Origin of the sequence: Streptomyces sp. NBC_00442, assembly GCF_036014195.1 — a bacterium.
Taxonomy (GTDB): Bacteria; Actinomycetota; Actinomycetes; order Streptomycetales; family Streptomycetaceae; genus Streptomyces.
On sequence record NZ_CP107918.1, the window covers coordinates 7360838 to 7471993 of the forward strand.

At 71.4% G+C, this 111156-nt stretch carries 110 protein-coding genes and 3 pseudogenes (1 of these 113 running past the window's edge); 44 read left to right on the top strand and 69 right to left on the bottom strand.

Going from position 1 to position 111156, the window contains the following annotated elements; all coding sequences use genetic code 11:
* Positions 1 to 146 precede the first annotated feature (146 nt).
* Positions 147 to 1403 carry an MFS transporter gene (locus OG432_RS33090; RefSeq protein ID WP_328314639.1) on the top strand — a complete coding sequence of 419 codons (1257 nt, stop codon included), beginning with the start codon at positions 147 to 149 and terminating at the stop codon, positions 1401 to 1403.
* Between the two features lie 95 nt (positions 1404 to 1498).
* Here OG432_RS33090 and OG432_RS33095 read toward each other — a convergent pair whose 3' ends face one another.
* A complete protein-coding gene (locus OG432_RS33095; protein ID WP_328314640.1) occupies positions 1499 to 2332 on the bottom strand; it encodes an alpha/beta fold hydrolase in 834 nt (277 codons plus the stop codon).
* 178 nt (positions 2333 to 2510) lie between these two features.
* Complete coding sequence (locus tag OG432_RS33100) at positions 2511 to 3434, bottom strand: glutaminase (protein ID WP_328314641.1); 924 nt, start codon at positions 3432 to 3434, stop codon at positions 2511 to 2513.
* 192 nt (positions 3435 to 3626) lie between these two features.
* Here OG432_RS33100 and OG432_RS33105 point away from each other — a divergent pair, with 192 nt between their 5' ends.
* Entirely contained in the window at positions 3627 to 5057 is a 1431-nt protein-coding gene (locus OG432_RS33105) for a cytochrome P450 (protein WP_443058514.1), read from the top strand.
* A 167-nt stretch (positions 5058 to 5224) separates the two neighbouring features.
* On the top strand, positions 5225 to 6133 hold the full coding sequence (locus OG432_RS33110; protein WP_443058515.1) for an RNA polymerase sigma factor SigF: 909 nt from the start codon (positions 5225 to 5227) through the stop codon (positions 6131 to 6133).
* Positions 6134 to 6221: 88 nt separating this feature from the next.
* Here OG432_RS33110 and OG432_RS33115 read toward each other — a convergent pair whose 3' ends face one another.
* A complete protein-coding gene (locus tag OG432_RS33115; protein WP_328314643.1) occupies positions 6222 to 6947 on the bottom strand; it encodes a TetR/AcrR family transcriptional regulator in 726 nt (241 codons plus the stop codon).
* A gap of 95 nt (positions 6948 to 7042) precedes the next feature.
* On the opposite strand from OG432_RS33115, the gene OG432_RS33120 reads away from it, so the two are divergent.
* Positions 7043 to 8167, top strand: a complete 1125-nt coding sequence (locus OG432_RS33120) for an FAD-dependent oxidoreductase (protein ID WP_328314644.1) — start codon at positions 7043 to 7045, stop codon at positions 8165 to 8167.
* Positions 8168 to 8294: 127 nt separating this feature from the next.
* Here OG432_RS33120 and OG432_RS33125 read toward each other — a convergent pair whose 3' ends face one another.
* The 3 genes from OG432_RS33125 to OG432_RS33135 form a co-directional block, all read right to left on the bottom strand.
* Entirely contained in the window at positions 8295 to 9827 is a 1533-nt protein-coding gene (locus OG432_RS33125; RefSeq protein WP_443058516.1) for an MFS transporter, read from the bottom strand.
* Between the two features lie 223 nt (positions 9828 to 10050).
* Positions 10051 to 10224, bottom strand: coding sequence for a CsbD family protein (locus OG432_RS33130; RefSeq protein ID WP_328314646.1), 174 nt, complete (start codon positions 10222 to 10224; stop codon positions 10051 to 10053).
* A gap of 80 nt (positions 10225 to 10304) precedes the next feature.
* Complete coding sequence (locus OG432_RS33135; RefSeq protein ID WP_328314647.1) at positions 10305 to 11117, bottom strand: helix-turn-helix domain-containing protein; 813 nt, start codon at positions 11115 to 11117, stop codon at positions 10305 to 10307.
* Between the two features lie 137 nt (positions 11118 to 11254).
* Between OG432_RS33135 and OG432_RS33140 the strand changes: the two genes are divergently transcribed.
* On the top strand, positions 11255 to 11686 hold the full coding sequence (locus tag OG432_RS33140) for a hypothetical protein (protein WP_328314648.1): 432 nt from the start codon (positions 11255 to 11257) through the stop codon (positions 11684 to 11686).
* Between the two features lie 54 nt (positions 11687 to 11740).
* Here OG432_RS33140 and OG432_RS33145 read toward each other — a convergent pair whose 3' ends face one another.
* Positions 11741 to 12307: a FadR/GntR family transcriptional regulator gene (locus OG432_RS33145; protein ID WP_328314649.1), complete on the bottom strand. Its 567-nt coding sequence runs from the start codon at positions 12305 to 12307 to the stop codon at positions 11741 to 11743.
* Positions 12308 to 12390: 83 nt separating this feature from the next.
* Complete coding sequence (locus tag OG432_RS33150) at positions 12391 to 13713, bottom strand: aldehyde dehydrogenase family protein (RefSeq protein WP_328314650.1); 1323 nt, start codon at positions 13711 to 13713, stop codon at positions 12391 to 12393.
* Between the two features lie 342 nt (positions 13714 to 14055).
* Between OG432_RS33150 and OG432_RS33155 the strand changes: the two genes are divergently transcribed.
* Complete coding sequence (locus OG432_RS33155; RefSeq protein WP_328314651.1) at positions 14056 to 14304, top strand: DUF5133 domain-containing protein; 249 nt, start codon at positions 14056 to 14058, stop codon at positions 14302 to 14304.
* Positions 14305 to 14314: 10 nt separating this feature from the next.
* On the opposite strand, the gene OG432_RS33160 is transcribed toward OG432_RS33155, so the two are convergent.
* Positions 14315 to 15334: an Lrp/AsnC family transcriptional regulator gene (locus tag OG432_RS33160; RefSeq protein ID WP_328314652.1), complete on the bottom strand. Its 1020-nt coding sequence runs from the start codon at positions 15332 to 15334 to the stop codon at positions 14315 to 14317.
* A 97-nt stretch (positions 15335 to 15431) separates the two neighbouring features.
* Between OG432_RS33160 and OG432_RS33165 the strand changes: the two genes are divergently transcribed.
* Positions 15432 to 17072: an MFS transporter gene (locus OG432_RS33165; RefSeq protein WP_328314653.1), complete on the top strand. Its 1641-nt coding sequence runs from the start codon at positions 15432 to 15434 to the stop codon at positions 17070 to 17072.
* Between the two features lie 63 nt (positions 17073 to 17135).
* Here OG432_RS33165 and OG432_RS33170 read toward each other — a convergent pair whose 3' ends face one another.
* On the bottom strand, positions 17136 to 17450 hold the full coding sequence (locus tag OG432_RS33170) for a hypothetical protein (protein ID WP_328314654.1): 315 nt from the start codon (positions 17448 to 17450) through the stop codon (positions 17136 to 17138).
* Positions 17451 to 17601: 151 nt separating this feature from the next.
* Between OG432_RS33170 and OG432_RS33175 the strand changes: the two genes are divergently transcribed.
* The 3 genes from OG432_RS33175 (at position 17602) to OG432_RS33185 (ending at position 20967) form a co-directional block, all read left to right on the top strand.
* The gene (locus OG432_RS33175; RefSeq protein WP_328314655.1) at positions 17602 to 17796 is read left to right on the top strand and encodes a CsbD family protein; all 195 of its coding nucleotides are present in this window, start codon (positions 17602 to 17604) and stop codon (positions 17794 to 17796) included.
* Between the two features lie 213 nt (positions 17797 to 18009).
* The gene (locus OG432_RS33180; protein WP_328314656.1) at positions 18010 to 18363 is read left to right on the top strand and encodes a VOC family protein; all 354 of its coding nucleotides are present in this window, start codon (positions 18010 to 18012) and stop codon (positions 18361 to 18363) included.
* A gap of 201 nt (positions 18364 to 18564) precedes the next feature.
* A complete protein-coding gene (locus tag OG432_RS33185) occupies positions 18565 to 20967 on the top strand; it encodes an ATP-binding cassette domain-containing protein (protein ID WP_443058517.1) in 2403 nt (800 codons plus the stop codon).
* Between the two features lie 86 nt (positions 20968 to 21053).
* Here OG432_RS33185 and OG432_RS33190 read toward each other — a convergent pair whose 3' ends face one another.
* From OG432_RS33190 to OG432_RS33205, 4 genes are all read right to left on the bottom strand, one after another.
* Positions 21054 to 21248: a hypothetical protein gene (locus OG432_RS33190; protein ID WP_328314657.1), complete on the bottom strand. Its 195-nt coding sequence runs from the start codon at positions 21246 to 21248 to the stop codon at positions 21054 to 21056.
* Positions 21249 to 21324: 76 nt separating this feature from the next.
* Positions 21325 to 22284, bottom strand: a complete 960-nt coding sequence (locus OG432_RS33195; protein WP_328314658.1) for an SMP-30/gluconolactonase/LRE family protein — start codon at positions 22282 to 22284, stop codon at positions 21325 to 21327.
* Between the two features lie 170 nt (positions 22285 to 22454).
* The gene (locus OG432_RS33200; protein ID WP_328314659.1) at positions 22455 to 22724 is read right to left on the bottom strand and encodes a GlsB/YeaQ/YmgE family stress response membrane protein; all 270 of its coding nucleotides are present in this window, start codon (positions 22722 to 22724) and stop codon (positions 22455 to 22457) included.
* 228 nt (positions 22725 to 22952) lie between these two features.
* Positions 22953 to 23780, bottom strand: coding sequence for a polysaccharide lyase family 7 protein (locus OG432_RS33205; RefSeq protein WP_328314660.1), 828 nt, complete (start codon positions 23778 to 23780; stop codon positions 22953 to 22955).
* Between the two features lie 282 nt (positions 23781 to 24062).
* Here OG432_RS33205 and OG432_RS33210 point away from each other — a divergent pair, with 282 nt between their 5' ends.
* Positions 24063 to 24704 carry a VanZ family protein gene (locus OG432_RS33210; RefSeq protein ID WP_328314661.1) on the top strand — a complete coding sequence of 214 codons (642 nt, stop codon included), beginning with the start codon at positions 24063 to 24065 and terminating at the stop codon, positions 24702 to 24704.
* A gap of 85 nt (positions 24705 to 24789) precedes the next feature.
* Here the strand turns inward: OG432_RS33210 and OG432_RS33215 are convergent, their stop codons facing one another.
* The 4 genes from OG432_RS33215 to OG432_RS33230 form a co-directional block, all read right to left on the bottom strand.
* Entirely contained in the window at positions 24790 to 25107 is a 318-nt protein-coding gene (locus OG432_RS33215) for a hypothetical protein (protein WP_328314662.1), read from the bottom strand.
* Positions 25108 to 25171: 64 nt separating this feature from the next.
* Positions 25172 to 27259, bottom strand: coding sequence for a SpoIIE family protein phosphatase (locus tag OG432_RS33220; RefSeq protein WP_328314663.1), 2088 nt, complete (start codon positions 27257 to 27259; stop codon positions 25172 to 25174).
* Positions 27260 to 27435: 176 nt separating this feature from the next.
* On the bottom strand, positions 27436 to 27819 hold the full coding sequence (locus OG432_RS33225) for a helix-turn-helix transcriptional regulator (RefSeq protein WP_328314664.1): 384 nt from the start codon (positions 27817 to 27819) through the stop codon (positions 27436 to 27438).
* A gap of 398 nt (positions 27820 to 28217) precedes the next feature.
* Positions 28218 to 30080, bottom strand: coding sequence for a M1 family aminopeptidase (locus tag OG432_RS33230; RefSeq protein ID WP_328314665.1), 1863 nt, complete (start codon positions 30078 to 30080; stop codon positions 28218 to 28220).
* A gap of 289 nt (positions 30081 to 30369) precedes the next feature.
* On the opposite strand from OG432_RS33230, the gene OG432_RS33235 reads away from it, so the two are divergent.
* The 3 genes from OG432_RS33235 (at position 30370) to OG432_RS33245 (ending at position 32816) form a co-directional block, all read left to right on the top strand.
* Positions 30370 to 31326 (top strand): ABC transporter ATP-binding protein, encoded by a 957-nt coding sequence (locus OG432_RS33235; RefSeq protein ID WP_328314666.1) that lies wholly within the window; start codon positions 30370 to 30372, stop codon positions 31324 to 31326.
* Entirely contained in the window at positions 31323 to 32306 is a 984-nt protein-coding gene (locus OG432_RS33240; RefSeq protein ID WP_328314667.1) for an ABC transporter permease, read from the top strand. Before OG432_RS33235 ends, OG432_RS33240 begins: the two co-directional genes overlap by 4 nt.
* A gap of 102 nt (positions 32307 to 32408) precedes the next feature.
* Entirely contained in the window at positions 32409 to 32816 is a 408-nt protein-coding gene (locus OG432_RS33245; protein ID WP_328314668.1) for a GntR family transcriptional regulator, read from the top strand.
* A 105-nt stretch (positions 32817 to 32921) separates the two neighbouring features.
* Here OG432_RS33245 and OG432_RS33250 read toward each other — a convergent pair whose 3' ends face one another.
* A complete protein-coding gene (locus tag OG432_RS33250) occupies positions 32922 to 33542 on the bottom strand; it encodes an ANTAR domain-containing protein (RefSeq protein ID WP_328314669.1) in 621 nt (206 codons plus the stop codon).
* Between the two features lie 220 nt (positions 33543 to 33762).
* Here OG432_RS33250 and OG432_RS33255 point away from each other — a divergent pair, with 220 nt between their 5' ends.
* Both OG432_RS33255 and OG432_RS33260 read left to right on the top strand, forming a co-directional pair.
* Entirely contained in the window at positions 33763 to 34125 is a 363-nt protein-coding gene (locus tag OG432_RS33255) for an ArsR family transcriptional regulator (RefSeq protein ID WP_328314670.1), read from the top strand.
* A gap of 146 nt (positions 34126 to 34271) precedes the next feature.
* Positions 34272 to 35861, top strand: coding sequence for a neocarzinostatin apoprotein domain-containing protein (locus OG432_RS33260; RefSeq protein ID WP_328314671.1), 1590 nt, complete (start codon positions 34272 to 34274; stop codon positions 35859 to 35861).
* 117 nt (positions 35862 to 35978) lie between these two features.
* Here the strand turns inward: OG432_RS33260 and OG432_RS33265 are convergent, their stop codons facing one another.
* Both OG432_RS33265 and OG432_RS33270 read right to left on the bottom strand, forming a co-directional pair.
* Positions 35979 to 36185, bottom strand: coding sequence for a hypothetical protein (locus OG432_RS33265; protein ID WP_328314672.1), 207 nt, complete (start codon positions 36183 to 36185; stop codon positions 35979 to 35981).
* A gap of 47 nt (positions 36186 to 36232) precedes the next feature.
* Positions 36233 to 36943 (bottom strand): DUF6215 domain-containing protein, encoded by a 711-nt coding sequence (locus OG432_RS33270; protein WP_328314673.1) that lies wholly within the window; start codon positions 36941 to 36943, stop codon positions 36233 to 36235.
* 185 nt (positions 36944 to 37128) lie between these two features.
* On the opposite strand from OG432_RS33270, the gene OG432_RS33275 reads away from it, so the two are divergent.
* Positions 37129 to 37449, top strand: coding sequence for a hypothetical protein (locus tag OG432_RS33275; protein WP_328315347.1), 321 nt, complete (start codon positions 37129 to 37131; stop codon positions 37447 to 37449).
* Positions 37450 to 37547: 98 nt separating this feature from the next.
* Here the strand turns inward: OG432_RS33275 and OG432_RS33280 are convergent, their stop codons facing one another.
* The 7 genes from OG432_RS33280 to OG432_RS33310 form a co-directional block, all read right to left on the bottom strand.
* Positions 37548 to 39572 (bottom strand): flavin monoamine oxidase family protein, encoded by a 2025-nt coding sequence (locus OG432_RS33280; RefSeq protein WP_328314674.1) that lies wholly within the window; start codon positions 39570 to 39572, stop codon positions 37548 to 37550.
* A 202-nt stretch (positions 39573 to 39774) separates the two neighbouring features.
* Complete coding sequence (locus OG432_RS33285) at positions 39775 to 40101, bottom strand: plasmid stabilization protein (RefSeq protein WP_328314675.1); 327 nt, start codon at positions 40099 to 40101, stop codon at positions 39775 to 39777.
* 290 nt (positions 40102 to 40391) lie between these two features.
* Positions 40392 to 41384 (bottom strand): SMP-30/gluconolactonase/LRE family protein, encoded by a 993-nt coding sequence (locus tag OG432_RS33290; protein WP_328314676.1) that lies wholly within the window; start codon positions 41382 to 41384, stop codon positions 40392 to 40394.
* A 47-nt stretch (positions 41385 to 41431) separates the two neighbouring features.
* On the bottom strand, positions 41432 to 41635 hold the full coding sequence (locus OG432_RS33295) for a CDGSH iron-sulfur domain-containing protein (RefSeq protein WP_328314677.1): 204 nt from the start codon (positions 41633 to 41635) through the stop codon (positions 41432 to 41434).
* Positions 41616 to 42269, bottom strand: coding sequence for a HemK2/MTQ2 family protein methyltransferase (locus OG432_RS33300; RefSeq protein WP_328314678.1), 654 nt, complete (start codon positions 42267 to 42269; stop codon positions 41616 to 41618). Before OG432_RS33300 ends, OG432_RS33295 begins: the two co-directional genes overlap by 20 nt.
* 70 nt (positions 42270 to 42339) lie before the next feature.
* Entirely contained in the window at positions 42340 to 43341 is a 1002-nt protein-coding gene (locus tag OG432_RS33305; protein ID WP_328314679.1) for an iron-containing redox enzyme family protein, read from the bottom strand.
* Between the two features lie 114 nt (positions 43342 to 43455).
* A complete protein-coding gene (locus OG432_RS33310) occupies positions 43456 to 43890 on the bottom strand; it encodes an ATP-binding protein (protein WP_328314680.1) in 435 nt (144 codons plus the stop codon).
* A 173-nt stretch (positions 43891 to 44063) separates the two neighbouring features.
* Here OG432_RS33310 and OG432_RS33315 point away from each other — a divergent pair, with 173 nt between their 5' ends.
* Positions 44064 to 44936: a SigB/SigF/SigG family RNA polymerase sigma factor gene (locus OG432_RS33315; protein ID WP_328314681.1), complete on the top strand. Its 873-nt coding sequence runs from the start codon at positions 44064 to 44066 to the stop codon at positions 44934 to 44936.
* A gap of 2 nt (positions 44937 to 44938) precedes the next feature.
* Here OG432_RS33315 and OG432_RS33320 read toward each other — a convergent pair whose 3' ends face one another.
* Complete coding sequence (locus tag OG432_RS33320) at positions 44939 to 45391, bottom strand: ATP-binding protein (RefSeq protein ID WP_328314682.1); 453 nt, start codon at positions 45389 to 45391, stop codon at positions 44939 to 44941.
* 369 nt (positions 45392 to 45760) lie between these two features.
* Here OG432_RS33320 and OG432_RS33325 point away from each other — a divergent pair, with 369 nt between their 5' ends.
* On the top strand, positions 45761 to 46420 hold the full coding sequence (locus OG432_RS33325; protein WP_328314683.1) for a ScbR family autoregulator-binding transcription factor: 660 nt from the start codon (positions 45761 to 45763) through the stop codon (positions 46418 to 46420).
* Between the two features lie 7 nt (positions 46421 to 46427).
* On the opposite strand, the gene OG432_RS33330 is transcribed toward OG432_RS33325, so the two are convergent.
* The 3 genes from OG432_RS33330 to OG432_RS33340 all read right to left on the bottom strand — a co-directional run bounded on the left by OG432_RS33330 (position 46428) and on the right by OG432_RS33340 (position 49145).
* Entirely contained in the window at positions 46428 to 47195 is a 768-nt protein-coding gene (locus OG432_RS33330) for a ScbR family autoregulator-binding transcription factor (protein WP_328314684.1), read from the bottom strand.
* Positions 47196 to 47364: 169 nt separating this feature from the next.
* On the bottom strand, positions 47365 to 48177 hold the full coding sequence (locus tag OG432_RS33335; protein ID WP_328314685.1) for a TetR/AcrR family transcriptional regulator: 813 nt from the start codon (positions 48175 to 48177) through the stop codon (positions 47365 to 47367).
* 266 nt (positions 48178 to 48443) lie between these two features.
* Positions 48444 to 49145, bottom strand: a complete 702-nt coding sequence (locus OG432_RS33340; RefSeq protein ID WP_328314686.1) for a ScbR family autoregulator-binding transcription factor — start codon at positions 49143 to 49145, stop codon at positions 48444 to 48446.
* Positions 49146 to 49313: 168 nt separating this feature from the next.
* Here OG432_RS33340 and OG432_RS33345 point away from each other — a divergent pair, with 168 nt between their 5' ends.
* The gene (locus tag OG432_RS33345) at positions 49314 to 50222 is read left to right on the top strand and encodes an NAD(P)H-binding protein (protein WP_328314687.1); all 909 of its coding nucleotides are present in this window, start codon (positions 49314 to 49316) and stop codon (positions 50220 to 50222) included.
* A gap of 40 nt (positions 50223 to 50262) precedes the next feature.
* On the opposite strand, the gene OG432_RS33350 is transcribed toward OG432_RS33345, so the two are convergent.
* Positions 50263 to 51267: a ScbA/BarX family gamma-butyrolactone biosynthesis protein gene (locus OG432_RS33350; protein ID WP_328314688.1), complete on the bottom strand. Its 1005-nt coding sequence runs from the start codon at positions 51265 to 51267 to the stop codon at positions 50263 to 50265.
* 215 nt (positions 51268 to 51482) lie between these two features.
* Between OG432_RS33350 and OG432_RS33355 the strand changes: the two genes are divergently transcribed.
* The gene (locus tag OG432_RS33355; RefSeq protein WP_328314689.1) at positions 51483 to 51821 is read left to right on the top strand and encodes a DUF4190 domain-containing protein; all 339 of its coding nucleotides are present in this window, start codon (positions 51483 to 51485) and stop codon (positions 51819 to 51821) included.
* A gap of 79 nt (positions 51822 to 51900) precedes the next feature.
* Here the strand turns inward: OG432_RS33355 and OG432_RS33360 are convergent, their stop codons facing one another.
* The 5 genes from OG432_RS33360 to OG432_RS33380 form a co-directional block, all read right to left on the bottom strand.
* Entirely contained in the window at positions 51901 to 52779 is an 879-nt protein-coding gene (locus tag OG432_RS33360; RefSeq protein WP_328314690.1) for a geranyl diphosphate 2-C-methyltransferase, read from the bottom strand.
* A 16-nt stretch (positions 52780 to 52795) separates the two neighbouring features.
* Entirely contained in the window at positions 52796 to 54133 is a 1338-nt protein-coding gene (locus tag OG432_RS33365) for a family 2 encapsulin nanocompartment cargo protein terpene cyclase (protein WP_443058521.1), read from the bottom strand.
* Positions 54134 to 54674: 541 nt separating this feature from the next.
* The gene (locus tag OG432_RS33370; RefSeq protein WP_328314691.1) at positions 54675 to 56087 is read right to left on the bottom strand and encodes a family 2B encapsulin nanocompartment shell protein; all 1413 of its coding nucleotides are present in this window, start codon (positions 56085 to 56087) and stop codon (positions 54675 to 54677) included.
* Positions 56088 to 56356: 269 nt separating this feature from the next.
* The gene (locus OG432_RS33375) at positions 56357 to 56818 is read right to left on the bottom strand and encodes a hypothetical protein (RefSeq protein ID WP_328314692.1); all 462 of its coding nucleotides are present in this window, start codon (positions 56816 to 56818) and stop codon (positions 56357 to 56359) included.
* 102 nt (positions 56819 to 56920) lie between these two features.
* Entirely contained in the window at positions 56921 to 57325 is a 405-nt protein-coding gene (locus tag OG432_RS33380) for an SCO4402 family protein (protein WP_328314693.1), read from the bottom strand.
* A gap of 371 nt (positions 57326 to 57696) precedes the next feature.
* Between OG432_RS33380 and OG432_RS33385 the strand changes: the two are divergent.
* Together OG432_RS33385 and OG432_RS33390 are read left to right on the top strand one after the other, a co-directional pair.
* Positions 57697 to 58224 (top strand): annotated as a pseudogene (locus tag OG432_RS33385) (DUF4158 domain-containing protein); the annotation flags it as partial.
* Positions 58221 to 58343, top strand: a complete 123-nt coding sequence (locus OG432_RS33390) for a hypothetical protein (protein WP_328314695.1) — start codon at positions 58221 to 58223, stop codon at positions 58341 to 58343. The pseudogene OG432_RS33385 and the gene OG432_RS33390, both read left to right, overlap by 4 nt.
* Positions 58344 to 58488: 145 nt before the next feature.
* On the opposite strand, the gene OG432_RS33395 is transcribed toward OG432_RS33390, so the two are convergent.
* Together OG432_RS33395 and OG432_RS33400 are read right to left on the bottom strand one after the other, a co-directional pair.
* Positions 58489 to 59103 carry a TetR/AcrR family transcriptional regulator gene (locus tag OG432_RS33395; RefSeq protein ID WP_328315349.1) on the bottom strand — a complete coding sequence of 205 codons (615 nt, stop codon included), beginning with the start codon at positions 59101 to 59103 and terminating at the stop codon, positions 58489 to 58491.
* Positions 59103 to 59951 carry an oxidoreductase gene (locus tag OG432_RS33400; protein ID WP_328314696.1) on the bottom strand — a complete coding sequence of 283 codons (849 nt, stop codon included), beginning with the start codon at positions 59949 to 59951 and terminating at the stop codon, positions 59103 to 59105. Before OG432_RS33400 ends, OG432_RS33395 begins: the two co-directional genes overlap by 1 nt.
* 130 nt (positions 59952 to 60081) lie before the next feature.
* Between OG432_RS33400 and OG432_RS33405 the strand changes: the two genes are divergently transcribed.
* Both OG432_RS33405 and OG432_RS33410 read left to right on the top strand, forming a co-directional pair.
* A complete protein-coding gene (locus tag OG432_RS33405; protein ID WP_328314697.1) occupies positions 60082 to 60993 on the top strand; it encodes a recombinase family protein in 912 nt (303 codons plus the stop codon).
* Positions 60994 to 61144: 151 nt separating this feature from the next.
* Positions 61145 to 61942, top strand: a complete 798-nt coding sequence (locus tag OG432_RS33410; RefSeq protein ID WP_328314698.1) for an inositol monophosphatase family protein — start codon at positions 61145 to 61147, stop codon at positions 61940 to 61942.
* A 69-nt stretch (positions 61943 to 62011) separates the two neighbouring features.
* On the opposite strand, the gene OG432_RS33415 is transcribed toward OG432_RS33410, so the two are convergent.
* The 7 genes from OG432_RS33415 to OG432_RS33445 all read right to left on the bottom strand — a co-directional run bounded on the left by OG432_RS33415 (position 62012) and on the right by OG432_RS33445 (position 70964).
* On the bottom strand, positions 62012 to 62425 hold the full coding sequence (locus OG432_RS33415; protein ID WP_328314699.1) for a hypothetical protein: 414 nt from the start codon (positions 62423 to 62425) through the stop codon (positions 62012 to 62014).
* Positions 62426 to 62501: 76 nt separating this feature from the next.
* Positions 62502 to 66503 carry a golvesin C-terminal-like domain-containing protein gene (locus tag OG432_RS33420; RefSeq protein ID WP_328314700.1) on the bottom strand — a complete coding sequence of 1334 codons (4002 nt, stop codon included), beginning with the start codon at positions 66501 to 66503 and terminating at the stop codon, positions 62502 to 62504.
* A gap of 124 nt (positions 66504 to 66627) precedes the next feature.
* Positions 66628 to 67533 (bottom strand): hypothetical protein, encoded by a 906-nt coding sequence (locus OG432_RS33425; RefSeq protein WP_328314701.1) that lies wholly within the window; start codon positions 67531 to 67533, stop codon positions 66628 to 66630.
* Positions 67534 to 67582: 49 nt separating this feature from the next.
* Complete coding sequence (locus OG432_RS33430; RefSeq protein ID WP_328314702.1) at positions 67583 to 68062, bottom strand: hypothetical protein; 480 nt, start codon at positions 68060 to 68062, stop codon at positions 67583 to 67585.
* Positions 68063 to 68433: 371 nt separating this feature from the next.
* Positions 68434 to 69597 carry an oxygenase MpaB family protein gene (locus tag OG432_RS33435; protein WP_328314703.1) on the bottom strand — a complete coding sequence of 388 codons (1164 nt, stop codon included), beginning with the start codon at positions 69595 to 69597 and terminating at the stop codon, positions 68434 to 68436.
* A 43-nt stretch (positions 69598 to 69640) separates the two neighbouring features.
* Positions 69641 to 70696, bottom strand: a complete 1056-nt coding sequence (locus OG432_RS33440; protein ID WP_328314704.1) for a polyprenyl synthetase family protein — start codon at positions 70694 to 70696, stop codon at positions 69641 to 69643.
* Entirely contained in the window at positions 70686 to 70964 is a 279-nt protein-coding gene (locus OG432_RS33445; RefSeq protein ID WP_328314705.1) for a polyprenyl synthetase, read from the bottom strand. Before OG432_RS33445 ends, OG432_RS33440 begins: the two co-directional genes overlap by 11 nt.
* 248 nt (positions 70965 to 71212) lie before the next feature.
* Here OG432_RS33445 and OG432_RS33450 point away from each other — a divergent pair, with 248 nt between their 5' ends.
* Complete coding sequence (locus tag OG432_RS33450; protein ID WP_328315350.1) at positions 71213 to 72115, top strand: NADP-dependent oxidoreductase; 903 nt, start codon at positions 71213 to 71215, stop codon at positions 72113 to 72115.
* 81 nt (positions 72116 to 72196) lie between these two features.
* Here the strand turns inward: OG432_RS33450 and OG432_RS33455 are convergent, their stop codons facing one another.
* From OG432_RS33455 to OG432_RS33465, 3 genes are all read right to left on the bottom strand, one after another.
* Positions 72197 to 72814, bottom strand: a complete 618-nt coding sequence (locus OG432_RS33455) for a TOPRIM nucleotidyl transferase/hydrolase domain-containing protein (protein ID WP_328314706.1) — start codon at positions 72812 to 72814, stop codon at positions 72197 to 72199.
* A 313-nt stretch (positions 72815 to 73127) separates the two neighbouring features.
* Positions 73128 to 73598: a DIP1984 family protein gene (locus OG432_RS33460; RefSeq protein ID WP_328314707.1), complete on the bottom strand. Its 471-nt coding sequence runs from the start codon at positions 73596 to 73598 to the stop codon at positions 73128 to 73130.
* A gap of 211 nt (positions 73599 to 73809) precedes the next feature.
* Positions 73810 to 74715, bottom strand: coding sequence for a LysR family transcriptional regulator (locus tag OG432_RS33465; RefSeq protein WP_328314708.1), 906 nt, complete (start codon positions 74713 to 74715; stop codon positions 73810 to 73812).
* Positions 74716 to 74857: 142 nt separating this feature from the next.
* Between OG432_RS33465 and OG432_RS33470 the strand changes: the two genes are divergently transcribed.
* Both OG432_RS33470 and OG432_RS33475 read left to right on the top strand, forming a co-directional pair.
* Positions 74858 to 75913 (top strand): YncE family protein, encoded by a 1056-nt coding sequence (locus OG432_RS33470; protein WP_328314709.1) that lies wholly within the window; start codon positions 74858 to 74860, stop codon positions 75911 to 75913.
* 41 nt (positions 75914 to 75954) lie between these two features.
* A complete protein-coding gene (locus tag OG432_RS33475) occupies positions 75955 to 76839 on the top strand; it encodes an NAD(P)H-binding protein (RefSeq protein WP_328314710.1) in 885 nt (294 codons plus the stop codon).
* Between the two features lie 125 nt (positions 76840 to 76964).
* Here OG432_RS33475 and OG432_RS33480 read toward each other — a convergent pair whose 3' ends face one another.
* Positions 76965 to 78032, bottom strand: a complete 1068-nt coding sequence (locus tag OG432_RS33480; RefSeq protein ID WP_443058525.1) for a methyltransferase — start codon at positions 78030 to 78032, stop codon at positions 76965 to 76967.
* Positions 78033 to 78092: 60 nt separating this feature from the next.
* The gene (locus OG432_RS33485) at positions 78093 to 78920 is read right to left on the bottom strand and encodes a helix-turn-helix domain-containing protein (RefSeq protein WP_328314711.1); all 828 of its coding nucleotides are present in this window, start codon (positions 78918 to 78920) and stop codon (positions 78093 to 78095) included.
* A gap of 379 nt (positions 78921 to 79299) precedes the next feature.
* On the opposite strand from OG432_RS33485, the gene proP reads away from it, so the two are divergent.
* A complete protein-coding gene (gene proP, locus OG432_RS33490) occupies positions 79300 to 80859 on the top strand; it encodes a glycine betaine/L-proline transporter ProP (RefSeq protein ID WP_328315352.1) in 1560 nt (519 codons plus the stop codon).
* Positions 80860 to 80967: 108 nt separating this feature from the next.
* Positions 80968 to 82164, top strand: a complete 1197-nt coding sequence (locus tag OG432_RS33495; protein ID WP_328314712.1) for an MFS transporter — start codon at positions 80968 to 80970, stop codon at positions 82162 to 82164.
* On the opposite strand, the gene OG432_RS33500 is transcribed toward OG432_RS33495, so the two are convergent.
* From OG432_RS33500 to OG432_RS33515, 4 genes are all read right to left on the bottom strand, one after another.
* A complete protein-coding gene (locus tag OG432_RS33500; RefSeq protein ID WP_328314713.1) occupies positions 82129 to 82539 on the bottom strand; it encodes a cyclic-phosphate processing receiver domain-containing protein in 411 nt (136 codons plus the stop codon). The two genes, OG432_RS33495 and OG432_RS33500, sit on opposite strands and share 36 nt — an antisense overlap.
* Before the next feature lie 86 nt (positions 82540 to 82625).
* The gene (locus OG432_RS33505) at positions 82626 to 83000 is read right to left on the bottom strand and encodes a TetR-like C-terminal domain-containing protein (protein ID WP_328314714.1); all 375 of its coding nucleotides are present in this window, start codon (positions 82998 to 83000) and stop codon (positions 82626 to 82628) included.
* Positions 82976 to 83797 carry a hypothetical protein gene (locus OG432_RS33510; protein ID WP_328314715.1) on the bottom strand — a complete coding sequence of 274 codons (822 nt, stop codon included), beginning with the start codon at positions 83795 to 83797 and terminating at the stop codon, positions 82976 to 82978. Before OG432_RS33510 ends, OG432_RS33505 begins: the two co-directional genes overlap by 25 nt.
* 4 nt (positions 83798 to 83801) lie before the next feature.
* Positions 83802 to 83993, bottom strand: a complete 192-nt coding sequence (locus OG432_RS33515; protein ID WP_328314716.1) for a hypothetical protein — start codon at positions 83991 to 83993, stop codon at positions 83802 to 83804.
* Between the two features lie 247 nt (positions 83994 to 84240).
* On the opposite strand from OG432_RS33515, the gene OG432_RS33520 reads away from it, so the two are divergent.
* On the top strand, positions 84241 to 85269 hold the full coding sequence (locus OG432_RS33520) for a LuxR C-terminal-related transcriptional regulator (protein WP_328314717.1): 1029 nt from the start codon (positions 84241 to 84243) through the stop codon (positions 85267 to 85269).
* Between the two features lie 153 nt (positions 85270 to 85422).
* On the opposite strand, the pseudogene OG432_RS33525 reads toward OG432_RS33520, so the two are convergent.
* The 4 genes and pseudogenes from OG432_RS33525 to OG432_RS33540 all read right to left on the bottom strand — a co-directional run.
* Positions 85423 to 86316 (bottom strand): annotated as a pseudogene (locus tag OG432_RS33525) (DMT family transporter); the annotation flags it as partial.
* 88 nt (positions 86317 to 86404) lie between these two features.
* Entirely contained in the window at positions 86405 to 87133 is a 729-nt protein-coding gene (locus OG432_RS33530; protein WP_328314718.1) for a 2OG-Fe dioxygenase family protein, read from the bottom strand.
* Positions 87134 to 87577: 444 nt separating this feature from the next.
* Positions 87578 to 88789: an argininosuccinate synthase-related protein gene (locus OG432_RS33535; protein ID WP_328314719.1), complete on the bottom strand. Its 1212-nt coding sequence runs from the start codon at positions 88787 to 88789 to the stop codon at positions 87578 to 87580.
* Between the two features lie 138 nt (positions 88790 to 88927).
* A complete protein-coding gene (locus OG432_RS33540) occupies positions 88928 to 90235 on the bottom strand; it encodes a phosphatase PAP2 family protein (protein ID WP_328314720.1) in 1308 nt (435 codons plus the stop codon).
* Between the two features lie 445 nt (positions 90236 to 90680).
* Here OG432_RS33540 and OG432_RS33545 point away from each other — a divergent pair, with 445 nt between their 5' ends.
* Positions 90681 to 91124 (top strand): MarR family winged helix-turn-helix transcriptional regulator, encoded by a 444-nt coding sequence (locus OG432_RS33545; RefSeq protein ID WP_328314721.1) that lies wholly within the window; start codon positions 90681 to 90683, stop codon positions 91122 to 91124.
* 212 nt (positions 91125 to 91336) lie between these two features.
* Here the strand turns inward: OG432_RS33545 and OG432_RS33550 are convergent, their stop codons facing one another.
* On the bottom strand, positions 91337 to 92242 hold the full coding sequence (locus OG432_RS33550; RefSeq protein ID WP_328314722.1) for a LysR family transcriptional regulator ArgP: 906 nt from the start codon (positions 92240 to 92242) through the stop codon (positions 91337 to 91339).
* An 82-nt stretch (positions 92243 to 92324) separates the two neighbouring features.
* On the opposite strand from OG432_RS33550, the gene OG432_RS33555 reads away from it, so the two are divergent.
* A complete protein-coding gene (locus OG432_RS33555) occupies positions 92325 to 92957 on the top strand; it encodes a LysE/ArgO family amino acid transporter (protein WP_328314723.1) in 633 nt (210 codons plus the stop codon).
* 125 nt (positions 92958 to 93082) lie between these two features.
* Here OG432_RS33555 and OG432_RS33560 read toward each other — a convergent pair whose 3' ends face one another.
* Complete coding sequence (locus OG432_RS33560) at positions 93083 to 93739, bottom strand: TetR/AcrR family transcriptional regulator (RefSeq protein WP_328314724.1); 657 nt, start codon at positions 93737 to 93739, stop codon at positions 93083 to 93085.
* Between the two features lie 546 nt (positions 93740 to 94285).
* Here OG432_RS33560 and OG432_RS33565 point away from each other — a divergent pair.
* Entirely contained in the window at positions 94286 to 94852 is a 567-nt protein-coding gene (locus OG432_RS33565; protein ID WP_328314725.1) for a hypothetical protein, read from the top strand.
* Between the two features lie 94 nt (positions 94853 to 94946).
* Positions 94947 to 95597 carry a class I SAM-dependent DNA methyltransferase gene (locus OG432_RS33570; protein ID WP_328314726.1) on the top strand — a complete coding sequence of 217 codons (651 nt, stop codon included), beginning with the start codon at positions 94947 to 94949 and terminating at the stop codon, positions 95595 to 95597.
* A gap of 6 nt (positions 95598 to 95603) precedes the next feature.
* Here the strand turns inward: OG432_RS33570 and OG432_RS33575 are convergent, their stop codons facing one another.
* Both OG432_RS33575 and OG432_RS33580 read right to left on the bottom strand, forming a co-directional pair.
* Positions 95604 to 95948, bottom strand: a complete 345-nt coding sequence (locus tag OG432_RS33575; RefSeq protein ID WP_328314727.1) for a glyoxalase superfamily protein — start codon at positions 95946 to 95948, stop codon at positions 95604 to 95606.
* Between the two features lie 16 nt (positions 95949 to 95964).
* On the bottom strand, positions 95965 to 96930 hold the full coding sequence (locus OG432_RS33580) for a phosphotransferase (RefSeq protein ID WP_328314728.1): 966 nt from the start codon (positions 96928 to 96930) through the stop codon (positions 95965 to 95967).
* A 466-nt stretch (positions 96931 to 97396) separates the two neighbouring features.
* Between OG432_RS33580 and OG432_RS33585 the strand changes: the two genes are divergently transcribed.
* The 3 genes from OG432_RS33585 (at position 97397) to OG432_RS33595 (ending at position 100404) form a co-directional block, all read left to right on the top strand.
* Positions 97397 to 98062 (top strand): chloramphenicol phosphotransferase CPT family protein, encoded by a 666-nt coding sequence (locus tag OG432_RS33585; RefSeq protein ID WP_328314729.1) that lies wholly within the window; start codon positions 97397 to 97399, stop codon positions 98060 to 98062.
* A 245-nt stretch (positions 98063 to 98307) separates the two neighbouring features.
* A complete protein-coding gene (locus tag OG432_RS33590; RefSeq protein WP_328314730.1) occupies positions 98308 to 99633 on the top strand; it encodes a hypothetical protein in 1326 nt (441 codons plus the stop codon).
* Between the two features lie 15 nt (positions 99634 to 99648).
* Positions 99649 to 100404, top strand: a complete 756-nt coding sequence (locus tag OG432_RS33595; protein ID WP_328314731.1) for a bestrophin-like domain — start codon at positions 99649 to 99651, stop codon at positions 100402 to 100404.
* Here the strand turns inward: OG432_RS33595 and OG432_RS33600 are convergent.
* Entirely contained in the window at positions 100382 to 101590 is a 1209-nt protein-coding gene (locus tag OG432_RS33600; protein ID WP_328314732.1) for a low temperature requirement protein A, read from the bottom strand. The two genes, OG432_RS33595 and OG432_RS33600, sit on opposite strands and share 23 nt — an antisense overlap.
* A gap of 123 nt (positions 101591 to 101713) precedes the next feature.
* Complete coding sequence (locus tag OG432_RS33605; RefSeq protein ID WP_328314733.1) at positions 101714 to 101989, bottom strand: isoamylase early set domain-containing protein; 276 nt, start codon at positions 101987 to 101989, stop codon at positions 101714 to 101716.
* Between the two features lie 283 nt (positions 101990 to 102272).
* Between OG432_RS33605 and OG432_RS33610 the strand changes: the two genes are divergently transcribed.
* Positions 102273 to 103088: a SigB/SigF/SigG family RNA polymerase sigma factor gene (locus OG432_RS33610; protein WP_328314734.1), complete on the top strand. Its 816-nt coding sequence runs from the start codon at positions 102273 to 102275 to the stop codon at positions 103086 to 103088.
* Positions 103089 to 103845: 757 nt separating this feature from the next.
* Positions 103846 to 104280, top strand: coding sequence for a GNAT family N-acetyltransferase (locus tag OG432_RS33615; protein WP_328314735.1), 435 nt, complete (start codon positions 103846 to 103848; stop codon positions 104278 to 104280).
* 123 nt (positions 104281 to 104403) lie between these two features.
* On the opposite strand, the gene OG432_RS33620 is transcribed toward OG432_RS33615, so the two are convergent.
* On the bottom strand, positions 104404 to 104595 hold the full coding sequence (locus tag OG432_RS33620; protein ID WP_267055013.1) for a hypothetical protein: 192 nt from the start codon (positions 104593 to 104595) through the stop codon (positions 104404 to 104406).
* A 403-nt stretch (positions 104596 to 104998) separates the two neighbouring features.
* Here OG432_RS33620 and OG432_RS33625 point away from each other — a divergent pair, with 403 nt between their 5' ends.
* Both OG432_RS33625 and OG432_RS33630 read left to right on the top strand, forming a co-directional pair.
* Positions 104999 to 106183, top strand: coding sequence for a zinc-dependent alcohol dehydrogenase (locus OG432_RS33625; RefSeq protein ID WP_328314736.1), 1185 nt, complete (start codon positions 104999 to 105001; stop codon positions 106181 to 106183).
* Between the two features lie 237 nt (positions 106184 to 106420).
* Entirely contained in the window at positions 106421 to 108658 is a 2238-nt protein-coding gene (locus OG432_RS33630; RefSeq protein ID WP_328314737.1) for a catalase, read from the top strand.
* 139 nt (positions 108659 to 108797) lie between these two features.
* Here the strand turns inward: OG432_RS33630 and OG432_RS34995 are convergent.
* Positions 108798 to 109688 (bottom strand): annotated as a pseudogene (locus tag OG432_RS34995) (glutamate-cysteine ligase family protein).
* Positions 109689 to 109851: 163 nt separating this feature from the next.
* Positions 109852 to 110040: a DUF6381 family protein gene (locus OG432_RS33645; RefSeq protein ID WP_328314739.1), complete on the bottom strand. Its 189-nt coding sequence runs from the start codon at positions 110038 to 110040 to the stop codon at positions 109852 to 109854.
* Positions 110041 to 110492: 452 nt separating this feature from the next.
* Here OG432_RS33645 and OG432_RS33650 point away from each other — a divergent pair, with 452 nt between their 5' ends.
* Together OG432_RS33650 and OG432_RS33655 are read left to right on the top strand one after the other, a co-directional pair.
* Positions 110493 to 110732 carry a DUF6479 family protein gene (locus OG432_RS33650; RefSeq protein WP_328314740.1) on the top strand — a complete coding sequence of 80 codons (240 nt, stop codon included), beginning with the start codon at positions 110493 to 110495 and terminating at the stop codon, positions 110730 to 110732.
* A gap of 302 nt (positions 110733 to 111034) precedes the next feature.
* Positions 111035 to 111156, top strand: partial view of an FUSC family protein gene (locus OG432_RS33655; RefSeq protein ID WP_328314741.1) — the beginning only. The gene runs 1117 nt beyond the window's last position; 122 of the gene's 1239 nt are visible here — the first part of the coding sequence; it begins with the start codon at positions 111035 to 111037; its stop codon lies off the right edge, out of view.

The following is a 111156-nucleotide window of genomic DNA, read 5'->3' on the forward strand; positions in this document are numbered from 1 at the left end:
CGGGGTCCTCGGCCGGACGGCCCGGCGCACCACGCACGGTTGTGGGGTCCGGCGCGATGGTTGTTTGACCCGGGGGCGGGCCGGGGGATTGGATCGCGCCGGTCGGTGCGGGGCGGTCCCGCAGCAGGAGCGAAGGGTGTCGTGGGGTGGGCGGACGGTCCCTGGGGCGGGAGTTCGGATGGCTGTGGGCCGCGTACGGGGTCAGCACGATCGGCACGATGCTGGCGTTCGACGCGTTCCCGATGATCGCGATCGTCGTCCTGCACGCCGGTCCGGCCGCGGTGTCGGCGCTGGCCGCGACCGGGCTCGCGGTCGGGGCGGTCATCGCGGTGCCACTCGGCCCGTGGGTGGAGTTCCGGCGCAAGCGGCCGGTGATGATCGCCACCGATCTGACCCGGTTCGCCGCGGTGATCAGCGTTCCCGCCGCGTTCGCGCTCGGACAACTCGGCTTCGCCCAGCTCGTGATCGTGTCGGTCGTCGTCGGCGCGGCCGACATCGCCTTCCGCTCGGCGAGCGGCGCCTTCCTCAAGGCCCTGGTACCGCCGGGGGACCTGCTCACCGCGAACGGCCGGTTCGAGTCCACCGCGTGGACCGCCACCATGCTCGGGCCGCCGCTCGGCGGCCTCGCCGTCGCCCTGTTCGGACCGGTGACGACCGTGACGGCCGACGCGGTCAGCTATCTGCTCTCGGCGCTCGGGATCCGGGCGATCGGCGGCAAGGAGACGCCGCCCGCGCACCCCGCCCCCCGCACGGGCCCCCGCACCGGGCTCCGGCGCGGCGGCCTGCTCGAAGGGTGGCGGCACATCCTGAGGCACCCCGCGCTGCGTCCGCTGTTCTTCAACACGGTGCTGGTCAACGGCCTGATCATGGCGACCACCCCGCTGCTCGCCTCGCTCATGCTCGGTTCCCTCGGCTTCTCGCTCTGGCAGTACGGTCTGGCCTTCGGCGCGCCGTGCATCGGCGGCCTCATCGGCGCCCGGCTCTCCCGGCGGCTCGTCGCGCGCCACGGACAGCACCGGGTCATGACGGCCGCCGGGGTGCTGCGTGCCTGCTGGCTGCTCGGGCTCGTGCCGGTCCGCCCCGGAGCGGCCGGCCTCGTGCTCGTCGCCACCGTCGAGCTCGGCCTCATCACCTGCTGCGCCGTCTTCAACCCGGTGTTCTCCACCTACCGGCTCGAACAGACCGGCACGGACCGGGTCGCCCGCACCCTGTCCGCGTGGTCGGTCACCAGCAAGGCGGCCACCGCGGCCATGACCGCGCTGTGGGGCGTACTGGCCGGCCTGACCGGACCGCGGACCGCGATCGCCGTCGCCGGACTCCTCATGCTGGCCACGCCGCTGCTGCTGCCGCGGCGCGCCCCCGCGTCGAAGCGCGAGCCGCAGGCGGCCCCGAGCGGCGCCTGAACATCAGGCCGGGTCCCGGTCCGGGTCCCGGTCCGGGGCCCGGCCCCGGCGCTCCGGCGGGGTGCCGAGCTCCGGAGCTCAGCGGGTCGGCGGGTTCAGCGGGTGACGATGAACTCCCTGATGTCGGCCGTGAGTTGCTCGGCGTGCGTCACGTACAGGCCGTGCCCCGCGTTCTCGTACACCGTCAACGTGCTGCCGGGGAAGAGGGCGGCGGCACGGCGCCCGGTGAGGGCGATGGGGGCGGAGGCGTCCTGGTCGCCGTGGATCACGAGGGTGGGCACGTCGATCTTCCGCGCCTCCGCCGCCATCTCCAGCGTCACGAAGTTGGCCAGGACGGCGCTCGCGGCTCGCGCGGTCGCTCCGTGGCAGTCCTGGACCACCTTGGCCACATAGGCGTCCGAGACGTGGTTGCCGGGTAGCCGGCGGGCGAAGTAGTCGTCGGCTCCGCTCGAGAAGAACTCGGCGCGGTCCTTGGCGAACGTCTCGTTGAGCGCCTCGATCGCTTCGGCGGGCACACCGTCCGGGTTGTCGTCGCCGCGTACGATGCCGGGCGCCATGCCGGCGACCAGGGCGAGCCGGGCCACGCGCTCGCTGCCGTGCCGGCTCAGATACCGCACCGCCTCGGTGGTGCCGAGGGAGTGCCCGATCAGGGTGACGTCGCGCAGATCGAGGTGGTCGAGGAGGGCCCCGAGGTCGTCGGCGAGCGTGTCGAGGTCGTAGCCATCCCATACGTCCTGGGACTTGCCGTGCCCGCGGCGGTCGAGCCCCACGCACCGGTACCCCTCGACGGCGAGCGGGAGCATCTGGAACTCCCACATCTCGGTGCCGAGATAGGCGCTGTTGACGAAGACCAGGGTGGTCGCGTCGGCCGGTCCGTAGTCGATGAAGTGGAGCCGGGTTCCGTCGGTGGGCGTCGTGAAGTACGGCATGGGAGCCTCCCCCTTGTGCGGTGCGACCCGCCGCTGTCGTGCGGCGTGGACACACTGTCTCCCGGGGCGGGGGTGGAGTGCGATTACGTCGGGAGTAATGACGGAGCGCGCGTCCGGGCCGAGGTCGGCTGCCGCCGCCGCTCACGGGCGCCAGGGTCCGGCCGGGGGCGGGGGAGCGTCAGAAGACCGAGAGGCCCGTCAGGGTCGTGAAGCGGTCCAGGGCCGCGACGCCCGCCACCGAGTTGCCGCGCTCGTCGAGGCCGGGACTCCAGACGCACACGGTGCACCGACCCGGGACCACGGCGATGATGCCGCCGCCGACGCCGCTCTTGCCGGGCAGGCCCACCCGGTGCGCGAAGTCGCCCGCCGCGTCATACGTGCCACAGGTCAGCATCACCGCGTTGACCTGCTTGGCCCGGCTGCGGGTGAGCAGCGCGGAGCCGTCGGCCCGTATGCCGTGCCGGGCCAGGAAACCGGCGGCCCGCGCCAGGTCGGCGCACGACGCCTGAACGGCGCACTGGCGGATGTACTGGTCGAGGAGGACGGGTACCGGCGTGGTGATGTTGCCGTACGACGCCATGAAATACGCGAGGGCCGCGTTGCGGTCGCCGTGTGCGGCCTCGGACGACGCCACCTCCTCGTCGAAGCCGAGCGCGTCGTTGCCGGACTCGGCCCGCAGGAAGGCGCGCAGCGTGTCCGCGGCGTTGCCGGTCAGGCGCTGGAGGCGGTCGGTGACGACGAGGGCGCCCGCGTTGATGAACGGGTTGCGCGGGATGCCGGCTTCGTACTCCAGCTGCACCAGCGAGTTGAACGGGTTGCCGGACGGCTCACGGCCGACGTGCTCCCACAGCTCGTCGCCCTCCAGGGAAAGGCAGAGCGCCAGGGTGAACACCTTGGTGATGGACTGCGTCGAGAAGGGGTGCTCCCAGTCGCCCACCCCGTACACCGTGCCGTCCAGGTCGGCGACGGCCATCCCGAAGCGCTCCGGGTCGACCGAGGCGAGGACGGGGATGTAGTCGGCCGGGCGGCCGCGGCCCGGCATGGCGGCGATCTCGGCGGCGATGCGGTCCAGGACCGGCTGAAAGGACGAGGACACGCTCAACTCTGCTCTGCTCCGGCTTCCCGCGCTGCTGCGACGCCAACACCCTACGGCAGCCGCCCGCGCCGGGGCGCCGTACACGAGCTGAGGGGCGCGTGGCGAGGGTGCGTGCCGCGCGCGGTCCGGTGTGCGCGGCAGCCGGGTGCCGTGGTGCGGGCCCCTCGTCTGCCGTTCCGTGCAGTGCGGTCCAGTGCCATGTCGTGCCGTGCCGGAGTGGCGGGCGGAGAGCCGTTACGTTGGCCCCATCAGCCATCCCGGGGAGTCCCGTTGCCCGCATCAACGCTGCCGCTCAACCCCGTCAACGGACCGCGCGGTGTGCCGCCGCTGGGCAACCTGCTCGCGTTCGGCAAGGACCCCCTCGCCTTCCTGACGCGTCTGCGCGACGACTACGGCGATGCCGTCACCTGGTCGCTCGGCCCGCGGCGCAGCCTGTTCATCTCCCACCCCCGCCACATCAAGGAGCTTCTCGCGGCACGGGAGGACACCTTCGAGATCCTCGAAATCGGCTGGGCGTTCAAGCAGATCACGGGCAGGAGCGTCATCCTCAGCAAGGGGGCCGACTGGCGGCGCAAGCGGTCCCTGGTCCAGCCCACCGTGCGGCCGCGCCAAGTCCGCGCGTACGCCGACGCCATGGTCGACTCGGCCGGTGCGGCGGCCGACGCCTGGCACGACGGGGCGCGCGTCGACGTCCGCGGGGAGATGGCGCTCATCACGCAGCGGATCGTGCTGCGCACCCTGTTCGGCAACGATCTCGGCGAGCAGACCCGCGCGCTGGGCGACGCGATGGACGTGGCCGAGCGGGAGGTCGGCGCCGAAGTGCGCGGCATCGGGCTGTTCCTGCCCGGCTGGGTGCGGACGCCGGCGCGGCGGCGCCTGCTGGACGCGGTCGCCACCATCGACCGCGAAGTCGACCGGCTCATCGGGGAACGCCGCGGCCCGGCCCGTGGGGTGCGGGAGCGCGACGACCTGGTCAGCAGGCTCCTCGCGGCACGGGACGAGGAGGGACGGCGGCTCTCGCCACGAGAGGTGCGCGACGAGGCGGTCACCCTGTGGGCCGCGGGACACGAGACCACCTCCACGGCGCTGACGTGGGCGCTCTACCTCCTGGCCCGCGCACCCGAGGCCCGCGCCCGCCTCGAAGCCGAACTCCAGGACGTGCTGGCCGGACGGCCGCCTGCCATCGACGACTACGAGCGCCTCACCTGGACCCGGCAGATCGTCACCGAGGCCATGCGTCTCTACCCTCCCGTGTGGCTCATCCCCGCCGTCGCCCGCGAAGGAGCGACGCTGGGCGGCACCCGCATCCCCGTGGGCACCACGGTCTGGTGCAGCACCTGGACCACGCACCGCGATCCGCGCTGGTTCCCCGGGCCCGAGGAGTTCCGCCCACAGCGCTGGGGCGCCGACGCCCGGGACGCGGTGCCCGAGCACGCCTGGTACCCCTTCGGCGGCGGCCCGCGGACCTGTCCGGGCGCCCGCTTCGCCCAGGTCGAGGCGGTCCTCGTGCTCGCCACACTCGCCCAGCGGTTCCGCCTCGACCTGCCACGGACCGCGGTGAGCCCCCGCGTCGGCCTGCTCCTGCAACCCGCCACGCCCCTCCATGCGACCCTACGGGCCAGAACCTGACCGCGAGTTCGAGCCAAAAGTAGGCCTCAACCCCTACATTTCAGCCAAGTTGCGCCGTGTGGTGGGGCTCAGAACACGTGGCCGCACCACGGGTACGCATGAACCCAACCCGCGGGGGCAGACGCCTGCTCCGACAGTTTCGTTGATGGCTACAAGGGAGGACCCCCATGGCAGCGGCGCAGGTGACGAGACCGGAGCGGACGGACCGGACGGACCGGACGGCGGTTTCAACCACGCAACGCGAGATGGAGGACCTGCCGCACATCGACGATGCGGCGAAGGTGGCCCCCCAGGACGCCCGGAAGCTGTCGAAGCTGTTCTTCGACCGGCTCCAGGTGCTGGAGGAAGGCACCCGCGAATACCAGTACGCCCGCAACACGCTGATCGAGATGAACCTGTCCCTGGTGCGCTTCGCGGCCGGCCGGTTCCGCAACCGCGGCACGGGCGACATGGAAGACGTCATCCAGGTCGGCACGATCGGTCTGATCAAGGCCATCGACCGCTTCGAGCTGTCGCGCGAGGTCGAGTTCTCCTCCTTCGCGGTGCCGTACATCATCGGTGAGATCAAGCGGTTCTTCCGGGACACCACCTGGGCGGTGCACGTCCCGCGCCGGCTCCAGGAGCTGCGGGTCGAGATCGCCAAGGGCAAGGAGCACCTGGCGCTCCGGCTCGACCGCGACCCGACGATCAAGGAACTCGCCGCGCATCTGAAGCTGAGCGAGGAAGAGGTCATAGAGGGACTGGTGGCCGCCAACGGCTACACCGCCGGTTCCCTCGACATGTCTCCCGACGGGGACGACGGCGGTCAGGCCCCCACCGTCAACGGCCGCACCCTCGCCGACTGCATCGGCGCCGACGACCCCGGCATGGAGAAGGTCGAGGACCTGAGCTCCCTCGCCCCCCTGATGCGGGAGCTGAGCGAGCGCGAACGGCGGATCGTGGACATGCGCTTCGGCCAGGAGATGACCCAGGCCGAGATCGGCCACGAGCTCGGTGTCTCCCAGATGCAGGTCTCGCGCCTGCTCTCGCGGATCCTGGCCAAGCTGCGCACCGGCATGGTCGACGCGGCGGCGTAGCCCGGCCCGACGCGGTAGCGCCTTGCGACGGGGCCATGTCTACGGCATGGCCCCTTTCGCGTTGCTGTGAAGCTGCCCGCGCCCCAGGTCAGTCGGACGCCGGCCGCAGATTGTTCACGAGCAGGCCGAGGGCGAAGGCGAAGCGGTCGTGTCCCGTGCCGGAGATCAGCTCGGCGGCATGGAGTCGGGTCCGAGGGAATCTCTCGGCGGGCAGTGCGGTGAAGCGGGCCAGCAGCTCCTCGTCGCCGAGCACCCATTCCTGATCCTCGTGCCGGCGCCGTTGCCGGACCAGCGACTGCTCCAGCGCATAGGCGCTGACGTAGAGGGAGAGCGCGTCGCGGGCCCATCCGGCCGTCCTCGGTTCGATTCCGCCCGCGAGCAGGATCGCGAGGATTCCCTCACCGACCCTCAGCGTTTCCAGGTGGGTCGGCACCACGGCCAGCGCGGCGCGCGAGACTCCGGGGTATTCCAGGTACACGTCGCGGATCTGTGTGTAGACCCCGAGCAACTGCTCGCGCCAGGAGGCCGGGTCCGGTTCGGGGAGCACGACCCCGGCGTAGAGCCTGCCGATCAGCAGGTCGTCGAGGTCGTCCTTGTTGACGATGTGCGCGTACAGGGACGACGGACCGGTGCCGAGCACCGCGGCGACCCGGCGGATGGTCAGAGCGTCGTACCCCTCGGCCGCGACGACTTCCAGGGCCGCGTCCGTGATCCGTCCGACGGTGATCGGCTTCTTGCGCGGTGCCGGTGCGGTGGACTCCGGCGTGGGCTGGGCGTGGAGAGCTGAACGGCGCTGGCGGGGATCGGCGGTCATGCCGGCCACTATAGCTTGACACGAACTAAGTTCGTTAAGTAGAACTTGGTTCGTCAAAACGAACTTAGTTCGTGTCGCCGTCCTGGAGGTATGTGATGCGCGTTTCCGTAGTCGGAGCCGGTTTGGGAGGCCTGGCTCTCGCGCAGGGTCTGCGTGGTGCCGGGATCGAGGCCGACGTGTTCGAGCGCGACCCGGGGATCGGCGCGCGGTTCCAGGGCTACCGGCTGGTGCTGGACCCGACCGGTTTCCAGGCGGTGCGCGACTGCCTGCCGACGCGCTGGCACCCGCTGCTGGACGAGATCGTCATGGATGCCTCCGCCGAGCAGGTCGTCCTCGATCCGCGGCTGAACGAGATCGGCAGGCTCGGCACGGGCCGGAGCGGCATCGTGGTCGACCGGCAGGTGCTGCGGCACCTGTTGCTGACCGGCCTCACCGTGCACACCGATGCCGCGCTGACCGGCTATGACGTGCTGGCCAACGGCACGGTCCGGGCCCGGTTCGCCCGCCGCGACCCGGTCACCGCGGACCTGCTCGTGGGCGCGGACGGTGTCACCTCCACCGTCCGCGGGACGCTGGCGCCGGGGACCACCCCGATCGACACCGGCGTCCGGTTCGTCATCGGCCGCACCCCGCTGACCGACGAGTTCGCCGGTCTGTCCACGGCGTACGGCTCGAAGATCACGGACGGCAGCGTCAGCCTGCTGCTCGGCGCGATGCGCTTCCGTACCCCGCCCCGGCGGGCCGCCGAGCAACTGGCCCCCGACGTCGCGCTGCCCGACATCGGCGACTACGTGCGCTGGGCCATGATCCTGCCGCCGAACGGCTCGCTGGGGGACCTGACCGCGCAGGATGCCGTGCTGTCCAGGATGGACGGGTGGCACCCGGAGCTGCGCGCGCTGATCGAGCAGGCCGACCCGGACAACAGCACCCTGCTGTCCATCCGGGCCGTCAAGCCCGGCGAGCGCTGGGCGTCCGGCCCGGTCACGCTGCTCGGTGACGCGATCCACGCCACTTCCCCGACCGGCGGCAACGGCGCGAACACCGCGCTGCGCGACGCCGACCTGCTGCGCCGCTGCCTGACGGGGGCGGGCGAAGGCCGCGAGGGACTGCTCGGCGCGGTCGACGACTACGAGCGGCAGATGTTCGAGTACGGCGCCGAGGCCGTGCGCAGCAGTCTCGAGAAGCTGCCCGCCTTCGCCCCCGAAGCGAAACTGTCCTGAGGCCGAAGCTCACCCTGTGTGGTCGGCCGGACCCGAGCGCATGGGTGCGTCATGAGTGAGGGGCCCCCGGATCCGGGGGCCCCTCACTCATGACGCACCCATGCGTCGCGCTGTTCGTCGTTGCTCGTCAACCACGCTGCGCGGCGACGAGTTCAGCGGCCTCCTCGTCGGTGGCGACCGAAGGCGGGGACCCTTCGAGGGGCTTGCGCGCCGTCTCCTTCATGGCGATCGCGGCCACCAGGCCGATCGCGGCGGCCAGCATCGTGTAGAAGGCGGGCATCAGGTCGTTCCCGGTGGCTCCGATCAGGCCCTGGACCACCAGCGGCGTCGTACCGCCGAACAGCGACACCGAGATGTTGAACCCGACGGAGAGGGATCCGTAGCGCGCCTCGGTCGGGAAGAGGGCGGGCAGCGCCGACGACATGGTGCCCATGTAGCAGACCAGGGCGAGGCCGAGGGCCAGCAGGCCGGCGAAGACCGCGGCCATGCTGCCCTGCTTGATGAGCAGGAAGCTGGGCACCGCGAGCACGATGAAGCCGAGCGAGCCGCCGATGAGCACCGGACGCCGGCCGACGCGGTCGGAGAGCCGTCCCACCGAGTTGATGAGCGCCATCAGGACGATCATCACGGCCACGATGGCCATGAGGCCGCCGGTCTCGTTGAAGCCGAGCGTCGAAAGGTACGTCGGCATGTACGAGAGCAGCATGTAGTCGCAGATGTTGAAAGCGGCGACCAGCGCCAGACACAGCAGCATCGCCCGGCCGTTGCCGAAGAGGATCTGCTTGAGCGGGGTCTTCTCGCGCTCGGCGCCGGGGGCGCCGGCCTCCTCCAGCTTCTTGAAGGCGGGCGACTCGTCGAGCTTCAGCCGGAGGTACAGGCCCACGAGCCCGAGCGGCCCGGCCACCAGGAACGGTATGCGCCAGCCCCACTGCTGCATCGCGTCGTCGCTGAGCACCACGGTCAGGACGGTCACCATGGACGCGGCGACCGTGTAACCGATCAGCGTGCCGAACTCCAGGAAGGACCCCCAGAAGCCGCGGCGCTTGTCGGGCGCGTACTCCGCGATGAACGTGGCGGCGCCGCCGTACTCGCCGCCGGTCGAGAATCCCTGGACCATGCGGCAGAGGATGAGCAGCGCGGGCGCCCAGAGGCCGATCGTGCCGTAACTGGGGATCAGGCCGATGGAGAGCGTCGCCGCGGCCATCATGATCATCGTGAGGGCGAGGATCTTCTTGCGGCCGACGCGGTCCCCGAGGGGACCGAAGAACATGCCGCCGAGCGGCCTGACGAGGAACGCCGCGGCGAACGTCGCCAGCGACGCGATGACCTGCATGGTGTCACCGGCGCCGGAGAAGAACACCTTGCCGATGGTGACCGCGAGGTAGGAGTAGACACCGAAGTCGAACCACTCCATGGCGTTGCCGAGCGCCGTGGCCTTGACCGCGCGCTTGACGGCGGCCTCGTCCGTGACCGTGATGTCGCAGCGGCGCAGGGCGGGGTTGCGCCTGCGGTGGATGGCCCGGAACAGGGGACGGTGCCGGGCGACTGCCTCCGGCTCAGGCTGATGATCCTCGGTGCTCAGCACGCGTCGTCTCTCTCGTTCGACAATGGACAATGGAAGGGGGCGCCCTACATGGAACTGCCTGGGGGTGGCGCGCATGCACGGCAAAGGTCCCTCATCGGCGGACCAATGGCCCATGGCAGCCCGGGACCCAAGTCCTCGAGCGGGGCAAAAGGGCATCGCCGAAAGGTCGATGAAGACGGAGAGCGCGGCGCGATGGATCCCGCGCCACGCTGCTCCACGCCTCGAAACCCGGCGGCCCGCCCGGCCGCCCACGCCCGGTCCCATACGGGGACCGACGGGGCCGGGGGCCGGCCGGCGATCAGTCCTTGAGGGCGTCCTTCGCCTTCTCCTTGGCCTGCCGGGCATCACCCTTGGCCTGCTCGGCGCGACCCTCCGCGGTGCGGCTCTCGTTCCCCACCATGCGGCCCATCGCTTCCTTGGCCTTGCCCTTGGCCTGCTCGGTCTTCGCCTTGGCCTTTTCGTCGCTCGACATGGAATTACCTCCGCATGCGGTCGATAGCGTTGTCCGACACACGTACGCCTGGCCATTTCGGCGGATCTCAAACGCAGTGATCACGCGGAGGCCAGGGCGCGCAGGGTCCGGGCCGTGAACTCGTCGAGCGGATAGAAGAGTTCGATCGCCATCTCGGAGAGCGTCACGTCCGCCGGGGCGCCGAACGTGGCCATGGTGCCGAACAGGGACAACTCCCCGAACGGGGTGCGGATGCGCAGGGGCACCTGGATGGGGCCCGGCCGTGCCGCCTTCTCGTCGGCCGCCCCGGCTCCCCTTCCTCCCGCCGGTACGGGATAGCCGCGGACCTCCTCGTACAGTGCACGCAGTTCCGCGTCCCCGGTGGCGTTCGTCTGGCTCGCCAGCCGCTCCAGGAAGAGCGCCCGGACCTCGTCCGGGTTGGCCAGCCGCGCGCTCAGGCCGTCGGGGTGCAGCACCAGCCGGTACACATTGGGCCGCGGCTCCAGCAGGGCCGCCGGTATGCCGTCCATGAAGACGGACATGGCCCGGTTGCCCGTCAGTACGTTCCAGTAGCGGTCGACGACCACGGCGGGATAGGGCTCGTGCGAGGTCAGCATCATGTCGAGCGCGGAACGAACCGACGCCATGGATTCGTCGTCGAGACCGCTCTCGCGGTACTCCGGCGCGTAACCTGCGGCCACCAGCAGGGTGTTGCGCTCCCGGAGCGGAACGTCCAGGGCGGTGGAGAGGCGGAGCACCATGGTCCGGCTCGGGTGCGAGCGGCCGGTCTCCACGCAGGACAGATGGCGGGTCGAGGTCTCCGCCAGGAGGGCGAGGTCGAGCTGGCTGAGTCTGCGGCGCAGCCGCCACTCGCGTAACAGGGTTCCTATGCGCGTCTGCCGCTTCACGTCCATGATCGCGAGAGTATCGGCCGTGCTGCGGGGGCTCCATGACCTCGGAGGTCATTGAGGTCATGACCGGCACGGTGGCACGGTCGGACCACGACGAACCAACGCCGGCGATGCCCGGCACGGCAACCCGAGGAGCCCCCATGAGCAGCCCCGTCATGTCCGTTGGCCGCCCGGTCGCCGACCACGCGCCGCTCGGCCCGCTGCGCACCGCCCTGCGCGTCGACGGCTTCAGCACCGCGCTCTTCGGCGTCGTCCTGCTCGCCGGCGCCCCATGGCTTCGCGACCCGCTCGGCCTCCCGGTGGCGTGGTCGGTGCCCTTCGGTGTCGCCATGCTGGGCGGGTCCGCGGCGCTGACCCTGATCGCGGGGCACCCCCGTATCACCCGTCTCGCCGGGGCCGCCGTCGTGGGCAACGCCCTGTCCTGTGCGCTCCTTCTCGTCCTGGCGTGCGTGGACGTCGTGCCCCTGACGGGCCTGGGACGCGCCTTCATGGTGGTCGGTGCGATCGCCGTCGCGGTCTTCGCCCGGTTCGAGTTCGTCGGCCTGCGGCGTTCCGCGCCTACGGACTCCTGACGACAGTCGCATGCTCCAACGCCCTTGTGGGGAAAGAGAGTTGTCGCACGGTGCTCAGGCGGACCGGAGCTGGGAGAGGGTGCGGTTCAGCTCGTCGCGGACGGTGTGTCCGGCCGCCTCCGGGTCGCCCTGGGTGATGGACTCCACGAGGGCGGCGTGTCCGGCGTCTCCGTGGTGGGGGTCGCCCGACCGCAGGTCGAGGAGGTCCACCAGGTCGATCAGGCCCTGTCGCAGAGCCGGTACGAACTCGGTGAACAGGGCGGTGAGGACAGGGTTGTACGCCGCGGCGACCACGGCGGCGTGCAGGGCGATGTCGGCGTCCACGAAGGCCGCGGTGCCGCCGCTCCCGGCCGCGCGACGCTCGGCAAGGGCCGCGTCGATCGCGATGAGATCCGCCGCGGTCCGGCGCCGGGCGGCCAGTTGGGCCGCTTCGACCTCCATCAGCGTCCGTACCTCGTACACGTCGGCCACCGCCGCGCGGCGGAGCTGCGTGGACCAGCTCTCCCGGGGTGTCGTGGAGACGACGAAGACGCCGGCGCCCTGGCGGGCCTGGACGAGGCCGGCGCCGGCGAGCGCGCGCAGGGCTTCCCGGACGGTGGAGCGGCCGACCCCGTTGTGCACGGGAGTTGATGTAGCCATGACGCCCCGGACAGGTCACCCGCCTGTCCGGGGCGTCATCGAAACAGGGCCCGCGACGGCAGCGGTCAGCCGAGGGGCTTGTCCAATACGGCCTTGCGGTGGCTGAACGTCTCGATGGAGTAGCGCCCGTGGTAGCTGCCCATGCCGCTTTCGCCGACACCGCCGAACGGCAGGTCGGAGACGGTCAGATGGGCCAGCGGCAGCCCGAAGCCGAGGCCTCCGGACGACGTCTCGGCGGCCAGGCGCTCGCGGGTGGCGGCGGAGTCGGTGAAGACGTACAGGGCCAGCGGCTTGTCGCGGTCGTTGATGAAGTCGATGGCGTCGTCCAGGCCCGCGACCGTGACGATCGGCAGGAGCGGGCCGAAGATCTCCTCGCGCATGACCGGCGCCGCGGGGTCGACGTCGGCGAGAACGGTGGGCGCGATGTACCTGGCGGAGCGGTCGGTGGCGCCGCCGGTCACGGCGCGGCCCGAGTCGAGCAGTCCGCTCAGCCGGTCGAAGTGGCGCTCGTTGACGATGCGTCCGAAGTCGGCGGACCGCTGCGGCTCGGCTCCGAAGAGCGCCTCGACGGCGCGGACGAACTCGGGCTCCAGGGCGCGGGCCGTCTCCGGGTCGGTCAGCACGTAGTCGGGTGCGACGCAGGTCTGGCCGGCGTTGAGGAACTTGCCGCGGGCCAGCCGGTCGGCGACGACGGCGAGGTCGGGGCCGCGGTCGACGAACGCCGGGGACTTTCCGCCCAGTTCGAGGGTGACCGGGGTGAGGTGCTCGGCCGCCGCCCGCATCACGACGCGGCCGACCGTGCCGTTGCCGGTGTAGAAGATGTGGTCGAAGCGTTCCGTCAGGAGGGCCGTGGTCTCGGGTATGGCGCCCTCCACGACGGCGACGGCCGAGGTGTCGAGGTAGCGGGGCAGCAGGCGGGCCATCGCCGCGGACGCGGCGGGCGCCAGCTCGCTGGGCTTGACGACGACCGCGTTGCCGGCGGCCAGCGCGCCGAGCATCGGCGTCAGCAGGAGCTGCACCGGGTAGTTCCAGGGCGCGATGACCAGGACCACACCCAGCGGGTCGTACTGCGTCCAGGCCGTCGCGTCCTCGCCGAGGTGCGCCGGCACCGGCGCGCGCTCGGGGCGCAGCCATGCGTCCAGGTGGTCCAGGGTGTGGTCGATCTCGCGGACGGTGAAGTCGATTTCGGTGCGGAAGGCCTCGGTGGTGCTCTTGCCCAGATCGGCGTGGAGGGCCTCGGCGAGATCGCTGCCGTGCTCGGTGAGCATGTCGCGCAGCCGGCGCAGCTGCGTGACCCGCCACTCGACGGGCCTGGTGCGGCCGGAGCGGAAGGTGGCGCGCAGCCGGGCCACGATCTCGGCGGGCTGCTCGGGGGTGCGGTCGTTCACGGTGCCTCGCTGAATCAGTGCCGACCTGGGCCGGCGGGGGACCGGCAGGTCGAGCCGAACGGGTTCGATGTATATGGCAACCATTGAGGTGGAGCGTTCATTCCGGTCCGAGGAATGTGCTTTCCGTCGGCTGCGCGTTACGTAGCGTGATGCTTCGGGGTGCGAATGTGCGGGGTGCGGCGCAGGATGAGGCATGTTCCAGGGGCGGACCCATCCGCCGGCCCCTGGCGCCTCGGGGCGCCCCGGCCTGCCTCCCCTGGCGCCCTCGATGCCCACCCGCCCCGCACGCAGCGTCCTTCGCGGCTGCGCACCTCTTGCCCTTCGTCGATGCCGGAGCCGCCGATGCTGTCGCCACACTCGTCCGTCGTCCATGAACTCCTGACGCTTCTGCGCAGCCGGGAGCGGCGGGCCGCCCGCGCACCGCTGGACCCCGGCGCTCGTCAGGCCCGGGACGACGCCGCCTACACCCTGTGCGTCCTGATGGGGGAGCGGACCATCGCGGCCGCCGTGAAGGCGGCCGAACGCCACCTCGCGCGCGGCCGCGCGGCCGTGCGGCCCGCCGGCGCCGCGGCTCAGGAGCCGGCCCCCTGACGGGCACCGGCTAGGCCCGCACGGGAAGATACGGCCCCGGGCCCTTGATGGTGCGGTGGATCGGCACCGTCACCGTGTGGCGCAGTCCGGGCAGGGCGGCCACCGACTCCGTCAGGTAGCGGTAGAAGAGCTGGGCGTTGGCCACGTCGATGCTGGCGTAGAGATTGGACGTGCCGGTCACCGCGGCGGCGAACGACACCTCGGGATGCGCCGCGATGGCCGCCCCCGCCTCCGCCAGGCGCGACGGGTCGATCTCCAGCCAGAGCGTGGCCCTGAAATTCCACTGCAGGACGTCCGGGTGGTACTCGACGTCGAAGTAGAGCACCCCGGCCGTTCGCAGCTCGCTGATCCTGCGCCGCACCGTCGACCGGGACAGACCCGTCGCCGCGGCCAGTTCCGCAGGCGCCGCCCGGCCGTCGCGGGCCAAGAGGTCGAGCAGATGGCGGTCGCCCTCGTCGAGGCGTACCGCCGCATCGGCGGATGACGCGCGGTCCGGGGCGGGCGGGGGAGTGAGGGCGGCGACCTGGGCGGCCGTCAGCGGCCCGCGCTTGTTGATGGTGCTGAGATCCTGCCCGAAGAACACGTGCAGCAGACAGTGCGCCGAGACGTCCAGCACCTGGGGCGTGCGCGGCAGCTTCTGCAACAGCAGCGACTCCTCGATGCCCGCGCCGCGGGTGCGCACCGAGCAGGAGAGCTCGGTGCCGCCCGAGCTGACATTGACCCAGCTGGTGTCCGTGCGCCGGGCCATGGCCTTGCCGATCGAGGCCGCGGCGTCCGGCGTACACCGTACGCGCACCACCCACGGGGAGTCGCCGAGCCGCTGCGGGTCGGTCAGGCCGAGGACCCGGAGCCTGCCCGCGGACCGCAGCCGCGACCACCGGCGCGCGGCGGTCTGGTCGGAGACCCCGAGGGCGTCCGCGATCTCCCGGAACGAGGCGCGTCCATTGATCTGAAGGGCATGGGCCAGCGCCATGTCCTCCTCCGACAGCTCACGGTCCGCACGGTCGATGGTGTCGAGATACGTCTGCATGGACCTCAGGATGTCGGATTCGCGCATCCCATGCGAACTGGCTTATTGAATCGCCTGCCGACCATCAACACTCGCTCCCGGGGAACACGCCGCGACCATGGGCGCCCGTTTCCATCCGCACACCGTGCTCGACCCGATCGGAGAACCTGACATGCGCAAGTGGTGGCCCCTCACGGCGGTCTGCCTTGGCGCCTTCATCCTGCTGGTGGACGTGACCATCGTGAACGTGGCACTGCCCAGCATGGCTGACGACCTCGACGCCTCCTTCACCTCCCTGCAGTGGGTGATCGACGGATACGCCCTGGCGCTCGCCGCCCTGCTGCTGGCCTCCGGATCCCTCGCGGACCGCTTCGGCCACCGGCGCTTCTACGTCTACGGCCTCGCCCTGTTCGCCGCGGCGTCCCTCCTGTGCGGCCTCGCCCCCAACGCCGGCGTGCTGATCGCCGCCCGCGTGGTGCAGGGCGTCGGAGGCGCCGCGATGTTCGCCACCGCCCCCGCCCTCCTGCTCGGCTCGTACCGCGGCAGGGACCGCGGCACCGCCTTCGGCGTGTGGGGCGCGGCCAACGGAGCCGCCGCCGCGGCGGGGCCGCTGCTCGGCGGGCTGCTCACCGAGCACCTCAGCTGGCCGACGATCTTCTGGGTCAACCTGCCCATCGCCGCCGTCGCCATCGTCATGACGCTCCGGGTGGTGCGGCCCGACCGGCCGCGTACGGCATCGGGCACGCCGGCCCGCATCGACCTGCCCGGTGCGACCGCCTTCACCGTGGCGGCCGGCGCCCTCACCTACGGGCTCATACGCGGCGGTGAGGCGGGCTGGACCGGAGGCGTGACCCTGGCCGCCTTCGCCGTCACCGTCCTCGCGCTCGCGGCGTTCGTGGTGATCGAGCACCGCACCGCGCTGCGCGGCGGTTCCCCGATGCTGGACCTGGCGCTGCTGCGCCGCCCGTCGTTCGCCGGTCTCATGAGCGGCGCGCTGCTGTTGCAGGGCGGCGCCTTCGGGTGCCTGGTGCTGGTCTCGCTGTGGCTCCAGTCCGTGCTGGGGCTCAGCCCCGTCGCGGCGGGGCTCGCCCTGACACCGCTGGCGGCCGCGTCCTTCGTCGTCGCCGTCTTCGCCGGCCGTCACATCCAGCGGCTGGCTCCGCGCTACCCGATCGGCGTGGGGCTCCTGCTCGTCGCGGCCGGCATGCTGTTGCTGCGCGCCGGAATGACCGCCGACGCGGGGCGGTCCTCGCTCGTGTGGGGACTCGTGGTCGCCGGCATCGGCGTCGGTCTCGCCACGCCGGTGCTGGTCTCGGCCGCCGCCTCCACCGTGCCGCCCCAGCGCGCGGGCATGGCCGGCGGAGCGGTCAACACCTTCCGCCAGTTGGGCATGACCCTGGGCATCGCCGTCCTCGGCGCGCTCTTCACCAGCCGCGCGGCCGACACGCTCACCGCCTCCGGCGCGGTCCCGGACGCCGGCGGGGGCGCGGCCGCGCTGGCCGGCGGACAGGCGCAGCGCCTGGTCGAAGCGGCGCCGGCCGGCCACCGCGAGGCCGCTCAGCGGCTCGTGCACCAGGCCTTCGCGGCCGGTCTCGACCGTGTCTTCCTGCTGTCCGCAGCCGCGGCCGCGCTCGGCGGCCTCGTCGTCCTCGCGTTGGTGCGGCCGGCGCGCACGGCGGCCCCCGGAGCGAGTGGAAGCGGCCCGGCGGCGGAGCCGGCGCCGCGCTCGCGCCAGGACTCGGTGGCCTCCGGCGTGTGACCGGCTCCCGCGGCTCCGCACCGGCGACGGAGCGGGGCCACGGGCCGCCGACCGGCCTTCGCGTCAGCTCGTTCGGGGCGCCACGAACACGATGACGGAGGCGACCTGCTCGCGCCCGGGGTGGGTGTCGGCGCCGCCGAGCCCGTAGTGCGTCTCCACGCGCTGGACGACCAGGGGATGGCCGGTGATCCACAGGGTGACGGCCTGTCCGACGGTGGGAATGGGCAACGGGCCCTCGAACATGCCGAGTTCGACCGCCTCGGTGTCGCCCGTCGCATGGACGAACGTCATGATCTGACGGGTGCGGCCGAAGTCCTGCTCGGAGTCGACCTTGTCGCGGGCGGCGAGGGTGGAGGTGATGGCGTCGGGAAGGCTCATGACGCCATCCTGCCCCGTCGCGGGTCCGGGGCACGCCGCCGGTCGCCGGCGGCGGCCACCAACGGCCCCTTCTCACGCTCCTTGTCGGGCGGTATGTCGCTATATGTCCTAGGTTTGTGTCGTCAGTGATCCCGACCAACAGGAGTTCGCCGTGGGCGAGAGTGGCATGGACAAGGTCAAGGGCAAGGCGAAGGAAATGGCCGGCAAGGCCACCGGTAACGACCGGATGAAGTCCGAGGGCAAGACCGACCAGGCCAAGGGCAAGGCCAAGGACGCGATGGAGGGCGCCAAGGAGCGCGCCAAGGGCGTCAGCGACTCCCTCGGCGACAAGCGCGACCGCTCCTGACCTGCGGTCCTCGAGCCCCCGGCCGCTCCCTGGCCGGGGGCTTCGCCGTGCGTTCCCGGCGCCCGGCGGACAGGCCCAGTCCTTCCTCCGCGGACGGATGCGGGACCCGGGGGGAAACCGGTCAGGATTGGAGAAGCGTGGCCCCCGGGCCGTGGCTAACGTGGCGGACACGACACACCCCGGGCCGAGCGGCCCACGACGTCAGGAGTGACCATGACCGGCTCAGCCACACAGGGAATCAAGACCGTGCTGCACCCCGTCACCGACCTCGCGGCGGCCAAGGCGGTGTACACCGCTCTGCTCGGCGTCGGACCGACGAGCGACGAGCCGTACTACGTCGGCTTCGAGGCCGAGGGCCAGCAGATCGGCCTGGTGCCGGGCGGCGCCGACCAGGGCATGACCTCGCCGGTGGCGTACTGGCACGTGCCGGACATCGAGGCGAAGCTCGCCGAGGTGACGGCCGCGGGCGCCAAGATCAAGGACGCCGCGCACGACGTGGGCGGCGGCCGTCTGGTGGCCACGTTCACCGACCCCGACGGCAACGTACTCGGCGTGATCCAGGGCTGACGCCGGGGCCGGACCGACACCGGGGCGGCCAGGGTGAGTACCCGTCCGCCCCGCCCCGCCGAACCGTGGCCGGACGCGCATTGCCCGGCCCGCGTCCACGAAGTACAACCGTACGTACCGCTCGCGGCCGGGCGGATCGCGCCGGGCCGCGACATCCGACGAAGACCGCGCAGACGGCGCCGCCGAACCGATGCCGGACAGATGGAGAACACGACCAGCATGGCCACCAGGACCAAGCCGCAGTCGCCGGCGCCGCACGCCGCCGACAGCCACGATCTGATCCGTGTGCACGGAGCGCGTGTGAACAACCTCAAGGACATCAGCGTCGAGATCCCCAAGCGCCGCCTCACGGTCTTCACAGGGGTCTCGGGATCGGGCAAGAGCTCGCTGGTGTTCAACACGATCGCCGCGGAGTCGCAGCGGCTGATCAACGAGACCTACAGCGCCTTCGTCCAAGGCTTCATGCCGGCCCTCGCCCGGCCCGAGGTCGACGTGCTCGACGGCCTGACGACCGTCATCACCGTGGACCAGCAGCGGATGGGCGGCGACCCGCGCTCCACGGTCGGCACCGCCACCGACGTCAACGCCATGCTGCGCATCCTCTTCAGCAGGCTCGGCAAGCCCCACATCGGCTCGCCCAAGGCGTTCTCCTTCAACGTCGCCTCGATCAGCGGGGCCGGCGCGGTCACCGTGCGCCGCGGCGGCCAGGAAATGAAGGAGAAGCGCACCTTCAGCATCACCGGCGGCATGTGCCCGCGCTGCGAGGGCCGGGGCTCGGTCACCGACATCGACCTGACGCAGCTGTACGACGACAGCAAGTCGCTCAATGACGGCGCGTTCACGATTCCCGGCTACACCGGGGGCGGCTGGAACTCCCGCCTCTACTGCGAGTCGGGCTTCTTCGACCCGGACAAACCGATCCGCGAGTTCACCAAGCGCGAGCTCAAGGACCTCCTCCACCGCGAGCCGACCCGGATGAAGATCGCCGGGATCAACATGACGTACGAGGGCCTGATCCCGCGGGTGCAGAAGTCGATGCTGTCCAAGGACACGGACTCGATGCAGCCCCACATCAGGGCGTTCGTGGAGCGGGCCGTCACGTTCACCGTCTGCCCCGAGTGCGAGGGCACCCGGCTCAACGAGGGCGCGCGCTCCTCGAAGATCAAGCGCAAGAACATCGCCGACCTGTGCTCCATGGAGATCAGGGACCTGGCCGAGTGGGTCCGCGGTCTCAAGGAGCCCTCGGTGGCGCCGCTGATCGCATCGCTCCTGGAAACCCTCGACTCGTTCGTCGAGATCGGCCTCGGCTACCTCTCGCTCGACCGCCCCTCCGGCACGCTGTCCGGAGGGGAGGCGCAGCGCGTGAAGATGATCCGCCACCTCGGATCCTCGCTGACCGATGTCACCTACGTCTTCGACGAGCCCACCATCGGGCTCCACCCGCACGACATCCAGCGGATGAACGAACTGCTGCTGAGGCTGCGGGACAAGGGCAACACCGTGCTCGTCGTGGAGCACAAGCCGGAGACGATCGCGATCGCCGACCACATCGTCGACCTCGGCCCGGGTGCGGGAACCGGTGGCGGCACCGTCTGCTTCCAGGGCACAGTCGAAGGGCTGCGCACCGGCGGCACCATCACCGGCCGCCACTTCGACGACCGCGCCGCGGTGAAGGAGACCGTCCGCGAGCCCACCGGCACCCTGGAAATCCGCGGCGCGACGGCACACAACCTGCGGAACGTGGACGTGGACGTCCCGCTCGGCGTGCTCACCGTCGTCACCGGTGTGGCCGGCTCCGGCAAGAGTTCGCTCGTGCACGGGTCGGTCCCGGCGGGCGAGGACGTCGTGGCGGTCGACCAGAGCCCGATCCGCGGTTCGCGCCGCAGCAACCCGGCCACCTACACCGGCCTGCTCGACCCGATCCGCAAGGCGTTCGCCAAGGCCAACGACGTGAAGCCGGCACTGTTCAGCGCCAACTCCGAGGGCGCCTGCCCCACCTGCAACGGCGCGGGCGTGGTCTACACCGACCTGGCGATGATGGCCGGCGTCGCCACCACCTGCGAGGAGTGCGACGGCAAGCGGTTCCAGGCGGCGGTGCTCGACTACCACTTCGGGGGGCGTGACATCAGCGAGGTGCTCGCGATGTCGGTGACCGAGGCCGAGAAGTTCTTCGCCGCGGGAGACGCCGCGACGCCGGCCGCGCACCGCATCCTCACCCGCCTCGCCGACGTGGGTCTCGGCTACGTCAGCCTCGGCCAGCCGCTCACCACGCTGTCCGGCGGCGAGCGCCAGCGCCTCAAGCTCGCCACCCACATGGCCGACAAGGGTGGCGTCTACGTCCTCGACGAGCCCACGGCCGGACTCCACCTCGCCGATGTCGAGCAACTGCTCGGGCTGCTCGACCGGCTCGTCGACTCCGGCAAGTCGGTCATCGTCGTCGAGCACCACCAGGCGGTCATGGCGCACGCCGACTGGATCATCGACCTCGGTCCCGGCGCGGGCCACGACGGCGGCACGATCGTCTTCGAAGGGACGCCCAGCGATCTGGTCGCCGCGCGCACCACCCTCACGGGCGAACACCTGGCGGCCTACGTGGGCGGCTGAACCGCACTCACCCCCGGGGCCTCCGGGCCCGCCCGGACTCGCCTCGGGGGTGAGTGACCGTCCAACGTGCTCGGTGGGAGCGGCAGTTATGCGGCTTCGTCGCGATGCCGCTCGACCACGAGGAACGCGTCGCTCTCCAGGTCCATCACGACCGTGGCGGCCCGGCCACGCCTCCTGAGCTGAGCTGCCAGCTCCTCGGCCGGCCAAGACCCACGCGGTCCACCAGCGGGAAAACGCCCAAGTACCGACATCGAAGCAGCCTCCCTCGAACCCTCACGCATGGCGCGTGCTGAACTCCAGCGGTATCGGTGCGTCTGCCCTGGAACGGCCGGAGCATGCGCCGCCGGCCGCGTGTCCCTACCGTCCCGACGGGTCGGCGCCCGCGGGGACTTCGTAGATCTTCCCGTCCACACCCGAACGGTAGAGCCTGCCCGCGCCGAAGCCGTGATCGCCGTGTCCGTAGGTGATCTGCGTGGAGAGGTACAGGCCCGACTGCACCGAGCAGAGCGCCCCCTGTTCGGCCCGCCAGATCTGGCCTGCGGCGTGGGTGGCGATCAGTGGGCGTCCCCGGCTGTCGAGGGTGAGACCGTCGGGAAGCGCGAGGGCGTCGGGCACCCCCGCGGGGATCCAGCGTCGAGGGTGGGCGGGGTCGTCGACGCCGATGCGATACAGGGCCGGTGCCACGGTCGTCTGGATGACGTAGACCTGATCGCCGTCGGGTGAGACGGCGATGCCGTTCGGCTGCTGTACGTGGGCCCAGGCCGGGTCGACCTGTCCGCCGGGTGTGACACGGCCGATGTTCCGGCCGCCCACGGTGGTGGTGTAGACGGTGCCGTCCGGTGCCAGGGCCACCCCGTCGATGCCGCTCAGGCCCGAGGCGTAGGTGCTGACCGCGCCGGAGTCGGGGTCCACTTCCAGGAGCTTGGAGACCGGAAGGAGGTCGCCGGTGAGGGAGTGCCCGATGTCGTTGCCGGTGCCGACGAGGAGCCGGCCGTCCGCGCGGACGACGATGCCGCCATCGGCCCCGATCGGTCCGGTGAGGGCGACGGGGCTGCTGCCCGGCTCGTCGATGCGGTAGACACGCCCGGTGAAGTAGGCGGTGGCGAACATCCGCCCCCGTGCGTCGACGGCGATCGACTCGGCCCAGTCGGGCAGTTGGGCGACCTGCACGGGGGCGGCGGCCGTGATGGCCCCGCACGCGGGGGCCGCGTGGGCGGCGGCCGGTGGCGACAGGAGGGCGGCGGCCAGCGCGAGCGCCGGCAGTACGCTGCGGCGCGGCCCTCGTAACGCGGTGCGGAGCATGGTGGTCGGCCTCATCGATTCCCTTCCACGCAGGGCCTGTTCGGCGGTACTTCCCGTCCGGGATCTTCCGGCACCGTCGAGTGTGCGTCAGGCGGCCCGCGTGGCGCAGGCAGATGTACCGACTGGCCGAAGGCCCACTGCCGGGAAGGGTGCGGGCCCCCGGCGCGGCCTCGGTTCAGGCGTCCTCAGTTACGGCTGCGGCTGCCGACGAAGAGGCGGTAGAGGGCGAGCACGATGACCGAGCCGATGATCGCGGCGATCCACGTCGAGAGGTGGAAGAAGCCCTTGATGGAGTGGACGTGGAAGATGACCTTGCCGAGCCAGCCGCCGAGGAGGCCACCGACGATGCCGATGAGCATGGTGACGAGGCAGCCGCCCGGGTCCCTGCCAGGCATGAGGGCTTTGGCGATGGCGCCGGCGAGAAGGCCGATCAGGATCCAGGCGATGATGCTCATGGCGCGTTCCATCCCAACGTAGGTGGGCCCGCACCGCCGCGGACGGCGGTGCGGGCGATGAAGTGTTCCGGGTGGCCGGGGGCCCTGTCGGGAAGAGTGCCCGGGGCGGGAACCGTTATGCCACTCGGGTCGTCCATTGGGGGGCCGCACGCCAGGGGCGGGTAGGCACCTGGGCGAATGCCGGATGCCGGATCCCCGGAGCTCGCTGTGAAAGCCGGGAGCCGGGGCTCAGCCGTGGGAGACGGAGAGCTTGTAGAACGCCACGCGCGCGCCCTTGGTCGTGCTGCTCGACGACGACTGGTTGTACGAGCCCGCCTTGAAGTACTGGCGGTAGCTGTTGAAGGAGGACGGGATCGCGTGGTGCGTGGTGCTCCCGTCGACCGTCAGATCGATGGTGTGGCCGCTGGATACGCCGATCGTGTAGCTCCAGGTCTTGCCCACCGCCACCTTGCCCACCGTGTGGAGCGTCTGGCCGCCCGACGGTGAGTTCTCCGTGCCGAGGACGATGTCGCCGTTGGAGCGGTAGTACAGCTCGAGGAGCGGCTTGGTGGACGAGCCGCCCGTGCCCAGGTGGATCTGTCCGACGCACACGGTGGACGTCACCGACACCACCCGCAGGGTCGCGTCGAGCCGGTGGGTGCCGCCCAGCGGCCAGTTCGCGGCGCTGCCGTCGCGGTTCATCTCGCGCAGCTCGGAGCGCGCGTAGTTCGAGTTCGGGGTGGTGACGCCCTTCTCCGGGGCCCAGAACGTCATCGCGCCGTCGCGGGAGTCGCTGTAGAAGTACGCGTCCTGGAACCCGTTCGCTCCCTCGAGCCGGGATGAGGGGATCGTCGTGGGCGATCCGGGGGAGCCCACCGGCTCCTGGAGTTCCCACACGGAGAGATCGAAGCTGCCACCGGGCGCCGCGGCGGCAGCGGCGCTGCCGGGAACGAAGCCGTTGTTTGCCGCAACTGGGTTGAGGTGTGGGGAAGTTGATGTCGCGGAGGGGGTGAAGGCGAGGCTGCCGACGGCGGCCGCGGCGGTGGCGAGGGGGATGAGGAGGGGCCGTATGCGCATGGGGGCCTTCCCTGAAGGGCGTGGGGGCGTGGGGGGTGAAGGCGAAGCGGTGCGCGGCGAGTCGGCGTCAGGCCGCATCGCTTTCCGCGTGTTCAACATGCTGAACATGAGGCTTGGATGTGAACGAGAAGACCGTAGAACTCCGGCGTGAACGCGTCAATAGGTCCGTACCATGGCGTTCGCCGAACCCCGGACCCTCCGGGGCGCGTTGGCGGCGCGGGGCTGCCGTTCGCCCGGCCGTTCGGGGGCGTGTGCGACGAAGCAGGGGGTACCCGGCGGGGCATGGCATCAGAACCTCGGCACCAATCAGAGCCCCGGTCGGAACCCCGGCTCCAACGGCACACGTGGCGGGCGACGGCCGCGCGCGCCGCCGTCCTGATCGTGGGCTTCGTCTGCATGGTGGGCTTCGCGGTGCTGCTGGCCCGTGCCACGCTCGTCCCGTCGCCCGGATCCGTCCGTCTGACGCACACCAACCTGCGTCCGGGAGACTCGATCCGCGCCTATTTCGCCCAGCCCGACTGGCGGGACACGGTGAAGCAGGTCGGCGGCAACGTGGTGCTCGGCATGCCGTTCGGCGTGCTCCTGCCGGTGCTGTTTCCGAGGACCCGGGGGCTGCTGCGCGTGGTCGCGATGACCGCCTTCGTGATGCTGACCGTCGAGGTGGCCCAGGGACTCCTGGTCACCGGGCGGGCCTTCGACATCGACGACGTCATCCTCAACTCGCTCGGCGCCTTCACCGGTTACCTGATTCTGGGCCGTCGGCTCGGTCGTGCGCTGCACCCGCGGCGGCGCCACTGGTGGCAGCGGCGCCGGGAGGAGGAGATCCCGGCGAGGGAGGCCGATGACGCGGGGGGACCCGTCGGCGAACGCCGGAGGCCGCGCCTGCCCGCGATCCTGCGCGGGGTGCGCAAGCAGGCCCCGTGACGGCTCGCTCGGCGCCCGGCACACGGACTCCGGCACACGGACTCGGCGCACGACGGTCCACGACCGTCGTGCGCCGAGCGCGTGGTCACTCCGTGGTGATGCCCGTGATGACCGCGTCTCCGAGAGGTGCCTCGTCCTCGGCGTAGCCCGCCGTGCGCAGGGCGTCGGTGACGGTGCGGCGCGCGTCGTGCTCGGCGGCGACGGTGTCGTCGGCCTCCACCTCCAGGCGCACGCTGAAGGCCGAGGACCCGCTGTAGAAGGTGAGCATTTCCAGGTGCTCGGCCTCGCCGATGCGGGTGGCCCGCGGATCGGCGGGGCGCAGAGCCTGCTTGAGGGCCTGGGTCCGCTCCTCGGTGCGGTCGGCGAGGAGGGTTCCGGGGATCGTTACGACGTAGGTGGTCATAACCGTAGGAGGTGCCCCGTCGACCCCCTCCGTACACCCCTGTCGTGGCGTGAACGACGGAGCGTCAGTTCGCACGGCGTGACGGAGTGACCTGGGCGATCAGCAGGGCGATGTCGTCGTGGCGCTGGGGCGGCGGCAGTGCGGCAAGGAGCCGGTCGCAGGTCGCTTCGAGCGGCAGCCGGTGGTGGGTCAGCGCGTCGAGCAGGGCGCGCAGCCGGTCGTCGATGGGCTGGTCTCGGGTCTCCACCAGGCCATCGGTGTAGAGGACCAGCCGGTCACCGGGCGCGCAGTCGACGGTGGTGGCCCGGAAGGGCACGCCGCCGACGCCGAGGGGCGCCCCGGTCGGCAGCTGAAGGAAACGCGGGGCGCGGCCCGGCCGGTCCCAGATGGGCGGCAGGTGTCCGGCGAGGGCGATGCGGCACTCGGTGCGGTGGGGGTCGTAGACGGCGTACACACAGGTGGCCGTGGTCTCCTCCAGCTCGGAGGTGATCCGGTCGAGGTGGTGCAGGACATCGGCCGGGTCGAGGTCGAGGCCGGCCAGGGTACGGGTGGCGGTGCGCAATTGGCCCATGGTGGCGGCGGCGTTGATGCCGTGACCCATGACGTCGCCGACCACCAGGGCCGTCTTGTCCCCCGCCACCGGGATGGCGTCGAACCAGTCGCCACCGGCCTCGCCGATCGCCGCCGCGGGCTGGTAGCGGTAAGCCACGTCGAGCCCGGTGGGCTGGGGCGGTTGACGGGGCAGGAGGTGGCGCTGGAGGGCGAGGGCGGCGTGGCGCTGCTGCTGGAACCAGCGGGCGTTGTCGATGCAGACGGCGGCCCGGGTGGCGAGTTCGAGGGCCAGGACGGCGTCGTCGTGGGTGAAGGGCTGCGGGTTGCGGGCCCGCTTCAGGTCGAGGGCGCCCAGGACTTCGCCGCGCGCGATCAGCGGGACCGCCAGGTAGGAGTGGAGTCCGGCGCGGGCCAGCAGCCGCGCGGCTTCCTCGTCGCGGGCGATGTTCTTGAGGTCGCCCGCGCCGACGTGACTGACCAGGACCGGCCGTGCGGTGGTGACACACCGGGTGACCAGGCGCTCCGCGTTGTACTTCGCGATGTTGCCCGGCGTGTCGGCGGCCTGGAGCGCGTCGGTGGGGTAGGCCGACGCGACCGCCAGGGCCCGGATCGCCACGGGCCCCGACTCGGCGTCCTCGCCGGCGCCGCGGCCGTCCAGGACGGAGTCGAGGAGGTCCACGGCGGCGATGTCGGCGAAGTCGGTCACCACGAGATCCGCGAGTTCATGGGCGGTACGGCTGAGATCCAGCGTGGTCCCTATGCGGACCGAGGCGCGGGCGATCAGGTCCAGGCGCCTGCGCGCCTCGGCGGCCTCGTTCGCCGCGTGGTACTGCTCGCTGACGTCCACGATCGAGATCGCGACGCCGAGGACGCGCGCCGCGGAGTCTTCGAGGCGGTAGTACGACACGTTCCAGGCGTGCTCGGTCGTGTCGTCGGGTGTCCGGCCGATCGCGGTCTGGTCGAGCAGGGGCACGCCGGTCTCCAGGACCCGGCGCATCGCGGACTCGATGGAGGCGGTGTCGAGGAACGGCAGGGCGTCGTGGACCGTCCGCCCCATGTGCTCGTCGGCGGGGACGCCGTTGATGCGGGCCAGGGTGGGGTTGACCAGCACGTAGCGCAGATCGGTGTCGAGCACCGCGAGACCGATCGGCGACTGGGACACCAGGCGCACCGACAGCGCGAGGTCCCGCTCGACGGCGCGCACCGTCGGCTCGTCGGTGGCGATGCCCAGCGCGTACAGGCTGCCGTGCTCGTCCTGGAGCCGCATGTTGCGGAACTCCACCATGCGCGTACGGCCGTCCTTGTGCCGGATGGGGAAGACGCCCGCCCACGTTCCGCCGCCGCTCATCACCCGGGCGAACAGGTCCAGGACGAGAGGGCGCTGCTCCTCGGAGACCAGCAGCTTGGCGGCGGAGTGGCCGAGGGCTTCCTGAGCGTCCCAGCCGAACAGTTCCTGGGCCTGCGGGCTCCACAGGGTGATCCGTCCGCCCTCGTCCAGCACGATGGCGGCGACGCCCAGCACGTCCAGCAGACCGCCGGGCTCGGACGCGTCGACGCGCACGGGGCCGAGCCGCTCCCCGAAAACCTCGGATGCGTTCATCGTCGGCCCTTCGTCCGCCTGTCCGGTGCCTCACTCCTGTCCCAGCGCCTTCACCATCTTCTCCCCGTCCGGTCCGATTGGCAGACCATGTGGGGGCGGAGAATCACGGCGAACACGGTGGGTGACCGCGATGCGCCCGCACGGGGAGGACCCCGTGCCGCATGGGAACAGGGCCGTCAGTGGGGCCGACCGGTCCGCGTCCCCGGTTCCCGGCCGGAATCGGAGTCGGAGTGCCGGGAGCGGGGCCGCTCGTCGCGCCGCTCGTCGTGCCTGGCCAGGAGCGCGAGCAGGGTGGCCACGGGAAGACCGGCCTCGGCGGGATGGCGCAGGGGGGCGCCCGGCTCGATGCGGTACGTGTTGGAGCGGCCGTGCCGGGTGTGGGAGAGGTGGCCCGTCTCTTCCAGATCGGCGATGATCCGCTGCACGGCACGCTCGGTGAGTCTGCAGTGGGCCGCGATGTCACGTATGCGGGTCGAGGGGTCGTCGGCGATCGCCGCCAGGACGCGGGCGTGGTTCGTCAGAAACGTCCAGCCCGCGTGCGGCTCAGGTACGGCACCCATCCCCCGAGCGTATGACGGGGCATTCACGCAAACAAATGGGGGAATCGCAGGTCGTGCGTCCCTTGGCCGGCGGGGACCGTCGGAGCGGGCCTACGACAGCGGGGCCCCTTCGGGCGGCTTTGTGAAGCAGATCACATTTCGGAGGTGTGGCGTTCCGCCGGGCCGGGGGTGCCTAGAGACGCCGGGCAGGGAACGGATCACCCGCTACGAGGCCCCGTACACCATGGCGTACGTCCTCGAGCGCGGTGTGCCGCCGTCGCGGCCCGGCCCGGGGCGCCCCGCACACGGCGGACGGTGAGGGGCCCCGCGTTCCGCCCGGGGCGCGGCCGCTCGCCGTGCCCGCCGCGAAGGACGCGCGGTGTGCGGTGTCCTGCGCGGCGGGCCGGTGCGGGGTGGTGTCAGCCGTCGATGCGGTGCTGGGTCCAGAACGAGGTCAGGTCCGTGCTGGTGGCCGCCTGGGCGGCCGCCTTGAACTCGGCCGTGGTCGAGACGCCGTACCAGTGCGACGTGGCGTAGTCCTTGAGGAGTTTGGCCATGACGCTGTCACCGAGGACGCGGCGCAGGTCGTGCAGGGCGCACTTGCCGTAGCCGTAGACGACCGTCGAGTACCGCGAGGAGTGCGCGTCCCAGTACGCCATCGAGTTGGTGATCTTCTCGGCGGACGAGGCCCACGAGACGCTGTTCCAGCAGTTGGTGCCGGTCTGGTTCTGTGCCAGGTCGGTGGAGTAGTCCGCGAACGCCTCGTCGAGCCACGGGTTGTTGTACTCGTCGTCGCCGACGATCCCGTACCACCACTGGTGGCCTATCTCGTGCGTCAGGGCCGTGGTGGAGACCAGGTCGAGGACGAATCCGGGGTATTCCATGCCACCGAACCAGTAGTTGTTGTCGATCACCGCGTCCAGCTCGCCGTAGGGGTAGGCGCCGAACCGGGCCGCGTGGGTGTCCACGGCGGACTTCGCGGTGGACAGCATCGACTGTGCGCTGGAGGAGCTGATGCCCGAGACCGAGTAGATGTTGATGGCGGTGCCGGCCGGTGAGGTGCCGGAGATCTTGCTGAACGGGCCGGCCGCCCAGGCGAAGTCGCGGACCTTGGAGGCGGTGGCCGTGGTCACGGTGCGCCCGCTGGAGCCGGGGGTGTCGACCGATGTGCCGGTGGCCGGGACGAGCAGGCCGTTGGGGTGGTCCAGGGTCACCTTGAAGTCGGCGGCCAACGAGTAGAACGCCTCGCCGTTGTTGGTGTACGGATCCAGGTGCCAGCCCGCGGCGTCACGGACGGCGAGGACGGGCAGGGCGTTGCCGATGTTGTTGAACGCCCCGTCGGCGCCGAAGCGGTCGGCGCCGCTCGGCACGGCGATGCCGAGGTCGAAGCCGATGGTGGCCGACTGGCCCTGGGGGAGCGGCGCGGGAAGGGTGACCTTGAGGGCGGTGCAGGCCACGGAGAGGTCGCCCGCGGTCCCGCCGGTCACGTTGGTGACCGTGATGGGCATGGCGGAGCAGGAGCCGTGGTAGTTGTCCCACAGCCTCAGGTACACCTCGCTCAGCGCGGTGGCGGAGGCGTTGGTGAAGGTCGCGCTCTCGTGTCCGGTCCAGTTGGTGCCGCTCGTGTTGCTGCTGAGGCTGACGGTGTACGAGGGCGCGGCCGGGGTGCGGGTCGAGTCACCGGGCGGGGTCGTGCCACCGGAGGTGTCGAGTGCGAGGTCGTCGAGGACGAAGCTCGTCTGGAGGCTGGAGTCCTCCGTGCCGGTGAAGGCGAGACTCACGGTCTGTCCCGCGAATCCCGACACGTCGATGGACTTCTGTACGTAGCCGGTGTTCTTGTCGAGGTTCGAGTACGTCGCCAGCGTCGTGCTGCCGATCTTCGCCGTGAGCTTGTCGTACGCCGTCGACGACGTGGTCTCCGCGGTGTCGATGTGCAGCCAGAAGGTGAGCTTCGCGGAGCTGCATCCCGAGGGGATCGTGACGCTCTGGGAGAGCGTGTCGGTGTGTGTGCTGCCGACGCCGTCGAGCCAGGCGAAGTGGGTGCCGCCGTGCGCGCTCTCGCCCGCACGGTTGGTGATCACGCTGGTGGACGACTGGGTCCATGGTGAAGTACCGCTCTCGAAACCGCCGTTGGCGACGACCTGCGTCGGGGTGCAGGCCGCGGCGGTACGCGCCGCCGGGGCCGGAGCGGCCGACGCCGGGGTGGCGGGCAGAGAGACGGCAGCCAGCGCGGCGACCGCGAAGGCGGTCGCCGCGAGGGACTTGTGGGGGGTGGGTCTCACACGGAACTCCTTGGAGGGGGCCGGGTTTCCGGCCTGCTCGATGGCCGCCCGCCGGCTTGGGTGCGCCGCAGGGCGACCGCGGACGGTGTGCGTCGCGTGCACGATCGCTGAGGTGAGATGCCTTCCTGTGTCTCCCCGGGGCAGGGCGACAGCTGGGGGGAAGCTTCGCAGGTATGACCGGTCCATGCCAAGAGACATCTCGCCCGGCTCCCTGCGGACATTGACAGGCTCGCGCCGCAGACACCATGATTCCACTAGTTGACTAATGGAATTGGTCGGGAGGGGGAGCATGAGCGGCACAGTCGTATCCGGCAGGGGCAAGGGTGAAAGCGAGGACCAATGGGCCCTGGAGGCCCGCGGGCTCGGGAAGAAGTACCGTCGGGGGTGGGCCCTGCGGGAGGAGTCCTTCCGGATCCCGGCAGGCCGCGTCTGCGGCCTGGTGGGGCCCAACGGGGCAGGAAAAAGCACCCTGTTGGGGCTCGCCGCCCGCCTCGTCGAGCCGACGCGCGGCGAGTTGCGGATCTTCGGACGGCCGGTCGGTGACCCGTCCGTGATGCCCCGCTACGCCTACCTCGGCCAGGACAAGCCGCTGTTCAAGCGGTTCACCGTGGCGGAGTGCCTGCGCATGGGCCAGGAGCTCAACCCCGGCTGGGACCAGGCCGCGGCCGAGCGGATCGTGCGGGAGGGACGGCTGTCGCCGGGTGCCCGGATCGGCAGCCTCTCCGGCGGCCAGCGCACCCGGGTCGCGTTCGCGCTCGCCTTCGGCAAGCGCCCCGACCTCCTGCTCCTGGACGAGCCGATGTCCGACCTCGACCCGCTGGCCCGCGACGAGATCGCCTCGCTGCTCATGTCGGAGGTGGCCGATCGCGGCACCACCGTGGTGATGTCCTCCCATCTGCTCGCCGACCTCGAGCACACATGCGACTACCTCCTGGTGATGGCGGGCGGCCGCGTCCGCATGGCCGGCGACACCGACGAGCTGGTACCGCTGCACACCCTGGTCACCGGGGTCACGGTGGACGGCGGCCTGCCCGACGCGCTCGACGCGCACACGGTCATCGACGTCCGCGTCGCGGGGCGGCAGTTCACCGCCCTGGTCCGCCACGAAGGACCCCTCGGCTCCGCCTGGCAGCTCACGGAACCCAGCCTCGAAGAGGTGCTGCTCGGCTATCTCCGCCACCCGGAGGCACCCGCGCTGCTCTCCCCGACCGCCGTCCCCGGCCACCGAGAGGAGCGCGTGGCATGAGCACCCTCACCCGCGGCCCCGCCCCGCAGGACGTCACGTACACCGAACGCCGACGGGTGCGCGGCCTCGCCTGGCTGATGGTGCGTCAGCACCGGGCGGTGCTCATCGCCTGCGCCGCGGCGACCCTCATCGGCGCGCTCTGGATGGTGCACGAGCGGTCCGTCGCGCTGGACGCCCTGCACGCGGCGGGCTGGCCCGCGAAGCCACGCGACGACATGGGCGGAGCCCCGCACCGCATCGGCACGTCGTTCGCCCGCGTCGCCGCATACCTGGCGTATCTGCCGTTCCTGTTCGGTGTGTTCGTCGGCGCCCCCCTCATCGCGTCCGACCACGAGCACGGCACCGCCCGGCTCGTCTCCACCCAGTCGGTGCCCCGGATGCGCTGGGTGCTGTGGAAACTGGGCTTCGCGCTCACCCTCGCCGTGGTGACCACCGGCATCCTGGGCGGGGTGTTCGGCTGGTGGTGGCGGTCCGTGCGGTCCGTCATCGGCACTTCGTGGCTCGACGCCACGGTCTTCGACAACACCTTCCCCATGCTGATCGCCCTCACGGTGTTCACGACATCCCTGGGCATCCTGATCGGCGTGCTGATCCGGCGGGCGGTCGCCGCGATGGTCGTCACCTTCTTCACCTCGGCCGCCGCGCTGCTCGTCGCCGACCACCTCAGGACCCGGCTCGCCACCCCGCGACGGACCGCCGGCCCGCTCGGCGGTGAGCATCCCGCGGTGCTCAGCCACGGCGTCGAGATCGACCAGTGGGTCGGCACCGCCTCCGGCAAGGTCTACGGCTGGGGCACGTGTGTGGACGATGCCGCACCGGACGCCTGCCGAGCCAGGCTCGGGATCGTCCACTCGGTGTGGGACTACTTCGGCGACGACCAGATGGCCACGATCCAGTGGACGGCATCGGGGCTGCTGCTCGGCGCCGCCGCGCTCATGGTGGTCCTGGCCGTGTGGCGCGCGCGCCGCCAGGCGCTGTAGCCGTGCGGAGATCCGTATGATCGCGACGCGCCCGCCGGCGGGCACCGCGCGGCCGGCCGTGCACCCGGGAGTCACCAAGGTGAGGGGAAGGAGGCGGGTGCGATGGTCGTGTTCCGCATAGAGCGCCGCAGCGGCGTGCCCGCGTACCTCCAGATCGTGCACCAGGTGGAGCAGGCCCTGCGCATGGGTGCGCTGAGCGAGGGCGACCGGCTGCCCACCGCGGCGCAGGTCGCCGCCGACACGAAGGTCAACCCCAACACCACGCTCAAGGCCTACCGCGAGCTGGAGCGGGCCGGACACGTCGAGGTGCGGCAGGGCGCGGGCACCTTCATCACCCGCTCCCTCGCCGCACCCGGCGACGACCCCGACTCGCCGCTGCTCGCGCGGCTGGCCGACTGGATGCGGGAAGCGGCCGCCGCGGGCCTGACGGAGCAGGAGATCGCCCACCTCTTCGACGTGGTCCGCACCCGGATGTACCCGACGGAGCCCCCGGGGGTGCCTCCCTCGTGAGGCGACCGGGCCGCGACGGACCCCGGGCGTCACGCGTCACGCGCCCGGGGAGCGGACGGGACCTGAACGCCCGTGGCCCGGCGGGCCCTTGTCCGCGTCGGCCGGTCAGCGGCCTTCCGCGGGAGCCGTGGTGCGGGCGCTTCCGTTCTCGCCGCGGCGTGAGGAGCCGGCCGATGCCTTGGCGACCGCGACGCACAGCCGTTCCCTCACTCCCTCGGGCAACGGCGTGCCCGCGGCGGACTCCACCACCTGTTCGGCCAGGCTGCGCAACTTGATGTTGGTGTGCTGAGAGGTGGCGACCAGCACCTTCCACGCGTCGTCGGCGCTGACGGCGAAGGCGGCCATGAGGATGCCGCGCGCCAGGTCGATGGTTCCCCGGCTCTGCATCGCCCGGCGCAACTGCTCCAGTTCCCTGCGCAGTTCGGCGCTGGGATCGTCCGCCGGGGTGGTGGCGCGTCGAGCCGTGGCCCCGTGCGGGGCCACGGCCTCGGCCGGCGCCGCCACCGGGACGGATTCGGGCAGGGCCTGCTCCTTGAGGTTCAGCAGGAGCCTGAGGGCGGAGCAGTCGCAGAACTCGACTCCGTCGAGGTCCAGTTGGACGCCGTCGTCCGGCCCGGAGGGAGCGGGCCGCAGGATCTGCCGCAGTCTCTGATCCGCGCCGAGGTCGAGCTCTCCGCACACGCTGACCACCACGCGATCGCCGTCGGGGCGGCTGAAGACCGTCACCCCGGACAGCTGCGCCGGACCCGTTCGGCCTGGCCGCCGCCCGCAAGCCCCGGGCTGCCCGGATTCGGGCGATTCACCGTGCGGCATGGCCATCTCCCCTGCGCACTAAGGCAGTTCCTCTCGCGAACAGGGTCGCGCGCAAGGACAACACACGTCAAGCGATACATGAAGTCTCGTTCCGGTATTCCTGAACATGAATCCGCGGGCCTACGATGCGGCCATGGGAGACGCGCGGCAGCCTCATACCGGATGGACGTTCATCACCAACCACGCGCGCGTGCTCGCGACCATCGCGGAGAACCAGAACGCGAGGATCCGGGACATCGCCGCGCACTGCAGGCTCACGGAGCGCGCCGTGCAGAAGATCATTTCCGATCTGGAGCAGAGCGGCTTCCTGTCCCACGCCCGTGAAGGACGGGGCAATACCTACCGCATCGAGCCGGGAAAGATCCTGCGTCACCCCGCCGAGGCGGAGGCCGGGCTCACCGTGGCCTCCCTGCTCGGCCTTCTCGCCCAGGACGAGGCGCACCGTGCCGACCGGCCCCGCGGCGCCGCGGACCCGGACGACAGCGGCCGTCCCTGACGCCCCGCCGCGCCCCGTGGCCGGGGCTTCGGTGGTGTCGGCCTGATCTCGTGGGTGACGCTGGCCGGTTTGCGAGCTGGTCCTGGCCCGTCCGCGCCGAGAGGATGCTCCCCTGCCGGGTGGGGCCATCGAAAGGGCGGGAGCAGATGCGCATACGAAGAAGCGGGTTGCGGGAAAAGAGGGGCGGGGCGCTCGGTCGCGGCACGGTCGCGCTGGCGATCGCCTGTGCCGGGCTGGCGGGGATGCCCGCGGCGGCGCAGGCCGCACAGGCCACGCCGGCCGTACGGACGGCGCCCGCCACGGTCGCGGCCGCCTCCACGGCATGCGGCGCGGACACCGGCGCACAAGGTCTCGCGAGCTCGCCCGTCTCCGACAGCCTGGTCTCGGTGGACCGGGCGGACGGCCGGATCGCACAGTTCCAGCTCTTCTACGACGCCACGGCGACCAGGGGCTTGCCCTTCGTCTGGCATCGCGAACAGGCCGCGCCGGGCGGCGCGTACGGGGCATGGCGGCGCGTGAGCGCGGCGACCGTCGGCCCCAAGAGCTACTCCATCGCCGCGATGGAGAACTCCGCGGGCGGCCTGGAGCTGCTGTTCTCCACCTACGGCACGTTCTGCCACTCCGTCGAGAACGCCGGTGCGAGCGGCTGGAGCGTCCCCGACGCGTTCGGGCTCGCCCCGGCCCCGTACCACGGTGGAGTCGTCCTGTTCAAGGAACGCGACGGCAGCATCGACGCGTTCGCCTCCGGCGCGGGGAACGGCAGCACCATGGAGGTGCGCCACCAGCAGAGCGCCGGATCCGGCTGGGGCCCGGTGCTGGCCACCGGCCCGGTCCCCGGCCAGGACGTCGGCCTCGGCCAGCCCGGCACCGTGGAGCAACTCGCCGACGGCAGGCTGCACGTGACGGCCCGGGAATGGAACCGCGACCGCACGTGGGAGACCTATCAGGCGCTGCCCGGCGGAGGATGGGGCCCGTGGACGCTGATGACCCCGGGTGCGGCGCCGGTCGCGCACCAGCTCACCGCCGCGGCCGCGGGACCGCGGCTGACGGTGAGCCGGACCACCGGCCTGCGGGACGGCGACATCGTCACGTTCACCATCGCGGGCGGCCCGCCGAAGGACTACGTATGGGTCAAGGAGTGCGCTCCCTCGGCCTCCGCGACCACCTGTGACGACGACACCGGCCGCCAGTTCCGCGTGTACCCCGACGGCACGTACCAGCTCTCTCCGAAGAAGCTGTACGCCCAACTCGCCACCACGGCAGGGTCGTTCGACTGCAGGACCGCGTCGTCGGCCAACCCGTGCTCGCTGGCCCTCACCGACAACAACGGGGCGCTCCTGACCACCGTCCCGCTGCGCTTCGCCCCGCACGGGGACCTGGAGGCGCCGCCCACCGTGAAGGTGAACCCGGACACAGGCCTGGTGGACGGCCAGGCGGTGCGGGCGACAGGCAAGCGCTACGAACCGCAGTACCACGTCCTGATCATGGAGTGTGTCACCGGCGCCGCCGATACCCTTGGCTGCCGCCCCCGGTCGAGGCCGCCGGCCACGTCCGACACCGGGCGCGTGGACGAGACGGTGACCCTGTCGGCGACGTTCACCGCCATCGACGGCCGCTCCATCGACTGCCGTGCCGTGAACGCGTGCGAGCTGGTGGTCTTCGGCACCAGGGTCCGCGGCCCCGAAACGGTCCGCCACCCGCTCGCCTTCGCCCTGCCGGCGGCCACGGGAAGCTGAGCACGTCCCGCGTGCCGTTCCCGGCCCCGCCGTGCACGACGGCGGGGCCGGCCCTCACCCGGGGGCCGGACAGCGCGTCCCGCACGGGGCGTACCCCACCGACCCGGGCCGCATCGCTCAGGGATGGCTGCCGAGCTGCGGGTTGTTGCCGCTGAGCACGTGGTGTTCGGCGAGCACCTGGCAGAGCCCGACATGCACGCCGATGCCGGCGCAGTTGTCGTCGGCAGCGGGGGAGGGGGTGCGGGCAGCGGCCGGGCCGGCCGGCGACAGACAGGCGCACAGGGCGAGGACTACGGCGGCGAGGGAGGTACGCGTGGAGAACATGCGCTGCCCAACGACCGGCTCCGCTCGCCGACACTCCCTGCGTGCGGTCAGCCGTTGGCCACCCACCTCGGGACCGACGGCAGCACCTTCTCGGCGACGCGCAGCAGCACCGCTTCGTCCGGGACCGTGCCGTCCTCGCGGAACAGGGTGACCTCGAACGAGCCGCCGCTGTCCTTGGCGTCCTGGGCCACGGACAGCACACGCGTCGGGACCCCGGGACCGGTGGAGGAGTCGGTCCCGTCGACACGGAAGCGGATGCTGATGGTGTGGCTCGAGTAGAGGACGGCGGGGCGGTCCAGTACCGTCCGCGGTTGTGCACCGCTCCCCAGGTGCACGGCCGACCCGGCCACCGGAAGCCGGTCGTAGGTGGCCGCGAGCGCCACGGTGTACGTCTCGAACTGGACCTGGGCCGAAGGGGTGGCGATGTCCGTGCCCAGGAGCTTCATCGAGCCGTCACCACCGCTCGCCGACTTCGCGATCTGCCCCGGTGTGCCGAGGAGTTCGGCCAGGTCGGGGCGGTTGAGCGCGGTGCAGAGCTGAGCGCCGGACACGACCTTCGCATCGGCCGCGCCGTGCGTCCTCCCGGGCTTCTCGCTCTCGCACGCGGCGGGTTTCGACAGGCCCTGCGGCCGCGAGGCGCCGTCCCCGGACGACACCCACCACAGACCTCCGCAGAGCGCCGCCACCGCGGCTATCGCCGCCACGGCCTGAACCGCCGGGCGCCCGTCCTCGACCGGCTCGCCGCTACCTTCTGTCATGTCCCCCGCCTGCTGTGATCCCCCGACACGTGCCCGCGGACCCTAACCCGTGATCACCGGCGCGGCAAGGCAGGTTCCGGGCGGAGCGCTCGGGGCCGAGATGTCCGTTGCGGTGGCCGAGGCCCCGCCCGTAGGGTCGGGCCATGTCCCTGCGAGTACGTCTGCGTCAAGCCCTGCCCGAAGCCATGCGCGCCCGCGACAAGGCCGCTGTGAGCGCGCTGCGTTCGACGCTGGCGGCGTTGGACAACGCCGAGGCGGTGCCGGTCGGCGCGGAGGAGCTGCGCGGCGTGGCGGTCGAGGATTCGCCCGTCGGCGTCGGTGTCACCGAAGCGGCACGGCGTGAGCTGACCGAGCCCGAGACGGCCGACATCGTCCGCGCGGAAATCGCCGAACGTCTCGCGGCAGCGGCCCAGTTGACCACCCCGGCACACGCCGGCCACGCCGCGCGCCTCCAGGAGGAAGTGGCTGTACTGCACCGGTTCCTCGACGAGCCCGACGCGCGGTAGACGGCCGAAGGTCCGTCAAGTGCGACGCTGATGTGCTGCCCGACTGGCCTGTGAATCAGGGGAGTTCGGGCCGTGCGCCGAACTCCCCTGACGTGACGTCAGCGCCCGGAATGCACTTCGAGCGCCGCGCGCACCGCCGATTCCAGGGCTCCCTCGATCCAGGCCGGCTTCAAGGACGTGTGGTCCCCGGCGAAGTGGAGCGGGCCCTCCGGGGTGGCGATGTCGGGGAACAGTTCGGTGTGCTGGCCGGGCAGGAGCACGGAGGCCTCGCCATAGGCGTACGGGTCGCGCGCCCAGCTCTGGGTCCGGCCCGCGCCGGTGTAGAAGATCTCGATTCGTTGACCGTAGATCTCCTGGAGCCCAGCCAGGGCGTGGGGGTAGCGGGCGTCGTCGTCGAAGGAGTCCCAGCGCATCGCGTCGTCGGCCCAGGTGTAGGAAGCGAGCACGACGCCGCCCTGGCTGCCGGCCACGGGGTGGGACGGGTTGAAGGTGAAGCGGTTGGGGTTGTCGCTCACCGAGCCCCCGCCGAAGCTGCCCACGGCTCCCGGCTGGTCACGGGTCACGGAGCGGTACGCGGCGTAGTAGGCGCGCTGACTGCCGGAGAGGCGCTCACCGGTGACCGAGTCGTGCCGGCCGAGCAGGCTGCCGTCGTCGGGGGCCAGGCCCCTGCGGTAGGAGTCGTACAACCCCGGCCCGATCGTGGCGAGTTCCCGCTTCCAGTCCTCCTCGCCGAACTCCCACCAGCGCCGGCTGAACTCGAGAAGCACCTTCGTGGCGCTGTCGTAGTGGAGCTCGGTGACGGCCCTGCGCTTGCCGTACGACATGAGGGGTGCGACCTGGATGTGCCGCAGCCCCGAGAACGGCACGGTGAGGATGGCGAGGTCGGCGCTGAACTGCTCGCGCACCGGCGCGCCTTCGCGGCCCTCGGACACCGTGTCGATCCACACGTGCGGTCCGTCGGCGCTCACATGAGGTGTGTCGGTGTGGGGCCGTGCCGGGTCCCAGTACTCGATCCTGGTGACGCGGCGGTCGAAGTGGATGCAGTCGCCGACCTCCTTGAGCAGGGCGTCGGGCAGCGCCGCGGTGCCGCCGCGAAGCTCCCAGAACGCCGTGTCGGGGCTGATGAGCGCCGCGTCGAGGAAGCTGTGGATGAAGGAGAGCGGGAGGCGTGAGGTGAGGTCCTCCAGGCAGCCGATCAAATCGATGGTGGCGTCGTCGAGCTTGGCGTACTCGCTCAGGAAGCGGCGCATCGACCAGTCACCGAAGCGTTCGACGACGCGCGCCCACCCGGCCACCATCTCCTCGGCCGGCTTGTCCACGCGGCGCCCGTCGGGACCGACCGTGCTGAACTCGTCCCGCACCGGTGCCAGGGCGTCGCTCAGGATCTTGCCGGAGGGAACGTCCCACAACGCGGGGGGCACACCGAACGAGCGGTTCACCCGTCGCGGACCGCGCGCGTAGTCGGCCCGCCGGACCCGCAGGCCGTTGACATGGATCCAGGTTCGCAGCGCGGGGCTGTCGTCGGCGTTCTGATCGACCAGCCGGAACCTCTGCCGCGCCACTCCCAGACGATCGATGAGAGCCATGACCAGGGGATGGCTCCCCGGAATCCGCATGGCGCCGGCCTCCGCGTACTGGCGCGGGTCGGCGAACGGCTGCTCGGCGTGCTCGTGGCCACCGGTCCTGAAGGTCTTGATCCTCCCGCCCGCGCGGTTGCCGTTCGCCTCCACGAGCGTGACCTCGTGACCGGCGCGACGCAGCAGCAGGGCGGCGACCAGTCCCGCGGGACCGGCCCCCACCACCAGGACCTTCTTGCGGGGAGCCGCCGACCTGGGAAGTCCGCTGCCCACCAGGACCTGGCGATAGGACGGGACGAGGTCGCGGCCGTCGGGGCCCCGCATCAGCAGGGCGTGCGCGACGGCGAGACAGCGCTGCGACAGCGACGCGGATGCGGCGGGGGCCAGGCCGGATGCCGTGGCCGTGGCGGCGACCGAGGTCGCGGGCGCGGCCGTTGCGGGAGTCGCCGCGACGGCGGCGACGGCCGTGGCCGCGCCGACGGTGAAACCGCGTCGGGACAGGGAGACGGGCCGGGAGGAAGTCCCGGACGGCTGAGGCGAGTGCATGGCATCACCATGCCGTCCGGCACCGAGGCCGCCGGACCGGGCGCGCGCACCCACCCACCCCTCATTGACTCACATGGCGTACGTCCGGGGGTGCTTCGGGTGAGGCGCGCCACCGGGGTGCGACGGAGCCTCGGCCGGACTCTTCGCCGGCCGGCGTGCGGCCCGGCAGGTTTCGCCGTGACGGGCCCGAGCCGCGCCCCGCCTACTGTCCGTTGAGCGCGCGCCGCAGCTGCGCCTTGTCCATGCCGGAGCGGCCGTGGATGTTGCGGCGCTGGGCCTCGGCGTAGAGCTGGTCGTAGGTCTGGCCCTGCGCTCCGCTGCGCGAGCGCAGGCCCCCGCGCCTGGACGAGGACATGTCCTTGGTGGAACTCCTGCTCGCGGTCTTGGACTCACCCGATCGAGCCCGCTCCTTGTTGACGGTCCGTGCGGCAATCTCCTTGGCGCGCTTCGTACTCTCGCCCCTGTCCTCGGCGCTCTCCTTGATGTGCTCGTACTGACGTTCCCGCTTCGGGCTGGATCCGCTGGGCATGTCGTCTCCTTGGCTGTCCCGGTGACCGGACATCACCTTCACCTTGTGCCGCCGCCAGTCGCTCCGCAATCGGGAGGCGGTTCGACGGCTGAGCCGTCATGAAGGGCCGGCCATCAACGGGCGGCGAGGACTCGGCGATGCCGGCCCGGGTCAGGACGACCGCACTGCGCGCGTACCCCGGGCCCGCGCGCCGAACACGCCGTTCTCGGTGAGGAGCGCCAGGACGGCGGTGGCTCCGGCACGGTGGGCACGGTGGTGGAGGTGCGGCGATGTGGGCACGGCGGCGTGACTCAGGGCGCCGTGGACAGGTCGCACCAAGCGATGCAGTTCTCCCGGAGGCTGCCCATGACCAGGCGCCCGTCGCGCTCTGCGACCGACGTCGTCATGCGGAACCGCCGCCCGGCGCCGTGCAGTTCACGCACGATCCGGTCGTGTTCGTCGACCTCGATCACACGGGCGCCGGAGGCCGGCGGCGCCGGCAGCCGCCGGGCGGCCGCGGCCACGGTCCGGCGGACGCGGGGGGCGGCACGGTGCAGCCACTCCAGTGCAGGTGTTCGCGGCCCGGCGAGTGCGACCCACCATCCTCCGCCCGTGCCGCGGGACACATTGTCCGGGAACCCCGGCAGGGCGTCGGCCGGGGTGTCCCGGCGGCCCGCGCCGGGACCGGTGAGCCACAGCCGGGTGAGACGGCAGGCGCCGGTCTCGGCCACGATCACGTGTGATGCGTCGGGTGCGAGCGCCACCCCGTTCGCGAACTGCAGTCCGTCCAGGAGCACTTGGGGTTCGCCGCCGGGCGCCAGTCGCACCAGGAGGCCGGACGGCTCGTGCTCCAGGATGTCGGACAGCCAGTCGTCGAGTCCGTGACGGCGGCTGGAAACCGTGAAGTAGACCGTGCCGTCGGCGGCCGCCGTCGCATTGCTGCAGAACCGCAGGGGCGCCCCGGCCACGCGATCGGCGAGCACCTCCGCCCCGGACCCGCGCGGCCCGTCCGGGTCGAGCCTGAGCAGCCCCCGTTGCGCGTCGCACACCAACAGGCGCCCGTCGGGCAGGACTTCGAGCCCGAGCGGCCGTCCGTGGGTGAGGCCGACCTCCTCGATCTCGGCCCCGCGGCCGAGCGCGGGAAGGGTGATGCGCAGTATCCGTCCGTCGCTCACGCCGGTCAGGACGCGCCCGGAGCCGTCGAAGACGACGTCCTCCGGGCCGACGGCGCCCAGGGCGACCCGGTGCAGTGGCGGTAACGCCGCGGGGCCGGGACGGTCCGCCGCCGCAGGCCGGCGCCTCACGCGGCGCGGCCCGGACACCGGGCCCGAAGGCTGGGCTTCATGTCGTCTCACTCCTGGCTGCGGCGCCGGTGGCTGGTGTCGCACCACGGATAGCGCCGGCTGCGACGGCAGGTGCACAGGGCCACCATGCAACGCTCCGAGACGGCCGTGGTGCCGTCCTCCAGGACCACCTCCACGGGGCCCTCGACGAGCAGCGGCCCTTCGCGCTGCATGTGAACGCGCCGGGTGGCGTCAGACGGGTCGTTCGGCACGGATGACCACCAGCTCTTCCATCGTGTCGTCGTCGCTGATCAGCCCCTGTTCCACCAGCCAGGCACGGCGGGAACGCAGGACCGGTCCGAACGGGATGGACCGCCGGCCGGCCACCGCCGCCTTCAGTCCCTGCTCCCGCAGTTCGAGAAGGGTCGCCTGCGGGTCGCTGAGTGCCGAATGCACGATCAGGAGGACGCCCCCGGGACGCAGCAGCCGGGGAGCCTCCCGGCAGATGCGGCCCAGCAGCAGGCGCCCGTCGTGCCCGGCGTCCCAGGCTCGGGCGGCGCCGCGCTCGGGGACGGTGGGGGAGAGGGCGGGAACATAGGGCGGGTTGCTCAGGATGAGGTCGTAGGCGCGCCCCACGAGGGGGGAGAGGAGATCGCCGCGCACGACCCGGACGGGCAGACCTGCCAGGCGTGCGTTGAGGCGGGTGCTGATCACCGCACGCCTGGAGATGTCGACCGCGGTGACCCGGGCGCCGAGACGGGCGGCCGCGAGGGCGAGCGCGCCGGTGCCGGTACCGATGTCCAGAACCTCGGCGCCCTCGGGCACCGCTTCGTCGTGCAACGCGTCGGCCAGCAGGTCGGTGTCGTCCTGCGGGTCGTAGACGCCGGGGAGAGCGATGAGAGTCACGTCTCCCGAGTACCCGGCAATTCGTGATAGATCCGCGCGAATATGTGTTTAGCGGAATAATCCCTTGGGGCTACTGGGGGAGCGGGGTCCGCAGTGAGGAGTTCCGGGCCTTCCAGTGCCCCAGCAGATGGTCCCCGAACCGGTCCTCGAGGAACACGGTGGCGTCGATGCCGAACACGACGTCCGCGGCGAGCTCCGGCTCCTGCTCCAGAAGGCCGCCGATCACCTCGTGCCGCACGACCTGTTCGTGCACCGCGTCGGCCTCCACGTGCTCGGTGTAGAAGAACTCCGCGGCCGGGCCTCCGCCGGCGCGCTTCATCGCGAGGGCCATGCGTCGCGAGGACGGCGAGGAGGTGACCTCCAGCGTGGCGAAATGACCGAGCAGCGCCCCGCGCAGCCCGCGGCGGAGCCCGAGGAGCGACATGAGGTTCACCGTGGCCAGCATCTCGGACGACGCGGCGTCCACATAGCGTCCGTACGCCGGGTCGAGCCCCAGGTCCTCCATCAGGTCCGCGAAGAGCCGGGCGTGCACCCGCTCGGCGCGGCCGCCGCCCCACTCGTCGAACTCGACCGCCGCCATGCCCGCCTTCGCCCGGCCCCACAGCCGCGGCAGTACCCAGGCATGCGGATCGGCTTCCTTGAGGTGGTAGAGCGAACGCTGGACCGCGTACTCGCGCAGCTGCCACAGCTCACCCCCGTCCTGGAGGAAGTGGGACACGCCGGTGCCGTGGACCGGCTCGACGAGAAGTTCGGCGAAGGCGTCGTCGACATCGTGGTCCCGCGTGGCGTCCTGGCGCAGCGCGTCGAGGAAACGGCTCTCCATCAGGCCGCGCAGCGCGATCAGCCCGGGGTCCCACTCGTACGCGTCGCCCACGCCGTCGAAGCCCCGGTAGTGCAGCTCGTAGCCGGCGTACAGGGCGAGCTGGAGATCGTCGCCGTACGGTGCCGCGCGGTCGACGGCGCTCTTGTCGGGGAGCCGGGTCGTCGCGCCGCGCAGATAGCCGACGAGGCCCGCGGACAGCTCACCACGGGTAACCGGGAGGGCGGGGCTTCGGTGCGCGCTGATGGTCATGATCTACGCCTACCCGGTGAGCGGCAGGTGCAACAGGGGCCGGGGTGGGGGAAGGGCGCGAGGAGTACACCGGTGAGACCCGTCTCCACCCGAAGCGTCGGCGCCCCGGCGTGCTCAGCCGGGCCCGTGCGGGCCCGCGGCCCCTGCCGCCGTGCCCGCGACGCGCATCTCGAACCACACGGTCTTGCCCTGCCCGCGCGGCATCCAGCCCCACGCCGCGGAGAGCTTCTGCAACAGGTGGAGGCCGTGACCGGAGGCGCGGGCCGGACGGTGCGGGCCGTCCGGGCGGGGCCGGTCCTGGCTGCGGTCGCTCACGGCCACCCAGAGCCTGCCGCCGCGGCGGTCGAGGTGGAGTTCGTACGGCTCACCGCCGTGCACGCACGCGTTGGTGACCACTTCGGACACCAGGAGCAGCGTGTCCGCGACCGTCGTGCCGTGCTCGGGTCCGGGCGCCCCGAACCACTCGTCGAGCACCTGACGGGTGAGATCTCGGCACTGCGCCACCACACCCGGCCCGTCCGCCAGGCTGAACCAGCGGCCCCGTCGCACGCGCTGCGCTACCTGCCCACCATTCATGCGCATCGCGCGCCCCGGGATACGCCGGCTGAACCGCATTCGGCACCAAACTCCGCCAATCGGGCATAAAGTGGTGGCAGCGCTCGGACGACGGGCCCCCGCCATACGGCGGGCCGGGCCCCCGCCTCCGTCGAAGGAGTCCGCTCATGCCCATGGCCGGACAGGTTCGCCCAGCACCACCGCCGTACGGGCCGACGTCCCTCGTCAGGCGCCGGGCGCTCGGAGACATCCCCGACGTGCCACGCCCCCAGGACCTCAGCACCCAGGACGCCCGGACCCTCTCGGAAACCCTGTTCGGGCGGCTGGCCGAGCTCGACGAGGGCACGCCGGAGTACGCCTGCGTGCGCAACACCCTGGTGGAACTCAATCTCAGCCTGGTCAGGTTCGCCGCGCGCCGCTTCCGCAACCGAGCCGAGCCGGCCCAGGACATCTTCCAGGTCGGCACCATCGGCCTCATCAAGTCGATCAACCGGTTCGACGTGTCCCGCGGCGTCGATTTCGCCTCGTTCGCCCTCCCCACGATCACCGGAGAGATGAAGCGGTTCTTCCGTGACACCAGCTGGGCCGTGCAGGTACCGCGCCGGCTACAGGAACTGCGTCTGCGGCTGGCGGGGGCCTGCGACGCACTCGGACAGGAGCTGGGCAGACCGCCCACGACGGCGGAACTCGCCGCCCACCTGCGGATCACCGAAGCCGAAGTGGCCGAGGGAGAGCGGGCGTCCAATGCGTACACGGCCCGCTCGCTCGACCTCACCGACGACGACAGCGGAGCCACCGCCGTCATGCGCACCCTGGGAAGGGAGGACCCCTCGTTCGACGTCATCGAGTGCCTCGACTCCCTCAAGCCACTCATCACGGCCCTCACCGACCGCGAGCGCACGATCCTCTCGCTGCGCTTCGTCGACGAACTGACCCAGGCGGAGATCGGCGACAGAGTGGGGCTCTCGCAGATGCACGTCTCCCGCCTGCTGGCCCAGATCACGAACCGACTGCGCACCGGCCTCCTCACCGAGGGCTGACGCTAACCGGGCGGCCCCGTCCGGGATCCGTGAGAGGGCAGGGCCATCTCCAGCCACACCGTCTTGCCCGCCGCCGAGGGCACCGAGCCCCAGCTGCCCGCGAGCCGGTCCAGCATCATCAGGCCGTGTCCGCCGGGCATCGAGGGCACGTGGGGGCGGCGCGTGGGAACGGCGTGGCTGCTGTCGCTCACCTCGGCCCGCAGGCGGCCGTCGGCGTGACGCAGGACGAGTTCGCGGGGGCCACCGGCGTGCAGGCAGGCATTGGTGACGACCTCGGAGACCAGAAGCAGCACATCGTCCACCCGCTCGGCATCCGCCGCGTCGGCGGTCGAGGTCCACCCCCAGTCGTCCAGGGCGTCGGCGGCGAAATCCCGGCAGCGGGTGACCACACCCTTCACACCGAACAGGGCCAGACGGCGGATCTGGCTTCGCCCGGCGAGTCCTGTGCCGCTCATCATCGCTCTCCGCTACCTCGACTGCCGCGCCGCGGACGCGACGCGCGGTGGCTCCACGCTGCCCTGGTCCCGTTCGCCCCTGCGGTGGGCACACCCGGGCGGCCATCACCGCGGACACGAGGGCGCCGGCTCACTTCGCCGCGAGCCGCTCACACGTCCTGAGCGGGCATGACCCGAGTCCGGGGCGGGATGACCCGTTAGGGAGAGTGCCCAATAGTCGGCGCTCTAGTTGCCCCTTCCCGCGACAAGACGGAAGTCGTCCGTCCCGCGCGGAAGCGGTGCGGCGACAGCGGGCCTCCAGGAGCTGGTTAAAAAACCGCGAAGCTGGTTTGATAACTCCACTGCAGTCCAGCCCGAGGAGCCACCGGTATGAAACAGGAACGTGCCGTGCGCACCCGTCAGTCGCTGATCCGCTCGGCGGCCGAGTCCTTCGAGCGGCACGGATACGTCCAGGCCAGGCTGGCCGACATCAGTACCAACGCGGGCGTCAGCCTGGGTGCCCTCCACTTCCACTTCGAGAACAAGGCGGCGGTGGCCGCCGCGGTGGAGACCACCGCGGCCGCGAGCCTGCGGCGGGCCGGCCGGCTCGCCCAACGCCCCGGTATGAACGCCCTGCAGCGGCTGACCCGGACCTCGCAGGCCTTGGCCGACCAGCTGCATCGCGACGTCGTGTCGCGCGCCGGCCTGCGGCTGAGCGGCGACACCGCCCGGCTCAGCCGGGTGGACCTGCGTCAGGAATGGCAGGCGTGCGTACGGCAGTTGCTGACGGAGGCGCGCGACGAGCGGCTGCTCGTCGAGCATGTGGACCTGACGGCCATGGTCGCCACCATCGTCGCGGCGACCACCGGCTTCGGTCTGCTCGGCCGCAAGGATCCCCGCTGGGTCTCCCCGGCCTCGCTCGCCGGTTTCTGGCGGCTGGTCATGCCGTGCCTGGCGGCCCCCGCGCCCGCCCAAGCCCTCGGCGAGGTCGTGGCGATCGGAGCGAGGGCCGGCGCCCCCGAGCACGATTTCCTGGCGGCAACGGGCTGAGCGGCCGCTAGCGCCGCGACGGAGCCGTACCCCCCGGTGATCCCACCGCCCCGGTCAGCGAGAGCGGCCGGGGGAGGGGGTGCTCGGCCGAACTTCCCGGTGCCGCAGGGGAGGTGACCGGGCGCCCGGCGGCCACACGCGGCGCTCCCGCGGGAGCGCCCGACGCGGTGCCCGAGGCCATGAGGCGGTCGAGGGCGGACTCCTGCGCGAGACGCGGAAGCAGCAGCTCCCAGAAGGCGGTCAGCGTGGCCGCGGACAGCCACTGCGCGTCGTCGCCGCCCAGCGCCTCGAACCCGGTCACCGCGGCCACCACAGCAGGCGCCGCGTCCTCGGTGGACACGTCCGGCGCCAGCGCCCCCTCACGGCGGGCCCGCGCGAACACCGCCTCCACCCAGTCCTGCCACGTGCGGTGCAGATCGCCGCTCACGCCGGTCGACTCCGGGCTGCCGCCGAGGCCGAACCCGGCCCGCAGCACCACGTCCTGGTGGAAGCCGCGCACCAGGGCGTGGCTGGCGTCGATGAGTAACTGCAAGGGGCATTCCTGGGCCGGAGCCCCGTCGGTGATCTGCCACAGCCGCTGCGCCGCCGTCTCCCACACCGCCCCCGCCAGCGCGGCCTTGCTGGCGAAGTGGAAGTGCAACGCGCCATTGCTCACACCCGCCCGGGAGCTGATGGTGGCGAGTGACGCCGTCTCGAACCCCTCCCGGTCGAACAGCTCGGCGGCGGACTCGATCAACGTGTTGCGCGTGCGTACCGCGCGTTCCTGTCTGGCCATCAAGGCGCTCCATTACTGCGCAGGGGTAGCCGTCTTCGCCCGATACGGCGGACCGTCGTCGTGTGCAGCCGGAACACGCGCGCGCCCCGGTACCGGGGCGCGCGGACGCAAGGCGCCATGGCGTACCCGGTCAGCGGAACCGAGACTACCAAACCGTTCGTGCGGTTTTCTATGGCCGGGGGGAGGGGGGTGAGCCGTCGGCGCCGGTCGGCGTCGAGGTCTGGTTCGCCCCCTGCCCGGTCGAATCCCCGGTGCGTCCGAGCCGCGCCTCGAGACCGTCCAGGAATCGCTCCAGGCCGTACAGGAAGTTCGTGTCCCGGCTGGTCCGCGGATCCCTGCCCCGCTGGTCGGCGTACCCCTTCTGGAGCCGCGGATAGGCCTGGGCGGCCCGCTCGGCCGCGGGCCACAGCCGCTCCACCCACTCCTGTTCGGTCTGTCCGCCGCGGGCGAGCATGGTCAGCCAGGCAGCCTCGCTGATCGCCGTGCCCGTGACGTACGCGAAGAGGGCGCGCACCGCGTGGTCCGACTCGTCCAGCGGGAACCCGGCCTCCTCGAACGTCGCGATCATGCGATCCGACAGCCGCATGAGATTGGGCCCGAGGTAGGCCACCCCGACCTCGCCGAGCAGGGAGGCGATCCACGGGTGTTGGAGGATCATCGCCCTCACGCCGTGGGCGCGCGCCGTCGTGGCCTCGCGCCAGTGCGCCGACTGCTCGGCGTCCGGTTCTTCGAGCTCGCCGTAGACCTCGTCCACCACGAGCTCGATGAGCTCGTCCTTGTTGGCCACGTGCCGGTAGAGCGACGTGGCTCCCGCATCGAGACGGGTGCCGAGCTTGCGCATGCTCAGGGCGTCGATCCCCTCGGCATCCAGCAGGCGAACGGCCTCCGCGACGATCTGTTCCCGGCTCAGCGCCGGCTGTTCCCGCCGCCCCCGCGGCCGGGTCCACACCGACGGAATCGGCTGCTGGTCGTCGCTCGGCATCGGGCCTCCTCGTCCGCGTACGGAACTCGTCCCGTACGCACCTCTATGGGCGGGCCATGGCGGGCGCCCGGTGCGAGCGCACGCGCCCCGATCCGGGTGCGTACACTGTTCGCACCAGCGTACAGCCCGTAACAGGCAGGGAGGTCTTCTTCCGGTGGGAGACCCGTGGAGGGCTCGACCGTGGGGAGGCGGAGGCCCGGCGGACCTGTCCGCGCGGAGGAGCCGGGGGGTGTCACGGCGACGGCCCCGCGCCGGTCGTACGTGGCTCAGCCGGCGGTCGAGGCCAGCTCGCTCGCGGCGCGTTCCTTGGCTTCCGCCTGCGCCTGCGCCAGGTTCCGCTTGGCCTCGGCGTAGACGTGCGCGCCGCGCTCGGCGGACATGTCCACGGAGGTCAGCACGGAGGAGATCACTACGCTCGGCAGAATGTGCCGCAGCAGGGTGGTCACTCGCTGCCCCAGATCCTGGTAGCTGCTCAGCGCGTGCGACATCGCCTGTATCCCGGCGTACGAGCCCACCAGGACGTCGGCCGTCTCGTCCGTCACCACGTGCGGCAGGAGTTCGCCCTGCTGCCGCGCCTCGTGCAGCAGACCGCGCATCATCTCGCCCCAGGCAAGGAACGGCCCGGTCCGATCGAGCCCCGAGGCCTGCTGGTCCAGCGTCAGATGCACGCTGGCCCGCACCATCTGGCTGGTCTGCAGCCGGTGGGTGAACAGCACGATCACGTCGACGACTTCTTGGATCTTGCACGGGCGGAAGGGAACGGTCAGTCCCTCGTCCTGCTCGTCGAGCAGCCCCAGCGCCAAGTGCTCCTTGGACTGGAAGTGGAAGTACAGCGCGCCCTTGGTGACGCCCGCCTCGTTCAGGATCTCGGAGATGGTGGCGGCCTGGTAGCCGCGCTCCTCGAACACCTTGGCAGCAGCTTCGAGGATCGACCGTCGGGTACGGATTGCTCTGTCCTGTTTGGCCACTGTCCTCCCTCCGGGTCTATGAACCTTTCGGAGGTCCATGCAAAAAAACCGTCAAGTTCGTATCTTACAGTGTCAACCATCCGCAGGGCGCGGCGCTTCCTCAGCCATTTTGGGAGAGAACATGACCGGAAACGTGGACCCGAACAGCGTCCCCGAGGGCCGTCGCCGGTGATCCTCATAACCGGAGCGACCGGCACCGTCGGCCGGCTGGTGCTCGACCGCCTTCCCGCCGACCGGGACGTACGCGCCCTGACGCGGAATCCGTCCCGCGTCACCACGATCCACCCCCGCGCCGAGGTCGTCCAGGGCGACTACGCGGACCGGACCTCTCTCGAACGTGCCCTGCGCGGGGTGCGCAGCGCCCTGCTCGTCACCACCAGCGTGACGGGCGACGACGACGCGCGGTTCCTGGCGGCCGCCCGCGCCGCGGGAGTTCAGCACATAGTGAAGCTCTCCGCGGCCGCTGTCCAGGAGCCGGATGCCGACGACCTCATCACGTCCTGGCAACGCACCAACGAAGAGCTGCTTCGTTCGAGTGGGATCGCGTGGACCATGCTGCGACCGCGCTCCTTCATGTCCAACACCCTGTCGTGGGCGTCGGCCATACGCTCCGAAGGGGTGGTGCGCGCGTTGTACGGCGCATCGGCCAACGTGTGCGTCGATCCTCGCGACATCGCCGATGTCGCCGTCGAGGCGCTCACCGGGAGCGGACACCACGGGCAGGCGTACACGCTCACCGGGCCCGAGGCGATCACCGCCGTCGAGCAGACCAGCCTGCTCGCCCACGTGCTGGACACCCCACTGCGCTTCGAGGAACTCTCGCCCGACGACGCCCTCACGGCGTGGTCGCGACGGTATCCCGAGGCGGTGGCGCAGGCGCTGCTGCGGGGTGCGGAGCGCCAACGGGCCGGTGCCAAGCGGGAGGTGGACGCCACCTTGTCGGCCATCACCGGTCGCCCCGCCCGGTCCTACGCCACATGGGCCGCCGACCACGCCGGGGCTTTCGCGGCGCCGATAGGGGCCGGGGCCGCGCGGCCGGGCGGGCCGGCCGGGGCCGCGACGACCGGGACGGACTGAGGCAGCCGTGATGGCCGTGGTGAACAGCTCCGGCGTACCGTCACGGGTGGGCGTCGGCCGCGGCGATCACGCAACTGAAGACCTGCTCGCCGTTCTGGGTTCCGGTCACCAGAACGGCGACCTCCTGCGGGCCGCCCGGCACCCGGCAGGCCTCGATCGTGCACGGGGCGTCCAGCTCGGTGTAGCGCAGGAACTCGCTCTCGACACGCGACGGCAGCAAGGGCGAGTGCTGGGGGTCCGACCGCAGCAGCAGCGCGGTCGCGGCCTGCCGGGCGGCCTCCAGGAGAACCATTCCCGGTACGTGGTCGACCGGGTGGTCGAAGAGTATGGGGTGGCGCGTGTCCACCCGCAGACGCCATCGGTCGGCCTCGTTCGCGGGGGACAGGACCACGTCCATGGGCGACATGCGGCCCACGCTCTGCGGCGAGACCGGAGCCGTCAGCTGGGGCGCGGCCCCCTCGCCGGAGCGCCGGCGGTCGCCGCGGAGCCGTCGGTACACCTCCGGGGCTACGCACGTGTACATGGCGCCACCGGTGGCGACGATCTCGCCGTCCCGGCGGATCACCGCGTCGTAGCGGGTCCCGGCGAAGGCCTGTCTGCGCCACTTCGTTTCGCTGCACGTGACGTGCAGGTCGAGCGCCGCCGGGGTGTCACCCACGAGCAGCTGACCGGGCCGCATGGAGACGGTCAGGTCCTTCATCATGAATTGATGACCGAGCGGAACGGTGAATTCCGCGTGAGCCAGCAGAGAACCGACTTGGCGGATTGTTTCAGTGACCATCAAAGGGTCGTAACGGGCGCCGCTGAGGGGTGCGTAGAAGCTGTGGCTCCGGGGCAGCTGGGCCTTGATTCGGAATGTGGTGTCGTCGAGCCGCTCCCAGCCGGTGAGCAGCACCTCCGCCACGGCGGCCCGGTGCACGAATTCCTGGGGAACTGTCGTAGTGAGATCGGGATAGCGGAACATGGGGGGCGCGATGGCCCCTGTACCCTCGATCGCTGTCGACAGGTCCGCCGGCGAATGGAAGCGGAACGTGCTTGTGGACATGACTCCCCCAGGATCCGCGCTTCAAGCGAGGCGAGAAGGAACGTGGGACGGCCTCTCGCAAGCTCGAAGATACATACCAGCCGGTTTAATTTCCAGCCTTGGCGGCTTTCACGTCCATCAAAAAGTGGCGCATCCGCTCCATCTCCCCGCTGCGGCCGGGCTGCCCTCCGAGGCCGGATTCAGGACGGGCCGAAGGGGCCGGTTAGAGTCCCGGCATGAGCAGCGCAGTGGACGAAGGCCCGAAGAACCGGGCTGCGGACGTGAGTGTCACGGCGGCCGTGGCGGGAGTGATGGCGGCCACCGGGAGCCTTGCCACCGGCACGCTGTTCCTGCCGCTCACCGTGGGATGGGTCGTCCTCATCCTGCTGTCCACGCTGGTCGCGATCATCTCCGGCCACATCGGCCGCAGCCGGGCACGACGCCGGGGGCTTCCGGGTCGATGGCTCGCCCTCGCCTCGCTCGTGACGGCCTATCTGACCCTGCTCTATGTCCTGCTCGTGGTGCTGTTGCTGATCGGTGTCGTCGTCGGACTGGGCGCGATCGTCGACAGCTGAGGGCCGCCCCTCCCGACGAGGTCCGGCACGCCGCGTGGGGTGCCGGACCGCCGGAAGTGGTCGGCTGCCTGCGGGTCCGTCAGACGCGGTCGGCCGCGATGAGGACGTACTGGAACGAGCCGTCCTTGTAGGAGTTGATGAACGCCTCCTCGATGCCCGTGACGAGCGACGAGGTGGCCCGGAGCTCCCAGTACGGCAGGGTCTCGGGCGTCAGGTCGATGACCGCCTGCGGGACCAGGCGGTTGTCGGCCATGGCCCGCAGGTATTCACGACGCGAGTGGATGTTGCACTCGAAGTGCGCGTTGATCTGCGAGACCCACTTGGACGGCTGGCCGTACTTGGGGTTCCAGCAACCGGTGATCGTCACGTACCGGCCGCCGGGGGCGAGGATGCGGGCGTGCTCGGCGAACAGGTCGTGCAGATCGACGTACATGCTCGACTCGTTGTTCCACGAGCCCGCGGCCTCTCCGGTCGTGAACGGCATGTCCAGCATGTTGCAGACCCGGGACCGCACCGAGCTGTCGATCCCGAGGTCGCGGGCGCGCTGGTTGGCGAAGTCGGCCTGCTTGGCCGAGAGCGTGACGCCCTCGACCCTGCACCCGAAGCGCTGATGGGCCATGACCATGGAGCCGCCCCGGCCGCAGCCGGCGTCCACCAGGGTGGCGCCGGGGGCGACGGGCCCGACGTGGTCCAGGAGCAGGTCCGACTGGGCGGACTCCAGGCGGTGGAGCTCCGCGATCAGCTTCGTGTCCCGGTCGGTGGCGCCCGGCGCTGCGAGCGCCGAGTGGTCGACATCGCCGATGCCGTAGTGGTGGTGGTACAGGCCGTCGACATCGCCGAGGCGCAGGTTCACCGGCCGGGCCTCGTGGTCCCAGTAACGGGCGATGTCGTCCTGGTAGGGCGTGGCAGGACCGGGGATCGTAGCGGTGCTGGTGGTGGGTTCGACGTTCGTGGACACGGTGGGTTTCCTTTGCTTACCAGAAGTCGGGCAGTGTGTAGCGGTAGCTGTTGGTCTGATGCCAGTGGTGGTTGCCGTCGACCCACGCCGCCACTCCGTGCAGGAACCGGACCACTTGGGGCGCGGGGCAGGCGACGGCCAGGGCGGATGCCTCGGCTTCGAAGTCGTGCATGAGCTCGTTGTGGACCTCGACCGCCTTGAGGTACGCCTCGCGGGGCCCGCAGCTCTCGCTCTCGGCGATGACCACCGGCAGGTTCAGATGGCGCCCGGGGGCGTCGAGTTCCTTGGTGTAGGAGTAGAGGTCGTTGACGATGGTGGTGGCGTTGGAGGCGAGCGCGATGACTCTCTGCATGGCGGGCCTGGCATGCAGGTCGGCGGGCAGCTCGTAGCCGCCGACGGTGTCGGTGATGGTCGGGCAGGGGCGGAAGTTGTTGAACTGACGCATCGCCAGGTACTCCCAGACCTCGGGCATGTACTCCGTCTGCGCCCACGCGGCCTCGGCGAGGTAGCCCAGGTGCAGACGGGCCATGTCGTGCCGGTAGCGGTCGGCCTGTGAGGCGCTGGCGGCCTCGACGAAGTACTCCATGGCCGACCGGTAGGCCCGGCGCGGGGCGTCGCTGAACAGCGACTGAGCCCAGGTCGCCGTGTGTTCCCGCGTGGTGTGGAGCGGGTCGAGAGCGGTGTGCGCCAGCAGGAGGCGCCCGCCGAGACCCACGGGCGAGCCCCCGTGGTCCTCGCAGTAGCAGTCGTCGAGCGCGTTCTCCGCGGCCATCAGCCGTGTCGCGAGCATCAGGTGGTCGACGGTCGGGGCGTCGGGGTGGCAGGCCACCATGTAGCGGCCGAGGGCGAACCCGTCGAACTGGTCCTCCCACTCCGGCGGATACAGCTCGACCTCGTGCACCGCCCAGTCCTTGATCCTGCGGCTCACCTCCGCCACCCGCACCGGGTCGGGCTCCGCCACCGGATGGTGGTAGAGACCCGGCACCGCGGTGCCGCCCGCCTGCGTTTCGATACGGGGCGCAAGGCGCAGGCCGCTCGTTCCCAGCCCGCTGGGGCCGCGCAGGACACGTTCCAGGACCTCGGGGCTCATGGGCGTCACGCCGTGTGGCCCCGCCGCGGGCAGTTCCGCGAAGCCCGTGTCGTCCGGCAGCGCGCAGGGCTCGGTGACGCGGTCCGCGCCGACGCCCACGGGCGGGGCGGCGGCCGGTCCGGCGCCCGGAACCGCGGGCGGATCCGGGGCGTCGGCCGAGAGCGGCGGGCAGGTGCCGTCGGCGACGGCCGGCGCGACGGGTTCCGCTGTCGTGACCTGCGGGACCATGTGCACCTGCACTGGACTGAGGTCGGGGACGGGCATCCATTGCTCCTTGCGTGAGGCGGATTGTTCCGAGCGCGCCCACCGTGCGCGGAAGGAGTGCGGGACCGGTGAGCCGGGCGCGCGGACGGTGGGGGAGCGGTCGCCACCGGAAGAGGGCCGAGGTCCCGCCAACGCCGCTCTCGGCAGCGGCACTTGATGCCTCTGCCGCTCAGCGGGCCGCGTGGCGGCGGGCGGGCATCCCGTGGCCGACGCCGCCGGTCGGCGCAGGACGACGGGAGGGCGGGCGACGGCGGGGACAGCCATGGGGGGGGTGAGCACCCAGGGGGTCCGGCAGCCTCCATGCGGCACTACACCGGCACCGACACGACACCGGCACGCAGGAACGGAGCCGAGCCGATACGCGTGGCTCAACTGGAGCCCATGGCGGACCGGTTGGAAGAGCGCAGGCACCGTGGGCCCTGCTCGTGACCTCCCCGGCCGGGGCGGCGGGCGACGGCTCGTCGTGGCCGTCGCCCGCCGGCCCCGCCGGCCCTCGCGGGCGGGCACCGGTGGACCAACAGCTGGTGGGCAGACCCGTGGGTCACCGCCAGCGGCTGACTTCCACGTTCTCCAGGACGCCCAGCGCGTCGGGCACCAGGATGGCGGCCGAGTAGTAGGCCGTGACCAGGTACGAGATGATCGCCTGCTCGTCGATGCCCATGAAGCGCACGGACAGGCTCGGCTCGATCTCGTCCGGGATGCCCGACTGGCGCAGACCGATGACGCCCTGTTGGTCCTCGCCGGTACGCATGCAGATGATCGACGTCGTCCGCGTGTCACTCAGCGGGATCTTCCCGCAGGGGTAGATCGGCACTCCGCGCCAGGCCGGGAGGCGATGTCCGTCGATCTCGACGGACTCGGGCACGAGGCCGCGCTTGTTGCACTCACGGCCGAAGGCGGCGATCGCCTTGGGGTGGGCGAGGAAGAGCTTGGAGCCGCGGCGGCGCGAGAGCAGCTCGTCCATGTCGTCGGGGCTCGGCACGCCGTCGTGCGGCTGGATCCGCTGCCCGTAGTCGCAGTTGGTGAGCAGGCCGAACTCGGGGTTGTTGATGAGTTCGTGTTCCTGGCGCTCGCGCAGTGCCTCGACGGTCAGCCTGAGCTGGTGCTCGGTCTGGTTCATCGGCTGGTTGTAGAGGTCCGCGACCCGGCTGTGGACCTTCAGCACGGTCTGCGCGACGGAGAGTTCGTACTCGCGGGGCGAGCTCTCGTAGTCGACGTACGTGTGGGGGATGACCGCTTCGCCGATGTGGCCCGCGGAGAGGTCGATCGCCGCCTCGCCGTACTTGTTGGTCGCCCGGTCCGGCTGGTCGGAGAGGTCGCCGAGGTGTTGGTTCAGGCTCTCGGAGCGCTCGGCGAGGTTGAGGACGTCCGACCTGGTGAGCTCCAGCACCGTACAGGCCGTGGTGGCGCGGACGGTGTGCTCCCACTGGGCCTCGGGGTCCACCAGCGCGCGCTCACCGAAGTAGGCGCCGTCCGCGAGGAATCCCAGCTCCGTCTCGTCGCCGTACTGGCCGGTGCCGACCTTCGCCACCCTGCCGTGCGCCAGCAGGAACACCCGGTCGGTCGGCGACCCGGCGTTCGCGATGACCTCACCGGCGGCGAACTCGTGCTGCGCGCAGCGGTTCGCCAGCTCCGTCAGGGCTTCCTCGTCGTCGTAGTCGCGCAGTGCGGGCAGCTCGCTCAGCTCCGCGGGGATGACCTGTACGCGGCCGCCGGTCTGAATGAACTCGACCCGGCCGTCCCCGACGGTGTAGCTCAGCCGCCTGTTGACCCGGTACGTACCACCTTGCACCTGGACCCACGGCAGTTTCCGCAGCAGCCAACGGGAGCTGATCTCCTGCATCTGGGGGGCGGACTTGGTGGTGGTCGCCAAGTTCCGTGCGGCGGCTGTCCCGAGACTCTGCTGGCCACGCGTGGCCGCTCCTGCCGTCTCCGCACCCGTATCGACCGACATGACTCCCCAATCCCTGATTTACGCTGGCATTTCACCCTGGCATGCTGCGACTTCAGCGTGACAGAGGAAAGGGGAGCCGCCCATTCCCCAGACGGTGCATAGTGGAGCGCCCCGTTCGATAGGTGAGCGAGCGGGCCGCGGCGGCCGTAAACATGCCACGCGTAGATTTGGCGCAATCCCGCCACGGTCGGGAACGGCCTTGCTGACGTGCGTACTTGGGGAGGGGGCGGGCCGCGCTGGTGCGAGGGTGGATCACTGTGGGGCTCGCGTCACCACGCGAACCAGCCCGGGGTCGCCGTGTAGTCCTGCGGTGCGTAGTCGCACACGGCTCCGTCGAACGGCTCGGCCACGGTGAGGCGTTGCGCCTGCCGTTCGCCGGCAGCGTCCACGGTGTCGGCGGCCACCAGCAGTGCCAGGACGGTCACCAGACAGCCGGCGACGAGTCGGCGCGAGGCCACCGCGCCGCGGGAATCCGCGACGATCGCGCAGGCGATCGAGACGACCGGGGCGGCCGCGACGAGGGCCAGGGCGGTCAGCGTCAGGTGGTTCAGGTGGGCGGAGTGGTGGCACAGCGTATACCGGCGCCCCGTCCGCGCCCCCTGCCAGCGTTCCCAGAAGGCGATCGCGCCGAACAGACAGCCCGCGGCGACCAGTTGCCAGGAATGAAAGGTGTAGCGGTGCGTGGTGTCAGGTTCCGGTATGTCCGCGCCCGTGGTGGGTGTGCCGCCCATTGCTCCCCCTGTCCGATAGAGCCCGCACCCATGATTACGGGCGTCTTGCCATGGCCGATCAGGACCGTGCTCTCGACGCTCCGCCGGTCCCGCGCCGGTGGCTCAGGCCCCGGATCCGCTCGGCCGCGCCGCGGCCTTGAGGTCGTTGGTCACCATCACCTGGGCCAGCCTGGCCGCGATAGCGACGACGGACTCCCACGCGGGGGCCTGGATGTAGTCCTCGTCCGGGGCGTCCCGGCCCACGGCGGACTCCACGACGCCGTAGGCCTCTCCCAGCTGTCGCATCAGGGTGACCTCCTCCTCCGTGCGCAGACTCCGGCCCAGCCAGGGCGCGGGGTCGGCGGCGTCGCAGAAGTCGTCGAAAAGAACGGTGACCACGTAGGTCAGCGTCTCGAACTCCTCCCGGCACAGCCACACTTCTCGCTGCCACGAAGGGGTCGCGAGGGCGAGGACCGCCGGCACGAGATGGAGCCGGAAGACGGGGAATTCGATGCCGTGATCTGCCACTCCGTGAGTGTACTGATCCGTACTGATCCCCGAATCCCGGCTCTTGCCCGGCGCATCGTGGTCGGACGACAGCTCCGCACGCCCCCGGTGCGGCGCAACGGTTCACCGATCGCCAAAACCGTCCTCGGCGCCGCGGGCGGGCCAGTAGGCCCTGTCCTCGTATAGCTGCGGCCAGGTGGCGAGTAACGCTGAGTGATATTCCGGGCTGTCGTTTCCCCTTGTTGGCCGTCTCGTTGAGCTGAATGGGTGATCTCGGCGAGAGGGCGGGCGGGTGCGGCAGGATTGGGAGCCGGAAGACCTGATCGAGGTCTGGACGCCACTCGAAGACGACATGAAGAAGGTACGGACAAGTCGGGGGCGACCGGCTCGGGTTCGCGCTGCTGCTGAAGTTCTTCGAGGTGGAGGCCCGGTTCCCGGAGTCGGCCGGGGAGGTTCCGGCCGCCGCGGTGGAGTACGTGGCCCAGCAGGTGAAAGTGCCGGCGGAGGCGTGGGCGGCGTACGACTGGCAGGGTGATCGGATCAAGCGGCATCGCAAGGAGATCCGGGCTGCGTACGGATTCCGGCCGAACACCGAGGAGGACCAGGAACGGCTGGCCGGGTGGCTGACTGCTGAGCTGTGCCCGGTGGAGCTGTCGCGGGACCGGCTGGCGGCCGCGGTGGTGGCCCGCTGCCGGAACGACTGCATCGAGCCACCAGCTCCGGGACAGGTGAAGCGGTTGGTCGGCAAGGCGATCAGGGACTTCGAGGCGCAGTTTTGCCACAGCACGCTGGCCCGGCTCAGCCGCTCGACCTGCTCGCGGCTGGAGGAACTGATCGCAGGCGACACGGTCCAGGGAGTCGACGGCGCCGGATCCGTGGCCGGCGGCGGCCGGTCGCACTTCACCCCTGGACCCACGTGAATCCCTACGGCCGGTTCGAGCTGGACATGAGCAGACACCTCGACCTGGACCTGACCGACCGGGCCGCCGTGCCCGCGCCGCGCGCCCCCGAGGGCAGACCAGCGGCGGCCCCGGAGTGAGGAACTGGGGCTCGGATCGCCTACGAACAGCATCTGGCCACCAGCACCCTCGTCGCATAACGACGCGAACAGGTGTCCACTTCACTGGGCAAGGCCCGACCGGAACTTCATGGTTCCGCGCCTCACCGCGTCCATGGCAGATACCTCAGGTGGTCAGACCGGCGCTGGTCAGCCAGATGTGTTCGCATGTCGCCGACGCATCTTGGAGCTTCTCGCGGGATTCCTGTGAGGCGTGGTAGAAGGTCCGTTCGATCATCCAGCACAGGGCGCGTGCCATCGCCGGGGCCTGGTCCGGTGCAGTGCCGGCCTGGACGCCGGCGCGTTCCAGGACGGCGGTGATAGCCGCGATGAACAGGTCAGCCGTGTGGTTCCACAGCTCGCCGATCTCCGGCACGGTCAACGACAGGTCGATCGCCGTGCGCATGACCAGGCCGTGCTCATTCCACAACTCGACCGTGCGCTGCATGGCTGCGGCGATGGCCCGGCGCGGCTCGTCGGCCTCCGCGGTGGCCCTCGACCGCTCCCACAGGTGCTCGACGGTTCGGGCCACGAGTGCCGTGACCACTTCTTGCTTGGATCCGTAGTAGAAGTACAGCGCGCCGCGGGTGATGCCGGCGCCCTGGGCGATGTCGGCGACGGTCATGGCGTCGTAGCCCTTGTGCGCCAGCAGGGCCTCGCAGGTGTCGAGGATGGCCCGCTCCCGGGCGTCGCCCTTGCGCTCGGCGGCGCGACGGCTCCGCGCGGGGTGGTGGCCGGGCATCAGAGCTGCGCGCCGTCGGCGAAGTCGGTCGTACGGGAGAGTGTCTCCCATGCGCGGATGTCCTCGTCCACGGCCGTGCGGGCGGCGGTGACCAGTCGCAGCGCGTCCGAGCCCAGGACGAGGTGGGCCGGCGGGCGCTCGACCGAAGTGATGTGCACGAGGGCGTCCCCGGCTTTGGCTGGGTTGCCCAGCTGGTTGCCGCTGGCCTTCTGTCGCGCTTCGCGGATGGGGGTGAACAGCTCGTCGTAGTCATCGACGGTCCGCGCGGCGCGTGTCATGGACCGTCCGGCCCAGTCGGTGCGGAAGGAGCCGGGCTCGATCGCCGTCACGTGGATGCCGAACTGCGCGACTTCCTTGCCCAGCGCCTCGAGGATGCCTTCCAGGGCGAACTTGCTGCCACAGTAGGCGGACATGCCGGGCACGGCCATGAGCCCGCCCATGGAGGTGACGGCCATCAGGTGTCCGCGGCGACGTCGGCGCATGTGGGGCAGCGCCGCCCGCAGCGTGGCCACCGCCCCGAACACGTTGACCTCGAACTGCCGCCGCACCTCGGCCAGCGGGGTTTCCTCGAAGGTTCCCTCCAGGCCGTAGCCGGCGTTGGCGACGACGACATCCAAAGGGCCGACGCTCTGCTCCACCTCCGCGACCACACGGGGGACGGCGTCATCGTCCGTCACGTCCAGCAGGTAACCGTGAGCGTTACCGGGCCTGAGCCCTTCGAAGGCCCGCAGGTCCTCCTCGGAGCGGACTGTGCCGACGACGGTATGACCTGCGGCCAGGGCAGCCTCGGCGAAGGCACGTCCGAGGCCCGTGCTGACGCCGGTGATGAGCCAGTTCTGCTCTTGCACTGTTCCTCCAGAGAGGTCTTGCGAGGAGCCGGGCCGCTCCTTCACCAGAAAGTCTACACAGTGTCGATTTTTACCGTCACCATGTCGATTCTGGTAGTGCTCAAGGGATGGAGTACTCAAGGTCATCCGCGTGCCCCGCACCGCCCGAATCGGCGCCGCCAAGGCCCAGCAGCCAGGCCGTCAACCAGAACCGCACCCCGATCACCACAGGGACACCCAGCGAGAAGAGGACCCGGGCACCTCCAGCCGCCTCCACCCTCTCCAGCGCCCGAAGTTCCGAGCGCTCCTCGACTACGCCCGGCCCGGCGACACCGTGCACATCTCCGAGATGTTCCGCCTCGTACGCGGAACCGGCCACCTCCTTGACGTACTCGACGTCCTCCACCGCGACCGCCTTGCCCTGCGCATCCACGACGGGGCGTTCTCCGCGATGGATCTCACCGCCCGCCACCAGCGCACCGGAGAACCGCTGTCCACGGTGAAGTTCGTGGTACAGACCCTCGCGGCCGCCGGCGAACTCCAGCGCGACCTCCAGCGAGAGCTGACCTACGACGGACTGCGCGCCGCCGAGACCAAAGGCAACAAGGGAGGACGCCGCCCCGCTGTGGCGGCCGACGAGACCGGCGCCGTGCGCACCGCGTACCTGGAAGGCCGCTCCATCGCCGCCCTCGCCCGCGACCACGGTGTCAGCCGCGGCGCCATCCGCACAGCTGTAGCCGACCTCCTGCCCGAGCACACGGCCGCCGACCCTGACGCCTCCGCCCGGGAACTGCCGGTCACCCTCGACATGCCGGGCAAGGTCGCCGACTTCCTCCGCGCCGCCGAGCTGGACGACATCGAGCGGGCCGCGCTCGACCAGGGCGTGACCGTACGGCGCGGCCTGGGCTACACCCTGCGGGTCAGCGCCGTCCCCGGCGTGCACCGTCAGCTTCTTGACCGCTGCCAGCCGCTCGACGGCGGCCACGGCGCGGTCCCGGCTCAGCGCAAGGCCCGCCGCGAGTACGAGAACCGCGTCAGCGCGCTCGCACCGACCGGACCATGATCGTTCTCAGCGCCAGCCGCTGTAGCAGTCCCGAGGCTGTAAACGACGCTCGGCGCTGATAGACCGCCGAGACCGCAGCCCAGAACGCTACACAGGGCTACTCGCCACCTGGCCGTGGCTATACGAGGACAGGGCCCAGTAGTGTGACCGCATGATCACCTCATACGCGTGCCTCGACGACACCGAGGTCGCGATAGCGGCGGCGCGCGCCGGAGCGGACGTGGTGCGCGGCATGTATGGCGGGCGACTCGCCCGTGTGGACAAGGGTGCCGGGGACTTCGCCACCGCGGCCGACTTGGCGGCGGAGGAGGCCATCCTCGGCGTCATCCGTGCGGCACGGCCCGATGACGGGATGCTCGGCGAAGAGGGCGGCCGCCAGGGGGCCGCCGACTCCGCGCGGGAGTGGCTGGTGGATCCTCTGTGCGGCACCCTGAACTATGCCGTCGGGAACATGCTGGTGGCCGTCAACGTGGCGCTGCGCGGCGGGTCGGCGGCCGTGGCCGACCCGTTCGCGGACGAGGTCTTCGTTACCGACGGGCAGAGCGCCTGGGTGCGCCACGAGGGCTCCGACACGCCCCTCGCACCCACCCCGGCGACCCGGCTTGTGGACCTCAACCTGGACCCGCCCTTCCCCGGCGCCCCCGGGTTCCGTGCCGTGGACGTGCTGGCCCACGCCGGATTCGCGGCACGGTTCCGCCCGCGCGTGGTGTCCACGAGCCTGGCGCTGGCCTGGGTCGCGGCCGGCAAGCGGGCGGCGTACCTCACCGATGGGGGCGACCTGTCCGGGAGCGTGCACTTCGCCGCCGGAATAGCGTTGTGCCGGGCCGCCGGCTGTGTGGTCACCGGCATCGACGGGGCTCCCGTCGGCCCGCAGGGCCGGGGCCTCGTGGTGGCCGCCGACGCCGAGACCCACGGGCAGCTGATGTCGATCATCAAAGGGCGGGGCTGAGGCGCGCCCCGAAGTCCGGGCGTTCCGCCCTGCCTCGCCCCGGCGGGGTGAGCGGTCCGCGCATGCCGCTCAACGGGGCTTCGGCCGGGCGGAAACGCCCGGCACGGAGGGCGGCCGGGCGGAAACGCTCGGCGTGGAGGGCGGGCAGGCGTCGAGGGGGCGGCTGGTCACGTGCGCGGCGCCCAGCGCCGTGAAGGTGTAACACTGCGCCCAGCCGGAAGTCGCGACCTGCACCACGAGATCGGTGCGGTTGGCTTCGCGGGTCAGCGACAACGGGGGCCGGTCGCCCAGGACTTGGGCCACTTCCCGATCGGTGAGCACGCCATCGGCGTCGGCTCGTTCCAGGGCGCCCCTGAGCTGTTCGGCGGCCGACACGACAGAGTTCTTCCCGTCACGGTCATGCTCCGCCTGGACGTGGTGCAGCGTGAGGAAGATCCAGGCCAGCAGACCCACGGCGAGCAGGAAACAGACCAGAAGGATCATGCCGAGACAGCCGGCCGTCCGGGCGAGAGGCCCGGACGGCCGGCTGTCATGGCCTTGAGCGGCAGGAATCACCCGGTCATGTTCCCGTATAGCCCGTGTCCTTCAAGACCTTTTCCACGAAGTGCTCGTACCCCGATGTGCCCGCATTGTTGGGGTGGAAGGCCTCGCGGCTCAGGCAGGACTGACCGATGCCGGGCGCCGAGATGCATTTGGAGTAGGGGTCGCCCGGGTGAAAGTCTCCGTCACCGTTGGGCCCCAGCACGATCTTGTTGATCCACTCCTCGCTGTCACAGCCGCCGTGCCCGACGAACCAGTCGATCGGGTTGGCATACGTCACGTTGTAACCCATGCCCTTGAGCTCGTCCACCTCCTGTTTCTGGGAGGTGTCCATGTAGTTGGCGAGCGTGGCCAGAGCGGCCGCCTCGCTGCCGTCGAAGAACCAGGAGCCCGTGCACTTGACCGTACGGCTGAGCACCTCCGGATATCCGACCAGGACGACCCTGGCGTTCGGGGCACGCTGAGTGATGACCCGGAGGGTGTTGCCGATGTCCGTCTTCGTCTTGTCGATCAGTCCCTTGTATTTGGTGAGGAACTCGTCGGTGGCGCAGTTCGTCGGGAACGCGCAGTCGCTGACCGCGTCGACGAAGGCACCGTAGTTGTTGCCCCCGGCGGTGAGGGTCACCAGCGTGGTGTCCTTCGTCAGGACGCCGGAGTCGGTTTGCGGTATCTCCCGGAACTCGCCTTCGGCGGCGGAGACATCACCGGTCTGCCAGTAGGCGGTGGTGGCGCGTCCGTCGACCTCGGTCGACCAGGCGCCGGAACAGGCGACGAATCCCAGCTCCGCACTCGGACTGAAGTTGTCGGACAGTGTCGCCAGGTTCGCGGGCATGCCCGGCAGCACCAGCTTGCGCGGCCAGGCGTTGGCGCTGCGGCGACAGGCGTTCCAGTTGATGGTGCCGTGGTCCTGGTCGGTCGAGCTGTCGTACGCGCCCGCTCCCTCTCCGGAGGAGTAGGAGTCACCCAGGGAGGCCACGATGTGCTGCGGCTTGGCGGACAGCCACTGGAAACCGACCGCGTCCCAGGCGATGTCGTTGTCGGCCTGGCCCTCAGCGGTGTAGTTGGACAGCGTCACGCCCTGGAAGTCGGATCCGGCGGTGAAGTGGTAGATCCCCAGACTCACCCACTTGTTCTCGTGGGAAATGGCGTTGATGGTCCTGTTGTGGGTGGTGCCGTCACCCAGGTGGATGGTGTAGACGGCTTGCTGACTCGCGGATCCCGTGTCGGGCAGGTGCACCAGCACGCGAGTCCACGACGTGCGCTGGGAGTTGAGCTTCCAGGTGCCCGTCGCCGCCATCGTTCCGCCGGCAGTGCCCGGATTGATGTCGGGGTCGCTGACGCTCGCGGACGCTCCGTGGGCGAAGTCACGGGCGTGGGCGTACCAGAAGTGGTCGCCGAACCCGCCGCCGATCTGATGGAGATCACCCTTGGCCTCGTAGTGCCCCTGGGAGTCGGCGTTGAACTGGAGCCCGAAGGTGCCGGAGTTGGTCCAGCCCGTTTTGCCGCAGCCATCGGTGAACGTGGGAACGCTGCTGGGCACGTCGTCCACGATCGTGGCCCCCAGACCGGCGTTGTCGCACATCGTGCCCGGTCCGTTGTTGCCGTTGCCGAGTTCGGGCTTGAGCGTCTTGTAGGTCAGGTACTCGTGCCCGCAGCTGGTGGGGCAGTCGACCTTCCACGTGGTCTGCGCGGCGTGGTACCAGAACGGGGGGTCGCAGGTCGGCCCCTTGTGGTCGAGTTCGCAGCGCGGCGGGGCGGTGGGGTCGCAGGCGTTCTCCGTCGGCTTGCAGAAGACGTCGACGCCGGGTTTGACGGTGGAGCGGGTGGCGTCGGAGCTCCACCAGGCGGGGGAGTAGCCGGCGGTGTTGCCCTTGTTGGCGACGCCGGTGTCGGCATAGGAGCGGCCGGTGTCGATGGGCCAGGCGCCCCAGCCCAGGACCTTCTCCTCGTACGACCACTGCTGCGGATGGGCGGCGTCCGCGTAGCTGTTGCCGTCGAGGAAGGCGTGCCGGCTCACCGGGTAGATGGGGTTGGAGGGGTTGTTGAGGTATCCGAGGCCCCAGGGGGCGGTCGGGTTGGCCGGCTGGTAGTAGTTCATGCCGGAGTTGTAGTTCCACAGGGCGGCGAACCAGTTCTCCGGGGCCGCGGGGTCGTCGGTGTTCAGTTTGATGGCGTTGGGCTGGGGGCCGACGGTGTGGAGTTCGTTCCACTTCTGCGAGAGCGTCCGGGCGGCGACGGCGATGTTGGAGGTGTAGTCGAGCGCGATGGCCTTCTGCTGGGCGGCCGGCAGCTCGTTGGGATCGCCGGTCTTCATGCCGTCGGTCTGCTGTCCGATGCCGTATCCGCAGTCGGCCTTGGACCAGTCGATCTGCCAGTGGTCCTGGGGGTCCTTGGGGGCGCTGGGGTGGCCGTAGAAGCCGTTGGTGCTGGCCAGGGTCGAGCTGGTCTGGCCGGGCAGGGCGCCGCCTTCGGCCTGCCACAGGTTGGACTCCTGGGTCAGTACGCCGAGCAGGACCTGGGCGGGGATGCGGCCGCCGCTGGTTCCGGCGAGCGCGGGCAGCGGGAACATGCCCTGCGGGTCGACCGTGCCCAGGCCGTCGGCGGCGCGCCAGCCGCCCTGGCGGACGTAGGCGCTGGTGAGACTGCCCCGGATGGCCATGTCGGCGGCCCACTCGACCTGGTTGGGGGTCGGCTGGTAGGCCTGCTGCTTCGGGTCGTTGCGCGGCATGGAGCAGACGCGGTCGGTGTCGATGGTGGAGTTGGGGTCACCGGCCGCGGCCTTGGCGAGCCCGTTCGTGCCCTTCGCTCCTGCGGTCCGGGAACCACCGGTGAGGGCGGGCGAGGCGTTCTTGCCCGTGGCCTTGGGGGTCGCGCCGTCCTGGCCGGCGGTGAAGGTGATCTTCTTGCCGGTGGACGGCACCTCGGTGGTGACTTGCAGGGGCGCGGCCGCGTCCCACGCGGTGGCCGCGAGCGGGTTGCTGACGTGGCTGCGCAGGCTCTTGGAGACCGCCTGGTCGATGGCGAGGGCGCCGGTGGAGGACACCGTGGCGTCCGCGGCGACCTTCAGCCGTGTCACCGGTGCGGGCAGCGCGGTGGTGGAGGCGGGCGTGCCGGTGAGGAAGACCCGCCCGGACGTGCCGGCCGCGAGACCCACACTGCCCGTCGGCCCCTGGGCGAACGTGGTGGTGCGGCCCTTGATGGTGCGGTGGGCGCTGACCGTCCCGCCGGAACGGTCGAGGAAGCTGACGCCGCCTTCGCCGTCGGCCCGCAGCTGGAAGGCGGGGCCCGAGGTGGTGGTGAGTTCGGTGGCGTGGTCGCCGCGGTCGAAGGAGACCAGCCGGCCGGCGGCGGCGCCCACGACGGTGTCGCCGACGGGGACCGCCGAGGTGACCTGGAGGTTCTCGGTCTGCTGGTGCGTGACGGTGGCGGTCGTGGTGTCCACCGTCAACAGGCGGGTCTGCGTGTCCTGGTCGCCGCCGATCTGGGTCAGGACGGCGGACTCGCCCGAGCCGCAGCCCGGGTTGAAGTAGGCCAGCGTCACCGTGTCGGCCAGCTTGGTCACCTTGCCGTCGGTGAGGTCGACGACGGCGGCGAAGCCGCCGTGCTCCATCAGGTCGGGCTTGTTGGTGAAGTCGCGCGGGGCGTAGACGACGACGGCCCGCTTGCCGGATCCGGTCACGCACGCGTTCCCGATCCACAGGTCGGTGCCGAAGCCGGGCTCGGACAGCGTGGCCACCGAACGCCACTGGTAGGCCTTGTTGCTGTCGGCGGCCATCACATGCAGTCCGGAGCCGTCGCCGGCCACCGTCACCGCACGGTCGGCGGACTGCTTCCACGCCTTGGGCAGGACACCGTCCGGGGCGAGCACCCGGGAGGAGTCCTCCTGACGCGGCGGCTTCGGCTGCCCGGCCCCGCCCGCACCGTCCGGTGCCGCGGCGGGCGCCGTCCGTCCGGCCGGCTGTCCTGCCCAGGCCTGGCCGCCCTGGGTCGGACCGAGGACCGCCAGGGCGACCGTGGCCACGGCCAGGGGTATGCGTGCTCTGTGTTTCGATCTCAACGTTGCTCCACGACTGGGTGGGGGGGAATGTGGCGCGGGCCCCGCAGCGCGGCCTCTTCCGGCCCGCCCTGCTGGCCCATCGGGGGGACTATCGGGCCGTAGCGGCCGCGGACGCCTTGCCGACCATGTCCTTGTTGGCCTCTCGCACCCCGTTCAGGGCCGCCTGGTTCGCCTTGATGGCCTTCGTCTGAAGGGCCGCCTCCGCGTCGAACCACGTCTTCTCCACGTGGGCCCGGGTACGGCACGCGACATCGGCCGTGGCCGTCGCGATTTCCAGGTCCGTCACGGTGCGGGGGTCGTTGAAGCGCGGGTCGTCGTTCGCGTCCATGGGTTTGGCGTACGCGTAGCCCTTGCCCTTCATGCAGGCGGACCACTGCGCGAAGGCCGCCGTCACCTTCGGGTCCTTCGCGGACTGCACGTACGAGTCGCCCTTGATCCGCTCCACCAGGTCCGACGACGTCACGGCGGGCACGGTGGCACCGGCCGACTGGGCGCACCCCTGCAACGTGGCCGGGTCGGCACCGGACTTGTCCACCGCGCCGGCCATCATGGCCCGGTCGTAGGCCTGTTGCTCGGCGGCGTCGGGGTGGTAGCCGCGCTTCGCCACCTGGGCGGCGTCGTGGATCCCGTACCGCCAGTCCGTCACGGTCTTGCCGCCGAGGACGGGAAGGTCGGGCGCCGGAACCCACTTCGGGAAACCGGCCCTCTTCATGCAGGCGGCGATCACGCTGTCCCGGGTGCTGCCCACCAGGCGTGCGTCGGCCCTGGAGACCAGGTAGGTCTCGATGGGCAGCCGCCACGACGCGGGATCATCCGGATCACCCGCCGCCGACGGCGCCGCCGGAGCGCCATCGGCACGCGGCTCCGCCCCGGCCACCGGACTGCCGCTCCTGGAGGACGAGTTGGCGGACAGCGCCCCCACAGTGACGGCCCCCACCGCCGCCGCGGCCATCACCGGAATCGCTATGCGTACCAGCGTCCTGCTGGGATTCATTCCTTTTCTCCCCTGTTCTTGTCCACGGACGGAAACGGTGAGGTCGGCATCAGGAGGTCCACTGGAATGACGCGTTCTCGTTGTAGACATTCCGGAAGCGATCGTCGTTCTGCTGGGGGCCGATCGCGTCCTGGTTCCCCTTGTAGCCGCTGTTGTAATACACCCGGGCGGTCCACTTGTTGTGGGTGTTGTCGGCGGAGGCCGCATTGTTCTTGATGTGCTGGGCGGAGCCGGCCGCGCCGCCTCCGCAGAACAGCAACGGGTGGACATGACCGTCGCCCGGCCGCAGCGCGTCGAAGTCGTAGACGCTGTAGCCGATGTTCCGGTACGAACCGCCCTCGCCCGAGTTGTAGTAGATGTGGAATGCGAACGGCGAGTTGTACGGGGCTCCGCACAGGACCGAGTTGCTTTCTCCCAGGTTCAACGTGTCGCCGTCCGGCGGCATGGGCACCGGGGTGTCCGCCACCGCGGGGCCTGCCAGGAGCAGCGCCGCCGCCAGGCCGGCCAGCGCCGATATCGCTCTGCGCATGTCTGTTCGTTCCCTCTCGGTAGGAAAAGTGTGCTGCCCCGCGCAATGGAGGAAGCAAGCGGCTTCCTTTTCCAAGAGCCCCTTCACCGGGCGGAAGTCGCCGGTTCCTCGTGGCCGGGCCGGTTGCACATTCCTGACCGTGGCGCATGGGGGAGCGGCCAAACGGTAGCCGTCGCCCAGGAAAGTAGGAACGGCCTGAAAGAACCGGCGTGGCCGACATCGCCCGTTGCCCTCCGGCAGCGGCGGCACCCATTCCGCTGCCGGTCGCAGGCATGGCCTGCACCGATTCCGATGGGGGTGGAGTGACGTATGGGGCGAACTATTCATTCCGATGGGCCGAGAACTGGCTTATTCCGCCCCCGTCGAAGGGCCTACGGCAGAACCGTCGCCGCCGGCGGCGTCCACCGATGGGTGCGGGGCACCGCGTTGGGGATTCCGTAGTCCTTCTTGAGTTTTTCAGGGATCGCGTAGTGCATGACGCGCCCCCGGGTCAGGGAGGACAGCTCGAAGACGGCGGTGAGGTGGCCGATGCGGTCGAGCGCCCAGGCTCCGAACGGCGAACGGTCCTCGATGGTTTCCAGGACGCCCAGCAGGTGCGGGACGGCCTTGACCACCGTGTCCCAGGGCGTGCGGGACACCTGGAGCCAGTCCGCGCAGATGTCTCCGACGAGATGGCGGATGAGCGCGGAGACGATCGGGTCGAAGAACGTCCCCGGGACGATCTCCTCGTACAGGTCGACGAGTTGGCGGGTCAGCTCCGCACCCTCGTCGGAGGGACCCATGTGCCGGAGCATGTACCGGTCGAGGAACGCGCGGGCCTCGTCGAGGGACGTGGGAACCGCGTCCTGGTCGACGCCGAGCATGGCGCCGACCACGCGCCACGCGTAGTAATAGGCCTCCGCGCCCTCCGTCGACATGTGGATGCCGAGCCGGTGCAGGCTGTCGAGGACGAGCATGGAGAAGAACATCTGCCCGCCGATCAGATCCTCCTGACAGATCGGCGTGCCGAGCGCGTCGACGTCCCAACGGTTCTCACGGATGAGGTGATGACGGATGGACGCGTGCAGGAGACGGACCTTCTGCGCCGCCGGAATGAAGCGTCCGCCGGCTTCGAAGGCGTCGGGCTGCATCAGGTAGACGGTGAACTGCCCGGTCTCCGCCATCCGCTTCGACGGATACTTCAGGCCGTGGGTCGCCGACAGCAGCTTCGCCACATGCGGGACGACATAGCAGGCCGGCATGGCGGCGAAGGAGAGTGCGGTGGAGATGTGCACGTTGTTGTCGATGAAGAACAGCCGCGCCTTCTCCATCTCGTCCCAGTCCACCCACGCGGGCGGAACACTCGTGGCGTGCAGGTACTCGCGGGCGACGGCCGGCAGGCCGTCCGGCAGCGGGGCGCCGGTCGTGGACACGTAGCGCATCAACGTGTTGAAGGTGCCCACCTCCCCGCGCGCGAAGAGTTCGGCGACCGTGGCGTCGGCGAGTTCGTCACCGGCCGTCCGCAGAGCGTTCATCGAGGCCTCGGTGCAGATCATGGCGGGGCTCCTTCAAGGAATACGGGACTGCGCTGCGGCGGAGTCAGGACACGCGGACCGCCGCGGAGTGCGCCAGCGTCGTCAGGGCGGTGGCCGCCGGCGCCGGTACCTGGAGGTCGTGGAGCACGCCGAGGGCCTCTTCGACACGTGCGCCGATCATGTGCTCCACGCGGTCGGGGGCACCGATGCGGCGCATCGTCGCGCGGACCGTGTCCAGGCCCTCCCGGTCGAGATCGATCCGGCCCAGCAGCGTGCGCAACAGCTCCCGCTCGGCTCCGTCGGCCAGGCGCCAGGTCTCGGCGAGCAGGGCGGTGGGCCGCTGACCGCGTACGTCGTCGGCGTTGGCCTTGCCGGTGTGCCCGGGGTCGCCGAACAGGCCGAGCAGATCGTCCCGCAGCTGAAACGCCTCGCCGAGCGGCAGCCCGTACGCGCAGTAGCCCTCGCGCAGCCGGGCACCCGCGCCGGCCAGGGCGCCACCGATCAACAGGGGCTGTTCCACGGTGTACTTGGCGGTCTTGTAGCGGACCACTTTCAGGGACGCCGTGGTGTCCGGCTCGGCACCGGTCCGCAGGATCTCCAGGCACTCGCCCGCGATGAGTTCGCGCGCCATCACCCACCACAGCGGGCGGGCACGCGCCAGATACGCGGCCGGCAGACCGCTGGTGGTGAACAGCTGTCCCGCCAGGGCCATCAGCAGGTCGCCCACCAGCATCGCCAGTGACCTCGCCGCCGGGTCGGCCCGAGGGCCCCGACGTACGGCGCCGCGCAGGGCGATGTGCGCGGTGGGCCGCCCGTGACGCAGCGGGCTGTCGTCGATGAGGTCGTCGTGTACGACGGCCGCGGCGTGCACCAGCTCCATGGAGGCCGCCGCCCGTACCAGTGCGTCGCTGTCGGGCTGCCCCGCAGCACGCCAACCCCAGTAGCAGAACGCCGCGCGCAGCCGTTTGCCGTCCGCGAGCGCCGTCTCCATCTGCTCGGCCACCGGGTCGAGGAGCGGATCGATCGCCGCGAAACGGTCGGCCTCCTCGGCGACGAACCCGCTCACGACGTCATCGACACGGGACTTGAACGCGGCCGGGTCCCACCGCTCAGACGTCATCGTCCGCCGTCCGGGCCACGACGCGCCGGGCGAGGATTTCGAGATGGGCCGGAGGCACATCGCCGTACCGGCCGAGGACCAGGCGCCCCCGCGCCATCAAGTCGTGCTCGGCCTCCGCTGCCAGGTCGGCGGCGTCCGAGCGGCGCAGCAGTCCCCGGACGGTTCCCAGGGCGGTGGCCGCCGTACTCACCGCCAGATCCGCGAGTCCGGCGGCCAGCAGCACCGCCCGCCGGTCCATCCCCGAGGGCCGTCCAGGTTCCTGCGTCATGCCCATGTCCTCCGCTGTCCTCCGCCCGCTCGGTCGGCGCCCGTCCCGCCCGCTCCGTGTCGCCGATCATGACGGTGCAGCAGGCGCGAAGTGGGAGGAACTCACGATCGAGTGATCGGATCGCTCTTCCGTACGGGTGCGGATGCGGCGGCACCGGATCCGGCGGTGCGATCATGTGATCGTTCGGGATCGTGTGTGGTTCGCGGCGCTGCCCATCCGGCTGCCGGATCCGAGATCGGAGTCGCATGATGAAAGCTGTGCGTTTCAGCGCGTTCGGGGGACCCGAGGTCCTTGAGATCGTGGATCTGCCCGCGCCGCGTCCGGGGCGGGGCGAGGTCCGGATCGCGGTGCGCGCGGCCGGCGTCAATCCGAGCGACTGGAAGAAGCGTCAGGGCCTGATGGACGAGGAACTCCCGCAGACCTTGGGCTACGAGGCCGCCGGTGTCGTCGACGAAATCGGCGAGGGCGTCGTGGACGTCGCCGTCGGTGACCGCGTGTTCGGCTTCTGCGAACAGGGTGCGGCCCAGGCCGAGTCTGCGGTGCTGTCCCCCTACGCGCCGATTCCGCCGGCGCTTGGCTTCCCGGGCGCCGCAGCCCTTCCGGCCGCCATCGAGACGGCCACGCGCGCACTCGACCGGCTCGGTGTCGTGCACGGCGCCACCCTGCTCGTCAACGGCGCTTCAGGAGGGGTCGGCAGCGCCGCCGTGCAGCTCGCCGTGGTCCGTGGCGCCCGCGTGATCGGCACCGCGGGCCCTGCGAACCACGCCTACCTCCGCTCCCTTGGCGCCGAGCCCGTCGCCTATGGCGAGGGGCTCGTGGAGCGGGTTCGCACGCTCGCGTCCGACGGCGTCGATCTCGCGCTCGATGTCGCGGGGAGTGGCGTACTGCCCGAACTCATCGAGCTCGCCGGCGGCCCCGCCAACGTCGTGACGATCGCGGACTTCGCCGGCGCGCGGCGCCACGGGGTCGTGTTCAGCCGTGGGGACGACGGCCGCGCGGTCCATGTGCTCGCCGAGATCGGACAGCTGATCGAGGCGGGACACTTCGCACTTCCGGTCCCCCGCACATACGCGCTCACCGACGTCGCCCAGGCGCACCGCGTCGGCGAGAACGGTCAAGTGCGGGGGAAAATCGTGCTGTTGGTGAACTGAGCCACCCTGGTTGAGCAGCGATGGGCGTCGAATGGTGGTCCGGGACGAGGGAAGCGCTTCGCCCGCGGGCCCGGTTCCGGGTCACAGGCAGGCGAGGAGACCTTCGAGCGGAGGCGGCGTCAGATCGGGGGCGAGCGCTTCGACGAGCAGATGGCCGTAGCGGATCTTGCGGCCCTTCTTCGTACTCAGGAAGCGCCGCGTCTGCTGGTGCCGGGACCGGCCGTGCTGAGCGGGCTGGCGCCGGAAGGTCTGCCAGGCCCGCAGATCGCCCTCGGCCCGTACGACCTCCTCCACCCGCGCGGTGCCCAGCGCCCGGATGAGTTCGTCCTCCAGATCCCGCTCGCACACGAAGAACGCGTCGAGCGCTGCCCCCGCCTCCCGCAGGGCGCGCTCGTAGAAGCGCCGCTCACCCGCGTCGCAGAGCCCAACAAGGCGCAGGGCAAGGCCGGTTGGACCCACCAGGTTGGCGTAGCGGCCCACGCTCATCGCTCCGCCCATCGATACGACGCAGATGCCCTCGGCCGCAAGGTCGCGTCCGCGCAGCTCCGCGAGCGTCTCCACGGCGGCCACATCGCTCGGGCCCTCCACGAGCATGGCCGTCCGCACCCGCAGCCGCTCGGCGAGATCGCTCGCCGCCTCGCCGCTGCCACCGCTCGCCCAGTCACTGAGCGCGTTCTGGAACGCCCGCATGTCCGCCATGGAGCGAGTCTGCACCTACGGTGAGGGTGACTGCTCGCCCTTTTCGACGCCGGCTCAGCTCATGGTGACGTCGTCGTACGGAGATGTGGAAGACCCCGAACCCGCCCTCACCGCTCCGGATCTGCACATGGTGATGTGCTGTGCGCTGTGCACCATTACCTGTACGCCGTGCTGAGCTGCGCTGTATATGGGGAGTCGAACCCCCGCGTTGCTCTTCACGCGCCACGGGTGGGCCGGAAAACCGCCGGCCCTCGGCGTGTGCACGCCTCCGGAGCAGCTACCTGCTCCACATCGTCACGATCCGCCGGACCGCTCAGTCCAGCAGGTCGACCTCCCAGTTCGCGCGCTGGATCCGTACGTCGACCTCGCGGATCTCCTTGGCGAGCAGGTCCGCCCGCGCGCGCAGTTCCGCGACCGGGAGCGCGGAGAGCATCATGAGCTCGGAGCGCAGCTGCCGGCCGTATCCCCGGTCACCCGTGCCCGCTGCCGCGTCCGCTGCCGAGGTGATCACCGAGTGGCGCAGGCGCAGGACGTCCCGGCGCGCCAGGGCGTCGGTCAGTGTGCCGTCCTGACCCATCTCCACCGTGGAGTTGGTCCGGTTGATCCGGCGGATCAACGCTTCGAGCGTCGCCAGCACCTCGTCGGACTCGGCCAGCAATTCGGTGGCGTTCTCGGCGGGAGTCTCCCCCTCCTGGTAACGCGCGCTCCCCACGACGCGTGCCCGCAACTGCTCCACGCGGCGTGTCGCCTCCGCGCGTTCTGCCAGTGCCTCAGCGAGCTTCACCGGCCCCACCTCCCCTCTCTTCGCTCTTCGTGCTCGAACGAGTATATGGATGCCTACCTGGGGGAACGCCACCGGATTTGGACCGGCGAGGGCCGCGCAGTGCTCGGCCGGTTCGCGGTTCCAGCGGGGCGTGTCGATCATCATGGCCTTGTGCGAACCGGCCAACCGCGCTGCCGGACATTCCTTCGGGTCGGCGCCGGCGGCCGCTGCTTCAGGGGAGGGTGGCGCGCGCCGGCTCACGTACCGATGCCGCCACATGGTCACGGAACCAGCGGTGCCCGGGGTCGCCGGAGTTGCGCGGGTGCCAGGCCATGCCGAGGTCGAGCGGCGCCACGTCGAGGGGAATGGGGAAGGTGCGCAGCCCGAGTGCGGACGTGGCGTCGGGCAGCCAGCCGGGGAGGGTGAGCGCGACGAGGTCGCTTTCGCGGGCCAGGAGCATCGCGCTCGTGTGGGTGGGCACCACCACGGCGATCCGACGGCGAAGGCCCTGCTCGGCGAGGGCGCTGTCGATGGGACCCAGGCGCTTGCCGAGGCGGGAGATGCCGATGTGGTCGACCGCCGCGAAGGCGCGGACATCGATCGGGCGGTCGAAGAGCGGATGCCCGGCGCGGGCGATGCCGACCAGAGGCAAGCGGGTGAGCGGCCGCGTCAGGATCTCGGGGTCGAGATGCCCGAGGACGCCCAGCTCGATGTCGACCGTGCCCTGCCGCAAAGCGGGCCCGCCCTCGCCGGACTCCGGCAGGAAGACCACGTCCACGTGGGGGGCCTCGGCCTTCATCCGGTCGGTCAGGGTCCCTGCGAGGCCGACGAGGAGCAGCTCCGCGGCCTGCAGCGTGAAGGTGCGCTGAAGGTGCACGGCCTCGAACCCGGCCCCGGGCCGCAGGACATTGTCGCAGCCGCGCAGCAACGCGCCCACCTCGTCGCGCAGTTCAAGAGCGCGCGGGGTGGGCACCATGCCCTGGCCCGCACGCACCAGCAGGGGGTCACCGACGGTCCTGCGGAGCCTCGCCAGGGAGCGGCTGACCACCGCCGGTGAGGTACCGAGACGCTCGGCGGCTCGGCTCACGCTGTTCTCCTGGAGCAGCGCGTCCAGGACACGCAGCAGATTGAGATCCATTGGGAAGCTCCTGAACTGCATTTTTACGTTTGAGTCAACTATTGCGTGCCTATCTTTGCATTGTTGCGAGGGTCTTGGGCGGCGAGAGTGATGGAGTCAGCGCGAACGCCTGACAACCCCTCGGTTCGATCAAGGAGTTCCCATGCCGCAGTCCGCGCGCGCCGACCGTGAGGGCGACGTTCTGGCCGTGGTGAGCCAGAGCGGACCCACGGTCTCGTTCTTCGACGCCGCCTCGGACCGCCACCTCGACACCCTCGAAGTCCCGTGCTCACCGCATGAGTTGTGCTTCGACCCCACCCAGCGGCTGCTGTGGTGCACGACCGCCTACGCATCGGGCTACTACCACGCGAACAGCGGCCGGCGCACCGAGCTGACCGTCATCGACCCCGACACCCGCCGCATCGTCGAGATCATCGACCTCGCCCCGGAACACGGGCCCCACGGATTGGCGCTCGACACCGTGCGCAAGCGCCTCTACGTCAGCGTGGAGGGTTCGGCGCAGCGCCCCGGCGGCGTCGTCGTCATCGACACGCAGACCCGGCGCCCGCTGGGCCGGATCGACACGGACGCGCCCGGCCCGCACTGGTTCGTCATCGACGCCGCGGGACGGAACGGCTACGCCGCCAACAAGGAGGCGCCGTTCGTCTCGGTCGTCGACCTCGAAGGAGGCGTGCTCACCGCGAAGGTCGAAGTGCCCGGGAGCGAAGGGATCGCCGTCTCGCCCGACGGGACGCTCGTCTACGTCGCCGCGCCGTACGGAGGTTCCTTCGACGCCGACCCCGCAGAGCGACCGGCGACCGGGGTCCGCGTCATCGACACCCGCACCAACGAGGTCGTCGCCACCCTGCCCACCCAGGACATCGTCCTGCCGGTCCACATGACGTCGACAGGCAAGCTGCTCGTCGCCGAGATGCGCAGCGAACTCGACCCGGCGTCCGCTCTGGGACGCCACACACCCGGCACGCTCACGGTGTTCTCGGGCCACACCCACGAGCAGCTGGGCCAACTGGACGTGGGACTGTGCCCGTTGACCATCTGCTCGTCGCCGGACGGCCGCATCGGGTACGTCGCGTGCGTCGCCTCCTCCACCGTCGACATCGTCGACCTGGACACGCTGAGCACCATCGGCCGCCTCGACATCGCCATGCGCGGGGAGGCGGGCGCCCACGGGCTCGCCTACATCCCGCGCCCCGCGTGACGTCCCGCACCCGCTACACCCTCCGCGACAGAAGGATTCACATGTACGTCATCACCGCCCCCACCAGCACGATCGGCCGCGACGTCGTCGCCGGCCTGCTCGACCGGGGCACCCCCTTGCGGCTCGTCGTCCGGGACGCCGAGCGGCTCGCACCCGAGGTGCGCGAACGCGTCGAGGTCGTCGAGGGTTCCCACGGCGACCCCGCCGTCATCGACCGGGCGTGCACGGGCGCCGAGGCCGTGTTCTGGCTCGCGCCGGGCGACTCGTCGGCGTCGAGCGTCCACGCCGCGTACGTCGACTTCACCCGGCCCGCCTGCGAGGCGTTCGTACGCCACGGCGTCCGCCGGGTGGTGGGCATCTCCGCGCTCGGCCGGGGCACGCCGCAGGCCGCGCACGCCGGCCCGGTGACCGCGTCCCTGGCGATGGACGATCTGATCGGAGCCTCCGGCGTCCCCTACCGGGCGGTCACCTGCCCCTCGTTCATGCACAACCTGCTGCACCAGGTCGGCGCGCTGAAGGAGCAGGGCATGTTCTTCCTGATGGCGGACCCGGATCTGAAGTCCCCGATGGTCGCCTCGCGCGACATCGCCGCCACCGCCACGCGCCTGCTGCTCGACGACTCGTGGGGCGGATCCGGCGAGGTCGCCTGCCTCGGCCCGGAGGACCTGACGCCCACCGACATGGCCGAGACCCTCTCCGACGTCCTCGGCAGGAGCATCGGCTACCGGCAGGTTCCCGGTGAGGCGCTCAAGGAGCGCCTCACCGGCTTCGGTTCGAGCGAGGCGATGGCACAGGCGATGGTCGACATGTTCGACGCCAAGAACCAGGGCATGGACAAGGCCGAGCCGCGCACGGCGGAGTCGACGACCGCGACCACGTTCCGGCAATGGTGCGAGGAGGCCGTCAAGCCGGCCGTGCTCTCCTGACCACCGCCCCGCAGCGCCCGGGGCCCCGCGACCGGACACGGGAAACCGTGGACCGTGCGGGGCCGGGGCGCCGCCGGGCACCGTGCGGGCACGCGGCGGCCGGACGCGGTCGGCGGGATGGGCGGTCAGTCCGCCTCGGCCTCGATCAGGCAGTAAGGGGCGGCTTCCGTCAGCGGCGTGACCGACGTGACGGACAGCCGCGCCCCGCGGCACACCGTCTCGAAATCCTGCCGGGTGCGCTCCCTGCCGCCCACGTTCACCAGCATGTTGAGATCGCTCAGACAGGTGATTCCGCCGTCGAGGGCATGGCCGTCGGCGTCGGTGCCGACGGACTCGGGGAGCACCGGCTCCACGATCAGAACGCGGCCGCCGGCCGGCAGCACCTCCCGGCAGTGGCGCAGGATCGTGACCGCCTGATCGTCCGACCAGTCGTGCAGCACGCTCTTGATCAGGTACAGGTCCGAGCCCTCGGGGACGGCAAGGAAGAAGTCCCCGGCGACAAGAGCGCACCGATCCGCCAGCCCGTGCTCGTGCAGGGTCGCCGGCGCCTGCGCGAGCCCTTCCACCGTGTCGTGCACGACGCCGGTGAGGCGTGGGTGCACGCTCAGGATCCCGGCCAGGACGGTTCCCGCTCCGCCGCCGATGTCGGTGACCGAACGGAACCGGCCGAAGTCGTAGGCGTGCGGCAGCGCGAGCGCGGCCGCACCCGAGGCCTGGCTCATCGCCGCGTTGAACGCCGCCGACAATTGCGGGTGTTGGGCGAGATGGCTGAAGAAGTCCGTGCCGAAGACCCCGTCGAACGCGACCTCCCCGGTGCGGACGCTGTCGTCCAGGTGCTCCCAGGCCCGGATGGCCACCGGGTCGGTGAACACCCGCACGAAAGAGGTGAGCGAGTGAGGATGGCGGGGGTCGAGGAGCGCACCCGCGGGCGTCGTCGAGTAGGACCCGGGGGAGTCCTGTTCGAGCATGCCGAGAGCGGCCAGGGCGCGCAGCAGCCGGGTCATGTGCCGCGGCTCGGTGCCCGCTTCGGCGGCGATGTCGTCCCCGCGCCGTGGCGCCTCGCCCACCAGCTCGAACACCCTCAGCCGTACGGCCGCCCGCAGGGTCTGCGCCGCCATGCTTCCGAAGGCCGTCCGGACGATCAGATGGCGGTCGGCCGCCGCGTCTGCTGCTCGGGTCTCGGTGGTTGTCACGTGTGTCTGCCTCTCGTCGTCGTCCGGTGGGCATGCGAGCCGTAACGGTCCGGGCCACGGTCAGCCGCCGGGTGTCGCCCGGGACACCAGGGCGCCGGGCGTGCACCCCGCGAAGGCCAGTACGTCACGGTGGAGATGGGGCTGGTCGGCGTATCCGCACGCGAGGGCGACGTCGCCGGGGCTCGTGCCCGCGCACAGCGCTCGGGCGGCTCGGTCGAAGCGCACCAGCATGGCCGCCCGCTTGGGCGTCATCCCCACTTGGGCGGTGAACCTGGACCACAACCGCTTCCGGCTCCATCCGCAGTACGCCGCGAGGTCGTCGACCCGTACGCGGCCTCCACTGGCCACGATGTGAGCCCAGACGGCCGCGACTTCGGGCGCCATCGAGGGCGCCCGCTCGGCTCGCCCGCGCAGGAACGCGTCCATGAGCGGAAGGCGTTCCCGCCACGACGACAGGTCCGCCAACCGCTCGCGCAGCTGCCGCTCGTGCCGCCCCCACAGCTCCTCAAGTGCCGTCACAGAGCTGGCCAGTTCGCCCGGAGAGGCGCCCAGCAGCGCATACGCGGCCGGAGGCGAGAGGTGCATCTCGATGCACTCGACGCGTTCGCCCCTGATGCGGGCCGCACCCGGTATCGGCGACGCGGCGAAGCTCGCCAGGGGCCGGTTTCCGCGGGCACCCTCGATGGTGAACGGGGCGTCCCCGAGCCCGATGACGACCACCACGGCGGGCCGCGGAAGCACCAGCTTGTCGAGACCGGCCGCGACGCGGTCGCGGAACCCCGCCATCCGGACGCCGTGGAGGGAGGCGCCACCGAGAGGGCGGGCGACCTCCCAGCCCTTCTCGGTATCGCGTTCCCAGGGCGTGGACCCCGTGCCGTAGCTGCGCATGCCCCCAGAGTCCCGGACCGCGGCGGTCCTGTCTTGGACGAAAGTTCCCGCGGGCCGGCGGACTTCCGCCCGTCCCAGCCGGGTTGTCGCCGCCGGCCGGCCGGACCATCACCGTGGCGCCCACTCACGTGACACGGCGACACGCCGCGCAGCCGCATGCGCCGCGCGCGGCGGAGCACCAGGGAAAGTTGTCGCACGTACGCCGCGCACCGGATGCCGATGCCGGTGCCGGTGCTCCGGCAGCACTCCGCACATCGCACATCGCTGGTGCGGAACCACCGACGACGCACAGGTACCCATGAACTCAAAGAGGCGGGGGCCCGAACAACCGGGCCGCCGAAGTCGCGGATTCGGTTCGGGAAGCGTGGAGACCGAACGCATGGTGCGGGCGCTGCTGCGCCGGCGCAAGAAGTCGCTGCATCCCGACGACGTGAAGGTCGCCGACAAGCCCGCCGTCCGGCGCGCCGTGTCGGCCGCCGCGCTCGGCAACACGATGGAGTGGTTCGACTTCGGTGTCTACGCCTACGTCGCCGCCACGCTCGGCAAGGTCTTCTTCCCGTCGAGCTCACCGGGCGCCCAGGTCATCTCGACGTTCGCGACGTTCGCCGCGGCGTTCCTGGTCCGGCCGATCGGCGGCCTCGTGTTCGGGCCGCTCGGCGACCGGGTCGGACGCCAGAAGGTCCTCGCCGTCACCATGATCATGATGGCGATCAGCACCTTCGCCGTGGGCTTCCTGCCCGGCTACAAGTCGATCGGCCTCGCCGCGCCCGTCCTGCTGCTCCTGTGCCGGCTGGTCCAGGGCTTCTCCACCGGCGGCGAGTACGCCGGAGCCACCACCTACATCGCCGAGTACTCACCCGACCGGATCCGGGGCTTCCTCGGCAGCTGGCTCGACTTCGGCACCTTCATCGGATACTCCCTCGGCTCCGGCCTGGTCACGGTCCTGACCGGTGTCCTCTCCGAGGACCAGATGGTCGACTGGGGATGGCGGATCCCGTTCTACGTCGCGGGACCGCTCGGCCTCATCGGGCTCTACATGCGGCTCAGGCTCGACGAGACACCCGCGTTCCAGGAGGCGGAGGAACGGGGACGGCAGGCGGCGGCCCGGAGCGGGCCCACCTCCGAGGAGGACGAGCGGCTGGAACAGGCCCGCATGTCGGGGAAGGGGCGCCTCAAGGAGGTCTTCACCCACCACTGGCAGGCCATGCTCGTCTGCATCGGGCTCGTCCTGCTCTACAACGTCACCAACTACATGGTGACGTCCTATCTGCCGACCTACATGAGCTCGACCCTCGGCGAATCCGAACTCACCGCCCAGCTCCTCGTGCTCGGCACCATGGTGCTCGTCGTCCTCTCCATCACCGCGGTCGGCCGCTCCTCGGACCGCTTCGGGCGCCGGCCGCTGTTCCTGTGGGGCGGGATCGCGATGGTGGTGTTCTCGATCCCGGTCTTCCAGCTCATCCGGCAGGGCGGCATCGTGTTCCCCGCGATCGGCTGCGCCGTGCTCGGGCTGTTCCTGGTGTGCTTCGCGGGGACGAGCGCGGCGACCCTGCCCGCCCTCTTCCCCACGCATCTGCGCTACGGCGGCCTTTCGCTCGCGTTCAACTTCTCCGTGTCCCTGTTCGGCGGCACCACCCCCCTGGTGGCGTCCGCCCTGGTGAACGCGACCGGCAACGAACTCGTACCCGCCTACTACCTCATGGCCGCGGGCGTGATCGGCGTGATCTCGGCCCTGTTCCTGCGCGAGACCGCGGGCCTGCCCCTGCGGGGCTCGTCGGCCATGGTCGAATCGGAGGAGGAGGCGCGCGAGTTGGTCGCGCGCAGCCGTACGCACGCGGGGCGCCGTGCGCGTGACGTCTGGCTCCAACTGCGCCAGGGGCACCTGCCGCACCTGCCCCACCGCTCCGAGAAGTGGGACGACAAGGACCGGCGCGACTGAGCCGGTGGCCGGCCGGGCGCCACGACCGGGGCCCGGCCGGGAGGCGGTGCGGCGCGCCCGGCGCGCGGGGGCGGTACGGGCGGTGCCCGTGGAGTTACCGTCGATGCCATGGATCGTGATCTTCGCGGCTGGTGGCCGTGTCTGCTCAGCGGCGCGGTGTTCGCCGTGTGCATGGCCGGCACCACGCTGCCGACCCCTCTATACGGCCTCTACCAGGGGAAGTTCGGATTCTCCGAGCTCACCGTCACCGTGGTGTACGCCGTGTACGCCTTCGGTGTCATCGGTGTGCTGCTGCTCGCGGGCAATGTGTCCGATGCCATCGGCCGGCGTCCCGTGCTGCTGTGGGGACTCGGGTTCGCCGCGGCGAGCGCGGTCTGCTTCCTGTCCGCATCGGGCCTCGGCTGGCTGTACGCGGGCCGGCTGCTGTCCGGGCTGTCCGCCGGACTGTTCACCGGAGCCGCCACGGCGTACGTCATGGACCTCGCACCCCGTGGTGGCGCGTCGCGGGCCACGCTCGTGGCGACGGCCGCCAACATGGGCGGCCTCGGGTGCGGGCCGCTGCTCGCCGGATTGCTCGCCCAGTACGCGGCCTGGCCGCTGACCCTCACGTTCATCGTGCACCTGGCACTGGTGGCAGCCTCGGCCGTGGTGCTGCTGCGGCTCCCCGAGACGGTGCGGGACCCGCAGCCGCTGCGCACCGCCAGGACGCAGCGGCCGAGCCTGCCCGCCCAGGTGCGCCCGGTGTTCGTGCCCGCGGCGATCGCGGCGTTCGTCGGGTTCGCGCTGTTCGGTGTGTTCACGTCGGTGAGTCCGGCGTTCTTGGCGCAGTCCCTGAACGTGAGCAATCACGCGGCGACCGGACTCGTGGTCGCGCTGGCCTTCTTCGCCTCGACCGCCGGGCAGTTGGCCGTGGGGCGTGTGGGTCTCACGCGCTCACTGCCCCTGGGCTGCGCCGCCCTCCTGGCCGGCCTCGCGCTGCTCGCGGCGGCGCTGCGCTGGGACCTGCTGTCGCTGATCGTGCTGAGCGCGCTGGTCGGCGGATGCGGGCAGGGCCTCGCCTTCCGCGGCGCCTTGACCGCGGTCGCCGAGGCGTCCCCCGCCGACCGGCGTGCTTCGGTGATCTCCAGCCTCTTCGTGGTGGCGTACGCCGGCATCTCGGTGCCGGTGATCGGGGTCGGCGTGCTGGTGAAGCCGATCGGCCTCGAAGGGGCCGGCCTGGTGTTCATCGCGTGCATGGCCGTGCTGGCCACCGCCGCCGGCATCTACCTGCTATCGCGGCCGGTGGAGGCGCGGGACGCCGACTGAGCGGCGTTCGCGCACGGGCTGTGCCGCGGCCCGCCGCACCCGGTAGTTCCAGTACGCCAGCGAACGCACGACCGTCTGCGCGCCGATGGGGTTGGCACTGTGCACGAGGATCGCCCCGATGGCGAAGGGCCGTCCGTGAAAGGCGGCTTCTTCCAGCAGGGTCACCACGGGCATGATGCTGTCGTCACCGCCGAGGTCGTGATCGAGCCAGAGTTCGTCGATGAACGTGTCGCGGTGCTCGCGCAGCAGCTGAACGCCTTCGTCGCTGGTCCGGGCGATCCGGGTCGCTCGGGGGAGGGGCCGCAGGTCGTCGATGCCGAGGATGACGGGGGTCGGGGCGGGCGGGTTCTCATGCACCGGGCCATCATCGGTCATGACGCCGGAGGAGCCCCTTTCTTTTTCGAGGATGCGCTCACCGGGTCCGGGTCCGGGCGCGGGGCGGACCGGCTTCGACTCGCGGCTCAGCTCGGGCGGGGTCTCAGGAGGCTTTCGACGAGGGTGTCCACCAGGCCGGCGGGGATGCTCGCCCCGGTCAGGGCGCAGTAGACGATCGGGCCGACGAGGGCGTCCATCGTGGCGTCGGGACCGAGCTCGGGCGCGAACGCCCCGGCCGCGATGCCGCGCGTGAGCAAGTCCCGTTCCCGGTCGCGGCGCGGACCGAGATAACGCTCGCGGAAACTCCACCGGCCGGCGGACGAGGCTTCGCCGGGCTCTCGCGTACCCCAAGACACCGCCGACGCCCCGCCTCTCGCCCGCTCGGGCGACCGGGAGGGGGGCGTCTCCCGCGGGACCAGCCCCACCCGGGCGAATCTCAGGACCCGCCCCGCGCAGGGCACACGCTGCCGAGCCGCGACACCCGCCAGCCGTCGCCGAGGACACCGCCCCCGACGGTGAGCAGCGCTCCCGAGTGGCTGCGTACCGCGTCGGCCAAGGACGCGCCCCGCAGCGCCGGGCCGGCCGCGAGGGACTGGGCCAGGGCCGCCACCGCGGTTCTGGCACGGCGCACCGCGCACATCTGCGGGTGCACGGCCCAGACCTGGTGGCCCGTCCGGCCCGTCGAGGCGCCGGCCAACGTCTCGAACGAGGCCAGGCCGCAGTCCAGCGGAACAAGGACGGGACCCGTGCCCCGGAGAAACTCCGAGAGCCGGTGCTGCGGCGCGAGCACGGCCGGCCCCGCCCCCTGATGCCGTGCGAGCCCCGCCCGACAGGCGGCCGCCTCGACGCGCAGGGCGAGCGCTGCCCACTCCGGCCCGGCGTCGCGGGCCACCGAGAGTTCGGCCGCGCCCAGTGCCGCGGCGGCCTCCACGACCGTACGGACCAGCGCGTCCTCGTCGGGCGCCCAGCTCAGCGCCGGCGGGCCGGCCGATACGAACGGCAGCAGACAGGGCAGCCCCGCGGCGCGGTAGACAGGCAGCGCCCGGCGGATGCCGAGGGGATCGCTGTGTCCCACCACCGCCACGTGGCCGGCAGCGGCGACGTCCTCCGCGACACCCGGGGTCTCGTCGTGCACGTGCCAGTCGGCAGCGTCCGGACACACGGCCCGCGCCCGGTCCACCTCGCCGAGGAGCACCGCCCCCCAGGCCGTGCGCGGCCCGGTCAGCGGGGTGACGACGGCGATGCTCGGACGCTCCACCGGTTCAGCCCCAGATGAAGGAGTCGCTGCTGTTCACGGGCGCGGACGCCCGCGCGGTCGGGCCGGCGGGCGCGGGCGCGGTCGTTCCGCCCAGGACGAGCGCCGCGGCGCAGGCCGAGGCGGACGTCACGACGGCCGCCCGGACGAGCCGAGTGCGACGCGTGGCGGCGGATGGTGAAGTGATGGATACGGACATACGAGTTCCCCCTGGAAGCGATCGTTCGGTGTGTGACCAGCATCTCCCGCGGCCCCATCAGCCGCCATGTGCAAGGGAGTTCCGGGACCGGACATGGCCAGAGGCGGACGTATCGCCCGCACTTTCCGGTCCGCATTCCGGACGGTGCTGTTCCGAGGAACAGAATCATTTTTAAGATCACCAAGGGGGAGATCGCCCGGGGAAGTGGCCACGGGGGAGTGGCCACACGAAAGGGGAGCGGACAGGGGTGGACGCACGCACGGACGCACGCGCAAGAGCCCAGGACCTCTATCGGATCGCCCTCGACGACGCCGCCTGGAAACCGGAAGTCCTCACCGAACACCGCGGGTGGAGCGGCACGGAGTTCGCCGAAGCCCTCCAACTGCTCGGCCGCCTCGGCCTGTTCGTTCCTTCGCCGGACACCCGCAACGGCTGGACGGCACTGGCTCCCGACACCGCGCTGCGCAACCTCCTCCTCGAAGAGGAGAGGCACACGGGCGCCCTGCTCGGCGCCGTACAGCAGACGCGGTCCGCACTCGCGCAGGTCGTCGCCGACTTCCAGCCCGTGCACGCACGCGAGTTGTCCTCCGTGCAGATGGAAGTGGTGACCGGCGCGGCCAACGTGTCGGCCGCCCTTGAGGACGCCTCGCAGCGCGTCGAGGAGGAGGTCCTGTCCCTCCACCCCGGCCGCGCCCTGCCCGCCGAGATGATCGAGGCGGGCCTCGAACGGGACAGGCTCGCGCTCGACCGTGGCGTACGCATCCGTACGATCCATCTCGGCTCGGCCGCCGCGGTTCCGCACATGGCCGCCTATCTTCGCCGGCTGGGCGGGGCGGGCGCCCAGGTCCGCACCGCGCACACGCTTCCGCTACGGCTGATCGTGGTGGACCGCTCGCTCGCGATCGTGCCGGCCCCGCAGCCCACGGACGGGGGCATCGCAGCGGTCGTCCTGCGCAGCGAGACGCTGGTCGACGTGTTCCGCGGCGTCTTCGAGCACTGCTGGGCGGGCGCGAGCGTCCTGGCCGAGACGGCAGGGGGTGGTGACCTCGGAGGCGGCACGGGCGAGGAGGGCGCCGACTGGCGGCCCACCGGGCGCCACCGTGAACTGGTGCGGATGCTGGCCGGCGGACTGACGGACGAGGCGATGGCCCGCAAGCTCGGGATCTCCGAGCGTACGGTCCGTCGCCTCGTCTCCGAACTGACCGAACGGCTAGGCGCGGCCAGCCGCTTCCAGGCCGGTGTCAGCGCTGTCCGCCTCGGGTGGCTGGACGACTGACGCGCCCGCGCGGCTCGCATCCGCCCGGCCCGGGTCGGTACCGTCGTCCGAACCCGCCGGCGGCGTCGGCTCGGCGTCGCCCGTCCCTGCCGACCGTGTCGACCAAGTCGGCTCACGGTCTCCCGCACCGGCCGCCTGCGGTCGCGCGGTTTCCTTCGGTGTCGCCGTCCGCCCCCACGCGGTGCCGGCCAGGACGAGAAGCGCGCCGAGGAACCCCAGCCATCCCGGCCGGTCGCCCGCGAGGGCGATGCCGACGACCGCGGCCCACACCGGCTCCGTGCCGAGCAGCAGACTGACCCGCGAGGGCGATGTGCGGCGCACGGCCCACATCTGCACGAAGAACGCGAACAGCGTGCAGAACGCCGACAGGTACAGCAGCCCCATCCACTGTCCCGCGCCGAAGTCCGCGGCAGTGGCCCACGGGGTGCCCCCGGTCCCCGGCGCCGCCGAGAGCAGTGCGAACACCGCGACCGCGCCGCCCAGTTGGACCGTCGTCATCGACAGGGCGTCCGCCCCCTGGACCGACCGCAACCGGGACATCGCCAGGACGTGGACGGTCCGGGCGACGGCCGCGCCCAGCATCAGGAGATCGCCGAGCGAGGGGCTGGTGAAGCCGGCTCCCTGGGTCAGGAGGAGCACGCCGAGCACGGAGAGCCCTGCTGCGGCGAGGAACGACCGGGACAGTGCGGTGCGCCGCAGCCGGCTCTCGGCGAGGGGGGTGAAGATCATGGTGAGGCTGATGATGAGCCCGGCGTTGGTGGCCGAGGTCTGCACGACCCCGTACGTCTCCAGGAGGAAGATCCCGGAGAGGACCAGGCCGAGCAGCCCCGCTCCGCGCACCTGGGCGCCGCTCAGGGCCCGCAGCCTGCGCCATCCCGCGACGACCAGCACCGGTAGGACCACCGCGAAGCGCAGCACCAGGACCGCGAGCACGGTCTGGGTGGTGGTGACCCCCTTGGCGGCGAGATAGCTGGAGCCCCACACCACTGCGACCAGCAGGACGGGAAGATCGGTCAACCAGGCACGGCGTGCCGTGGTGGTGCTCATCGGGGACTCCTCAACAGGCGGGCATCGGGGCCGGATCGGGCCCCGATGCCCGCGGGCCAGGGCTCGGTGCGGAGGGGACGGTCGCTGCTCAGAGCGCGGTGTAGGCGATCACCAGGACGTCACGGTGGGCGGGGAGACCGGGATCGACGGGCTGCACCGGGGTGACCGAGTGCAGGGTGCGCCGGTCGTCGCCGAGCAGCAGGTCGCCCGGCTCGGCGAGCGTAGTGGTGAGCAGGTGCTCGCCGTCGTCGGTGTAGACGCCGCTCTCACCACCGGTGACGTTGGCCCGGCCGATCATGAGCGAGGTGATGAACGTGACGCCGTCACGGTGTCGCCCCTCGGGGGCCGGCTGGCCCGTCTGATCGGCGGAGGCGCTGATGCGGTACGGGTGGAGCTTGACGTTCCAGGCGTCCCTGCCGTCCACGGCGCTGAAGACGCGGCCGAGTCCGATCAGGACGGAACGCAGCAGCGAGTCGTCCGCGAAGGTGTCGGTCAGCGGGTCGAAGACGCGCTCCACGCCGCCGTTGAGCGGGTTGATGTCCGACTCCTGGCGGTACGGGGCGTGCGGCAGGAGCGTGAGCTCACCGTCCGCGGAGCGGAGTTCGAACTGTCCGTAGCGGCGGAAGCGGTACGTGCCTCCGTCGGCCATGTGGGTGTCGAGGGTGAGCTCGTCCCAGTGCGCGGCGAACCGGGCCCAGTCGCCCGCGTCGACTCCGACGAGGGAGGACAGCTCGGCGGCGGGCATCAGATGACCGCCCGGCCCGGCAAGCGCGTTGACGGCGGCGACGGCCACGGGGTGGGCAACGGCAGTGGTCATGGAAGTGCTCCGTGGGTGTGGGGCGATGGACAGGTGGGTGAGAGGCGGACCGGCCACTGGTGGGCCGGCCCGGCGGGGGCGCCCGGTGGTGGGCAGCCCCGCGATGCGCACGAGCGGGTCCCGGGCGAGGACCGGCGAGTGGGCCGGAACGGCAAAGCCGCGGGAATCCGGTCGGCGGGCCGGGCGGCGGAAACCGGTTGGTGGCCCGACGGCGGAACCCGGTCGGCGGGCCGGGTGGCCGCGTGGCGAACAGCAGGTGCCGGGCCGGGTGGCGGAAAGCGGCTGCCGAGCCGAGCGGGAGGTACCGCTTGACGGCACGGACGGCACGGACGGCACGGACGGCACGGACGGCACGGACGGCACGGACGGCACGGACGGCACGGACGGCACGGACGGCACGGACCGGTCGGAGGGCCGGCGCCGGCGCCGTCGCGGGCGCGGACGTCAGGCCGCGGCGAGGACCGTGTCTGCCACCGTGCGGGCGAATGGCGCCGACTCGGCGGCGATCGCCCGGTCCTCCCAGGCCTCGCGGTCGCGCAGGTAGAGCGGCCGTCCCGCGGTGATGGCGCGCGTGTCGGCGCCGCCGGTGCGCAACCGCCAGGTGACGGCGCCCGTGGTGCGGGACGCGCACGCGTCGATGAACGTCTGGACGGCGAGCCGCAGTTCCCCGAACCAGCGGCCTTCGAGGGCCTCCCGGGTCCACACCTGCTCCAGGCCCCTCTTCTCTCGGATGAGTTCGGCTTCGAGGCAGGCGCTCTCGACGTGGCGGTAGCCGCTGAGCAGCAGCCAGGCCGCGGGCATCTCCCGGATCTCCAGGACCTTCTCGCCGTGGTCGAGGTGTTCGAGCCCGGAGTAGCGGCCGAGGCCGTACGCGCCGACGCGGCGGTTGAGTCGGGCGACGAGTTCGGTCAGGGCAAGCCGCTCGCCGTCGAGCGCGACGGGCAGCCCGTGCTCGAAGGTGACCGTCAGATCGTCCGTCTCGCCCGGCGCGGCGGTCGGCCGGCTCCAGGCGTACATCTCCTCGGGCACCTCGTGGTGCTCGGGGTCGTCGAGGATGCCCGACTCGAACTCGCGGCACCACAGGTTGGAGTCGCCACTGACGATCCGCCCGGCGAGCAGGTCGATCCCGGCGGACCGCAGTTCGACGAGCTTGTCGTCGCGGGTGACGGGGTCCAGGTCGTACGGGCTGCCGAACGCGCCCCGGTAGCCCAGCAGCCGCAGCGCGCCGTTGAGCCGGCGCAGGGTGTTCTGCGAGCGGTTGGCGGTGTGCAGGACGGCCTGGGCGCCGAGCGAGTGGGCGAGCTCGACCGCGCTGTGAGCGATCAGCGGGCGGCTCAGCGTGGAGCTCACCGGGTGGATACCGAGGTAGACGGCCTGGGCGGCGATCGCAGGGGCGACGTACCGGTCGGCGAACTCCTCGCGTCGGTCCAGGATGTGGATCGTGGCGCCGAGCGCCTCGGCGACCTGCCGCTTGTACGTGCTCGACTCGTCCTCACCGATGTCGACGCTCACGGCGTGCACGTCGCGCACGCCCATCCGGCGCAGCCGCAGCAGCAGGTACGAGCTGTCCAGACCGCCGCTGAACAGGGTCACGACGGGGCGGGTGGGATCGAGCTCTTCGAGCTGCGAGAAGGAACGTATGAGCGCGGGCCGCATGGCCTCTCCAACATCTGCACTGTTCACACGTCACAGAATTCCGCCCACCCACCCCCCGGACAACGGTTTCCCTCCGTCCACGCCCGGCCATGGCCGGACCCGGAAGCGGCCTCGGAAGCGGCCTCGGCCCGCCTCGGCTCAGACGAGTTCGGGCTGGGGCTGCGGCTGGGGCTTGCGGACCGGAACCGCGACGGGTTCCCACTGCTTGACGGTCCGGATGTAGCGGTGCACCACCGAGGCGACGGCCAGCAGCATCAGGGGACCGAAGATCCACGGGTGCTGAGCCATCTGGAGCGGCAGGTAGCGGTACGCGACGAGGAGCGCGGTGAAGACACCGGCGCCGTGCACGACGAGCTGGACGGCCGGACGGTCCCAGCCGAAGGCGAGGGCGCGCAGTCCCGCTTCGACGGTGAGGGTGAAGACGACGCCCGCGATGATGTCGGTGCCGTAGTGGTAGCCGAAGCCGAGGGTGGCGCCGAGGGTCGCCAGCAGCCACAGTGCGCCTCCGATCCGCAGGGCGCGGGGGCCCTTGCGGGAGTGCAGGAAGATCGCGGTGGCCCAAGCGGTGTGCAGGCTGGGCATGCAGTTGCGCGGGGTGTGCTCGTCGAACGGCATGTGGTGCGGGGCGGCGATCGTGGGCGCGGTGTGGGGCCACAGGTTGGCCAGCGCCCAGTGGCCGCCGTCCGTGCCGTAGGCGAAGATCGGTCCGACGACCGGGAAGATCATGTAGATGGCGGGACCGAGCAGCCCGATCACCAGGAAGGTGCGGACCAGGTGGTGGGCGGGGAACCGGCGGTCCCTGGCCACGTGCCGCAGCTGGTAGAGGGCGACGACCACCGCGGCGACGGCGAGCTGGATGTAGACGTAGTCGAGGATGTGGGAGCCCACGGTTCCGGTGGCCTCGACGATGCGGCCGGCCAGCCAGGACGGGTTGCCCAGGGCGTGGTCGGCGGTGGCCACGTACTGGTCGAGGACCGTCGGCCGGGTCTTGGAAGTGATCAGCAGCCAGGTGTCACCGGTCTTGCGGCCGGCGACGAGCAGCAGCCCGAGCCCCACCCCCTTGAGCAGCAGGACGCGCTCGGCGCCGGTACGGCGGGTGACGGCGATCACCGCACAGGCCAGGATCACCCACAGCGCGCCGTTGCCGAACATCATCTTGGCGTCGACCAGCCATCTCACCAGCAGGAACACCAGATCGATGCCGACCGCGGCGCCGATCGCGATGTAGCGCTGCCGCCAGGGGAGGACGACCATCATCAACGCCATGCCGGCATAGAGCAGCGGACCCGACTTGGGGGCGAAGATCACCTCCCGGGCCTGGTTGGTGATGGGCCCCGGCATGCCGTAGTGGCGTGCGGCGACCTCCAGCATGACGAGAAACGCGAGGGCCACCACAGTTGCCGCGGTCCACAGGACCGCGCGTGGTCGACGCAGAGCGGCGAGCATCTGTGCGCGGTTGGTTCGGGCGGATATCCGCGAGGCTATAGGTATCAATTGTTTGGCCCATGTGTTTTTGTCGGACGCCGGTGGTGTGGCCGCTCTTCATGCCTGGTGGGACGGGATTTCGGTGGAGCGTGGGCGATGCGGACGAGCGGTAAGGGTTCGATCATGCTAACGGAGTCGTACAGGAGGGTTACGCCGGTCGTGTGCTCGGGGCACGGCAGGCGCTTCGGTGACGCGGCGGCACCGGCGTGGTTCTCCTGGGACGAACGGGGAGCGAACCGCAGGTCGTAGAGGGGGGCCACGCCGTACGGGTCGGCGATGGTGAGCGATACCACGGCGGGCGGCGCCGCTCGAAAGATGCGGAACGGACGCATGGCCGACCGGCAGGAGCCGACCGGCAGGAGGGCCCATCGCTCATGCGTGCGCCTCGCACGCTATTGTGCGGGGTGTGGAAAACGACGTGGGGCGAGAGATCGCCGAGGCCCTCGGGGTGCTGCTCAAGCGCAGCACGCGCATCGAGCTGCACCGGACCCTGACCGCCGGCATGGGGGAGGCGGTGGACGAACTGACGTACCCGATCCTCAGCGGCCTGGAGCGAACCGGCCCGCGCAGCGCGGCCGACCTGGCCCCCGACGTGGGGCTCGACCGGTCCGGCGTGACCCGCCGCGCAACCCGGCTCGAAGCGGCAGGACTCGTCCGGAGGGAACCCGACCCTGCCGACCGGCGCGCCACGCTGCTCGCGTTGACCGACGAGGGCGAGCACACGGTGGCGGCCCTGCGCCGACGCCTGTCCGCCCACATCGAGGCCGGCCTCGCCTCCTGGCCGCCGGGCGAAGCGGCCGCGTTCGCCCGATCCCTCCAGCGCTTCGTCGCCGAGGGGCCGTTCCGCTAGAGCCCGGCCGGGCCATCACCCGTAGAGCCGGCGATCATGCGCGGGAGCGGATCACGGTGATCGCGGGAGCGGATCACGGCGATGGTGACGGTGACGTCGAAGGGCGTGCGACAAGGGGGGCGGGGGGCGGCGAGGGCGGCGGCAAGGAGGGGTGGCAAGGACGGCGGGGAGGCCGCTGGCGACCCTCCGCGGTCGGGGCGGGGCCCTGTCGATCAGTCGTGCGGGTGCAGGCACTCGGCCGCGGCGGCGGCGACGGCCTTCGCGACGACGGCCAGCGCCGGCACGTCCAGCTTCCACTGCTGCCAGTACAGCGGCACGGTGAGCCGTCGGCCCGGCGCGAACTCCATGAGCGTGCCCGAGCGCACCAGCGGTGTCGCCTGCGGCTCCGGCAGCAGGCCCCAGCCGAGACCCGCGGCCACGGCGTCGCAGTAGCCCTCCGATGTGGGTACGTAGTGACGCATGCGGCTCGCGCCCGGCCACTCGGGTGCCAGTGACCGCACGAACCGGTCCTGCAGTTCGTCACGCCGGTCGAAGACGATGACCGGCGCGTCGGGCAGACACTGTTCCAGTGGACCGGCCGACAGATGGCGTGCCGCGAAGCGCGGACTCGCCACCGGCAGATACCGGAAGAGGCCCAGCGGCCGCACCAGGCAGCCCGCCACCGGCCGTGCCGACGACGTCACCGCCGCCATCACCTGCCCCTCGCGGAGCAGCGCCGCGGTGTGCGCCTCGTCCTCGCGGTAGAGCTCGAAACAGACCGGCGGATCCTGCGGGACCCGAGTCAGCGCGGGAAGGAACCACGTGGCCAGGGAGTCCGCGTTGACGGCGATGGGCAGCCGGGCCGGGCCGGACTCGTCGGCGATGCCCAGCTCCGCGTGCGCGTCCCGCTCCAGCGCCGCCAGCTGGCGCGCGAACCGCACCACCACCTGCCCGGACTCGGTGGGCCTGACCGGCTTCGTACGCATCAGCAACACCCGGCCGGTGCGCTGCTCCAGGGCCTTGACCCGCTGGCTGACCGCGGAGGGCGTCACGTGCAGCGCCGCGGCGGCGGCGTCGAAGGTCCCCTCGTCGACTACGGCGAGCAGGGTGCGGACCTGGTCCAGCGGCAGCTCAGTCATCACATCAGTCATCACTTCGGCTAATGGTAGGTAAGAAACTTTAGCTGTACTAATGCCCGAGGTGATCCATAACGTCGATGACATGAACAGCGGCACACTCCCGGCGGCGATCGCCGGATTCACCACAGGCCTGTCCCTCATCGTCGCCATCGGCGCGCAGAACGCGTTCGTCCTGCGTCAGGGGGTGCGCCGCCAGGCCGTCCTCGCGGTGGTCGGCATCTGCGCCGCATCGGATGCGGCCCTCGTCGCCCTCGGGGTGGGCGGGCTCGGAGCCGTGGTCACCGCGTGGCCCGCGGCATTGACCACCGTCGGCCTGGCCGGCGGCGGGTTCCTGATCTGCTACGGCGTCCTGGCCGCCCGCCGCGTCCTGAGGCCCGCCGCCGCCCAGGGGCTGGAGGCGAAGGGCGCGTCGACGGGATCCGTCCGCACGGCGGTGCTCACCTGCCTGGCCATGACCTGGCTCAACCCGCACGTCTACCTGGACACCGTGCTGCTGCTCGGCTCGACCGCCGCCGACCACGGCGCACTGCGCTGGACCTTCGGCTTCGGGGCCATGCTCGCCAGCCTGGTGTGGTTCACCGGCCTCGGCTACGGGGCCCGCCTCCTCAGCGGCGTCCTGGCCCGCCCCACCGCTTGGCGGGTCCTTGACACGCTGGTCGCCGCCACCATGCTGACGATGGGCACCCTGCTGCTGGCCCGCACCTTCTGGGCGTGAGCGGCCTTCAGGCGCCCGACGGGATGGGAGAGAACCCGGTCCTGGGCCGGTCAAGGGCCGGTCAAGGGCCGGTGCGGGCTGCTCCTGGGCCGCTCCGGGGCGGTCAAGGGCCGGGCCCTGACCGGTCAGGGCCCAGTCAGGGTCCGGGTCTCGGCTCGGTAGAGCTCTGCCGCGTCGAAGCCCATGCCCGTGAAGTGGCCGGCGAGTTCGAGGGACAGGGCGCCGTGGAGACGGGTCCAGAACGCCAGCGCACGACTGAGGGCGGCGGGCGGCACCTTCGCCTCGCGGGCCCATACGCGGTGCTCGGCCAGATGGTCGTCGAGAGGAGTCGTGGTGGCCGGTTGCGGCTCGGCCGCGCACGCCGCGAGAATGACGCTCATGATCTCGGAAGAGGTCTGAACGGTGTCCTCCGGGGCTTCGTAACCCGGCACCGGCGTGCCGTAGATGAGGAAGTAGCGCTGCGGATCCGCCAAGGCCCAGTGACGCAGGGCGTCCGCGAGACCGGCGAGATCCGTACCGGCGACGGCGTGGGCCCGGAAAGTGTCGGCCAGGCTTCGGTAGGCGTCTCTGATGAGTTCGGTGATCAGATCGTCGCGGCTGGCGTAGTACCGGTAGAGCGCGGGCCCGCTCACCCCGATCTGCTTGGCGATCGCGTTGAGGGACAACGCCGAAGCGCCGGCGCTCGCGATCTGTTCCCAGGCGTGCTTCTTGATTTCCTCGCGCACCTGGGCGCGGTACCGCTCCCGGGGAGTCCTTGCTTCCGACTCTGTCGGCTCGGCCACGACCGCCTCCACACGTCTTGACTGGACACCCAGCCTTTCGTTAGAGGCTATCACTCTCCCTTTTGTCTCTCACGGTGTGTCGGTCCGGCAGAAAGGGATGGGTGAGCCCACGCCGCGCCCCCGATGCCTGGCGTGGCTCGGCATGGCGTGGCGTGGCCTGCGTGAAGCGACTGGCGGCCGCTTACGGGCGGAGTCCGGCGTGCAGGACGCCGGCCTTGGCGAACCCGCCGGGCCCGGCATTCACGCCGACCTTGCAGGTGCCGTCGCCTGCGTCCGTGAAGTCGGGGACATGAGGCACCTGGGGGGTCCTGGAACGTCAGGGCGGTTCCCTTGGCGGTTCCCTTCCCTTCCGGGCCGATGACCGGATGGTTGACGTTGAGGCCCACGCCCCGGGCAGCAGGGGCCCCGGCGTCGCGCGGGACCGGAGGTGGTGAACGAGCCCGGCCACGTCCGGGCCGAGTTGGTGCCGGAGACCACCAGGTCCGGCGATGCGGGATGCGCGCATCCGCTGCCCAGGAGGCCGGACGACGCGTACCGTTCGGGGGCATGACAATGCTCCCGGACCTGCCCCAGAACAGGGTGCTGCTGGATGTGCTGCGGGAACAGGGCGTTCCGCAGGACAAGCATGGATTCCCCTACGAGGGATGGGAGTTGCACACGCACCCCGACCTCGTGGAGCGCCTCGGTGACCTCGCCGCCGACTGGCCGGCCGTGGCGGCCTACGGGATGCCGGTACTCGCGGCGAAAGGCGTCGCCGCGGTCGTGGCGCGCAGCATGGGCATGCTGCTGGTGCGTCTGCCCGAGGCCCCGCCCGGGTCTCTGAAGCGCCAGGCGGCCTGGCCGCCCCTGACGGATCCCGGGCAGGGCTGGTACTCGCTGTGCGCCTGGCAGTCCGAGATTCCCTCGGCGGAGTCCAAGCGGCAGCTGTCGTCGCTGGTGCTGCACGCGCTGTCGTATGCCGCGTCTCTCTCGCAGGACGACACGGTCGACTGGCGGGGCCGCCCCGTGCAGGCGCCGGACGCGCGGCCGGGGAAGGCGGCGAAGGGCCGGCGTCCCAGCAGGGGAGGCTCCGGCAAGGGCGGGCGGCGCGGCGGAGGACGCGGGCGACGCTGACGCAGCCAACAGAACCCGCACCGCTCGCCGCGCGCGCCATCGAGCGCGCCGGTCAAGGGAGTTGGCGTCCGGTGGGCCGGGCTACCGTCGCCGGGTGACTTCCGATCGCTGGCTCGCCGACACCCGCGCCTCCTATGACACCGTGGCCGCCGACTACGCCGACCACGTGCGTGACCTCCTCGACCGGACTCCCTACGAGCGCGCCGTGCTCGCGCTCTTCGCCGGCCTGGTGACGTCCGCGGGCGGAGGCCCGGTCGCGGACGTGGGCTGCGGGTCCGGGCGCATCACGGCCCATCTGCGTGATCTGGGCGTGGACGCGTTCGGCATCGACCTGTCGCCGACGATGATCGACGTGGCCCGGCGCGAACACCCCGGCCTGCACTTCGAGGTCGGCTCCATGACGCACCTCGACATCGATGATGCGTCGGTGGCCGGTCTGATCGCCTGGTACTCGCTGATCCACGTCCCCGACGACGAGGTCGACCGGGTCCTCGAGCACTTCCGGCGTGTCCTACGCCCCGGCGGCACTCTGCTGCTGGGCTTCCACGTCGGCGACGAGACGCGGTTGAAGACGTGCGGCTACGGCGGCCACCCCATGAAGGTGTACGTGCACCTCCGCCGGGCCGGCCACCTGACGGAACGGCTCGACGCGGCCGGCTTCACCGTCCAGGCCCGGATGAGCCTCAGCTCGGCGGAGAGTTCCCGCGGGGCGGTGCTCCTGGCGCGTCGGCGACCGGCGAGGTAGGCCCGCTCAGCGCGGTTGGAGCCATGGCGGAGTGCCCACCCGCAGTCGGTTGCCGTCGGGGTCGCGCAGCTCGATCTCGCGCCCCCAGGGGACATCGTTGACTGCGACGCCGAACTCCGACGCGATGGCGTCGACGTCCGTCACGCGCAGATAGAGCAACGTGTCGGGCCGGGCGTCGCCCCGGTGCTCCGAAAGGAACAGTCGTACGCGGCCGCGTACGACTCCGACGAACGCGGGCAGACCCGGCTCGAATCGGTGCTCGGACTCCTTGGCGAAGCCGAGGCGCGCGTACCAGGCCACGGCTGTGGCGGCGTGCTCGACGTGCAGGATCGGGATGACTTCTTCGTCCATGGGGCCATACTCCATCTCAGCGCTCGGCCAGGGAGTCGGTGGGCGTCATTCGATCCCGGCGGGGCCCGCGCCACCAGTACCGCCCCACGACGAGTTCCTCAAGCGAACGGATCCGGTCGGTCAGCAACTTCGCCTGTTCGTCCGGGTGTTGCAGTGCCGCGCGGAGGTCCGATGCGAGATGGGCCGCCTCGCGAACCTCGCAGTCGGACCTGAGGGATTCGACCGGGGTCCGCGTCGCCCGTGCGACGACGTCGAGCACCGTCTCCATGTGAGGGCCGCTGAAGCGGACCAGGAACAGCCAGTCGTCGGCCGGTGTGCCGAAGCGGGCCCATTCGAAGTCCAGCAGGGCCGTCACGGCGCGGTCGTGTGCGAGCCAGTTGTCCCAGTGGCAGTCGGCGTGGACCGGCACGTTAGTGAGGGCGTGGTGCGGGGCGCTCTCCGCGATCGCCGCGAGCCCGTCGAGGAGGGAACGGGGAACGGCTCCTCGGCCGTCCAGGGCGGCGAGGGCGTCCACCTCGGTGACGAGTGCCTCGCGGCTGGTGAACCCGCCGTGGTCGAGAGGCTCCTTGAGCAGTTGCGCGACATGACCGGTGGGCTTCCAGGCGTGCAGGGAGAGGAGCCGCTGCACCGCTTGCTCAGCCAGGACGCGGGCGGTCGTGCTGTCGGCGCCGGGCAGGCCCATGCCCGGCGCCGTTCCGGGCACACGGGCGTAACAGGCGTAACGGACGTTGCGCGTCCCGAGCCGGTGGACGCCGCTGTCGAGCAGAGGAGCGGCGAGGCCGGGCGGCAGGTGCGGCGTGAGGGCGATCTCACGGTTCAGCCGCGTGTGGCCGTCGGTGTCGATGAGCTTCAGGACGACGTCCGAACCGGCGAATACGTGGTGGGAGCTGCTCGGCGCCGTCGTCATCGGGCCCGGGTCGCGCCCCAGGGCGGCCGCGGCGATGGTGCGAGCGGCCATGTGCGTGTGTCGCGGGTCGGTCATGGGGTCCTCTCGGTCCTCAACGTGTGGACGTTCGCGTTCCGTTGGAGTCGTCCCGGACCCCGGTGGCTGCGCGCGCCGTCGCGCGTCACTCGCTCGAAAAGGGGTGGGGAGAGATCATGTGTGAGCTTCACGTTACAGCGTGGACAGAGTGTGCGGGGGCTGGGGTGCGGGAGGGGCGGGGGCCGGATGTGTGGGTGGTCTCGGCGTGAGAACGCGCTTGTTTCGGAGGGGAGTTGGCGTGTCATCGCGCGTCGCGAGTCTCCGGCCGAGCGGCCGTTCTGCCGGGTGGCGGCCCATCCGTCCCGTCTCGCGGGGCCTGGCCGCGCGCCGGGGAAGCGGGTCGCGACATGGCGGCACCACGACATGTCCACGCGTCACGGCATTCCGGTGCGCCGGAACGCACCGCATGATCGGGTACCAGGGGCGCCGCCAAGTGTCAGCGGTGCCCGAAACGGAGGGAAAGCCCATGGCGACAGAGCCCGTTGCGGCCCCGTTCACCCCGGCCGCGAGCCCGGCCGGCGAGTCGCGGACGCGCGGCGGATTGATCATCTTCCTCAACGGCACGTCGAGTTCCGGCAAGACGAGCATCGCGAGGGAACTCCTCCCGATCCTGGGCGACACGTACTTCTCCATGCCGGTGGACGCCTTCCACGCCATGCGGACGACTCCGCCGGGCCTCGCCCCCGACCTGCTCGCCGATGTACTCAGGCGCACCTGGATGGGCTTCCATCGGGCGGTCGCGGGAATGGCGGCCGGCGGCAACAACATCGTCGTCGACCACGTCCTCAGTGAGCGGTGGCGGTTGCTCGACTGTCTGGCGCTGTTCGCCCCCGCGGACGTCGTCCTGGTCGGCGTGCACTGCCCGCTGCCCGAGCTGGAACGGCGTGAGCGGGAGCGCGGTGACCGCCCGCCGGGTCTGGCCGCGCGACAGCTGGACCGGGTCCACGCCCACGGTCTGTACGACATCGAATGCGACACCGGCACCACGAGTCCGATCGCCTGCGCGCGGAAGATCAGGGACTTCCTGCCGCGTCGTCCGGCCCCCACCGCGTTCGAGCGCCTGAACTCGCTCGTGTGTGAAGGGGGCGGAGAAGGTGCCGCGCCGGCTGGACCATCAGGGTGGTATTTGTAATATTAACCAACGAATTCGGCATGCCGTAAGGTCGCGCAACTCCCCGTCGGTGACCATCTGTCCGCACAGCGCATTCCTGCGGAAGGGGTATCGGGATGGGAATCCCGCGCGGTGGTCCAGCCGCTCGGCGGACGGTGCTCGTGGTGGCGTTCACGGCTGTCGCGACCCTGCCCGGGTCCTTGGCGGGACTTCCCTCGGCACGCGCAGGCGGAGTGGGGGAGCACAGCCTGGGGTTGACGGTCACCGTGAACACGCGCCCCGGGATCGGCGCCCTGCGGCCGGGTATCCGCGTGGGCGCGCCGGTGATCAAGGTGTACCGGGTGGCCAACCGGGGGGAGGCCGACCTGTCCACGGTCCGCCTGACCGACCCGGCCGTACCGGGTTCGCTCATCCGCTGCGCCAACGGCTCCGGCCACCCCGGATATCTGCGTGCGCTGTCGAGCACCCTGTGCACCGCGGAGTTGCCCGCCGCGCCCGGCACGCACACCGCACGGGTCGTGGCGACGGGCGTGGTCCCCTCGCTCGCGATGCGGATGCGGGCCACCGCACCGAGCGGCTACGGCGGAGTGGCCGGCGCCCTCACCCTCACCGAGAGCGCGAGACTGCTCAGTTTCACCGAGGCCGAGATCCACTATGTGGTGGCCAACCCCGGGAACAGGACGGTGTACGCCATCGCGCTGGCGGACCCGGTGCTCGCACCCGGCCGTCTCGACTGCGCCGGCCAAGAGGACATCCCGGAGCTGCGGCCCGGTGCGTCCCTCACGTGCACGGCGCGGGTGCGGCGCGGCCCCGGCTCCTACCGCAGCGCGGGGACCGCCACCGGAAGCGACCGTACGGACACTCTGGACCCCGAGGGGCGCAGCATCGCGCCGCCGGTCCTCAGCGCGCGCGCCGACGCGGACTTCGTCCTCCCGGCGCCGCCGAGCGCTCCGGCCGTGCCCGACGTCCTGCCGCGCGCCGTGCCGCCCCGGCGGGCGGCGGCAGCCCCGCCACCTGCCGGGGCGGGCCGTCGGGGAGTGCGTGGGCCGGGCGCGGCTGTCGGGCCCGGCACACCCGGCGGCCTCCGTGCACCTGGCGGCCCCGGCCGACCCGGCGGCCCCGGTGCCGGGGCCGGCGCCGGTCCGGGTACGCGCGCGGGTCCCGCGGGACCCGCCGCGCCCGGCGGACCCGGGGCTCCCGGCATGCCCGGGGGGGCCGGTGACCCCGCCGGTACGGCCGCTGCCGGACCTGGTGCACCCGCCCCGCCCGCCGCACCCGCGCCCGCCGCACCTGCCGTACCGGCGCAGCCACCCGCCCCGCCCGGCGCGGCCCTTCCGCCGGGCGGCGATGCCGCGGCCCAACCGCCCGGGACCGGCATCGTCGGGGCGGTACCGGTGGGGCCGGCCGAGCCGCCCGGGACGGTGCGCCCGCCCCGGCCGACGCTGGCCCGGCCCCCGGCGCCGCCTTCGTTCCTCGGCGCCCTGCAACACCACGCGCAGGCGCATCCCGGCCTGTCCGTGGCGGCGCTGCTGCTTCTGTTCCTCCTGCCCGCCGCCCTGGCCGCGGTACTGCTGGGCTCACGCCGCCCGTAATCCCAAGGAGCCCAGGTGTCCCCAGCCGTGCAGGCCCTCGCCATCACCCTCGCGGTGGCCCTGTTCGCCGCGGCGACGGTGGTGGCGAAGCACCGCTTCTTCCCCCCGGATCCCGCCGACGAGCCGCGCGAGGACGTCGCCGAGTACATCTCGATGATGGTCGGTGTGCTGTACGCGCTCGTCCTCGGCCTCGCCCTGGTGTCCGTGTGGGAGACCAGCGACAACGCCTCTTCCCATGTACAGGCGGAAGCCGGCGCCCTGCACCAGACGTACCTGGTGGCCGATGCCCTGCCGTCCGCGGAGCAGAGCCGCGTGCGGGCGATCGCCCAGCAGTACGCCCAGCACGTCGTCGTCGCGGAATGGCCGAGAATGGCGGCCCGCGAGAGCCTCGGCGCGGGCGGGTGGACGCTCCTTTCGGAGTTGCGCGGCGCGACCCGCGTACCGGCCAACGCGACCCCGGCCCAGCAGATCGCGGCCCAGGAACTCCTCGCCCAGCTCGGCACGCTCGACGAGGCGAGGCGGGGGCGCGAGCAGGACGCGCAGAGCAGTCTCTCGCCCGTCCTGTGGGTCGGCCTGATCCTGGGCGGGGTGCTGACCGTGGCCTTCATGTTCCTCTTCGGCATCCAGCGCAACGCCACTCACATCGTGATGGTCATGGGGCTCGCCGCGCTCATCACCTTCCTGGTGCTCCTCATCCACGAACTGGACGCGCCGTTCGGGGGCTACCTCGGCACGGACACCTCGGCGTTCACCCGTCACTTCCCGGCATGAGCCGCGCGCGCCGGCGTTCGAAGAGGATCGGCCACAGCGCGACGAGGACGAGGAGCCACACCACCGTCAGCGTGGAAAGGCGCGCTCCGAACCCCGCGAGGAGCAGCGGCAGGGCGCAGCACGGCACGGGTACGCACAGGAGCCAGCGGCGTTCGCGGTTCGCACGCCCGAGCCAGGCGAGGCCACTGAGCAGGAAGTATCCGGCCAGGGCCGAACAGAGCAGCCATCGCGTGGCGTTGGGCAGGGTCTCCAGGTGCTCGACGGCCGCCCCGAGCGCGGCGGCCAACGCCGCGAGGCAGCCGGCCAGGAAGCAGTGCAGGGGCAACGCGGCGCGTGCGGGAAGGACCCCCGCGGCCAGGTGGGGCACTCCCGCGTAGCCGTGCCGGAACGACAGGGCCCACACCGCGGTGAGCAGGGCGAAGGCGGCGACGGAGAAGCCGTACAGCTTCCTCTCCCACGGAACGTCGGCGGCGGCCTCGATCACCTGGGCCACCCCCTCGCCCAACACGATGATCACGAACAGGCCGAGCCGCTCGCTGAGATGGTCCGCCTGCGACCGCGCCAATGACAGGCCCCCGGCGCGGACCCGGCCGGGTCGTCGACTCTCGCGCCGCTCCCGGGCCGCCCGGTGCCGGACGACGTCGCGCGCGGAGACCGCGAACGTGACGTACAGGTCGAGGACGATGCCGAGGGCCCAGAGCCATTGGCGGGCCGGTTCGTGCACCCAGAGGGACACGATCCACGGGGTCACGCCGAACGACATCTGCGCGGCGGGCCAGTCGACGAGCACCTGACGCCGGTGCTGCCAGGCGCGGTTGGCGAGCACCCGGGTCAGGACGTAGGCGAGCGCGAACACCCGGGCATGCTGGTCGTCGCCCTCGTGCACACCGGGCACCGCGGCCGCCATGACGGCCATGCCGAACATCGCGAACAGCACCGTGCGGGTGTGGGTGCCCGCGTCGGCCACGTTGGCGTACAGGGTGAAGCAGATCCAGGCGGTCCAGAACGCCAGGAAGAGCAGCACGTAGAACCCGACGTCGGCCGGACCGGGCGTGCCGTGCAGCAGGCGGGCGATCTGTGCCACGCCCGCGACGGCCACGAGGTCGAAGAAGAGCTCCAGCCAGCTCGCGTGCCGGTCCTCCTCCGACGGCGCCCGCACAGCCGCCCCGGCCGAATCGTCGCTCACACCACTCCCATCGCCGCTCACCGGCCATGCCCGTCGCCAGGACCGCCCGAACCACGCGGCGTACGGCGCCGGCGCCCGGCGTGCCGGAGCGGGATCAGACGTGCAGGCGTGTTCAGTCGTGCGTCACGTGTGGAGGCGGCTGTTGGCGCCGTCGTGGCCGTCGGCGCTCTCGTCGTCGAACCAGTAGTCCCCGGCCGCCAGGTAACGGAAGGCGTGCGTGGTCCGGTCGGGCAGCTCCACCGTCACCGCACGCTTGCCGTCCTTGCGGGCCAGCAGCTCATGGGTGCCGGGCCGCCAGTCGTTGAAGTCACCGACGACGCTGACCGGGCCGGGCGGGGCATCGACAGGCAGCACGAACGTGATCTCGATGCTGTCCTTGCTCCGCTTGCGTTCCAGCACGGAAACCTCCTGTGGGTGGATGGGGTTGGGCCCATCCTGGGGCCAGGACCACGGACCCGCACCCCGGCGCCGCCGCCGACGCGCGGACCGAGCGCCCCCAACGGCCGAACGCGAGCGCCGGTCAGGGGTGCGCCCCGGCGTCGTCACGATGCGTGAGGGTTCGGGATGCGTGCGCGGGGCGGCCCTGGTTCGCTGGAAGGGCTTGCGTCGTCTCCGGCCGCGGTCAGGGCGTAGCGGCTCGGCGGCGGCGGCCCGAGCCAGGCCCAGGTTCAAGGAGCCCGCCATGTCGGACACCATCCACAGCCGCGGACAGCACGGCCATGGCGACGCCCCCGACACCTCGGCGGCCTTCGTCCGTCTCGGGACGCTCGTGCGGGGGCCCGAGTACGAGACCCTGCGGGCCGACCTCGTGGCGCAGTGGCTGCCGATGGCGCAGCGCCTGGCGCTCAGGTACCGCAACCGCGGCGCGGAGACGGACGATCTTTACCAGGTCGCCGCGATAGGACTGCTCAAGGCCGTCGACCGGTACGAGGCCGCGCGGGGCCCCTTCGAGGCGTACGCGATTCCGACCATCAACGGCGAACTCAAGCGGCACTTCCGTGACGTCCTGTGGGCGGTCCACGTGCCGCGCCGGGTCCAGGACCTCCGCAACAAGGTCCGTATCGCCCGGCAGGAGCTGAAGGCGATGCGGCCGGGCGAGCCCACCGTCGCCGAACTGGCCGCCCGGTCAGGGCTCGACGAGCAGGATGTACGGGCCGGCCTCGCGGCCCTCGGCTCCTTCAAGAGCCTCTCGCTCGAAGCCGAGACGCGAACGGAAGGCGGCGAGGGCGGGGAGAGCGTCTGCCTGACGGACACGCTCGGCGCCCCCGATCCCGGATTCGACGCCGTCATCGATCGCGAAGCGGTCAGGCCCGCCCTCCGGGCGCTGCCGGAGCGGGAATCGCGGATCCTCTACATGCGGTTCTTCGAGGGCATGACCCAGAACCAGATCGCCGCGGAGCTCGGCATCTCCCAGATGCACGTCTCACGTCTCCTGAACAGCACGTGCGCCCGCCTGCGCGACCAGGCGCTGGACGATGACCGCGTCGGCGCCGCCTGACGCCGTCGCCCCGCGGCGCACCGGCTTCCTCGGCGGTAGGGGCCGACGCGCGGACCGGCGTGGTTCGCCCTAGTTTGGCCCTGTCGGCAACGAGAACATGACGCTGGGAGTCCGGATGGCGGGCAAGCACAGGAAGGTCCGAGCCAAGAGCGCGGGCGGGGAAGGCGCGTCCGTGGACGGCGGGGGGCAGCGAGGTGCGGCCAAGGCGTCGGACGGCCGATCCGGAGGTGCTGCGCGTCAGGCCGATCAGGTCAGGGCCAACGTGAAACAGGCCAGGGCCGACATCGAGGGCCGACCCCGCACGGACGACGAGGGAGCACCGGGCGCGAACAGCGAGTAGCCGCTCCTCCCCGCGGGCCGGGGCGGCGTCTTCCGGTCGCCACGACCCGGGTGCCCGACCTCGGCCACGGGCGAGGCACATGGCGCGATAACGCCCCTGCCGAACCGCGGGGCTACCGCACCACGGCGCGCGGACGTAATGTGTCCTGGTCCGTTTCGGCTATTACCTGTCCTGCCTGGTCGTGGTGACGGCCACTTACCCCGGGGGGTTTCGATGGTGGAGGACATGGTGCGGACATGGGCGGCGGGCTGGGCCGTTTCGCGGGGGACGCCTCCGGCCGTCGAGAAGCCCTGAGGTACCTACATCCGCGTCGAGGGAGACCCGCACGAGGCCGCGCGCCACGTGCTGCCGCGGGCCGGTGAGACGCTGGTACGCGCTGCCGCGGCGTCCGTCACGACGCCGCGCACCTGGATGAAGATGCCGATCGAGCCCGCGGAGACGGAGCCGTGGCTGCCCGCGGGTTGGGTGGTGGCCTGGGACGACACCGGGCACCTGATGGCCGTCGACCTGATGCCCGCCCAGCCCGCGGTCCCCGACGGCTACACCGTGACCGTGGAGGACGCCGGGGCGGTCAGTCACGTCACCGTGCTGGACGCCGTGACGGGCAAGCGCGCGGCCAAGGGGCAGATGGCACGTCTGGGAGAGAGCGTGGTCGTCGACCGGGTGCTCACCGAGGAGTCGTACCGCCGCCGCGGGCTGGGGCACGTGGTGATGCGTACGCTCGTCAACCACGCCCTCGACGCGGGTGCCACCCTCGGCGTGCTCGGCGCGACCGACAGTGGGCGTGCCCTGTACGAGACCCTGGGCTGGAAGAAGCACGCCACGCTCGCGGAGTGCGTCTACCGTCCCTGAAGGGCCGGCCGCGGGCGGTGACCGCCCGGCCCGTACCACCGACGGCCCCGCCCGGCGTCAACTCCCGGGCGCCGTCGGGGGAGTGGCGGGCCGAACGCCCCGGCCGTGCCGTCCTTCCCTGGCCTACGGGCCGTGCTTCCCCTCTCGCTGCGCCCGAGCCATCAGGGCGTCCCTGAGTGCGAAGACGGCGGTCCGGTCGGCGTCGCGCGCGAACCGTTCGAGCAGTTCGGCCGCGCCGGGGTCCGGCCCGCCCTCCATCGCTTCGACGAGTGCGGCGATACTCGGCCACTGGTCGCTGGAATGGCTATCGTCCACGGGATGTCCGGTTCTATTAGCAGCTTCGAGGTCGGCATCCGCCCCAACGGACTACTCATACCAGGACCGGACCGCTCATGGTGGCCGACTGCTGCCCGAACCACCATATAGACCAGGGTGTTCCGCCCCCCCGCCGCGCATCACGGGCGCTGGCGCGATGGAGAGGGCCGTGGAGTCCACGCGGTCCCGGCGCGGCGCGGGCGGCGTTCGCACCCGGGCGTCCCACGGGTCCTGGCACGCGCTCGGACCATGGTGCGCCTTCGGAACGCCCCCGCATCCCGCCCGTGGCCCGCGTGCGGTGTCCGGTGACCTTCCACAGACTGGGATCGGCAGGCCGTGCCGCGCGGCACGGCACGCCGCTGTGGGCCGCGGCCCGAGGGCGGTACACCAGCGAGGAGGAACCATGAGGGCACTCACCTGGCACGGCAAGCGGGACGTACGCGTCGACACCGTGCCCGACCCCACCATCCAGGATGACGACGACATCGTCATCAAGGTGACGACGACCGGCCTGTGCGGCTCGGACCTGCATCTGTACGAGGTTCTCGGCCCCTTCCTCGACCCGGGCGACATCCTCGGACACGAACCCATGGGCATCGTCGAGGAGGTCGGCCCGAAGGTCACCGCACTGAAACCGGGCGACCGCGTCGTCGTCCCGTTCAACATCTCGTGCGGATCCTGCTTCATGTGCACCCAGGGCCTGCACTCCCAGTGCGAGACCACCCAGGTGCACGAACACGGCTCGGGCGCCTCGCTGTTCGGCTACACCAAGCTCTATGGGCAGGTGCCGGGCGGCCAGGCACAGTATCTGCGCGTCCCGTTCGGCAACGCGCTGCCCATCCGGGTCCCGGACGGCCCCTCCGACGAGCGCTTCGTCTACCTGTCCGACGTCCTGCCCACGGCATGGCAGGCGGTCGAGTACGCCGCCGTCCCACCCGGCGGCAGCGTCGCCGTTCTCGGCCTAGGGCCCATCGGAGACATGAGCGCCCGCATCGCCGCCCACCGCGGGGCCGGAACCGTCATCGGCATCGACCTCGTACCGGAGCGCCTGGAGCGAGCGCGCCGGCGCGGCGTCCACACCCTCGACCTCCAGGAGTGCGGCGACAACCTCACGGACGCGGTACGCGAACTCACCGGAGGCAGGGGACCGGACGCCGTCATCGACGCCGTCGGCATGGAGGCCCACGGCAGCCGCGTGGCGGCCGCGGCCCAGGGCATGGCGGCCGTCCTGCCCGACGCACTCGCCTCGGCCATGATCAAACGGGCCGGAATCGACCGGCTCTCCGCGCTCCACACGGCGATCGACCTCGTGCGCAGGGGCGGCACGATCTCCATCTCCGGCGTCTACGGCGGCGCGGCCGACCCGATGCCGATGCTGACCATGTTCGACAAGCAGCTGCAACTGCGCATGGGCCAGGCCAATGTCAGGCGCTGGGTCGACGACATCCTGCCGCTGCTCACCGACGGCGACCCCCTGGGAGTGGACGACTTCGCCACGCACCGCCTCACGCTTGAGCAGGCACCCGACGCGTACGAGATGTTCCAGAAGAAGCGGGACGGCGCCGTCAAGATCCTCTTCACCCCGTGAACGCGACCGCTTTGCCCTGAACGAGGACGTGCCACGCGTCCGGGGGCTTCCTCGCCACAGGGCGCGTTCATCCACGGACAGCGGGTACGCGGCGTGGACGGCCCCGGCCCCGCGCAAGGACCGGGCAGATGCCATGGCCCCCTGCGGATGCGGGTGACAACCGCCCGCGGTCCGTTTGAGGTTCGAGACCGAGCGGTCATGGCTGAGGTGTCCTGACGACCGCCACTGGGAGAGAACATGACGACAGAGCACCCCAAGAACGACTCCACCGCGAGCGGCGACGGCCTGCCGGGCAAGCCGGGGCCGGTCTCGCCGCCGGTGGCCGAGCCGACGAGGCCCGTCGAGCCGCTGCCGCCCAAGGCGGACCAGCAGGGTCCGGAAACCGTGAGCCCGACCGGTCAGGCCACGGGCGCCGACCCGGCCCGCATGGCGCAGAGCGGCGCGTACCTCACCACCGCCCAGGGGACGAGGGTGCACGACAGCGAGCACTCGCTGAAGGCGGGACCACGCGGCCCGGTCCTGATCCAGGACCACCATCTGCGTGAGAAAATCACGCACTTCGACCACGAACGGATCCCGGAACGCGTGGTGCACGCGCGGGGCGCCGCCGCCCACGGCGTCTTCCAGGGCTACGGCACCGCCGCCGAGGTCACCAAGGCGGCCTTCCTGGCCAAGGGTGTGGAGACACCGGTATTCGTCCGGTTCTCCACCGTCCTCGGCTCGCGCGGCTCGTCCGACACGGTGCGCGACACCCGCGGCTTCGCGACGAAGTTCTACACCGACGAGGGAACCTTCGACCTCGTCGGGAACAACATTCCGGTCTTCTTCATCCAGGACGCCATCAAGTTCCCGGACGTCGTGCACGCCGCCAAGCCCCACCCCGACCGCGAGATCCCGCAGGCACAGAGCGCCCACGACACGTTCTGGGACTTCGTGTCCCTGCACACCGAGGCCACCCACCACACGCTGTGGAACATGTCCGACCGCGGCATCCCCCGCTCGTACCGGATGATGGAGGGCTTCGGCGTCCACACCTTCCGGCTGGTCAACACCGCCGGTGAGAGCGTTCTGGTCAAGTTCCACTGGAAGCCGAAGCTCGGCGTGCACTCCCTGGTGTGGGAGGAGGCGCAGCTCATCAACGGGATGGACCCCGACTTCCACCGCCGTGACCTCTTCGACGCGATCGAGGCCGGCGCCTTCCCGCAGTGGGAGCTCGGGATCCAGGTGTTCCCCGACACCCCCGAGCAGACCTTCGAGGGAATCGACCTCCTCGACCCCACGAAGTTCGTGCCCGAGGAACTCGCACCGGTGCAACCCATCGGCCTGATGACCCTGAACGCCAACACCAAGAACTACTTCGCCGAGACCGAGCAGGTCGCCTTCCACCCCGGGCACCTCGTTCCCGGCATCGACGTCACCGACGACCCGCTGCTCGCCGGACGGCTCTTCTCCTATCTCGACACGCAGATCAGCCGGCTCGGCGGCCCCAACTTCGCACAGATCCCGATCAACCGGCCGCACGCGCCCGTCAACGACATGCTCCGCGACGGTATGCACCAGAGCGCCGTGCACACCGGTGTCGCGCCGTACCGGCCGAACAGCCTGGACGGCGGATGCCCCTTCCTCGCGGGCGCCGACATGAGCGCCTTCGTGGAGACCCCGGTGCGCATCCCCGAGGCCGGCAAGGTCCGCGAGGCGCCCGCCTCGTTCGCGGACCACTTCAGCCAGCCCCGGCTGTTCTGGCTCAGCATGAGCGCCCCGGAGCGCGAGCACATCATCGCCGCCTACACCTTCGAGCTGAACAAGTGCTTCGAACAGGCCGTCAAGGAAAGGAACTTGAAGGTCCTCGCGAACATCGACCCCGAGCTCTGCGAGCAGGTGGCCGCGGGCCTCGGCCTGCCGGCGCCCGGAGCCACCGTGCCGCTCGTCCCGGCCGACCCCAGCCCGGCCCTGTCCCAGCTGGGAAACACCTGGCCCACGGACGGCCGGGTCATCGGCATCGTCGCCGACGCGGCCGCCGACCTGGACGGCGTGCGGAGCGTGCGCCGGGCCGTCCTGGACGCCGGCATGGTCGCCCTCGTCATCGCGCCGACGGGCGGCACCCTCGGCTCCGACGACGACCCCGTCGCCGTCCAGCGGACCTTCGCCACCGCCCGGTCCGTCGAGTACGACGCGCTCCTGTTCGCCGGATCGCCCGAGCCGGGCGCCGACGCGTACGGAGCACGCGACGCCAAGGCCGGGTCGCCCGCCTCGACGGGGTCCGACCCGCGCGTCCTGCTGCTGCTCACCGAGGCCTACCGGCACGGCAAGGCGCTCGGTGGATGGAGCGACGCCCGGGGGCTGTTCGAGTCGGCCGGCATCGGCGCCGACGAGCCCGGCATCGTGCTGAGCGACAACGGTGCGGCCGCCGTGGAGAAGGTCAGGAATGCGCTGGCCGAGCACCGGGCGTGGGACAGGTTCCCGCCGGCGGTCTGACGCTCTCGATCATGTGTGCCCGCACCATGCCGGTGCGGGCACACATATGTGTGGCGTCTGGTGTGTGGTGTGAGGGGCCGTGTGTGGGGCGCCGGGGCGGGCGTGAGGTGGGTGGGTGTGGGGCGCAGGCCCGGCCCGTTCAGTCCGCGAGGACGGTGATGCGTGCGCCTTCCCGCACGACGGCCTCGGGGCTGCGATGCCGGCGAAAGAGCTCGCGCTGACGCTCGGCGCCCGCCCCTGAGCCGTCAGCTGCGCCAGCGTGCGCCGTACCCGCTCCAGGTCACCACTGTCGGACAGGCGTCCTCCACCTGGTCGAGGAGCGCGGCGACCACCGCGGCCGCGGGCTCCTCGCGCATCGTGCGAGGGTCTACGAGGGTGCCGTTCAGGCCCGAACGGGCGGCCCGCCAGGACGCGAGACGCAGCAGGCCCGAGCTGATCCCGGCCGCAGGACGGCCCGCACGCCAAGCCGCGGCGGCACTCTCCACCAGGGCACGGACCAGCGCCGCGATCAACACGGCGGTGCTCGGCTGCAGACACACGTCGGCCACGCGGACCTCCACCGTCGGACAGCGCGCGGAGAGGCGGGCGTCGAAGTGGACCGTCACGGGCGACGCCCTCGACGTCGGAGTCGACCGCCACATGGACATGGCAACCACAGGTGAGCTGCTCGCGGGCGGTCAGGCCGAAGGTCTCCGCCATCCAGAGGTGCCGCTCCCCGAGATCGAGCGAGGGCCGTACCGGCACGGGCGACGTGGCAAGGGCCGCCACCGTGGCCCCGGCCTCCTCGGCGCGGGCGGCCGCCTCCCGGCGACGGCGAAGGATCTCGTGCTCCATCTCGCCCATCGACGTCAGCGGGTCGGTGGCGAACTCCACCTGCTCCCTCTGGAGTTCCTTCTCGCACTGCTGCCGCTCGGCGTCCGCCGGCCTTCCGGAACGCGGAGGGGGAGACGACGACCGCGGAGAGGGCCAGTACCTCCCCGGCGCGCGCGCCGACCATGAGCAGTTCTTCTTCAACGCCGACGGTGCGCATGCGCAGCCTCCGCTCCATCCCGGTGCCCCATGGGGGAGGGTGGCCCGGCGGCGCGGAGTCATACGGAACGGCCGGGCGGGGCCGAAGGCCTCGTCCCCGCCGGCAGCGGACCGGTGCCCGCGGCCGGGCGGAGTCACGGCCGTCGGCCGCCGTCTGCCCGCGGCTATGCGGGGTCGAGGCCCGGAACGGCCATGCGGCTGGCCTGCTCGCTCTGTTCCTGGGCCCGGCGGGCCTTGTCCGTCAGACGCTTGCGCTGCTCCGGGTCGCCGGCGCGCTCGGCGGCCTCCCGCCACTCCAGGGCCCGCGCCTCCAACTCGCGGGCGCGGCTGCGGTATTCGTCTCCCACACTCATGATCACTCCTGGGTAGCGCGGTGGAAGGCGGGGAACCGGCTGCCTGCGAGGCCGCGGCCGTGCCTTCGCGCCGCTCGACGGCACGGCGGACGCCGCGCCTTGGCTGCCAGCTTGGGTGATGCGGTACGAAGCGGCATCCGGGGTTCGGCCATGCGCGGAGGCACGGCCGGGCCCCCGGCCGGCGCGATGCCGGGGGACGACGGGGTGGATGAGGGGCGGAGCCGGATCGGGGTCCGTCACCACCAAGCGGTCCCGGGCCGCGATCGTCCCATTGGAGCAGACACCCGGGCGGGCATCCGAGATGTCTGGGCATATTCGGGTAGCAGAGGTATGTCATCCGCACACACAGGTCGTGCGATCCCGTAGCGCCGGGGTCACCCCGGTGTGTGGGGCATCCCGCCGGCCAGGGGTCACCACGACCCTCGGCAGCAACACAGAGGAGTCGGAGCAACATGGTTATCGCTCACTCGACATCGCAGGTCGTCGCCGCCGGCCCCGCCACGGCGCTGCTCCTGGTCATCGTGGGACTGGTAGTGGTGGCGGGACTCCTCGCGATGTTCATGGCAGGACGCCGCCGAGCGGCACGCAAGCCCCCGCCCCCGTCGGCGCCGCAGCCCGGGGCGGACTCCTGGGACACCCCGCCGTCGTCCCCCGACGCGACCGACCGGAACGACCGGAACGACGGCAGGTGACGTTCCGGGCCGGGCCGCCCGAACGCTGACCGGGTGCCCGCCGCGTGGCGGGCGCGCCAAATGCCCCAACTCCCTTACGGGGGTGGGGAAAGCGATGGGTCGGCAGCGGGCGGCCGATCGCGTCCCCCGCGCGCACGGGATCGGCACGTCGTGGCCGGCCGGGGGGAGCGGGACGTACGAGCACGGGATGGAACGGCGTAGGCCGCGGGGAGCGGCCAGTACGAGCACAGGATGGAACGTTGAGGGATCTGGGCCAGGCCTTCGTTCAGTGGAGGCAGTGGGCGGGTTGGGAATGTGCCGCGGTGTCCCGGTCGGCACGGCGGGCGCTGAGCGGCCCCGGGCCCGAGCGGGACACCGCGGTCCAAGCCCTCAAGGCCGCCGCGGCCGCGCTGATCGCATGGGCCCTGGCGGGCTGGTGGTGGGA

Bases quoted from the DNA above. Each gene is read 5' to 3' on its own strand.
- OG432_RS33305 (WP_328314679.1), bottom strand. From the start codon at position 43,341: ATGACCATCAGCGCGCACCGAAGCCCCGCCCTCCCGGTTACCCGTGGT.
- OG432_RS33315 (WP_328314681.1), top strand. From the start codon at position 44,064: ATGCCCATGGCCGGACAGGTTCGCCCAGCACCACCGCCGTACGGGCCG.
- OG432_RS33625 (WP_328314736.1), top strand. From the start codon at position 104,999: ATGAGGGCACTCACCTGGCACGGCAAGCGGGACGTACGCGTCGACACC.
- OG432_RS33255 (WP_328314670.1), top strand. From the start codon at position 33,763: ATGGGAGACGCGCGGCAGCCTCATACCGGATGGACGTTCATCACCAAC.
- OG432_RS33580 (WP_328314728.1), bottom strand. From the start codon at position 96,930: ATGACCGACCCGCGACACACGCACATGGCCGCTCGCACCATCGCCGCG.
- OG432_RS33630 (WP_328314737.1), top strand. From the start codon at position 106,421: ATGACGACAGAGCACCCCAAGAACGACTCCACCGCGAGCGGCGACGGC.
- OG432_RS33645 (WP_328314739.1), bottom strand. From the start codon at position 110,040: ATGAGTGTGGGAGACGAATACCGCAGCCGCGCCCGCGAGTTGGAGGCG.
- OG432_RS33445 (WP_328314705.1), bottom strand. From the start codon at position 70,964: ATGACGCAGGAACCTGGACGGCCCTCGGGGATGGACCGGCGGGCGGTG.
- OG432_RS33575 (WP_328314727.1), bottom strand. From the start codon at position 95,948: ATGGACGAAGAAGTCATCCCGATCCTGCACGTCGAGCACGCCGCCACA.
- OG432_RS33240 (WP_328314667.1), top strand. From the start codon at position 31,323: ATGAGCACCCTCACCCGCGGCCCCGCCCCGCAGGACGTCACGTACACC.
- OG432_RS33395 (WP_328315349.1), bottom strand. From the start codon at position 59,103: ATGCCCGGCCACCACCCCGCGCGGAGCCGTCGCGCCGCCGAGCGCAAG.
- OG432_RS33455 (WP_328314706.1), bottom strand. From the start codon at position 72,814: ATGGCGGACATGCGGGCGTTCCAGAACGCGCTCAGTGACTGGGCGAGC.
- OG432_RS33270 (WP_328314673.1), bottom strand. From the start codon at position 36,943: ATGACAGAAGGTAGCGGCGAGCCGGTCGAGGACGGGCGCCCGGCGGTT.
- OG432_RS33430 (WP_328314702.1), bottom strand. From the start codon at position 68,062: ATGCGCAGAGCGATATCGGCGCTGGCCGGCCTGGCGGCGGCGCTGCTC.
- OG432_RS33375 (WP_328314692.1), bottom strand. From the start codon at position 56,818: ATGGGCGGCACACCCACCACGGGCGCGGACATACCGGAACCTGACACC.
- OG432_RS33350 (WP_328314688.1), bottom strand. From the start codon at position 51,267: ATGTCCACAAGCACGTTCCGCTTCCATTCGCCGGCGGACCTGTCGACA.
- OG432_RS33275 (WP_328315347.1), top strand. From the start codon at position 37,129: ATGCGCGCCCGCGACAAGGCCGCTGTGAGCGCGCTGCGTTCGACGCTG.
- OG432_RS33105 (WP_443058514.1), top strand. From the start codon at position 3,627: ATGTCGTGCCGTGCCGGAGTGGCGGGCGGAGAGCCGTTACGTTGGCCC.
- OG432_RS33515 (WP_328314716.1), bottom strand. From the start codon at position 83,993: ATGTCCGTATCCATCACTTCACCATCCGCCGCCACGCGTCGCACTCGG.
- OG432_RS33530 (WP_328314718.1), bottom strand. From the start codon at position 87,133: ATGACCACTGCCGTTGCCCACCCCGTGGCCGTCGCCGCCGTCAACGCG.
- OG432_RS33195 (WP_328314658.1), bottom strand. From the start codon at position 22,284: ATGAGGCCGACCACCATGCTCCGCACCGCGTTACGAGGGCCGCGCCGC.
- OG432_RS33425 (WP_328314701.1), bottom strand. From the start codon at position 67,533: ATGAATCCCAGCAGGACGCTGGTACGCATAGCGATTCCGGTGATGGCC.
- OG432_RS33440 (WP_328314704.1), bottom strand. From the start codon at position 70,696: ATGACGTCTGAGCGGTGGGACCCGGCCGCGTTCAAGTCCCGTGTCGAT.
- OG432_RS33205 (WP_328314660.1), bottom strand. From the start codon at position 23,780: ATGCGCATACGGCCCCTCCTCATCCCCCTCGCCACCGCCGCGGCCGCC.
- OG432_RS33135 (WP_328314647.1), bottom strand. From the start codon at position 11,117: ATGGACGTGAAGCGGCAGACGCGCATAGGAACCCTGTTACGCGAGTGG.
- OG432_RS33410 (WP_328314698.1), top strand. From the start codon at position 61,145: ATGATCACCTCATACGCGTGCCTCGACGACACCGAGGTCGCGATAGCG.
- OG432_RS33130 (WP_328314646.1), bottom strand. From the start codon at position 10,224: ATGTCGAGCGACGAAAAGGCCAAGGCGAAGACCGAGCAGGCCAAGGGC.
- OG432_RS33495 (WP_328314712.1), top strand. From the start codon at position 80,968: ATGGATCGTGATCTTCGCGGCTGGTGGCCGTGTCTGCTCAGCGGCGCG.
- OG432_RS33155 (WP_328314651.1), top strand. From the start codon at position 14,056: ATGCTGTCGCCACACTCGTCCGTCGTCCATGAACTCCTGACGCTTCTG.
- OG432_RS33540 (WP_328314720.1), bottom strand. From the start codon at position 90,235: ATGCTCGCCGCTCTGCGTCGACCACGCGCGGTCCTGTGGACCGCGGCA.
- OG432_RS33260 (WP_328314671.1), top strand. From the start codon at position 34,272: ATGCGCATACGAAGAAGCGGGTTGCGGGAAAAGAGGGGCGGGGCGCTC.
- OG432_RS33535 (WP_328314719.1), bottom strand. From the start codon at position 88,789: ATGCGGCCCGCGCTCATACGTTCCTTCTCGCAGCTCGAAGAGCTCGAT.
- OG432_RS33370 (WP_328314691.1), bottom strand. From the start codon at position 56,087: ATGTCGGTCGATACGGGTGCGGAGACGGCAGGAGCGGCCACGCGTGGC.
- OG432_RS33565 (WP_328314725.1), top strand. From the start codon at position 94,286: ATGACAATGCTCCCGGACCTGCCCCAGAACAGGGTGCTGCTGGATGTG.
- OG432_RS33610 (WP_328314734.1), top strand. From the start codon at position 102,273: ATGTCGGACACCATCCACAGCCGCGGACAGCACGGCCATGGCGACGCC.
- OG432_RS33650 (WP_328314740.1), top strand. From the start codon at position 110,493: ATGGTTATCGCTCACTCGACATCGCAGGTCGTCGCCGCCGGCCCCGCC.
- OG432_RS33165 (WP_328314653.1), top strand. From the start codon at position 15,432: ATGGGCGCCCGTTTCCATCCGCACACCGTGCTCGACCCGATCGGAGAA.
- OG432_RS33465 (WP_328314708.1), bottom strand. From the start codon at position 74,715: ATGGATCTCAATCTGCTGCGTGTCCTGGACGCGCTGCTCCAGGAGAAC.
- OG432_RS33435 (WP_328314703.1), bottom strand. From the start codon at position 69,597: ATGATCTGCACCGAGGCCTCGATGAACGCTCTGCGGACGGCCGGTGAC.
- OG432_RS33170 (WP_328314654.1), bottom strand. From the start codon at position 17,450: ATGAGCCTTCCCGACGCCATCACCTCCACCCTCGCCGCCCGCGACAAG.
- OG432_RS33475 (WP_328314710.1), top strand. From the start codon at position 75,955: ATGTACGTCATCACCGCCCCCACCAGCACGATCGGCCGCGACGTCGTC.
- OG432_RS33285 (WP_328314675.1), bottom strand. From the start codon at position 40,101: ATGCCCAGCGGATCCAGCCCGAAGCGGGAACGTCAGTACGAGCACATC.
- OG432_RS33365 (WP_443058521.1), bottom strand. From the start codon at position 54,133: ATGCCCGTCCCCGACCTCAGTCCAGTGCAGGTGCACATGGTCCCGCAG.
- OG432_RS33550 (WP_328314722.1), bottom strand. From the start codon at position 92,242: ATGACTGAGCTGCCGCTGGACCAGGTCCGCACCCTGCTCGCCGTAGTC.
- OG432_RS33180 (WP_328314656.1), top strand. From the start codon at position 18,010: ATGACCGGCTCAGCCACACAGGGAATCAAGACCGTGCTGCACCCCGTC.
- OG432_RS33140 (WP_328314648.1), top strand. From the start codon at position 11,255: ATGAGCAGCCCCGTCATGTCCGTTGGCCGCCCGGTCGCCGACCACGCG.
- OG432_RS33485 (WP_328314711.1), bottom strand. From the start codon at position 78,920: ATGCGCAGCTACGGCACGGGGTCCACGCCCTGGGAACGCGATACCGAG.
- OG432_RS33470 (WP_328314709.1), top strand. From the start codon at position 74,858: ATGCCGCAGTCCGCGCGCGCCGACCGTGAGGGCGACGTTCTGGCCGTG.
- OG432_RS33095 (WP_328314640.1), bottom strand. From the start codon at position 2,332: ATGCCGTACTTCACGACGCCCACCGACGGAACCCGGCTCCACTTCATC.
- OG432_RS33220 (WP_328314663.1), bottom strand. From the start codon at position 27,259: ATGAACGCATCCGAGGTTTTCGGGGAGCGGCTCGGCCCCGTGCGCGTC.
- OG432_RS33215 (WP_328314662.1), bottom strand. From the start codon at position 25,107: ATGACCACCTACGTCGTAACGATCCCCGGAACCCTCCTCGCCGACCGC.
- OG432_RS33355 (WP_328314689.1), top strand. From the start codon at position 51,483: ATGAGCAGCGCAGTGGACGAAGGCCCGAAGAACCGGGCTGCGGACGTG.
- OG432_RS33450 (WP_328315350.1), top strand. From the start codon at position 71,213: ATGAAAGCTGTGCGTTTCAGCGCGTTCGGGGGACCCGAGGTCCTTGAG.
- OG432_RS33415 (WP_328314699.1), bottom strand. From the start codon at position 62,425: ATGATCCTTCTGGTCTGTTTCCTGCTCGCCGTGGGTCTGCTGGCCTGG.
- OG432_RS33200 (WP_328314659.1), bottom strand. From the start codon at position 22,724: ATGAGCATCATCGCCTGGATCCTGATCGGCCTTCTCGCCGGCGCCATC.
- OG432_RS33330 (WP_328314684.1), bottom strand. From the start codon at position 47,195: ATGGCCAGACAGGAACGCGCGGTACGCACGCGCAACACGTTGATCGAG.
- OG432_RS33190 (WP_328314657.1), bottom strand. From the start codon at position 21,248: ATGCGTGAGGGTTCGAGGGAGGCTGCTTCGATGTCGGTACTTGGGCGT.
- OG432_RS33320 (WP_328314682.1), bottom strand. From the start codon at position 45,391: ATGAGCGGCACAGGACTCGCCGGGCGAAGCCAGATCCGCCGTCTGGCC.
- OG432_RS33115 (WP_328314643.1), bottom strand. From the start codon at position 6,947: ATGACCGCCGATCCCCGCCAGCGCCGTTCAGCTCTCCACGCCCAGCCC.
- OG432_RS33245 (WP_328314668.1), top strand. From the start codon at position 32,409: ATGGTCGTGTTCCGCATAGAGCGCCGCAGCGGCGTGCCCGCGTACCTC.
- OG432_RS33585 (WP_328314729.1), top strand. From the start codon at position 97,397: ATGGCGACAGAGCCCGTTGCGGCCCCGTTCACCCCGGCCGCGAGCCCG.
- OG432_RS33265 (WP_328314672.1), bottom strand. From the start codon at position 36,185: ATGTTCTCCACGCGTACCTCCCTCGCCGCCGTAGTCCTCGCCCTGTGC.
- OG432_RS33125 (WP_443058516.1), bottom strand. From the start codon at position 9,827: ATGCGCGCCACCCCCAGGCAGTTCCATGTAGGGCGCCCCCTTCCATTG.
- OG432_RS33615 (WP_328314735.1), top strand. From the start codon at position 103,846: ATGCCGATCGAGCCCGCGGAGACGGAGCCGTGGCTGCCCGCGGGTTGG.
- OG432_RS33335 (WP_328314685.1), bottom strand. From the start codon at position 48,177: ATGCCGAGCGACGACCAGCAGCCGATTCCGTCGGTGTGGACCCGGCCG.
- OG432_RS33235 (WP_328314666.1), top strand. From the start codon at position 30,370: ATGAGCGGCACAGTCGTATCCGGCAGGGGCAAGGGTGAAAGCGAGGAC.
- OG432_RS33120 (WP_328314644.1), top strand. From the start codon at position 7,043: ATGCGCGTTTCCGTAGTCGGAGCCGGTTTGGGAGGCCTGGCTCTCGCG.
- OG432_RS33280 (WP_328314674.1), bottom strand. From the start codon at position 39,572: ATGCACTCGCCTCAGCCGTCCGGGACTTCCTCCCGGCCCGTCTCCCTG.
- OG432_RS33110 (WP_443058515.1), top strand. From the start codon at position 5,225: ATGGCAGCGGCGCAGGTGACGAGACCGGAGCGGACGGACCGGACGGAC.
- OG432_RS33555 (WP_328314723.1), top strand. From the start codon at position 92,325: ATGAACAGCGGCACACTCCCGGCGGCGATCGCCGGATTCACCACAGGC.
- OG432_RS33500 (WP_328314713.1), bottom strand. From the start codon at position 82,539: ATGACCGATGATGGCCCGGTGCATGAGAACCCGCCCGCCCCGACCCCC.
- OG432_RS33185 (WP_443058517.1), top strand. From the start codon at position 18,565: ATGGAGAACACGACCAGCATGGCCACCAGGACCAAGCCGCAGTCGCCG.
- OG432_RS33210 (WP_328314661.1), top strand. From the start codon at position 24,063: ATGGCATCAGAACCTCGGCACCAATCAGAGCCCCGGTCGGAACCCCGG.
- OG432_RS33160 (WP_328314652.1), bottom strand. From the start codon at position 15,334: ATGCAGACGTATCTCGACACCATCGACCGTGCGGACCGTGAGCTGTCG.
- OG432_RS33225 (WP_328314664.1), bottom strand. From the start codon at position 27,819: ATGGGTGCCGTACCTGAGCCGCACGCGGGCTGGACGTTTCTGACGAAC.
- proP (WP_328315352.1), top strand. From the start codon at position 79,300: ATGGTGCGGGCGCTGCTGCGCCGGCGCAAGAAGTCGCTGCATCCCGAC.
- OG432_RS33325 (WP_328314683.1), top strand. From the start codon at position 45,761: ATGAAACAGGAACGTGCCGTGCGCACCCGTCAGTCGCTGATCCGCTCG.